General features: G+C 71.4%; 109 protein-coding genes, 2 tRNA genes, 1 pseudogene and 1 riboswitch. Of the genes and pseudogenes, 54 read left to right on the top strand and 58 right to left on the bottom strand.

Annotated elements, in window-relative coordinates:
* Positions 1-148 precede the first annotated feature (148 nt).
* Positions 149-1,255 carry a GuaB3 family IMP dehydrogenase-related protein gene (locus tag ACIBFB_RS24720; RefSeq protein WP_397234070.1) on the bottom strand — a complete coding sequence of 369 codons (1,107 nt, stop codon included), beginning with the start codon at positions 1,253-1,255 and terminating at the stop codon, positions 149-151.
* 213 nt (positions 1,256-1,468) lie between these two features.
* Between ACIBFB_RS24720 and ACIBFB_RS24715 the strand changes: the two genes are divergently transcribed.
* A complete protein-coding gene (locus tag ACIBFB_RS24715) occupies positions 1,469-2,017 on the top strand; it encodes an RICIN domain-containing protein (RefSeq protein ID WP_397234053.1) in 549 nt (182 codons plus the stop codon).
* A 61-nt stretch (positions 2,018-2,078) separates the two neighbouring features.
* Here ACIBFB_RS24715 and ACIBFB_RS24710 read toward each other — a convergent pair whose 3' ends face one another.
* A complete protein-coding gene (locus tag ACIBFB_RS24710; RefSeq protein WP_397234051.1) occupies positions 2,079-3,251 on the bottom strand; it encodes a trans-sulfuration enzyme family protein in 1,173 nt (390 codons plus the stop codon).
* Between the two features lie 61 nt (positions 3,252-3,312).
* On the opposite strand from ACIBFB_RS24710, the gene ACIBFB_RS24705 reads away from it, so the two are divergent.
* From ACIBFB_RS24705 to ACIBFB_RS24695, 3 genes are all read left to right on the top strand, one after another.
* Positions 3,313-4,779, top strand: coding sequence for a PLP-dependent aminotransferase family protein (locus ACIBFB_RS24705; protein WP_397234049.1), 1,467 nt, complete (start codon positions 3,313-3,315; stop codon positions 4,777-4,779).
* Between the two features lie 109 nt (positions 4,780-4,888).
* Entirely contained in the window at positions 4,889-5,632 is a 744-nt protein-coding gene (locus ACIBFB_RS24700) for a class I SAM-dependent methyltransferase (RefSeq protein ID WP_397234047.1), read from the top strand.
* Between the two features lie 131 nt (positions 5,633-5,763).
* The gene (locus ACIBFB_RS24695; RefSeq protein ID WP_397234045.1) at positions 5,764-6,978 is read left to right on the top strand and encodes a GTP-binding protein; all 1,215 of its coding nucleotides are present in this window, start codon (positions 5,764-5,766) and stop codon (positions 6,976-6,978) included.
* A gap of 91 nt (positions 6,979-7,069) precedes the next feature.
* On the opposite strand, the gene guaB is transcribed toward ACIBFB_RS24695, so the two are convergent.
* From guaB to groES, 4 genes are all read right to left on the bottom strand, one after another.
* Entirely contained in the window at positions 7,070-8,560 is a 1,491-nt protein-coding gene (gene guaB, locus ACIBFB_RS24690; RefSeq protein ID WP_397234042.1) for an IMP dehydrogenase, read from the bottom strand.
* A 327-nt stretch (positions 8,561-8,887) separates the two neighbouring features.
* Positions 8,888-9,544, bottom strand: a complete 657-nt coding sequence (locus ACIBFB_RS24685) for a sigma-70 family RNA polymerase sigma factor (RefSeq protein WP_397234040.1) — start codon at positions 9,542-9,544, stop codon at positions 8,888-8,890.
* A 204-nt stretch (positions 9,545-9,748) separates the two neighbouring features.
* A complete protein-coding gene (groL, locus tag ACIBFB_RS24680) occupies positions 9,749-11,362 on the bottom strand; it encodes a chaperonin GroEL (RefSeq protein ID WP_397234038.1) in 1,614 nt (537 codons plus the stop codon).
* A 120-nt stretch (positions 11,363-11,482) separates the two neighbouring features.
* Positions 11,483-11,791, bottom strand: a complete 309-nt coding sequence (gene groES, locus ACIBFB_RS24675; RefSeq protein WP_075927702.1) for a co-chaperone GroES — start codon at positions 11,789-11,791, stop codon at positions 11,483-11,485.
* A 273-nt stretch (positions 11,792-12,064) separates the two neighbouring features.
* On the opposite strand from groES, the gene ACIBFB_RS24670 reads away from it, so the two are divergent.
* Together ACIBFB_RS24670 and ACIBFB_RS24665 are read left to right on the top strand one after the other, a co-directional pair.
* Positions 12,065-13,306: an SAM-dependent methyltransferase gene (locus ACIBFB_RS24670; protein WP_397234036.1), complete on the top strand. Its 1,242-nt coding sequence runs from the start codon at positions 12,065-12,067 to the stop codon at positions 13,304-13,306.
* 368 nt (positions 13,307-13,674) lie between these two features.
* Positions 13,675-15,624 (top strand): hypothetical protein, encoded by a 1,950-nt coding sequence (locus tag ACIBFB_RS24665; protein WP_397234034.1) that lies wholly within the window; start codon positions 13,675-13,677, stop codon positions 15,622-15,624.
* Between the two features lie 126 nt (positions 15,625-15,750).
* On the opposite strand, the gene ACIBFB_RS24660 is transcribed toward ACIBFB_RS24665, so the two are convergent.
* Genes ACIBFB_RS24660 through ACIBFB_RS24650 form a run of 3 tightly spaced genes read right to left on the bottom strand, consistent with a single transcriptional unit; the run spans position 15,751 to position 16,484 of the window.
* Complete coding sequence (locus ACIBFB_RS24660) at positions 15,751-16,011, bottom strand: type II toxin-antitoxin system RelE/ParE family toxin (protein WP_397234032.1); 261 nt, start codon at positions 16,009-16,011, stop codon at positions 15,751-15,753.
* Positions 16,008-16,229 (bottom strand): hypothetical protein, encoded by a 222-nt coding sequence (locus ACIBFB_RS24655; RefSeq protein ID WP_397234030.1) that lies wholly within the window; start codon positions 16,227-16,229, stop codon positions 16,008-16,010. Before ACIBFB_RS24655 ends, ACIBFB_RS24660 begins: the two co-directional genes overlap by 4 nt.
* 12 nt (positions 16,230-16,241) lie before the next feature.
* Positions 16,242-16,484 carry a helix-turn-helix domain-containing protein gene (locus tag ACIBFB_RS24650; RefSeq protein WP_397234028.1) on the bottom strand — a complete coding sequence of 81 codons (243 nt, stop codon included), beginning with the start codon at positions 16,482-16,484 and terminating at the stop codon, positions 16,242-16,244.
* Between the two features lie 140 nt (positions 16,485-16,624).
* On the opposite strand from ACIBFB_RS24650, the pseudogene ACIBFB_RS24645 reads away from it, so the two are divergent.
* Positions 16,625-17,086: pseudogene (locus ACIBFB_RS24645) on the top strand (hypothetical protein); the annotation flags it as partial.
* Between the two features lie 43 nt (positions 17,087-17,129).
* Here ACIBFB_RS24645 and ACIBFB_RS24640 read toward each other — a convergent pair.
* The 4 genes from ACIBFB_RS24640 to ACIBFB_RS24625 form a co-directional block, all read right to left on the bottom strand.
* The gene (locus ACIBFB_RS24640) at positions 17,130-18,392 is read right to left on the bottom strand and encodes a hypothetical protein (protein WP_397234025.1); all 1,263 of its coding nucleotides are present in this window, start codon (positions 18,390-18,392) and stop codon (positions 17,130-17,132) included.
* A gap of 32 nt (positions 18,393-18,424) precedes the next feature.
* Positions 18,425-21,040, bottom strand: coding sequence for a hypothetical protein (locus ACIBFB_RS24635; RefSeq protein WP_397234023.1), 2,616 nt, complete (start codon positions 21,038-21,040; stop codon positions 18,425-18,427).
* Positions 21,041-21,085: 45 nt separating this feature from the next.
* Positions 21,086-21,385: a hypothetical protein gene (locus tag ACIBFB_RS24630; protein ID WP_397234020.1), complete on the bottom strand. Its 300-nt coding sequence runs from the start codon at positions 21,383-21,385 to the stop codon at positions 21,086-21,088.
* 364 nt (positions 21,386-21,749) lie between these two features.
* Positions 21,750-22,280, bottom strand: coding sequence for an ATP-binding protein (locus ACIBFB_RS24625; protein WP_397234018.1), 531 nt, complete (start codon positions 22,278-22,280; stop codon positions 21,750-21,752).
* A gap of 188 nt (positions 22,281-22,468) precedes the next feature.
* Here ACIBFB_RS24625 and ACIBFB_RS24620 point away from each other — a divergent pair, with 188 nt between their 5' ends.
* From ACIBFB_RS24620 to ACIBFB_RS24605, 4 genes are all read left to right on the top strand, one after another.
* Positions 22,469-23,278 (top strand): helix-turn-helix transcriptional regulator, encoded by an 810-nt coding sequence (locus ACIBFB_RS24620; RefSeq protein WP_397234016.1) that lies wholly within the window; start codon positions 22,469-22,471, stop codon positions 23,276-23,278.
* The gene (locus ACIBFB_RS24615; RefSeq protein ID WP_397234014.1) at positions 23,271-23,453 is read left to right on the top strand and encodes a DUF397 domain-containing protein; all 183 of its coding nucleotides are present in this window, start codon (positions 23,271-23,273) and stop codon (positions 23,451-23,453) included. Before ACIBFB_RS24620 ends, ACIBFB_RS24615 begins: the two co-directional genes overlap by 8 nt.
* Positions 23,454-23,757: 304 nt before the next feature.
* Positions 23,758-24,219 carry a hypothetical protein gene (locus tag ACIBFB_RS24610; protein ID WP_397234012.1) on the top strand — a complete coding sequence of 154 codons (462 nt, stop codon included), beginning with the start codon at positions 23,758-23,760 and terminating at the stop codon, positions 24,217-24,219.
* Positions 24,216-24,698: an ATP-binding protein gene (locus tag ACIBFB_RS24605; RefSeq protein WP_397234010.1), complete on the top strand. Its 483-nt coding sequence runs from the start codon at positions 24,216-24,218 to the stop codon at positions 24,696-24,698. The genes ACIBFB_RS24610 and ACIBFB_RS24605 overlap by 4 nt, the downstream gene beginning before the upstream one ends.
* Before the next feature lie 81 nt (positions 24,699-24,779).
* On the opposite strand, the gene ACIBFB_RS24600 is transcribed toward ACIBFB_RS24605, so the two are convergent.
* From ACIBFB_RS24600 to alr, 6 genes are all read right to left on the bottom strand, one after another.
* Complete coding sequence (locus ACIBFB_RS24600) at positions 24,780-25,745, bottom strand: hypothetical protein (protein WP_397234007.1); 966 nt, start codon at positions 25,743-25,745, stop codon at positions 24,780-24,782.
* A gap of 555 nt (positions 25,746-26,300) precedes the next feature.
* Positions 26,301-27,335: a tRNA (adenosine(37)-N6)-threonylcarbamoyltransferase complex transferase subunit TsaD gene (tsaD, locus tag ACIBFB_RS24595; protein WP_397234005.1), complete on the bottom strand. Its 1,035-nt coding sequence runs from the start codon at positions 27,333-27,335 to the stop codon at positions 26,301-26,303.
* Positions 27,332-27,817 carry a ribosomal protein S18-alanine N-acetyltransferase gene (gene rimI / locus ACIBFB_RS24590; protein WP_397234002.1) on the bottom strand — a complete coding sequence of 162 codons (486 nt, stop codon included), beginning with the start codon at positions 27,815-27,817 and terminating at the stop codon, positions 27,332-27,334. Before rimI ends, tsaD begins: the two co-directional genes overlap by 4 nt.
* Positions 27,805-28,482, bottom strand: coding sequence for a tRNA (adenosine(37)-N6)-threonylcarbamoyltransferase complex dimerization subunit type 1 TsaB (tsaB, locus tag ACIBFB_RS24585; RefSeq protein ID WP_397234000.1), 678 nt, complete (start codon positions 28,480-28,482; stop codon positions 27,805-27,807). Before tsaB ends, rimI begins: the two co-directional genes overlap by 13 nt.
* 12 nt (positions 28,483-28,494) lie before the next feature.
* The gene (tsaE, locus tag ACIBFB_RS24580; RefSeq protein WP_397233998.1) at positions 28,495-29,007 is read right to left on the bottom strand and encodes a tRNA (adenosine(37)-N6)-threonylcarbamoyltransferase complex ATPase subunit type 1 TsaE; all 513 of its coding nucleotides are present in this window, start codon (positions 29,005-29,007) and stop codon (positions 28,495-28,497) included.
* A gap of 129 nt (positions 29,008-29,136) precedes the next feature.
* Positions 29,137-30,264 (bottom strand): alanine racemase, encoded by a 1,128-nt coding sequence (alr, locus tag ACIBFB_RS24575; protein ID WP_397233995.1) that lies wholly within the window; start codon positions 30,262-30,264, stop codon positions 29,137-29,139.
* Between the two features lie 90 nt (positions 30,265-30,354).
* On the opposite strand from alr, the gene ACIBFB_RS24570 reads away from it, so the two are divergent.
* On the top strand, positions 30,355-30,882 hold the full coding sequence (locus tag ACIBFB_RS24570; protein WP_397233992.1) for a DUF6069 family protein: 528 nt from the start codon (positions 30,355-30,357) through the stop codon (positions 30,880-30,882).
* A gap of 1,050 nt (positions 30,883-31,932) precedes the next feature.
* On the top strand, positions 31,933-32,400 hold the full coding sequence (locus tag ACIBFB_RS24565; RefSeq protein WP_397233990.1) for an RICIN domain-containing protein: 468 nt from the start codon (positions 31,933-31,935) through the stop codon (positions 32,398-32,400).
* Between the two features lie 426 nt (positions 32,401-32,826).
* Here the strand turns inward: ACIBFB_RS24565 and ACIBFB_RS24560 are convergent, their stop codons facing one another.
* Positions 32,827-33,261, bottom strand: coding sequence for a nuclear transport factor 2 family protein (locus ACIBFB_RS24560; protein WP_397233988.1), 435 nt, complete (start codon positions 33,259-33,261; stop codon positions 32,827-32,829).
* 96 nt (positions 33,262-33,357) lie between these two features.
* Between ACIBFB_RS24560 and ACIBFB_RS24555 the strand changes: the two genes are divergently transcribed.
* On the top strand, positions 33,358-33,843 hold the full coding sequence (locus tag ACIBFB_RS24555; protein WP_397233986.1) for a MarR family winged helix-turn-helix transcriptional regulator: 486 nt from the start codon (positions 33,358-33,360) through the stop codon (positions 33,841-33,843).
* A gap of 182 nt (positions 33,844-34,025) precedes the next feature.
* The gene (locus tag ACIBFB_RS24550; RefSeq protein WP_397233984.1) at positions 34,026-34,838 is read left to right on the top strand and encodes a sporulation protein; all 813 of its coding nucleotides are present in this window, start codon (positions 34,026-34,028) and stop codon (positions 34,836-34,838) included.
* A 63-nt stretch (positions 34,839-34,901) separates the two neighbouring features.
* On the opposite strand, the gene secD (ACIBFB_RS24545) is transcribed toward ACIBFB_RS24550, so the two are convergent.
* From secD (ACIBFB_RS24545) to ACIBFB_RS24535, 3 genes are all read right to left on the bottom strand, one after another.
* Positions 34,902-35,711: a preprotein translocase subunit SecD gene (gene secD / locus ACIBFB_RS24545; protein ID WP_397233982.1), complete on the bottom strand. Its 810-nt coding sequence runs from the start codon at positions 35,709-35,711 to the stop codon at positions 34,902-34,904.
* A 76-nt stretch (positions 35,712-35,787) separates the two neighbouring features.
* The gene (locus tag ACIBFB_RS24540) at positions 35,788-36,033 is read right to left on the bottom strand and encodes a hypothetical protein (protein ID WP_397233980.1); all 246 of its coding nucleotides are present in this window, start codon (positions 36,031-36,033) and stop codon (positions 35,788-35,790) included.
* 139 nt (positions 36,034-36,172) lie between these two features.
* Positions 36,173-36,877: a carbonic anhydrase gene (locus tag ACIBFB_RS24535; protein ID WP_397233978.1), complete on the bottom strand. Its 705-nt coding sequence runs from the start codon at positions 36,875-36,877 to the stop codon at positions 36,173-36,175.
* A 342-nt stretch (positions 36,878-37,219) separates the two neighbouring features.
* Between ACIBFB_RS24535 and ACIBFB_RS24530 the strand changes: the two genes are divergently transcribed.
* The 3 genes from ACIBFB_RS24530 to rsgA all read left to right on the top strand — a co-directional run bounded on the left by ACIBFB_RS24530 (position 37,220) and on the right by rsgA (position 40,932).
* The gene (locus ACIBFB_RS24530) at positions 37,220-37,762 is read left to right on the top strand and encodes a TetR/AcrR family transcriptional regulator (RefSeq protein ID WP_397234068.1); all 543 of its coding nucleotides are present in this window, start codon (positions 37,220-37,222) and stop codon (positions 37,760-37,762) included.
* A 423-nt stretch (positions 37,763-38,185) separates the two neighbouring features.
* A complete protein-coding gene (locus ACIBFB_RS24525; protein WP_397234066.1) occupies positions 38,186-39,520 on the top strand; it encodes a sugar porter family MFS transporter in 1,335 nt (444 codons plus the stop codon).
* A gap of 296 nt (positions 39,521-39,816) precedes the next feature.
* Positions 39,817-40,932, top strand: a complete 1,116-nt coding sequence (rsgA, locus tag ACIBFB_RS24520) for a ribosome small subunit-dependent GTPase A (RefSeq protein ID WP_397233975.1) — start codon at positions 39,817-39,819, stop codon at positions 40,930-40,932.
* A 66-nt stretch (positions 40,933-40,998) separates the two neighbouring features.
* Here rsgA and ACIBFB_RS24515 read toward each other — a convergent pair whose 3' ends face one another.
* Both ACIBFB_RS24515 and metG read right to left on the bottom strand, forming a co-directional pair.
* A complete protein-coding gene (locus tag ACIBFB_RS24515) occupies positions 40,999-41,922 on the bottom strand; it encodes a TatD family hydrolase (protein WP_397233973.1) in 924 nt (307 codons plus the stop codon).
* Positions 41,915-43,735, bottom strand: a complete 1,821-nt coding sequence (metG, locus tag ACIBFB_RS24510; protein ID WP_397233971.1) for a methionine--tRNA ligase — start codon at positions 43,733-43,735, stop codon at positions 41,915-41,917. The genes ACIBFB_RS24515 and metG overlap by 8 nt, the downstream gene beginning before the upstream one ends.
* A gap of 232 nt (positions 43,736-43,967) precedes the next feature.
* On the opposite strand from metG, the gene ACIBFB_RS24505 reads away from it, so the two are divergent.
* Both ACIBFB_RS24505 and secD (ACIBFB_RS24500) read left to right on the top strand, forming a co-directional pair.
* Positions 43,968-44,459: a hypothetical protein gene (locus ACIBFB_RS24505; RefSeq protein WP_397233969.1), complete on the top strand. Its 492-nt coding sequence runs from the start codon at positions 43,968-43,970 to the stop codon at positions 44,457-44,459.
* 75 nt (positions 44,460-44,534) lie between these two features.
* Complete coding sequence (gene secD / locus ACIBFB_RS24500) at positions 44,535-47,180, top strand: protein translocase subunit SecD (protein WP_397233967.1); 2,646 nt, start codon at positions 44,535-44,537, stop codon at positions 47,178-47,180.
* Between the two features lie 192 nt (positions 47,181-47,372).
* Here the strand turns inward: secD (ACIBFB_RS24500) and ACIBFB_RS24495 are convergent, their stop codons facing one another.
* Positions 47,373-48,035, bottom strand: a complete 663-nt coding sequence (locus ACIBFB_RS24495) for an AIM24 family protein (RefSeq protein ID WP_397233965.1) — start codon at positions 48,033-48,035, stop codon at positions 47,373-47,375.
* A complete protein-coding gene (gene rsmI, locus ACIBFB_RS24490; RefSeq protein ID WP_397233963.1) occupies positions 48,028-48,912 on the bottom strand; it encodes a 16S rRNA (cytidine(1402)-2'-O)-methyltransferase in 885 nt (294 codons plus the stop codon). Before rsmI ends, ACIBFB_RS24495 begins: the two co-directional genes overlap by 8 nt.
* 102 nt (positions 48,913-49,014) lie before the next feature.
* On the opposite strand from rsmI, the gene ACIBFB_RS24485 reads away from it, so the two are divergent.
* From ACIBFB_RS24485 to ACIBFB_RS24475, 3 genes are all read left to right on the top strand, one after another.
* Positions 49,015-50,652: a dolichyl-phosphate-mannose--protein mannosyltransferase gene (locus ACIBFB_RS24485; protein WP_397233961.1), complete on the top strand. Its 1,638-nt coding sequence runs from the start codon at positions 49,015-49,017 to the stop codon at positions 50,650-50,652.
* Between the two features lie 307 nt (positions 50,653-50,959).
* On the top strand, positions 50,960-51,163 hold the full coding sequence (locus tag ACIBFB_RS24480; RefSeq protein WP_397233959.1) for a cold-shock protein: 204 nt from the start codon (positions 50,960-50,962) through the stop codon (positions 51,161-51,163).
* Between the two features lie 155 nt (positions 51,164-51,318).
* Positions 51,319-51,630, top strand: coding sequence for a sec-independent translocase (locus tag ACIBFB_RS24475; RefSeq protein ID WP_358561736.1), 312 nt, complete (start codon positions 51,319-51,321; stop codon positions 51,628-51,630).
* Positions 51,631-51,761: 131 nt separating this feature from the next.
* Here ACIBFB_RS24475 and ACIBFB_RS24470 read toward each other — a convergent pair whose 3' ends face one another.
* The 3 genes from ACIBFB_RS24470 to ACIBFB_RS24460 form a co-directional block, all read right to left on the bottom strand.
* On the bottom strand, positions 51,762-52,304 hold the full coding sequence (locus ACIBFB_RS24470; protein ID WP_397233957.1) for a hypothetical protein: 543 nt from the start codon (positions 52,302-52,304) through the stop codon (positions 51,762-51,764).
* A 957-nt stretch (positions 52,305-53,261) separates the two neighbouring features.
* Positions 53,262-53,672: a hypothetical protein gene (locus ACIBFB_RS24465; RefSeq protein ID WP_397233955.1), complete on the bottom strand. Its 411-nt coding sequence runs from the start codon at positions 53,670-53,672 to the stop codon at positions 53,262-53,264.
* Positions 53,673-53,674: 2 nt separating this feature from the next.
* The gene (locus ACIBFB_RS24460) at positions 53,675-54,274 is read right to left on the bottom strand and encodes a TetR/AcrR family transcriptional regulator (protein ID WP_397233953.1); all 600 of its coding nucleotides are present in this window, start codon (positions 54,272-54,274) and stop codon (positions 53,675-53,677) included.
* 450 nt (positions 54,275-54,724) lie between these two features.
* Between ACIBFB_RS24460 and ACIBFB_RS24455 the strand changes: the two genes are divergently transcribed.
* Positions 54,725-55,750 (top strand): serine/threonine-protein kinase, encoded by a 1,026-nt coding sequence (locus tag ACIBFB_RS24455; protein ID WP_397233951.1) that lies wholly within the window; start codon positions 54,725-54,727, stop codon positions 55,748-55,750.
* A gap of 228 nt (positions 55,751-55,978) precedes the next feature.
* Here the strand turns inward: ACIBFB_RS24455 and ACIBFB_RS24450 are convergent.
* The 7 genes from ACIBFB_RS24450 to galU form a co-directional block, all read right to left on the bottom strand.
* Positions 55,979-56,052: transfer RNA gene (locus tag ACIBFB_RS24450), tRNA-Ala, on the bottom strand.
* Positions 56,053-56,119: 67 nt separating this feature from the next.
* On the bottom strand, positions 56,120-56,794 hold the full coding sequence (locus ACIBFB_RS24445; protein ID WP_397233949.1) for a hypothetical protein: 675 nt from the start codon (positions 56,792-56,794) through the stop codon (positions 56,120-56,122).
* A gap of 376 nt (positions 56,795-57,170) precedes the next feature.
* The gene (locus tag ACIBFB_RS24440) at positions 57,171-57,890 is read right to left on the bottom strand and encodes a GNAT family N-acetyltransferase (protein WP_397233947.1); all 720 of its coding nucleotides are present in this window, start codon (positions 57,888-57,890) and stop codon (positions 57,171-57,173) included.
* A 249-nt stretch (positions 57,891-58,139) separates the two neighbouring features.
* Positions 58,140-58,658: a molybdenum cofactor biosynthesis protein B gene (locus ACIBFB_RS24435; protein WP_397233945.1), complete on the bottom strand. Its 519-nt coding sequence runs from the start codon at positions 58,656-58,658 to the stop codon at positions 58,140-58,142.
* Positions 58,651-59,160, bottom strand: coding sequence for a cyclic pyranopterin monophosphate synthase MoaC (gene moaC / locus ACIBFB_RS24430; protein WP_397233943.1), 510 nt, complete (start codon positions 59,158-59,160; stop codon positions 58,651-58,653). Before moaC ends, ACIBFB_RS24435 begins: the two co-directional genes overlap by 8 nt.
* A gap of 126 nt (positions 59,161-59,286) precedes the next feature.
* The gene (gene glp / locus ACIBFB_RS24425; protein WP_397233941.1) at positions 59,287-60,516 is read right to left on the bottom strand and encodes a gephyrin-like molybdotransferase Glp; all 1,230 of its coding nucleotides are present in this window, start codon (positions 60,514-60,516) and stop codon (positions 59,287-59,289) included.
* A gap of 94 nt (positions 60,517-60,610) precedes the next feature.
* Positions 60,611-61,552: a UTP--glucose-1-phosphate uridylyltransferase GalU gene (gene galU / locus ACIBFB_RS24420; protein ID WP_397233939.1), complete on the bottom strand. Its 942-nt coding sequence runs from the start codon at positions 61,550-61,552 to the stop codon at positions 60,611-60,613.
* Between the two features lie 165 nt (positions 61,553-61,717).
* Between galU and ACIBFB_RS24415 the strand changes: the two genes are divergently transcribed.
* The 4 genes from ACIBFB_RS24415 to ACIBFB_RS24400 all read left to right on the top strand — a co-directional run bounded on the left by ACIBFB_RS24415 (position 61,718) and on the right by ACIBFB_RS24400 (position 64,176).
* Positions 61,718-62,374 carry a 5-formyltetrahydrofolate cyclo-ligase gene (locus ACIBFB_RS24415; RefSeq protein ID WP_397233937.1) on the top strand — a complete coding sequence of 219 codons (657 nt, stop codon included), beginning with the start codon at positions 61,718-61,720 and terminating at the stop codon, positions 62,372-62,374.
* Positions 62,375-62,546: 172 nt separating this feature from the next.
* Positions 62,547-62,900, top strand: coding sequence for an FmdB family zinc ribbon protein (locus ACIBFB_RS24410; protein ID WP_397233935.1), 354 nt, complete (start codon positions 62,547-62,549; stop codon positions 62,898-62,900).
* 119 nt (positions 62,901-63,019) lie between these two features.
* The gene (locus ACIBFB_RS24405) at positions 63,020-63,673 is read left to right on the top strand and encodes a Flp pilus assembly protein CpaB (protein ID WP_397233933.1); all 654 of its coding nucleotides are present in this window, start codon (positions 63,020-63,022) and stop codon (positions 63,671-63,673) included.
* Positions 63,674-63,771: 98 nt separating this feature from the next.
* The gene (locus tag ACIBFB_RS24400) at positions 63,772-64,176 is read left to right on the top strand and encodes an MscL family protein (RefSeq protein ID WP_397233931.1); all 405 of its coding nucleotides are present in this window, start codon (positions 63,772-63,774) and stop codon (positions 64,174-64,176) included.
* Positions 64,177-64,290: 114 nt separating this feature from the next.
* Here the strand turns inward: ACIBFB_RS24400 and ACIBFB_RS24395 are convergent, their stop codons facing one another.
* Positions 64,291-65,412, bottom strand: coding sequence for a D-alanyl-D-alanine carboxypeptidase family protein (locus ACIBFB_RS24395; protein WP_397233929.1), 1,122 nt, complete (start codon positions 65,410-65,412; stop codon positions 64,291-64,293).
* 421 nt (positions 65,413-65,833) lie between these two features.
* On the opposite strand from ACIBFB_RS24395, the gene ACIBFB_RS24390 reads away from it, so the two are divergent.
* The 3 genes from ACIBFB_RS24390 to ACIBFB_RS24380 all read left to right on the top strand — a co-directional run bounded on the left by ACIBFB_RS24390 (position 65,834) and on the right by ACIBFB_RS24380 (position 69,180).
* Positions 65,834-65,909 (top strand) — tRNA-Arg (locus ACIBFB_RS24390).
* Positions 65,910-66,393: 484 nt separating this feature from the next.
* Positions 66,394-68,814 carry a SpoIIE family protein phosphatase gene (locus ACIBFB_RS24385; protein ID WP_397233927.1) on the top strand — a complete coding sequence of 807 codons (2,421 nt, stop codon included), beginning with the start codon at positions 66,394-66,396 and terminating at the stop codon, positions 68,812-68,814.
* 168 nt (positions 68,815-68,982) lie between these two features.
* Positions 68,983-69,180, top strand: a complete 198-nt coding sequence (locus tag ACIBFB_RS24380) for a calcium-binding protein (protein WP_397233925.1) — start codon at positions 68,983-68,985, stop codon at positions 69,178-69,180.
* A gap of 63 nt (positions 69,181-69,243) precedes the next feature.
* Here ACIBFB_RS24380 and ACIBFB_RS24375 read toward each other — a convergent pair whose 3' ends face one another.
* From ACIBFB_RS24375 to ACIBFB_RS24365, 3 genes are all read right to left on the bottom strand, one after another.
* Entirely contained in the window at positions 69,244-70,479 is a 1,236-nt protein-coding gene (locus ACIBFB_RS24375; protein ID WP_397233923.1) for a phosphatidylserine/phosphatidylglycerophosphate/cardiolipin synthase family protein, read from the bottom strand.
* Between the two features lie 148 nt (positions 70,480-70,627).
* Positions 70,628-71,419, bottom strand: a complete 792-nt coding sequence (locus ACIBFB_RS24370) for a class I SAM-dependent methyltransferase (RefSeq protein ID WP_397233921.1) — start codon at positions 71,417-71,419, stop codon at positions 70,628-70,630.
* Positions 71,420-71,630: 211 nt separating this feature from the next.
* Positions 71,631-71,849 (bottom strand): hypothetical protein, encoded by a 219-nt coding sequence (locus ACIBFB_RS24365; protein ID WP_397233919.1) that lies wholly within the window; start codon positions 71,847-71,849, stop codon positions 71,631-71,633.
* Between the two features lie 67 nt (positions 71,850-71,916).
* Here ACIBFB_RS24365 and ACIBFB_RS24360 point away from each other — a divergent pair, with 67 nt between their 5' ends.
* From ACIBFB_RS24360 to ACIBFB_RS24330, 7 genes are all read left to right on the top strand, one after another.
* Entirely contained in the window at positions 71,917-72,993 is a 1,077-nt protein-coding gene (locus ACIBFB_RS24360; protein ID WP_397233917.1) for an STM4015 family protein, read from the top strand.
* Complete coding sequence (locus ACIBFB_RS24355; RefSeq protein ID WP_397233915.1) at positions 72,990-74,120, top strand: STM4014 family protein; 1,131 nt, start codon at positions 72,990-72,992, stop codon at positions 74,118-74,120. The genes ACIBFB_RS24360 and ACIBFB_RS24355 overlap by 4 nt, the downstream gene beginning before the upstream one ends.
* A gap of 35 nt (positions 74,121-74,155) precedes the next feature.
* Positions 74,156-74,989: an STM4013/SEN3800 family hydrolase gene (locus ACIBFB_RS24350; protein ID WP_397234064.1), complete on the top strand. Its 834-nt coding sequence runs from the start codon at positions 74,156-74,158 to the stop codon at positions 74,987-74,989.
* Entirely contained in the window at positions 74,986-76,332 is a 1,347-nt protein-coding gene (locus ACIBFB_RS24345; RefSeq protein ID WP_397233913.1) for an STM4012 family radical SAM protein, read from the top strand. The genes ACIBFB_RS24350 and ACIBFB_RS24345 overlap by 4 nt, the downstream gene beginning before the upstream one ends.
* Positions 76,329-77,270 carry an STM4011 family radical SAM protein gene (locus tag ACIBFB_RS24340; protein ID WP_397233911.1) on the top strand — a complete coding sequence of 314 codons (942 nt, stop codon included), beginning with the start codon at positions 76,329-76,331 and terminating at the stop codon, positions 77,268-77,270. Before ACIBFB_RS24345 ends, ACIBFB_RS24340 begins: the two co-directional genes overlap by 4 nt.
* Before the next feature lie 8 nt (positions 77,271-77,278).
* Complete coding sequence (locus ACIBFB_RS24335; RefSeq protein WP_397233909.1) at positions 77,279-78,094, top strand: HAD family hydrolase; 816 nt, start codon at positions 77,279-77,281, stop codon at positions 78,092-78,094.
* Positions 78,095-78,158: 64 nt separating this feature from the next.
* On the top strand, positions 78,159-78,581 hold the full coding sequence (locus tag ACIBFB_RS24330; protein ID WP_397233907.1) for a gamma-glutamylcyclotransferase family protein: 423 nt from the start codon (positions 78,159-78,161) through the stop codon (positions 78,579-78,581).
* Positions 78,582-78,676: 95 nt separating this feature from the next.
* Here the strand turns inward: ACIBFB_RS24330 and ACIBFB_RS24325 are convergent, their stop codons facing one another.
* The gene (locus tag ACIBFB_RS24325) at positions 78,677-79,828 is read right to left on the bottom strand and encodes a S1 family peptidase (RefSeq protein WP_397233905.1); all 1,152 of its coding nucleotides are present in this window, start codon (positions 79,826-79,828) and stop codon (positions 78,677-78,679) included.
* Positions 79,829-80,334: 506 nt separating this feature from the next.
* Positions 80,335-82,800: a SpoIIE family protein phosphatase gene (locus tag ACIBFB_RS24320; RefSeq protein WP_397233903.1), complete on the bottom strand. Its 2,466-nt coding sequence runs from the start codon at positions 82,798-82,800 to the stop codon at positions 80,335-80,337.
* A 127-nt stretch (positions 82,801-82,927) separates the two neighbouring features.
* Here ACIBFB_RS24320 and fdhD point away from each other — a divergent pair, with 127 nt between their 5' ends.
* Positions 82,928-83,761: a formate dehydrogenase accessory sulfurtransferase FdhD gene (fdhD, locus tag ACIBFB_RS24315; RefSeq protein ID WP_397234062.1), complete on the top strand. Its 834-nt coding sequence runs from the start codon at positions 82,928-82,930 to the stop codon at positions 83,759-83,761.
* Between the two features lie 88 nt (positions 83,762-83,849).
* Here the strand turns inward: fdhD and ACIBFB_RS24310 are convergent, their stop codons facing one another.
* From ACIBFB_RS24310 to ACIBFB_RS24295, 4 genes are all read right to left on the bottom strand, one after another.
* Positions 83,850-84,176, bottom strand: a complete 327-nt coding sequence (locus tag ACIBFB_RS24310) for a hypothetical protein (protein WP_397233901.1) — start codon at positions 84,174-84,176, stop codon at positions 83,850-83,852.
* Positions 84,177-84,548: 372 nt separating this feature from the next.
* On the bottom strand, positions 84,549-84,797 hold the full coding sequence (locus tag ACIBFB_RS24305; RefSeq protein WP_397233899.1) for a hypothetical protein: 249 nt from the start codon (positions 84,795-84,797) through the stop codon (positions 84,549-84,551).
* Between the two features lie 260 nt (positions 84,798-85,057).
* The gene (locus tag ACIBFB_RS24300; protein WP_397233897.1) at positions 85,058-85,798 is read right to left on the bottom strand and encodes a Crp/Fnr family transcriptional regulator; all 741 of its coding nucleotides are present in this window, start codon (positions 85,796-85,798) and stop codon (positions 85,058-85,060) included.
* Between the two features lie 178 nt (positions 85,799-85,976).
* Positions 85,977-86,261, bottom strand: a complete 285-nt coding sequence (locus tag ACIBFB_RS24295) for a hypothetical protein (RefSeq protein ID WP_075925178.1) — start codon at positions 86,259-86,261, stop codon at positions 85,977-85,979.
* Positions 86,262-86,764: 503 nt separating this feature from the next.
* Between ACIBFB_RS24295 and ACIBFB_RS24290 the strand changes: the two genes are divergently transcribed.
* Positions 86,765-87,259, top strand: coding sequence for a hypothetical protein (locus ACIBFB_RS24290; protein ID WP_397233894.1), 495 nt, complete (start codon positions 86,765-86,767; stop codon positions 87,257-87,259).
* Between the two features lie 117 nt (positions 87,260-87,376).
* Here ACIBFB_RS24290 and ACIBFB_RS24285 read toward each other — a convergent pair whose 3' ends face one another.
* Both ACIBFB_RS24285 and ACIBFB_RS24280 read right to left on the bottom strand, forming a co-directional pair.
* Positions 87,377-88,117 carry a Crp/Fnr family transcriptional regulator gene (locus ACIBFB_RS24285; RefSeq protein ID WP_397233892.1) on the bottom strand — a complete coding sequence of 247 codons (741 nt, stop codon included), beginning with the start codon at positions 88,115-88,117 and terminating at the stop codon, positions 87,377-87,379.
* A 486-nt stretch (positions 88,118-88,603) separates the two neighbouring features.
* The gene (locus ACIBFB_RS24280; protein WP_075925175.1) at positions 88,604-88,783 is read right to left on the bottom strand and encodes a hypothetical protein; all 180 of its coding nucleotides are present in this window, start codon (positions 88,781-88,783) and stop codon (positions 88,604-88,606) included.
* Positions 88,784-89,195: 412 nt separating this feature from the next.
* On the opposite strand from ACIBFB_RS24280, the gene ACIBFB_RS24275 reads away from it, so the two are divergent.
* Both ACIBFB_RS24275 and ACIBFB_RS24270 read left to right on the top strand, forming a co-directional pair.
* Positions 89,196-89,579 carry a hypothetical protein gene (locus ACIBFB_RS24275; protein ID WP_397233889.1) on the top strand — a complete coding sequence of 128 codons (384 nt, stop codon included), beginning with the start codon at positions 89,196-89,198 and terminating at the stop codon, positions 89,577-89,579.
* A 230-nt stretch (positions 89,580-89,809) separates the two neighbouring features.
* Positions 89,810-90,130 (top strand): hypothetical protein, encoded by a 321-nt coding sequence (locus ACIBFB_RS24270; protein WP_397233887.1) that lies wholly within the window; start codon positions 89,810-89,812, stop codon positions 90,128-90,130.
* 27 nt (positions 90,131-90,157) lie between these two features.
* Here ACIBFB_RS24270 and ACIBFB_RS24265 read toward each other — a convergent pair whose 3' ends face one another.
* Positions 90,158-90,472 (bottom strand): DMT family transporter, encoded by a 315-nt coding sequence (locus tag ACIBFB_RS24265; RefSeq protein ID WP_397233885.1) that lies wholly within the window; start codon positions 90,470-90,472, stop codon positions 90,158-90,160.
* A gap of 32 nt (positions 90,473-90,504) precedes the next feature.
* A riboswitch (guanidine-III (ykkC-III) riboswitch) is annotated at positions 90,505-90,565 on the bottom strand.
* A gap of 349 nt (positions 90,566-90,914) precedes the next feature.
* Here ACIBFB_RS24265 and ACIBFB_RS24260 point away from each other — a divergent pair.
* From ACIBFB_RS24260 to ACIBFB_RS24230, 7 genes are all read left to right on the top strand, one after another.
* On the top strand, positions 90,915-91,298 hold the full coding sequence (locus ACIBFB_RS24260; RefSeq protein WP_397233883.1) for a DUF485 domain-containing protein: 384 nt from the start codon (positions 90,915-90,917) through the stop codon (positions 91,296-91,298).
* A complete protein-coding gene (locus tag ACIBFB_RS24255; protein ID WP_397233881.1) occupies positions 91,295-92,974 on the top strand; it encodes a cation acetate symporter in 1,680 nt (559 codons plus the stop codon). The genes ACIBFB_RS24260 and ACIBFB_RS24255 overlap by 4 nt, the downstream gene beginning before the upstream one ends.
* Before the next feature lie 217 nt (positions 92,975-93,191).
* Positions 93,192-94,208, top strand: coding sequence for a sensor histidine kinase (locus ACIBFB_RS24250; protein ID WP_397233879.1), 1,017 nt, complete (start codon positions 93,192-93,194; stop codon positions 94,206-94,208).
* Positions 94,205-95,023, top strand: a complete 819-nt coding sequence (locus tag ACIBFB_RS24245) for a LytR/AlgR family response regulator transcription factor (RefSeq protein WP_397233877.1) — start codon at positions 94,205-94,207, stop codon at positions 95,021-95,023. The genes ACIBFB_RS24250 and ACIBFB_RS24245 overlap by 4 nt, the downstream gene beginning before the upstream one ends.
* On the top strand, positions 95,020-95,406 hold the full coding sequence (locus ACIBFB_RS24240; protein ID WP_397233875.1) for a hypothetical protein: 387 nt from the start codon (positions 95,020-95,022) through the stop codon (positions 95,404-95,406). The genes ACIBFB_RS24245 and ACIBFB_RS24240 overlap by 4 nt, the downstream gene beginning before the upstream one ends.
* Entirely contained in the window at positions 95,403-97,055 is a 1,653-nt protein-coding gene (locus ACIBFB_RS24235) for a cation acetate symporter (protein ID WP_397233873.1), read from the top strand. The genes ACIBFB_RS24240 and ACIBFB_RS24235 overlap by 4 nt, the downstream gene beginning before the upstream one ends.
* Positions 97,056-97,158: 103 nt before the next feature.
* Complete coding sequence (locus ACIBFB_RS24230; protein ID WP_397233871.1) at positions 97,159-97,896, top strand: hypothetical protein; 738 nt, start codon at positions 97,159-97,161, stop codon at positions 97,894-97,896.
* Positions 97,897-97,907: 11 nt separating this feature from the next.
* On the opposite strand, the gene ACIBFB_RS24225 is transcribed toward ACIBFB_RS24230, so the two are convergent.
* From ACIBFB_RS24225 to ACIBFB_RS24215, 3 genes are all read right to left on the bottom strand, one after another.
* Entirely contained in the window at positions 97,908-98,642 is a 735-nt protein-coding gene (locus ACIBFB_RS24225; protein ID WP_397234059.1) for a hypothetical protein, read from the bottom strand.
* Between the two features lie 148 nt (positions 98,643-98,790).
* Positions 98,791-98,985, bottom strand: a complete 195-nt coding sequence (locus tag ACIBFB_RS24220; RefSeq protein WP_397233869.1) for a ferredoxin — start codon at positions 98,983-98,985, stop codon at positions 98,791-98,793.
* Between the two features lie 2 nt (positions 98,986-98,987).
* Positions 98,988-100,166 carry a cytochrome P450 gene (locus tag ACIBFB_RS24215; RefSeq protein WP_397234057.1) on the bottom strand — a complete coding sequence of 393 codons (1,179 nt, stop codon included), beginning with the start codon at positions 100,164-100,166 and terminating at the stop codon, positions 98,988-98,990.
* Positions 100,167-100,417: 251 nt separating this feature from the next.
* On the opposite strand from ACIBFB_RS24215, the gene ACIBFB_RS24210 reads away from it, so the two are divergent.
* Positions 100,418-101,137, top strand: a complete 720-nt coding sequence (locus tag ACIBFB_RS24210) for a MarR family transcriptional regulator (RefSeq protein ID WP_397233867.1) — start codon at positions 100,418-100,420, stop codon at positions 101,135-101,137.
* Positions 101,138-101,263: 126 nt separating this feature from the next.
* Positions 101,264-101,428, top strand: coding sequence for a hypothetical protein (locus ACIBFB_RS24205; protein ID WP_397233865.1), 165 nt, complete (start codon positions 101,264-101,266; stop codon positions 101,426-101,428).
* Positions 101,429-101,461: 33 nt separating this feature from the next.
* On the opposite strand, the gene ACIBFB_RS24200 is transcribed toward ACIBFB_RS24205, so the two are convergent.
* The gene (locus tag ACIBFB_RS24200) at positions 101,462-102,151 is read right to left on the bottom strand and encodes a helix-turn-helix domain-containing protein (RefSeq protein WP_397233863.1); all 690 of its coding nucleotides are present in this window, start codon (positions 102,149-102,151) and stop codon (positions 101,462-101,464) included.
* A gap of 127 nt (positions 102,152-102,278) precedes the next feature.
* Between ACIBFB_RS24200 and ACIBFB_RS24195 the strand changes: the two genes are divergently transcribed.
* From ACIBFB_RS24195 to ACIBFB_RS24185, 3 genes are read left to right on the top strand one after another with little or no spacing between them, the layout of a single operon-like run.
* A complete protein-coding gene (locus ACIBFB_RS24195) occupies positions 102,279-103,022 on the top strand; it encodes an aspartate/glutamate racemase family protein (RefSeq protein WP_397233861.1) in 744 nt (247 codons plus the stop codon).
* Between the two features lie 24 nt (positions 103,023-103,046).
* Positions 103,047-104,555, top strand: coding sequence for an NCS1 family transporter (locus ACIBFB_RS24190; protein ID WP_397233859.1), 1,509 nt, complete (start codon positions 103,047-103,049; stop codon positions 104,553-104,555).
* 25 nt (positions 104,556-104,580) lie between these two features.
* Positions 104,581-106,077 carry an NCS1 family nucleobase:cation symporter-1 gene (locus ACIBFB_RS24185; protein WP_397233857.1) on the top strand — a complete coding sequence of 499 codons (1,497 nt, stop codon included), beginning with the start codon at positions 104,581-104,583 and terminating at the stop codon, positions 106,075-106,077.
* 115 nt (positions 106,078-106,192) lie between these two features.
* On the opposite strand, the gene ACIBFB_RS24180 is transcribed toward ACIBFB_RS24185, so the two are convergent.
* The 4 genes from ACIBFB_RS24180 to ACIBFB_RS24165 form a co-directional block, all read right to left on the bottom strand.
* Positions 106,193-106,456, bottom strand: coding sequence for a type II toxin-antitoxin system RelE/ParE family toxin (locus ACIBFB_RS24180; protein ID WP_397233855.1), 264 nt, complete (start codon positions 106,454-106,456; stop codon positions 106,193-106,195).
* Entirely contained in the window at positions 106,453-106,719 is a 267-nt protein-coding gene (locus ACIBFB_RS24175; protein ID WP_397233853.1) for a type II toxin-antitoxin system prevent-host-death family antitoxin, read from the bottom strand. Before ACIBFB_RS24175 ends, ACIBFB_RS24180 begins: the two co-directional genes overlap by 4 nt.
* 146 nt (positions 106,720-106,865) lie before the next feature.
* Positions 106,866-108,674 carry a phosphoenolpyruvate carboxykinase (GTP) gene (locus ACIBFB_RS24170; protein ID WP_397234055.1) on the bottom strand — a complete coding sequence of 603 codons (1,809 nt, stop codon included), beginning with the start codon at positions 108,672-108,674 and terminating at the stop codon, positions 106,866-106,868.
* A gap of 343 nt (positions 108,675-109,017) precedes the next feature.
* Complete coding sequence (locus ACIBFB_RS24165) at positions 109,018-110,211, bottom strand: DUF1996 domain-containing protein (protein WP_397233851.1); 1,194 nt, start codon at positions 110,209-110,211, stop codon at positions 109,018-109,020.
* Positions 110,212-110,332: the final 121 nt, after the last annotated feature.

Here is a 110,332-nt window from a genome sequence, read left to right as displayed (position 1 = left end):
GCGATGACGCCGTTGCCTCTGGCTCAGAGTTAGCACTGCCGCTTCCTCTAGAGGACTTCCACCTCCAAGCAACTGCCCATGCCGGGCGTACCACGGAAGGGCGCCCCGCCCGGTGGCGGAGCGCCCTCGAAGGAGCCGTCGCGTCCGGTCAGCGGTGGGGGTTCACCACGACCTCGACCCGCTGGAACTCCTTGAGATCCGTGTACCCGGCCGTGGCCATCGTCCGGCGCAGCGCCCCCATGAGGTTCATGGAGCCGTCGCTCGTGGAGGCCGGGCCGTGCAGGATCGACTTCAGGTCGCCGATCGTGCCGACGTTGAGCCGCTCGCCGCGCGGCAGCTCGCCGTGGTGCGCCTCGCTGCCCCAGTGGTAGCCGCCGCCGGGCGCCTCGGCCGCGCGCGCCAGCGGGGAGCCGACCATGACCGCGTCCGCGCCGCAGGCCAGGGCCTTGGCGATGTCACCGCTGCCGGTCATGCCGCCGTCCGCGATGACGTGCACGTAGCGGCCGCCGGACTCGTCGAGGTAGTCGCGGCGGGCGGCGGCCACGTCGCCGACGGCGCTGGCCATCGGGACCGCCACGCCCAGCACGGAGCGGGTGGTGTGCCCGGAGCCGCCGCCGAACCCGACCAGGACGCCGGCCGCGCCGGTCCGCATCAGGTGCAGTGCCGCGGTGTAGGTGGCGCAGCCGCCGACCACGACCGGCACGTCGAGGTCGTAGATGAACTGCTTGAGGTTGAGCGGCTCGGCCCGGCCGGACACGTGCTCGGCGGAGACCGTGGTGCCGCGGATGACGAAGAGGTCCACCCCGGCGTCCACGACCGCCTTGTGGTACTGGGCGGTGCGCTGCGGGGACAGCCGCGCGGCCGTGACGACGCCCGCGTCGCGGATCTCCTGGATCCGGCGGCCGATCAGCTCCTCCTGGATCGGCGCGGCGTAGATCTCCTGGAGCCGCTGGGTGGCGGCGACGTCGTCGAGTTCACGGATCTCCGCGAGGAGCGGTTCCGGGTCCTCGTAGCGGGTCCACAGCCCCTCCAGGTCGAGCACGCCGAGCCCGCCCAGCCGGCCGACGGCCACGACCGTCCCGGGGGAGGCGACGCTGTCCATGGGGCTGACCATCAGCGGCGTCTCGAACCGGTAGGCGTCGATCTGCCACGCGATGGACACCTCCTCGGGGTCGCGCGTGCGTCGGGCGGGCACGATCCCGATCTCGTCGAGCTCGTAGGCTCGGCGCCCGTTCTTCCCCAGCCCGATCTCCACCTGAGCCAACGCCTGATCCCCCTCGAAAGTGCTGCGCCGGATGCTCGACCGGCGCGTGTACTGCCGCGGAGAGTCTACTCGCCTCCGGGTCGCCCTCCCGTTCCCCACTCCCCGGACGACCTTCGCGAACGGGCCCCACACACCCCATGGTCACGCTAGGTTCTATATCGACTACCCAAGGTCTCGAACTTGGGGCGATGAGTAAGGAGTTTCATGCGAGGCAAGCGAAGCGTGGTACGCGCGGCAGCCGTGATCGGCGCGGCGGTCATGGTGCAGACGGGGCTCGGCGCGGCCGGAGCGTACGCGCAGGTGTCCGGCCCGGTGCGGACCGCGGCCCCTGCCGCCGCCGAGGAGTACTACTTCGACCTCGTCAACGCCAACAGCGGCAAGTGCGCGACCGGCATGCGCGACCTGCGTGTCGTCCAGTGGGACTGCGAGGACGGCCTCGCCCAGGACTGGAGGCTCGACCAGCTCGACAACGGCACCTTCAACGTGGTGCACCGGGACAGCGGCCTCTGCCTGTCCGTGGACGATCCGTGGGTCAACGGGTCGCCCGCGATTCTCGAACGGTGCCCGTGGAACGGCGGCTTGACCGAGGCCTGGCGCCTCCTCAAGCAGCCGGACCGGGTCAGGCTGCAGAACCACTACAGCGGGCAGCACCTCGCGGTGGGCTCCTCCTCCACGCAGAACGGGGCCGCGGTGATCCAGTGGCCGCAGGGCCCCTACGAGGACCAGGAATGGTTCCTCCAGCCGGTCGAGTAGCGGCCTGAGCAACCGGTGTGCTCCCTCGCGGGGCACACCGGTGCCGTGGTCCGCGCCTCCTCTACCCCAGCGCCCGCTCCAGGTCGGCCCACAGGTCCTCGACGTCCTCGATGCCCGCGCTCAACCGGATCAGGCCCTCGGAGATCCCCGCGCGGGCGAGTCCCTCGGCGTCGAGCATCCGGTGCGACGTGCTCGCCGGGTGCATGACCAGCGTGCGCACGTCGCCCAGGGACGGCGCGAGCGCGGCGAGCCGCACCCGCTCGGCGAAGGCGCGTCCGGCCTTGAGCCCGCCCGCCAGTTCGAAGGCGAGGACGCCGCCGAAGCCCCCGTCCAGGACCCTGCGGGCGACCGCGTGCCCCGGGTGGTCGGGCAGGCCCGCGTAGTGGACCCGGGTGACCTCCGGGTGCCCGGCCAGGCGTTCGGCGAGGGTCAGCGCGTTGGCGCAGTGCCGCCGCACCCGCACGCCCAGCGTGCTCAGACCGCGGCTGATCAGCCACGCCGCGAACGGCTCCATGACCGCGCCGAACTCCTGCGTGCGCGCGCGGACCCGCTCCAGCGTCCCGGCGTCGGCGAACACGGTGACGCCGCCGATCGTGTCGGAGTGGCCGCCCATGTACTTCGTGGCCGAGTGCACGACGATGTCGGCGCCGTGCTCGATCGGGCGGCACAGGAGCGGGGTCGCGAACGTGTTGTCCACGATCGCCGTGGTCCCGTTGCGGCGGGCGAGGTCGGCCAGAGCGGGCAGGTCCGCGACCGTGCCGCTCGGGTTGGCGATGGTCTCCAGCAGCAGCACCCGCGTGTCCGGGCGCAGCGCGGCGCCCACCGCGGCGACGTCGTCCGCGTCCACCTGGGTGACCTCGACCCCCCACCGGTCGCGCAGCGTGGTGAGCAGGGCCTGTGTCCCGCCGTACAGCCGGTCCTGGGCGACGACGTGGCCGCCGGTGCCGAGCAGCGCCCACAGGGTGGCGGTGATCGCGCCCATCCCCGAGGCGGAGGCGATGGCGCCCGCGCCGCCCTCCAGGTCGGCGACGGCGTCCTCCATCGCGGCGACCGTCGGGTTCCCGTACCGGGCGTAGACGAAGGGCGGGCCCGCTCCCTCGAAGGACGCGGCCATGGCCTCGGTGTCGGGGAAGGCGAAGGTGTGCGACTGGTAGATGGGCACGCCCAGCGGCGTGCTGCCCCCGACGGCGGGCGCGGGCTGGTGGACGGTCCTGGTCTCGGCGTGGTGTGTCATGTCCCCACCTTCCCGGGGGCGGCGTCCCCGGGGCAGAGCCAATCCGGGGAGAATTGGCCGTATGAGCGATCCACTCGGCGCGGACGACCTCACCCTCCTGCTCGGCCGGTGGGCGGCCCGGCGCGGCCCCCTCTACCGGTCGCTGGCGGACCGGCTGCGCGCGCTCGTCGAGGAGGGCGCCCTGGCCCCCGACACGTGGCTGCCCGCCGAGCGCCGCCTGGCGGCCCGGCTCAACGTGGGGCGGGGCACCGTGGTCGCCGCCTACGACCTGCTGCGCGACGAGGGCGTCCTGACCCGCCGCCGGGGCAGCGGAACCCGGGTCGCGCACGGCCCCGCCCCCGCCCGGAGCGACGGCTCCCCCGACACGCACCACGGCTCGGGGTTCCTCGCCCTGTTCGAACCGCCCGCGGCCTCCCTGGTGCTGACCTGCGCGGCGCCGGACTCCCCGCCTCCCGAACTGCTCGACGGCTACCGGGAGGCCGTCGCCCGCGTGGCCGGGTTCTCCGACGACATCGGCTACCACCCCGTCGGCCACCCGGACCTGCGCGCCGCCGTCGCCGCGTGGTTCACCCGGCGCGGCCTGCCCACGGAGGCCGACGACATCCTGGTCACCAACGGCGCCCAGCAGGCGTTGGAACTCCTGGTGCGCTGCCGTGTCGCCGCCGGGGAGACCGTGCTCGCCGAGAGCCCCACCTACCCGGGAGCGCTGGCCCTGTTCGGTGAGGCCGGAGCGCGGATCCGAGCCGTCGGCACGGGTCCCGGGGGCGTGGACACCGAGGCCCTCCTGGAGGGCATGGCCGCCCGCCCAGCCCTCACCTACCTCATCCCCTCGTTCCAGAATCCGACCGGGACGCTGATGGGGCCGATGGACCGGCGTCGGGTCGCCGCCGCGGCGGGCGCGCACGGACTGCTCGTCGTCGACGACGAGACCATGGTGGAGCTGGGCTTCGCCGCCGACCCGCCGCCGCCCCTGGCGTCGTACCCCGGCGGGGAGCGGATCGTCACGGTCGGCTCGCTCAGCAAGCTGGCTTGGGGCGGACTGCGGGTGGGCTGGATCCGCGCCCGGCCACCCGTGATGGACCGGCTCCGACGTGCGAAGACCCTCGCCGACGCGGGCGGCGACGTCGCCTCCCAACTGGCCGCCGCCGCGGTGCTGCGCGCGCCGGACGCCCTGGTCGGACGGCGCACGGCCGAACTCCGCCGACGCCACGCCCACCTGACCGCCGAGATCGACCGGCGTCTGCCCGGCTGGCGGTACCTCCCGGCGGTCGGCGGCCAGACCGTGTGGGCGCGGATGCCGCACGGAGACGCGGCGGCCTTCGCGCAGGTCGCGCTCCGGCACGGCGTCGCGCTGCTGCCGGGGTCGGCGCTCACCCCCGGCGGCGAGCCCTCGCCGTGGTTGCGGCTGCCCTTCCTGGCCCCCGAACCGACGCTGTCGCTGGCGGTCCGGCGGATCGCCGCCGCCTGGGAGAGGTACGGCGCCTCCGGCGGGCTGGCGGACGCGCCGCGCGGGGCGATGGCCGTGTGAGGCGAGGGTCCGGAAGTCCGCCATCCGGGCACGAGCGGGCGCCGAATGGGTATGATAATCATTATCGTTGCTACCCGGCGGCGATCACCCCTGGGAAAGGTACGCGGCCATGCCCGGACACCACGACGAGTACGCCCGTTCGGCCGAGTTCATCGACCTCCTCATCGCCCCCTGGTGGACGTCGTTCGGCTCCGCCGTGGCCACGGTGCTCAGCTCGGCGGACGGCGCCGACGGACCCCTCGTCGACGTGGGCGCCGGGAGCGGGCGGGGAACCCGGTTGGCCGTCGAGGCGCGGCCCGGGCGCGAGGTGATCGCGGTCGAACCCGCCGCGGGCCTGCGGTCGGTCCTGCTCGCCCGCGCCGCCGACCCCGACTGGGGGCGGGGGCGGGTCACCGTGCTCGACGGCGACCTCCTCTCCGTCAGCCTGCCCGACCGCATCGGCGGCCTCCTCGCCATGAACGTCATCGGCCATTTCTCCCCCGACGACCGCGCCCGGGTGTGGACGCTGCTCACCGACCGGCTCACCGATGGAGCCGTCGCCGTCCTCAACCTCCAACCCCCGTTCGAGCCCGCCGCCATCGAAAGGACGGTCATGGGCGAGGTGGAGGTCGGACGCCGCCGCTACCGGGGATGGGCCTCCGCCGTCCCCTCGGGTGAGGACCGGGTCCGCTGGACCATGACCTACGAGACGCACGAGGCGGGCGACCTCGTCTCCTCGGCGGACGTGCACTACGACTGGTGGCTGCTCACCCCTGACGCGCTGCGCGCCGAAGCCGCCGACCACGGTCTGGACGTGCGCCCCGAGGGCCCCGAGGAGGCCGGGATCCACGTGCTGCGCCGAGCCGGAGACTGACCGCGCGGGCGCCCGCCCCGGAGCGCGGGGCACGGATCCGCGCGTGAAATGAATACGATGATCATTCCCAACCGGGCCTCCCCCGACCCCTCCGGGCGGGCCCCGGCTCGACGACGAAGGGACGGGTGGGCGTGGACACGGCGAAGACCGACCGGCTGCCGGTGACGGTGCTCTCGGGGTTCCTCGGAGCGGGCAAGACGACCCTGCTCAACCATGTGCTGAACAACCGGCGGGGGCTGCGCGTGGCGGTCATCGTCAACGACATGAGCGAGATCAACATCGACGCGGGCCTCGTGCGCGACGGGAGCTCCCTGTCGCGCACCGAGGAACGGCTCGTGGAGATGACCAACGGCTGCATCTGCTGCACCCTCCGCGACGACCTGCTGGAGGAGGTCGACCGGTTGGCCGCCGAGGGCCGCTTCGACCACCTGCTCATCGAGTCCAGCGGTATCTCCGAGCCCATGCCCGTGGCCGCCACGTTCGCCGTGACCGGCGAGGACGGTGCCACCCTGCTCGACCGCGCCGCACTCGACACCATGGTCTCGCTCGTCGACGCCGTGAGCTTCCTGGACGAGCTCGGGCGCGGGGACGACCTCGTCGAACGGGGTCTGGACGCCTACGAGGACGACGAGCGGACCGTCAGCGACCTGCTCGTCGACCAGGTCGAGTTCGCCGACGTCATCGTGGTCAACAAGACCGACCTGGTCACCCCCGAACAGGCCGACCGGGTCGAGGCCGCCGTCCGGCGGCTCAACCCCCTGGCCCAGGTCGTCCGCGCCGTCCGAGGCGAGATCGACCCGGCACGGGTGGTCGGCGCCGGGCTGTTCGACCTGGAGCGCGCCTCGCGCGCCCCCGGCTGGGTGGCCGAGCTCAACGGCGACCACGTGCCCGAGACCGAGGAGTACGGCATCTCCAGCGTGGTGTTCCGCTCGGACCGGCCCTTCCACCCCGGCCGGCTGTGGGACCTGGTCTCCGAGCGCCTGGACTCGGGCGCGTTCGGCCGCGTGCTGCGGTCCAAGGGGTTCTTCTGGCTCGCCACGCGCGCCCGGATCAGCGGGCTGTGGTCGCAGGCCGGCCCGGTCGCCCGCTTCGAACCCTCCGGAACGTGGAACCCCGGCGACGCCCACCTGCTCGGTCACACCCATGGGGAGCACGACGCCGCCGACACCGTCCCCCCGCGCCAGGAACTGGTGTTCATCGGCACGGGACTGCGCCACGCCGCACTGGACGCGGCGCTGCGCGCGTGCCTGCTCACCGACGCCGAACTCACCGCCTCCTGGGAGGGCCTGCCCGACCCCTTCCCCGAGTGGGACGTGCGCGGGGCGCACGCGGGGCACGCCCACTGACCCGCCCCTCGCCCTCGGCGGACGCCTCCGGCGCTGTGATCCCTGCCCCGGCGGCGCCGGGGGTGTCGCCGGGCGCGGGGAGCCGGGCCGGTCAGCGCACGTTGTAGTTCGGGGCCTCGACGGTCATCGTGATGTCGTGCGGGTGGCTCTCCCGCAGCCCGGCGCTGGTGATGCGCATGAGCTGGCCGCGTTCGCGCAGTTCGGGGACGGTGCGGGTGCCCGCGTACCACATCGACTGGTGCAGCCCGCCGACGAGCTGGTGGGCCACCGCCTGGAGCGGGCCGCGGAACGGCACCTGGCCCTCGATGCCCTCGGGGATGAGCTTGTCCTCGGCCGCGACCTCGGCCTGCGCGTAACGGTCCTTGGAGAAGGAGCGGCCGCGCATGGCGCCCAGCGAGCCCATGCCCCGGTAGGCCTTGAACTGCTTGCCGTTGATGAAGATCAGCTCGCCCGGGCTCTCCTCGACACCGGCGAGGAGGCTGCCGAGCATGACCGTGCTGGCACCGGCCACGATCGCCTTGGCGATCTCGCCGGAGTACTGGAGCCCGCCGTCCGCGATGAGCGGCACGTCGGCCGGACCGCACGCCTTGGCGGCCTCCAGGACGGCGGTGAGCTGCGGCGCGCCCACACCGGCCACCACGCGGGTGGTGCAGATGGAGCCCGGACCGACCCCGACCTTGACCGCGTCGGCGCCCGCGTCCACGAGCAGCTGGGCCCCGGCCCGGGTGGCGACGTTGCCCGCCACGATGTCGGCGCGGGAGTTGGCCTTGAGCTTGGCGACCATGTCGGCCAGGCCGGCCGAGTGGCCGTGCGCGGTGTCGACGACGATGAAGTCGACCCCGGCCTCCACCAGCAGCTTGGCGCGCTCCTCGGCCTCGGTGCCGACGCCGACGGCGCCGCCGACGACGAGGCGGCCGTCGGCGTCCTTGGTGGCGTTGGGGAACTGCTCGCTCTTGATGAAGTCCTTGACGGTGATCAGGCCGCGCAGGCGGTTCCGGCCGTCGACGATCGGCAGCTTCTCGACCTTGTGCTTGCGGAGCAGCTCGAAGGACTGCTCGCGGGAGACCCCCACGGGGGCGGTGACCAGCTCGCCCGTGGTCATGACGTCGCGGACCAGGCGGGCGCGGTCGGTCTCGAAGCGCATGTCCCGGTTGGTGACGATGCCGACGAGGGAGCCGTCGGGGTCGGTGACCGGGACGCCGGAGATGCGGTAACGGGCGCACAGGCGCTCGACCTCGGCGAGGGTGTCGTCCGGGCGACACGTGACCGGGTCGGTGACCATGCCCGCCTCGGACCGCTTGACCAGGTCGACCTGGCCCGCCTGGTCCTCCGCCGAGAGGTTGCGGTGCAGGACGCCCGCGCCGCCCTGGCGGGCCATCGCCACGGCCATGCGCGCCTCGGTGACCGTGTCCATCGCCGCCGACAGCAGCGGGATGCTCAGCTCGATGTTGCGCGAGAGCCGGGTGGTGGTGTCCACCTCGCCGGGCTGGAGGTCGGAGTAGGCCGGGACGAGGAGCACGTCGTCGTAGGTGAGTCCCGGGGGCAGCAGTTTGTCCCCGTAGTCGCTGTACTCGTCACTCATGACACAACCTCCGCTGTCCCGGCACACCTGCGCGGATTCGCCCCCGCGTGTCACCTCATCCTAGGCCGTGGCCCCGGCCGCCTCATGAGGAAAGGCGCGTTTGCCCCGTCGCCGCGGGCCGAAAGTGACCAGTCTCACCGTTTGAGACGGGCGGGCGCATCCGACGGGAGCGGCGCCCGGGGACCGTCCGGCGCTCGTGTCTTCCTCCAGTCGGCCGGGTTCGCTCAGTGCGGGCGCCGACGCCCGGGCGCGGGGTGGAGGCAGTATCCCCGCGGCGGTCTCGGACGGTTCGGGCAGACCGGGCGCGAGCGCGCTCGGCGGCCGTGCTCAGGGGAGGAGTCTGTTCGCCAGGGCCACCTGCCGAAGCCGAGCAATAGCTCGGTGCTGGGCAACCCGTACCGCTCCCGCCGACATCCCAAGTACATGTCCCGTCTCATCCGCCGTCAGGCCGGCGATCACCCTCATGACCAGCAAGTTCCGTTGTCTTTCCGGGAGCTCGTCCAGCAGCTCCCGCGCCCGCTGGGCCTCGATCACCCGGACCGCGGCCTCCTCGGGCCCCGGCCCGTCGTCGGCCGGTTCCGGGACGGTGTCGGTAGGCACCAGCTCCACCCGCCCCGCGCCCCGCAGGGTGTCGGCGACCTTGTGCGCCGCGATGCCGAACACGAAGGACGCGAAGGGCCGCCCCCGGTCCTGGTAACGCGGGATCGCCGTGAGCAGGGCGATGCACACCTCCTGCGCCACATCGTCGGAGTAGTGGGCCAGCCCGGAGACCCGCGCCAGGCGGGCACGACAGTACCGGACCACCATGGGCCGCACCTCGCGCAACAGCGAATCCATGGCCCCGTCGTCCCCCTGGACCGCGAGTGACCCCAGATGGTTCAAACCCGTGTCGCGCGTCGCCGGATCCGCCTCCGGGTGCGTTCCGTCCCGGTGCGCTCCCGGCCGCCGCGCGGTCACGCCCCCCCGGGCGCCTGCATCCGTCACGTAACGAATGATGCCCGCAACGCGGGACCCAACCGCTCCAATCGACAACTACAGAATGGTCACGTTTTGGGAAAAACGCCCGAAAACGCCACACAATTCGGCGGGGGAATCGGGAATACCGTGGTAGTGGACGGGGGCGGAGCGACGACGCGCCCCGCCCCCGAAGAAGCCCTCCCGGGGCCCGTGCCCCGGGACGCGGGGCTCCTAGTGGCCGTGCCCGTGGCCGTGGCCGTTCGCGTCCTCGTCCTCCTCGGGCTTGTCCACGACCAGCGCCTCGGTGGTCAGGAGCATGCCCGCGATGGACGCGGCGTTCTGGACGGCGGAGCGGGTCACCTTGACCGGGTCGATGATGCCCTCCGCGGTCAGGTCGCCGTAGGCGCCGGTCGCGGCGTTGAAGCCGTGGCCGACCTCCATCTCCGAGACGCGGTGGGTCACCACGTAGCCCTCGGCGCCCGCGTTCTCCGCGATCCACCGGGCGGGCTCGACCAGCGCGCGGCGGACGATCGCCACACCGGTGGCCTCGTCGCCGCTCAGGCCCAGGTCGTCCAGGGCGGTGGAGGCGTGCACCAGGGAGGCGCCGCCGCCGGCGACGATGCCCTCCTCGATGGCCGCGCGGGTCGCCGAGATGGCGTCCTCCAGGCGGTGCTTCTTCTCCTTGAGTTCGACCTCGGTGGCCGCACCGACGCGCAGGACCGAGACGCCGCCCGCGAGCTTGGCCAGGCGCTCCTGGAGCTTCTCGCGGTCCCAGTCGGAGTCGCTCGCCTCGATCTCCTTGCGGATCTGACGGACGCGGTCCTCGACCTCGCTCTGCTCACCGGCGCCGTCCACGAGCGTGGTGGCGTCCTTGGTGATGGTGACGCGGCGGGCGGAGCCCAGGACGTCCAGGTCGGCGTTGTCCAGGGTCAGGCCGACCTCCTCGGCGATGACCTGGCCGCCGGTCAGGACGGCGATGTCCTGGAGCATGGCCTTGCGGCGCTCGCCGAAGCCGGGGGCCTTGACCGCGGCGACGCTGAGCATGCCGCGCATCTTGTTGAGCACCAGGGCGCCCAGCGCGTCGCCCTCGATGTCCTCGGCGATGATGAGCAGCGGCTTCTTGTCCTGGACGACCTTCTCCAGCAGGGGCAGCAGCTCGTTGAGGTTGCTGATCTTGCCCTGGTGGATGAGGATCCGCGCGTCCTCCAGGACCGCCTCCTGGCGGTCGACGTCGGTGACGAAGTACGGGGAGACGTACCCCTTGTCGAACTGGAGGCCTTCGGTGAAGTCGAGGTCCAGACCGAAGGTCGGGGCCTCCTCCACCGTGATGACGCCGTCCTTGCCGACCTTGTCGAACGCCTCGGCGATGAGGTCGCCGATCTGCGCGTCCTGGGCGGAGTTGGTGGCGACGTAGGCGATGTCGGCGCGCTCCTCGACCGGGCGGGCGCGGTCGAGGAGGATCTCCGACACCTGCGCGGCGGCGGCGTCGATGCCCTTCTTCAGGGACATCGGGGAGGACCCGGCGGCCACGCTGCGCAGGCCCTCGCGGACCAGCGCCTGGGCCAGGACCGTGGCGGTCGTGGTGCCGTCGCCCGCGGCGTCGTTGGTCTTGGTGGCGACCTCCTTGACGAGCTGGGCGCCCAGGTTCTCGTAGGGGTCGTCCAGCTCGACCTCACGGGCGACGGTGACACCGTCGTTGGTGATGGTGGGGGCGCCGAACTTCTTGTCGATGACGACGTTGCGGCCGCGCGGGCCCAGCGTCACCTTGACGGCGTTGGCGAGGCGGTCGACGCCCCGCTCGAGGGCGCGGCGGGCGTCGTCCTCGAACTCCAGGATCTTCGGCATGCTGAGTGCTTCCTCTTGTGGTCACAAACGAACATCCCGCCCGCCCGGCGAAGCGCCGACCGGTGCGGGATGCGGAGAACTGCCTGGCCGGAGGCCCTGAGCGGGCCCCCAGGTCGAGACCTACTTCTCGACGACCGCGAGGAGGTCGCGGGCGGAGAGGACCAGGTACTCGTCGCCGTCGTACTTGACCTCGGTGCCGCCGTACTTGCTGTAGAGAACGACGTCGCCGACCTTCACGTCCAGCGGGACGCGCTTGCCGTTGTCGTCGAGACGGCCCGGGCCCACGGCCAGGATCTCGCCCTCCTGGGGCTTCTCCTTGGCGGTGTCCGGGATGACCAGGCCGGAAGCGGTGGTCTGCTCGGCCTCCAGGGTCTTGACCACGACGCGGTCCTCAAGCGGCTTCAGCACGGTCTTGGTGGCGGTCGACACGGTGTGACCTCCCCCTTCAAGGTTTCGGTGTCCTGTACTTCGGCCCGCGCGCGAGCACGGACCGGTTACGAAAAAGGGGCGACCGCGGCGGCCTGTCGTCGCGGGTGCCAGACCGGCCTCGTCGCGGTTAGCACTCTACCCGCGCGAGTGCCAGAATGGAAATGTGGCGAGGGCCGCTGGTCAGGGCCCCCGCCTGCTCGGGGCGGGAGCGCCGGGGGCGCGGGGTGCGTACCCGGATCCGCACCGCCCACACCGTCGAACGATGGAGGACCCATGCGCGTGCCCGCCTTCGCGGCTCTGCTCACCGACGCGGGCCAGGAGGTGCTCGCGGGCGTGGACCCGAAGGAGGACCGGCTCTCCGTCGCCTCCCACCTGCGCGACGACCCCCGTGTCGCCGCGCTCGCCCCCGATCTTCCCGTGTCGGACCTGGTCAACGCGATTCTGACCCAGGTGGATCTGCGCGAGCGCGGCAGGGCCAAGTTCGGCGGCCGGTCGCAGGAGATGTACTTCACTCCCGACGGCCTGGAGCAGTCCACCCGGCGCGTGGTGGCCGACTACCGCGCCGACCGCACCGCCGCCGTCGCGGACGGGCGCCCCGCGGGCGACCTGTGCTGCGGGATCGGCGCGGACCTGCTCGCCCTGGCCGAACGGGGGGTGTCGGTCGAGGGCGTGGACGCCGACCCGCTGACCGTGGCCGTGGTGCGCGCCAACATCGACGCCCTCGGTCTGGCGGACCGGGCCCGGGTGCGCGAGGGGGACGTGACCGAGGTCGCGCCCGGAGCCTACCCTCTGCTGTTCTGCGACCCCGCGCGGCGCGGCGGTCGGGGCCGGGTGTTCGACCCGGCGGCCTACTCGCCGCCGTGGGACGTGGCGACCGGCCTCGCCCGCGGCTCCTCCGCCGCCTGTCTCAAGGCCGCGCCCGGCATCCCGCACGAGGTGCTGCCCGACGACGCCGCCGCCGAGTGGATCTCGGTGGACGGCGAACTCAAGGAGACGGCGCTGTGGTTCGGTGAACTCGCCGAGGGGCCCCGGCGCCGGGCGACCGTGCTGCACGAGCGGCCGGGGCTGCTCGCCACCGAGGGCGCGGTCGCGCACCTGGACGGGGTACCGGGCCTGGGGCCCGCGCCCGTCGCCCCCGCGCGGCGCTACCTGTACGACCCGGACGCCGCCGTGGTGCGCTCCCACCTCGTCGCCGAGGCCGCCGCGCGGGTGGACGGCGCCCTGCTCGACGAGCGGATCGCCTACTTCACCTCCGAGCGGTCCCAACCCTCGCCGCTGTGGCGCGTCCTGGAGATCACGGACGTCATGCCGTTCTCCCTCAAGAAGCTGCGCTCCGCGCTGCGCGCGCGGGACGCGGGAACGGTGACGATCAAGAAGCGCGGATCCGCGGTGGACACCGAGAAGCTGCACAGGGACCTGCGCGCCTCCGGTTCCGAGGCGGTCACCGTCGTCCTGACCAGGATCGGGGACCGCCCGTACAGCCTCCTGTGCCGGGAGATCCGGGAGCCCGCCTGAGCAGGACCCCCACTGGTACCGCATCGCACTCCGGTCACAGTGCGCGGCCCAGATCGTTACCTCCCGCACGCGGATCTTTGCCCGACCCCTGGGGCTACGGGGGTTCGGGTCGTTACACTGGCGACCGCTGAATGCTTTCCCTTCTCATGGACACCCCCGGAAGGCCTTGGTTGACTGATCCGCGCGCGGTTCGAGCAGCCCTGGCGGCATGCCTCGCGCGTATACGCACAGTCACGCTTGAGTCACGTTAAGGCGTCTTCGCCGCGGGGCGCATCGCACCCGGGGACCATCGAGAACCCGACCGCCCGGAACCACCGTCCCTTCCCCCGGGCCCGGACGGGAGCGCCAGAACCCAAAGGAGCACCTCGGTGGAACAGACCAATCACAACTTCCTCAACGGGGGAGGTCAGGCCGGGATCTCCGACCGGATGCGTGACCTGCTCTCCCAGGCCGCCCAGGAGCACGTCTCCGAGCAGAAGTCCCAGGGCGCGGTGACCGAGGAGATGCGCCAGCGCCTGGAGGGCATGGAGTGGCTGCTGCGCGAGCTGCGCGAGCAGGAGCTCACCGCCCTCGCCGAGTCGGTCACCGCGGTCAACGGTCGGATCGACGGCTTCCTGGAGCGCCCGCCGGAGTGGGCCGAGACCCTCGCCGAGCACATCGAGCTGGTCGGGCGGCAGGTCAAGCCCCTGGCCGACATGCCGTCCCTGCGCGCCGACACCCAGCGCATCGCCGGACACCTGGACACCGCGCTCACCCGCCTGCAGCGGATGGGCGAGACGGGCAACCGCACGGCGGAGAGGGTCGAGGCCCTCGGCGAGGCGCTCACCGGCCTCACCGAGAGGTTCGAGGCCCGCCTGGACGCGCTGGACACCGCGCTGGCCTCGCTCGCGGAGAGGGCCGAGGCGATCGAGGGTTCCCTCGCCGAGCGGCACGAGGCGCTGGAGGCGAGGCTCGCCGAGAGCCGCACCGAGATCACCGAGGCGATCACCGCCGGCCGCGAGGCGGTCGCCACGGCCGTCACCGAGGCCCGCGAGGCCCAGGGCACGGCGGACGCCGAGCTCAGCGCCAAGGTGACGGAGTCCGCTGAGGAACTCCGCTCGACGTTCTCCGAGAAGAACGAGGAACTGCTCACCAGGCTCCAGGAGAACACCGGCGAGCTGGGCGAGCGCACCTCGGCCCTCGCCGGGGAGCTGACCGCCCTCGCGACCGCCGCCCGGGAGCGGCACGACGCGCTGGCCGCCAAGTTCTCCGAGAGCGTCGGTTACCTCAGCACGCAGGCCGAGGAGAACCACGCCGAGGCCAACGCCGCCGTCGCGGACGTGACCGGGGCGGTCGCCAAGCTGCGGGAGGACCACGAGTCCTCCCTCACCGACCTCCGTTCGCACCTGCGCCAGCGCCTGACCGAGCTCAGCGAGCAGATCGACCTCGGCCGCACCGAGGACCGCGAGCGGGACGAGGCCGCCGCCGAGCAGCTGCGGGAGTCCGTCAACGAGCGCACCGACGCACTCAGGGCCCAGGTCGCCGAGGATGCCGGGAAGGTCGCCGCGGACCTGGCCGAGTTGCGGACGTTCGTCGAAGAGGCGACCGCCCGCACGGCCGCCGAGAGCGCCGAGCGCCACCAGACGCTCTCCGACAACCTCACCGAGCAGACCGAGGCGCACCGCACGGCGCTCGACGAGCGGCTGGAGCGCCAGCACGAGATCCTCACGGGCAAGGTGGACAACCACCTGTCGCAGATCACCGGCAAGGTCGACCACGAACTCGGTCGGCTCACCGACCGGTTCGACACCTTCGAGGGTCACTTCGAGGGGAGCTTCGAGGGCATCGAGGGCAAGATCGACGGCGTCGACGGCCGGATCGACGGGCTCAACGGCCGGATGAACGGCGTCGAGGGCCAGTTCGAGGGCGTCAGCGGGCACTTCGAGGGCGTCGACGGCCGGATGGAGGCCATCGACGACCGGTTGGAGGCGCTCAACCAGCGGCTCAACCAGCTGCCGCAGTCGATGGAGGTCAGCGAGCTGCACCGCCGCCTGACCGAGCTCGTGGACCGGCCGCAGTTGGACCACAGCGGCAAGCTGGACGAGATCGACGCGCACGTCGCCTCCGCCGTCGAGCCGGTCCTGCGGGAGCTCAAGCAGCGCCCGGACCGGCACGAGTTCGAGGAGACCGTCACCGAGGCGGTCGAGAACTCGCACGACGACATGACCAAGCGCCTCGCCTCCCTGGAGGAGACCATGCTCGCCCTGGCCGAGGCGCTGCTGCGCCCGGGCCGCGACGGCAAGAAGAGGCGCCGCCGCGACGACGAGGACGACGAGTAGGGCGCATCGGGCCCCACGGGAGGGCGCCGGACCAGGACGGTCCGGCGCCCTCCGGCGTAGCGGGGGATGACTACCGAATCTCAGCCCCGGCTGAGCGATCCACGCATTCGGTGGACGCACACGCCCTCATCCGTAGATTCCGCCGCGTGCACCCGCGTCCGTCACAGTCACAGTGACGACCCCGTCGTCGACGTCATAGATCACGCGATAGTCACCTACACGGATACGGTAGCCACCGCCACCCCTGAGCTTCTTGCACCCGCTCGGACGAGGGTCGTCGGCGAGTGCGACGATCGCCTTCTTGACCCGACCGCGGTGGGGCTCGTCGATCTTCTCGACCGCCTTGCGAGCGCTCTTGGCGATCTCGACCCGGTACCTGGGGCTCACCACTCACCCCGTGCGACCAGCTCATCGAGGCTCTCGGTCTCCTCGCGCCCCGCTCGGATGTCCTCCATGACCTGTTCGTGGCGGGCGCTGTCCGCCAACTCCTCCAGTTCCTCCAGGTAAGCGGTGGGCACGAGGGTGAGCCCGTGGTCGGCCAGCATTCCGGCGAGGTCCTTCACTCTGCGCTCGGGCTCCCCCGGTTCGATCGGTTCGGCGGTCATGTGCTCCCCCTTCTACGCCGACACCGGCGATTTCCGTTGGTGCTCCACTGCCCTGACCAGGTCCACGGGCGAGACGTCCAGGGCCTCCGCCAGCGTCCACAGGTCGTCATACAGCCAACGTCGTCGGGCCTTGAGCTTGTCACCGAGGTTCCCCGGGCTCTGCCCCATCCGGCCCGCGAGTTCGCGCACCCCAATGCCCCGCTGCCGCATCAGGGAGCGGACGACGTCGATGAGCGCCTCCGCGTGTGTACTCACAACACCATCCTGTTCTCAAATCGAGTACAGCCTAACGGAGTGTCCCCGTGAAACCACCCTTCACCCGGCACTGGCGCTCCGGTGGCTCAACCCTTCCCCAGATGGCCTGGTGGACAGCTTCCGAGCGCGCTTTGGAGCCCGCCGAGGACGCCGAGAGGGTCACAGCAGTCCTGGCCGAGCTGCGGACGTTCGTCCAGGAGTCGACCGCCCGCACGGCCGCCGAAAGCGCCGAGCGCCACCAGACCCTCTCCGACAACCTCACCGAACAGACCGACCAGCACCGCGCCGCGCTCGACGAGCGGCTGGAGCGCCAGCACGAGATCCTCACGGGCAAGGTGGACAACCACCTGTCGCAGATCACGGGCAAGCTCGACGAGATCGACGCGCACATCGCCTCCGCCGTCGAGCCGGTACTACGGGAGCTCAAGCAGCGCCCGGACCGGCACGAGTTCGAGGAGACCGTCACCGAGGCCGTCGAGAACTCGCACGACGACATGACCAAGCGCCTCGCCTCCCTGGAGGAGACGATGCTCACCCTGGCCGAGGCGCTGCTGCGCCCCGGCCGCGACGGCAAGAAGAGGCGCCGCCGCGACGACGAGTAGAGAAGCTAAGGCCCCGGAACACGGAACGTCTCCATCCGTATCGCTACTCCGGTCCAGCGCCTTCCAACGCTCGGTGAAGGTCATTCAGGAACGTGCGCTGAATCTCGGAGGACAGAAGTTCCCAGTGGCGATAGCCGACCACGTCCACGAGACGCCCATTCCTCCGAAGTTGAAGCAAACTGAAGTCCGCCTCATCGACAGGGAACGATGAATCACCCGCAAGGATCCTGGAAACCTGGACTGCCACCTGGACCTCGATCTCATCTGGCATGCCCACGATCAAAACATCAGGTCGAGCACCGCCATCAGAGAGAGGCGGATGGAGCTCTTCGCGAACTACTTCATCCTCAAGGAAATCAGGAGTCCAGAACTCTGCGTCCATCGGATCGTCAGAATTATCACTGATGAATGCGTATTCAAGGTCGCCACTCGCAAGAAGAGCCCGCCCGAGCAAGTCGTCTTCAGAACCCGGAACCGAAGCGTCGTTCAGATAGAAGACATTCGGAAGCGCAGACTCCGCGTCCTCTACACTCCATTCTCTTCGCCAGTATGTTGCGCCATCAGCAGCAGCCAGGTGAGCGACAACTTGTTCTTGGCTCTGTTCATTCCCAGAATTCTGCATGCATTGAAGGCCAAGAATGATGCCGCGCTCAGTCGGGTATACATCCTTGCCTTCGCCGAGAACTGGCTCACCATGCGAGCAAAGATTATCGATAGGGAATTCCCAAATTTCCTCCCCTGATTCCAGATCGTATGCAGAGATAATCTCAGTCTCTTCAGTGGCAACTACAGACCACATGGTCGACTGTGAGTAGTAGAATTCACCGCTCCTAGGATCCGAAACGAAGTCCCCTAGCGAGTACTCGTATGAGGGACTCCCATCCCCAGCGTACAAACGGACACCGCTTTCAGAGGACCACGGAAGTGTCACACCTTCAAATGAAACATAAATATATCCCCCATCCGGAGCCACATCCACACTGTCGACAGTTTCACGTCGACTATATCTCCACTGCTCTTCCCAATCCTCTCCTCCGACAGAGACGATTCCGCTCTCCAGCCTAAGAACGACGCCGAAAGCCGTAGCAGCAAAATCGACTACTTCTTCGCCTTCGAACTCTGCGAAATTCTCTCGAACATAGTCCAGATCCTGACCCGAAACGATAGAGTCATCGACTCCAGAGTTACGTTCGTGAACTGGACTTGCAACTACTTGCAAGGCGCCAACCAACAAGCCGAGAGCAAGCAGAATAGTTACAATAACCAGAGTCCACCTGTGGCGAAAACCGAACCTTTTAGCTTGCATGAGAAGCCCCCCACGAGACCGGTGGCATCCGATTAATCTTCAGAATCATCTGTCTCATTCTCGCGCCCCGCTGCCTCATCTGCCCTATCACTTGCGACTTCCTCGGCTCGCCTAAAGAGCTCAGAAATATCCCCATGAGTGTCTGCGTAACCTTCTGCGTACGCATCAACAGTCGCAAGAAGGTCCTCGCCGAAGGGATTTATTTCCCTTGCCTGCTCCACGTCCTGGCTGTTGGGCAATGCACCTTCCTCTATCCCTGAGAGCAGGCGAATCATATGCGAATCCATGCTCTCAGAAGCCTCTCCCCAAGCTCCAGGGTTTCTCGGAAGTTCCCCGTTTACCGGAAGCTCCTCATGCAGCTGACTTTCGCTGATGTATCCATGTTCTACTGCGAAATTAAGTGCTTGCAGGCGTGCCATTCTAATGTTCTCTGCTCTGTCTTCAGGCAACCATGACCTCGCCTCTCCTCCCGCATAGTCATCTTGAATACGCTCTTCAGCGTACTGTGCAAACTCATTCATCACCGGCCCCTTACCCAGCTCCATCGCGATGTTGGCAATGGCTCCAGGCCCTCCGTTACCAGGCATACCTTCAGGTATGGCGATTTTCGCAATCTCATAGCCGGTCATCAGAGTCTGCACAAGCTGCCTCTGTGCCTCATCCTCATCCAAATTCCGGTCATAGAGTTCTTGGACGAGTGCCTCATTCATCACGTCGCTCAGTCTTCCAGAACGACGTCCGAGCTCAGCGGCATCCTCAGCAATCGGACCTTCGTACTCGCTCCAATCAGAGTCCCATTCATCTGCTCCGGTTAGAGCAAAACCCATGATTTCCGTCTCGTAAGCGCTGGTAGCACCGATAATCTGCGGAGCAATTACTTCATTTGCAAGCAAGAGCTGCAGGAAATCTCTCTTCGTGTCATCGGTCAAAAATAGCGCCACGTCTCCGTTCTCATGGAGGGGGTTTCTCTCAAGGTCTGCTCTCGACATCAACCCCCATCGGTCTTCCTCGCTAGCCCCGGGGCCAGGGAAGATGGAGAAGTCATCGATATTGACCGTATAGAGCCTCGCCAAACTCGAAGCCAGGTAGTTGTTGTATTCAGTGAACGCCGGATCCACCGAGTCTTCAACGTCTTGCCCTGTATTAGCAAGGTCCGTCCTGAGGGGTTCACCAGCCATCGTGGTAATTACTTCGAAGGCGGCCCTTGTAGCCATCCTGTCCTGACTGGGATCACCGCTCATCTCGTAATCTGAAATCCAATCTGTAAGCCCTGTAACAGCCTCTCCACCGTCTTCCCATCGGTAGGTGTAGAGCCCTCTCAGTACACTTTCTAGATCGACTGTTCCATGAACCGGGTGCTCAAACACCTCAATATTGGGATAGGTAGTTTCTCCAACGATTACAGCATAGTTCCCCTCTTCATTTCTCATTGCGATTTCAAGCAACCGACCGATAGCAGACTCGCTTTCGTCGAGAAGGGTGCCGACGGTCATAGAGTCATCATGGGAGTCAAGGAGCAATCCAAACGTTGCCGTAGTCGTTGCCGAAAATTCCGTGCCCCCGTGGAGATCGCTGTCAGCGCTTCCAAGAAAATCGGCGAGCGCGTTGATTCCTCGCCCCCATTCGCCGATTACATTGAAGTCATCACCGGTTCCGTCGTACTCCGTTTCCAGTGGCCCCTCGATAATGTCCCGGACGTCTTCAGGAAGTCGGTCATAACCTCCACCGACATTCTCGTCTGAGAGCAAGAGCATGGATCCAGAAAGATTTTCCTCAAGGAGTGATCTTGTCTCATCAGAGATGTACTCGCTTCCGTTCAAGGCTGCAAGGAAATCCGTGAAATCTCTCGGGGTCGATCCTCCGTGCATCTGTTGAGCTCTGTTCTCCTCAATGCCGAGTTCATCGAATACTGCTTCGAGGAAATCAATCTCACCCTCAGAGAGACTTTCTCCGTTTCTCTGCGCCTGGACGCCCCGAGCGATCAGAAGGTTCAGAAGTTCGATATTTCCATCCAGTGCCTCCAGTGCGGCTCCATAACCGTTTTCTACAGCATCCTTGATGTTGTTCGCCAGAGTAATTCCCGCAGTTTCGTCATAAGAGAAATATTCAACGTCTCCGGTTGTGTAGTAGGTAATATTCGCACCGATGTGCCCCGCCTCAGAAAGTTCTCTGATAGTTTCGGGCGTTGGTCCTCCCCTGAGTCGTTCTTCAGTCGCTTCGCACCGGCGCTCCAATTCCTCCCAGGCTTCGGTCGCCTCTTGACTGTACTGGCTGACGAATGCGTCTCTCAGACTTTGGTCGTCCTCCTCATCTCCTGTAGAGAGGCCGGATAGTGCACTCTGTAGCCGCGATTTGATGGCTTCGATTTCGTCCTCGTACCACTTCACATCTTCGATCGCCTTGCCGATCAAGCCGTAAGCATGTTGACAGGCCACCATGGCGCTGCTCCATGACTCCCGGTTTTCCACTGCCACGCCTCTGAGACTTTCCCCAATCAGATTGTCAAAATGAAAACCTACGGGCTCAGCAATAGTATTGAACTCTCCGGATCGTCCTGAAATCTTCGCATGGATTTCATCGAACGCGTCCCTGCGCTGGCCAAGGACCCCCGTGTCTATTTCGCACTCATTGTAACTAAGCTGACTCATTCGAACTCCCACATTTCTCTATGGTGATTTCTGCCATCAATGGCACTAGAAGATTGAGTACTCACGACTGGCCTCTTGGTCCGTACGACCACCTTCGACTGCCCCAGCCTGGATATTATTCGAGATGGCGTCCGCATGGGCCTTGACATCTTCCATATGTGATACTTGCTGCTCACCAAAAGCAGTCCAGCCCTTAACACTTGGTTCAGGATTCAGGGCATTCTTGGCGGCTTCCACCGCATCTTCGAAGTCCGCAGGGAGATCCCTCAGCAGCGCTGCGGCCTGCTCTGCCGCGACACCGCCGGCATGGGCCTCGTTCGGGTTGACTCCTGCGACCTGGGCCATAGTTGTCCCTCGCACTCACGATCTGACCTGGGAAAAGTCCGCGAGTGGCACGTAAGCGGATGATTACGGGTCTTCCTCGCGTAGGTGGTCAAGATAGCGGACTTCGGTGACGCCGGGATATCGAGGAACGAACTGAGCTGGTCGAATGACTCCCGTGGCCGCATCCGGTCAGACTGCCGAGACCTCCGGACGGACACAACGAAGGCCGGGGCCCCTCCCTCTCCCCGCCCCTCCCTCTCCCCGCCCCTCCCTCTCCCCGGCCCTCCCTCTCCCCGGCCCTCCCTCTCCCCGGCCCTCCCTCTCCCCGGCCCTCCCTCTCCCCGGCCCTCCCTCTCCCCTCCTCCCCCCTCTCCCCTCCTCCCGGTCACGCGGCGGCGCGCGGCGGCGGGACCACCGGACCGACCGGCCCGGAGATCTCCCCCGGATCGCCGGGCGTCTCCGCGGCCCCAGACACGTGCGCCTCGTCGGCGCGCGGGTCCACCACCGCCCACACGGTGAGCGGGCCGCCCGGCCTCCCGAACCAGCCCCAGGCCTGCGACAGCTCCTCCACCAGGCGCAGCCCGTATCCCCCGCCCAGACACGGCACGGTCGGCGCCGCTCCCCCGCACATCCCGTCGTCGGTCACCGCGACCTGGATCAAGGCCCCGTGCCGCTCCATCCGCAACCGCACCCGGCCGAACCGCCCCCCGGACGCCGTGTGCCGCAGGGCGTTCGTGTGCAGCTCCGACGCCACCGTGAGCAGCGGGTACGCGCGGTCGAAGCTCAGGCCGGAGCCGTGCCAGCACCACTGCCGCGAGGTCGCCACCTGCCCCGGCAGCGATCCGAAACTCGCCATCCGCACGCCCGGAATCACGGACGGGATGCGCTTCGGCAGCGCTTCCCTCTGTTCGCCCATCGCCTACACTCCTCGCCCCGGTCTTCACCGTCGAGGAACAGGCTCCCAACGGGTCGCGGGCTTGGCCTCCTTCCATGGAGTTTTCGCAAAAGTCCACCCGGGGCAATGGAGTTTCTGCAAAACTCCACCGCGTGAGGAAAGAGCATGGTAGGACCCGTTTGTCCATTTCCGATATGCAAACATCGACCATGGCCAAGGTGAGCACGGACATCCGGGAACGGTGGGGCGGCGTCCTCCAGCAGCGGCGCGAGGCCCGTGGCATGACACAGGAGAAGCTCGGGCGGGCGCTGGGGGTCAAGGGCACCGCCGTGTCCAACCTCGAACGCGGCCGGACCTCGCCCACGGCGGACGTCCTGGCGACACTCGACGACCTGCTGGGGACCGGCGACGAGTTGGCGCGGCTGTGGGACGACCTCGTCAGGGAGGGCAAGATCCCGTGGCTGGGTCAGATGGCGGAGCTGGAGAGGAAGGCCTCCTCCATCCTCGACTGCCACCCCTTCCTGGTGCCCTCCCTGTTGCAGACCGCCGACTACGCGACCGCGGTCATGCGCGCGGTCACTCCCTGGGAGCCGCCGGGCACGACCGAATCCCGTGTGCGCGACCGCATCGCCCGTGGCGAGCGCTTCCAGGCGGCGGAGACTCCCGTGATGATGGTCGTGATCGGCCGCGCGGTCCTGTTGGATCCGATCGACGACGGGCCGATCATGCGCGAGCAGCTGGAGCACGTCCACGCTCTCGCGTCGCGGGAGCGGATAACCTTGCAGATCACCAACGAGGCCCTGAACCCGGGGCTCGTGGGACCCTTCAAAGTGCTCGATCCCCCGCCGGAGAGGGAGATCGTCTACGTGGAGTCGGCCTACAAGGGCCAGTTCATCGACGACCCCTCCGCTGTGGGAGAGTTCAAGATGCGGTTCCACCGGCTGCAAGCGGCAGCGATGCCACCGAGCCAGTCGTTGCGGCTGATCGAGAAGACGATTGAGGGATTCCGTCATGAGTGACGCCCAGTGGCACAAGAGCACCTACAGCGGGGGCTCACACCAGGACTGCGTGGAGGTCGCCGAAGGCACGGCCGAAACCCTCGTTCGCGACACCCAGAACCGCGAGCTCGGCCACCTCACCTTCGCCAACCCCGCCTGGACCGGCTTCCTCGCGTCGGTCAAGCGCGACCGCTGACCCGAAGCCCCCGAGGACCCCCGATCCGCGTCAGGACACTGGAACGGGGGTCTCTCCATGTCCAAAGTCCGATTCAACCCTTTTGCCATAGAGGCGTGAATTATCCCCCGCAGCACGGCTGACCTGGCGAGAAACCGCCTCGCCGAATTTTTTCCACATGACTTCCCCGTAGCCGTCCCACCCACCCCCTCCCATCCCCTAATCTCTCTTCCAACAACCGCACAACGAAGACCCCGCGACGTTTAGAGAACGCCCGGGGTCGTGGCCAGCAACTCAAGTACCTTTAACACCAAGGATTGCCAGCGTGCTCCATCTTATCGCTGCCCTCCTGATCCCCGTCATGGGCTCAGTGAAGGCGCTCCTCGCCAGCCCGCGCGGCCGCCACGCGGCCCGTCGCCGCCGTTCCACCCGCGTCCGCCGCTACGCTCCGCTCCCCGCACCCGAGCAGACCGCGCAGGCGGCTCCGACCAGCGCGTCCGTCGCGGACCCGCCGTGGCGAACCGCCCGTCCGGCCCCGCGCCTCGCTCCGCCCGCACGGCGCATCCCCGCCGACGACGTCGCGCTCGTCCGCCCCTACTACCTCTCCCACGAGCGCGCCCGGGCGGGCACGCGCACCCGGACCCACCCGTCCGGCCTCCCGCGCCCGCGCATCCCCTCGGGGGACCTGCTCGCCCCGCCCGTCACACCCGCACCAGGCGAGTTCGACGAACTCGCCGCCCTCGTCCGCACCTGGCGGGAGCACCGCGGGGAGGTGCCGGTGGCATGACCGCACCGCACGTCTTCTGGGAACACCGCGTCTACTCCGGCGCGTTCCGCGAACTCGCCCAGGTCCGCCGCGACCTGGCCCACGACCTGGTCGGCTTCGACCCCGACCTGGTCGACACCCTCCGGCTGTGCCTCTCCGAACTGTTCACCAACACGCTCAAGTACACCGACTCCGGCACCGAGTACGGCGAGGTCGTCCGCACGCTCTCCATGCCGGACCCGACCACCGTGCGCGTGTCCGTCAGCGACTCCGGAGGCGGCGGGGGCGTCCCGCGCGTTCCCGCCGAGCGCACCCGCGACGAGTGGGACTGGTCGGAGGGCCAGCGCGGCCTCCTGTTGGTGGAGAACTTGTCCACAGCCTGGGGATACTTCCCGCTCGGCCCCTGGGGCGACCTGGGCACCAACGTGTGGGCCGAGTTCCGGGTGGACCCCGCGACCGTTCCGCCGGGCCTGCGCCCGTTCGTCTTCACCGCCGACTGACACCGCCGACTCACGCCGATGACGAGGCCGCCCGCGCCCCCGCCGGGGACGGGCGGCCCGTGTCGCGCGGCGCGCTACGCGCTACGCGCACAGCTTGTCGTCGAGGTTCCGCTGCCGCTTCGAGATGATCAGGTCCGGCGTGCTGTCCCACAGCAGGCGGTCGGCCGTGCCGTCGATGTGGAACCCGGGAGCGAAGATGAAGGGGTGTCCCGGCCCGGCCACCCGCCAGTTGTCCTCGCTCATCCGCTCCTCGTTCCGCTCGAACCGGTGGTCGAAGACCTCGAACACCGGCTGCACGCGGAAGGTCCGCTCGATGGGGGTCGCGTCCAGCCACACCTCGGTGCAGGGCTCGATGAGCATGGCGCGGAGCCGGTTGATCTCGTGGCCGACGCCCCAGGCCCACGAGTGGTCGCGGCTCCTGCTCTTCGTGGTGCTGAAGAGTTCGTCGGTGACCGTCTTGGAGAAGCTGAAGCCCGTGCTGGTGGACGAGTCGAACGCCGTCGCCCACGTGATGGTCAGCTCGTAGTAGTCGTCGCCCGTGCCCAGGTTCTGGTGCACGGCGGTGATGCGACGCGTGACCCCGGGGTGGTCCCAGCCGCCGAGCACGGGGAAGTGGCACTGTCCCCGGAGGATCTCCCAGGGCCCCTGCGGAGCGAAGTTCCCGTGCTCGCGCACGAACGCGGGCCTGGTCAGGAAGTCACCCGTCAGGTTGTTGAACGCCCCCTGGATCGGCCTTCCCGGCCCCCTCTGGCAGAGGTCGCCCATCAGGCCCGCCGCGTCGAACGGCTCCTGTGCCCCGAAGTCGATCGCCCCCGGGAACGGAGCCCCCTCCTGCTTCGGCGGGGCGTCCCCGACGTCCACCAGCGCCGGGTGCTCCGGCATCCCCGCCATCGGCGGCATGTTGGTCTGGTGGGCGGGGTGCTCCGGTGTGGCGCCGCTCACCGGCCTCGGCGGCTGTCCCCCGTGCCCGGGGGTCCACTCGGGGTCCTGCGCGTACGCCGCCGGGCCCATGGACACCTGGCCGCCCAGGGCCACGACCGCGGACAAGGTGAGTGCCGCCGCTCTCGTGGCGAACGCCCTCCGTCTCCGTTGTTCCCGTCTCATCGGTCCCTCCGCATCATCGACCCGGTAACGCCTCCGATCCGCAGGGCGCGATATGCGAGGAAATGCCCGAAAGCGACATTTCAGTAAAAGAACATGCGCGGCATCCTGGGGCCTTCGAGGCGGTCAACGGCAGATTAACGCCTTACCGTCCGGAAGGGCCCGCGACGCGCCCACCGGGCCGAAGGGGCCGGTTCTTCCGAAGTGCAGGCTTAAGGACCAAGGCCACCACGGCACCATCGCTTTCCACCACCATGAATACGCTCAGGCAGATATCAGGCGCACAATATACGGACGAAACGGCGCGCCTGCGCGCATGGGCCGCGACGCTCACGCGCCATCCTGCCCGCTCCGGGGTCGAGGGGTCTGGCGCTCGACCCCGTCGTGCCAGACGAGCACGGCCGCCCCACGCCGACGCCCCCGACGGACGGTTCCGGCGGGGGCGTCGGCGGGACGCGTCACGCGTCGTCGGGGCGTCCGCGAGCACGCCCCGACGGCCGCTCACACGGCCAGCGGGGACCCCACCGGCAGGGAGGTGTCCGTACCCAGCTCCAGCGTCGACGGGGGCAGCCCGGCGGCGACCACCTCTGCGCCGAGGGCGGCGATCATCGCGCCGTTGTCGGTGCACAGGCGCGGGCGCGGGACCCGCAGCTCGATCCCGGCCTCCCGGCAGCGCTCCTCCGCCAGGGCGCGCAGGGCCGAGTTGGCCGCCACGCCCCCGCTGATGACGAGGGTGCTCACGCCGTGCTCCACGCACGCGTCCACGGCCTTGCGGGTCAGCACGTCCACCACCGATTCCTGGAAGGCGGCGGCGATGTCTGCGACGACCAGCGGCTGGCCGGCGCGCTCGGCGTCCTCCACGTGTCGCGCCACGGCGGTCTTCAGCCCGGAGAAGGAGAAGTCGTAGGTGCCGTCGCCCCACTTGCCGCGCGGGAAGCGGATGCCCCGCGGGTTGCCGGTCCGGGCGGCCCTGTCGATCGGCGGCCCGCCCGGGTAGGGCAGGTCCAGCAGCCGCGCGACCTTGTCGTAGGCCTCACCGGCGGCGTCGTCCACGGTGTCGCCGAGCGAGACCACGTCGGTGGCGAGGTCGTTGACGAGCAGCAGCGACGTGTGGCCGCCCGACACCAGGAGCGCGACGGCGGGCTTGGGCAGCGGGCCGTGCTCCAACTGGTCGACCGCCACGTGCCCGACCAGGTGGTTGACCCCGTACAGCGGCTTGTCCAGGGCCATCGCGTAGGCCTTGGCGGCGGAGACGCCCACGAGCAGGGCGCCCGCGAGACCGGGGCCGGCGGTGACCGCGATCGCGTCCACGTCCGCCAGCTTCACACCCGCCGCGTCCAACGCGCGCCGGACGGTCGGGGTCATCGCCTCCAGGTGCGCGCGGCTGGCCACCTCGGGCACGACGCCGCCGAAGCGCGCGTGCTGGTCGACGCTGGAGGCCACCTGGTCGCCCAGCAGTTCGCAGCCGCGCACCAGACCGACGCCGGTCTCGTCGCACGACGTCTCGATCCCCAGGATCAACGGATGGTCGCTCATGGGTTCCCCTCTTCGCCGGACCCCTGTCCGGGCTGGGCCGTACGCCGCATGACGATCGCGTCGGCCCCGTTGTAGTAGCCGCGCCGCACACCGATCTGCGTGAAGCCGAAGTCGGTGTACAGCTTGTGGGCGCGCGGGTTGTCGTCGCGCACCTCCAGGAAGACGTGGACGACGCCCACGTGCCCGGCCCGGTCGAGCAGTTCGGTCAGCAGGGCCCGGCCGATCCCGCGCCCCCAGTCCGGTCGGGCCACGGCCATGGTCTGGACGTCGCCCTCCGGCGGGACGGAGCGCAGGCCCGCGTAGCCGACGATCCGGTCGTCGGACTCGGCGACCACGTAGTACCGCGTCGGCTGGGACAGTTCGTCGCGGAACATCCCCTCGGTCCACGCGTCCTCGGGGAACAGCGCGCGCTCCAGGTCCATGACCGCGGGCAGGTCGTCGGCGGACATGGGGCGCAGGCGTACCTCGGTCACCTCACCCACTGCCGGACCTTCTTCGGCGCGCTGGGCACCACGGCGTCGGGGCGGCGCAGGTAGAGCGGGCGGGGTTCGGGCAGCTCCTCCCCCCGGTGGAGGCGGAGCAGCGCGAGTTCGACCATGGCTGCGGCGTCCGGGTACAGCGGGTCCGGGTCGGCGGCGGCGTCGCCGAACACCTCCGCGTACATGTGGGCGCCGTGTCCGACCACCGGCAGGCCCTGGGTGTCGATCTCGGCGGGGCGGTCGACGCGGACCTCGCCCACGCGCGTGAGGCGGTCGTCGTAGCGCGCCCAGAAGACCTCCTTGCGGCGGGCGTCCGTCATCGCGACGAAGGGCTCCGTGCGCCGGGTGGCGAACGCGAGCGCGTCCAGCGTGGTGACGCCGTGGCAGGGGACGTCCAGGGCGTCGGCCAGGGCGTGGCCGGTCGCCAGACCGACGCGCAGGCCGGTGTAGGGGCCGGGGCCGACGCCGACGGCGACGGCGTCGAGGTCCCCGAGCGCGACGCCCGCCTCCTCGGTGAGGCGGCGGACGGTCGGGCTGAGCAGTTCGCCGTGGCGGCGCGCGTCCACGGAGGACGCGCTCGCGCGCAGCGTGAAGGCGCCGTCGGCGGAGGTCTCACCGATGGCGGCGGTGACCGCCGGAGTGGCGGTGTCGAAGGCCAGGAGCAGCACGGGCGACCGTCCTCATCCGCGCCCGGCGGCGATGCCGGGCAGGTCGACGTCGGCCCACCGGTCCCCGACGGGGCGCAGGAGGACGGACCGGGAGTCGTCGGGGTGGCGTTCGAACCGGATCTCCAGCCGGTCGTCGCTCAGGCCCTCGGCGACGCCCTCCCCCCACTCGACGACGGTGACGGACTCGGGGAGGGTCATGTCGAGGTCGATGTCGTCGATCTCGTCCGGCCCCCCGAGGCGGTAGGCGTCCACGTGCACGAGGGCGGGACCGCCCACCAGGGACGGGTGGATCCGGGAGATGACGAAGGTCGGTGACGTGACCGACCCGCGCACGCGCAGGCCCTCGCCCAGCCCCTGGGTGAACGTGGTCTTGCCCGCGCCGAGGGGTCCGGACAGGATCAGGAGGTCGCCGGGGCGGGTGAGGGCGGCCACGTCGCGCCCCAGGACGCGCATGGCGCCGTCGGTGGCGGCGGTGACCGCGTGGACGGCGGGCGCGTCGGTGGCGGTGGCTGTTACGTCTGTCATCTGACTCGCAGCTTGTGTCGGTAGTGGGTCGGGTGGCGACCGGGCACACGGCTCCTGGCACGCCGGAGGTGACCTCCCCGCCCAGGCTAGACGGGCCGGGAGGGCGGCTGGTACGCGTCGGCGTCCGGCTCAGGCGCCGCCGACGTACTCGCGAGGCACCCGCGCGCCCACCCGCGTGACGATCTCGTACGGGATGGTGTCCAGGACCTCGGCCCAGTCCCCGGCGGTCGGGGTCGCGGGGTGGTCGGTCGGATCGCCGAACAGTACCGCGTACTCCCCCGCGTCCACCGGCTCATCGCCTACATCCACAACGAACTGGTCCATGCAGACTGTTCCCGAGATGACGTGGGTACGCCCGCCGAGGAGCACGGGGCCCTTGTTGGTGGCGTGACGCGGGACGCCGTCCGCGTACCCGAGAGGCACCAGTGCCAGGGTGGTGTCGCGATCGGTGACGTAGCGGTGTCCGTAGGAGACACCGCTGCCGGGACCGACGCGCTTGGTCAGGGCGACGCGCGACCGGAGGGTCATCGCGGGGCGCAATCCGGGCACGTCGTAATCGGGGATGGGGACCAGTCCGTAAGTGGCGATACCGCCGCGTACGAGGTCGAAGCGCGCCTCGGGGAGGGTGAGCAGGGCCGCCGAGTTGGCGATGTGGCGGACCTCGGGGGTGAGGCCGATCTTGTCGGCGACCTCCAGGGCCTCGTGGAAGTTCGAGAGTTGGAGCGCGATCGAGGGGTGGCCGGGCTCGTCCGCGCAGGCGAAGTGCGACCACACTCCGCTGACCCTCAGGTGGCCGGCGTCCTCGGCGCGGGCGGCGGCCTCCACGAGGGAGGGCCACTCGGAGGCGCTGACGCCGCCGCGATTGAGCCCGGTGTCGATCTTCAACTGGACGCGGGCGGGGCTCCCGAGTTCGCGCGCCGCGGCGATCACAGTGTCCAGGACCGCACGGTCGCTGACCCCGAGGTCGATCCCGGCCGCGACGGCCTCGCCGACGGGTTCGCCCGGGGGGATGATCCAGGCGAGCACGGGCACGGTGATCCCGGCCGCGCGGAGCGCGAGGGCCTCGTGGATGAAGGCCGTGCCGAGCCACGCGGCGCCGCCCGCGAGGGCGGCACGAGCCGCCGGAAGCATGCCGTGGCCGTAGCCGTCGGCCTTCACGACCCCCATGAGGGGAGTGCCGCCCGCGTGCTCGCGGAGGAGCCGGACGTTGTCGGCGATCGCGTCCAGGTCGACGCGGGCGTGCGCGAAGTGAGCCATGTTCCCAGTCTTCCACGTGTGGGTTACCGCTCGGGAGCTGCGGGTATGTGGGTTTCGACCGAGTTCGGGGCCGTTTCTGGGGGGATCGGCATGAGCGAGTTCGGACGTGAGCGTCCGGTCGACGCGGTACGGCTGTGGTCCGGGGGACTGGCCACCGCCGTGGTCGCGGCACTGGTCGTCCTGGTCGGCACGTTGGTCATCCGGGGGGTTCTGGGGATTCCCGTGCTCGCCCCGGAGGAGGCGGGCTACCTGGGCGGCACGGGGACCGTGGCCTACGCGTCGGTGGCGGCCGCGGCGGCGTTGCTGGCCACGGGCCTGCTGCACGTGCTGCTGCTGACCGCGCCACGACCGCGGGCGTTCTTCGGGTGGATGATGGGGCTGATGACGGCGGTCGCCGCGGTCACGCCGTTCACCCAGGGAGCCGAACTGGCCAGCCAGATCGCCACGGGCGTCATCAACCTCGTCGCCGGGGTGGCGATCGCGACGCTGTTGGGCGGCGTCGCCGGGACGGCCGCCGCCGTCCGGTCGAGGAACAGGCCGCCCCCGCTGTTACGGCACGAGGGGATCCTCCCGGACGTGGACGGTTCCGACCACGGGCGGGATCGGCGCAGGCCGTGACCGGAGCGGACCCGGGGCGGACGGACCGGAAGCTGACGGGATTCGGAACGCGCGCGCACGGACCGGAAGCGGACGGAACGCGCGCCGGGCACGGACCGGAAGCGGACGGACGACACAGACAGCCATGGGGGGCGGGGCCGGAGGTCCCGCCCCTTCGTCGTGCGTGGGGACGGCGGATCGATCGGGGGCCCGTCCACGGCCCATGCGCGCGGGGTGGTGGGTGCGGTGCGGTTTCCACAGGGCGCTGATCACGTGTTGCCCCGTGGGCCACACCCAGGCGACCATTGATTCGGGGGCGCTCAACGCGACCCACCGTCCACACGCAGTGCCCCGAATCAGGCCGAGTACTCCAGTTGCGGATCCGCTTTGCTTTGGTTCGCTCGCTTGTCCGCGGAAGTGGCACTGGCGAGCCCCGGCCTGGTGAGAGAGCCCGAACAGCGACCAGGCCACGCAGACGGAGTCGCGCCAGATCCGCCATCCGCCCGTCATCGACGAGAACGCGAGGCTGATCGGCACGCTCAACGGGGCCGACCTGCCCCACCACCCCACGGCCCCACGGACGACCAGCCCGTCGAGTCCGTCGATCACGTCCACGCCTGATCGACCGCACACCGCATGCGGCAGGCCCCGCTGGCCGGTGTGCGCTTCCGAACCTTCCGCGGGCGCGGCGAAGGGTGCCGCGGGCGGGACGGTCGGGCATCCGGGGCCGTTAACCGGTTAATTCTGAGACTGATACTCACCAGGGTCGTTCACGCGCACCCGGTGTTTTCGCGACAGGTAAACCGCATCCCTCGCCAAGCGGGTGAAACGGGAATCTCCCCACGATGTATTTCCTACTCCAACAATCCTGGCGCGAGATGCCGGATTCGCGCCTTATGCGCGGCTGAGCTTCGCTGATTGCGGCCTGTTGGCGAATGGGGTTATCGGCCACACGACCACGTGTCTTCCTTCTCTGGAGCGTGCGGGATTCCTATGATTCCCGTGGTCGCCATATCAGGCTCCTCTCACCCGGATTGGATTGGTTTCATGGGATTCCGTAGGAAGCTCGCGGTGCTCGCCGTCGCGGCGCTCACCCTCACGATGGTGAACCCCGTCCCTGCTCAGGCTCAGCCGGAGGAGGAAGGGGTCCGCCTCGTCAGTGTCGGCAGCCCGATCTTCTTTCCCCAGGCCATGACGGCTGTCGGGGAAGGAGAACAAGTGACCGCTTCCCTGGTCGGCTCTTCCGACGACCCGAAGCAGCGCTGGGTCGTTGAGCCCGTTGAGGGGAACAGCGTCTGGATCCGGCAGGCTCAGACCGATTTGTGCCTGGAGGCTTCGGCGCATGACTCGATCCTGTTGATCCCTTGTCACCTGTTCCCACCCCAGCAGTGGCAGATGCGGGAACCGTCCGACGGCCAGCGTGACTTCGTGAACCTCGAAATCCCCGGGGTGCTCACCTACATGGGTCCGGGCGAGCCCCTGGCACTCACTCCATTCCAGGAGTTCAACTCCTCCCAGCAGTGGATGACCTTCGAGTGACCACACACCGAGGAATGTGACATGGTGGCCGCCCACAGGGCAGACCGTGTGCGGCCACCACCCGTTCGGATGTGGTGCATGAGAGTGGCCAGGAGGGCGGTCCACCCGGAGCCGAGAAGGACAGCTGCCCCAGTACCCCAGTTCTCGACCCGGTCTACCCTGATGGATGACCCTCTGGTGGAGCCGGTGAGACAGCGTCCTGATAATCCGGCCGCTCCCCGCACCCCAACGGCCACCGGCGCAGCGGCCAGCCGCTGGCCGCACCCGCTGAACGAGCGCACCGCTACCGTCACGGGACCGCACCTGCCCCGACCCGAGACCCGTGCGACCGTCCACGACCTGATCCGCTCCCTCCACTCACCGCCCCCGCCCCCGGCCTCCCCAGCTCCAGGGGCACGACCGCGCCCGATTCCCCTCTCCCGCGGCCTACAGGGCCCGGTCGAGGGCTCCGGTCAGCGCGACCGGGCTGACGTCGAGGCGGTCGAAGCGCCAGCCGTCCCCGGTGCGGCGCGCGCCGTACCGGTGGACCGCGGCCGCGATGGCCTCCGTCGCGTCGTCCAGGACGTAGACGGCGATGTCGTGGACCCGCACCGTGGCGGTGTCGCCGTCGATCTCGACGACGAGGTTGGACTTGTTGTGCAGGGTGCGGACGTACGCGTCGTGGCCCGAGCGCGCGAGTGCGACGAGTTCCTCGATGCCGCGTGCCTGCCCACGGAGGGACGTGACCACGACGTCCTCGGTGAAGAGTGCGTCGGTCTCGTCGTACCGGCCCTCGTCGATCCACAGGCTGTGGCGGGCGACCAGGTCGGCCAGTTCGGCGCGGTCGGCGAGCTCGCGGATCAGGGTCTCGGTACCGGTCATGACGACCTCCAGGAAGTAGTTAGTGACACTAACGTTTGACTCGCGAACGAACATACATCGTTAGATTCACTAACGCAAGAGGGCTAGGCTGTCCGTATGGAGACCAGCGACGAACTGCGATTCGACCACGGCGAGGAGACCCCCGAGCGGCTCAGGCGCCAACTCTCCCGCCTCGCCGGGATGACCGCCGCCCAGACGCGTCGCGTCGCGGGCGAGGCCCTCCGCTCGGTGGGCGCGCACAAGGACCACTTCGTGGTGCTCGCCGCCCTCGCCGAGTTCGGCCCCGCCAGCCAGGCGACGCTCTCCGGCCGCACCCGGATCTACAAGAGCGACCTCGTGGCGGTCCTCAACGACCTCGCGCACGGCGGCTGGGTCCGCCGCGCCCCCGACCCCGACGACAGGCGCCGCAACGTCATCACCATCACCGGCGACGGCGAGCGCCGCCTGGCCGAACTCGACCGGATCCTCGACGAGGTCAACGAGCGCATCATGGCCCCGCTCAGCCGCGACGAACGCGCGCAGCTGTTCGCCCTGCTCGGCCGGATCAACGCCCACCTCGCCGACGCGCCGGACCGCGCCTGACCACCGCTCCCCCGAGCCGAAGCCGCTCGCAACCGCATCGAACCGCCCCGGCTCCGGGGGAAACCCCCACCGGCGCCACCGCGTCCTAGTACGGACAGCGCCGGGACCTCCATCCACCCGTGGATCGGCCCCTGCCCCGACCCCCGGCGCCCCGGGCAGCGGGCCCCAGGAAAGAGACGGCCGTGATCTTCAAGCGCATGCTCGCCAGTGTCGGGATCGGCGGCGCCACCGTCGAGACCACTCTCGACACCGAGTCCGTCACCCCGGGCGGCACCGTCACCGGCTCCCTCAGGGTCACCGGCGGCAGCGTCGCCCAGACCGTCGAGGGCATCAGCGTCGGTCTGCGCGCCACCGTCGAGAAGGAGTACGAGTACGAGGACGACGAGGGCGAGGTGCACTCGGGCGAGTACACCATCGACCAGGTCGTCGCCGAGCACGTCGTCAGCGACGCTGTGTTCGAGCTGGAGCCGGAGCAGGAGATCGAGTTCTCCTTCGAGCTGCCCATCCCCATGGAGGCGCCCGTCACCGCGCTGTGGGGCCAGCACATTCTGGAGGGCGTGGGCGTCAACACCCGGCTGCACGTGGACAACGCCCTGGACCGCACGGACGTGGACCCGCTGCTCATCGAGCCCCTCCCCGCCCAGGCCGCGGTCCTCCAGGCGCTGCACACGCTGGGCTTCGAGCTCAAGGGCGTCGACCTGGAGAAGGGCGAGATCGCCGGCTCCCGCCAGAAGCTGCCCTTCTACCAGGAGTTCGAGTACACCGGGGCCGGGCAGTACGGGGGCCTGGAGTCCCTGGAGCTGACCTTCCTCACCGACGAGGAGGGCGTGGACGTGGTGCTGGAGCTGGACAAGAAGCCCGGCATCCTGTTCGGCGAGGGCGGCGACACCCTCCTGCGCCTGAGCGTCGACCACGACGCCACCGACCCCGAGGAGATCGCCGGGGCGCTCCACGCGTGGATCGACGCGATCGCCGGTGAGCGCGGCCTGTTCTGATCCCCCGAGGGAACCCCCGCCCCAGGACTCACCGGGTGGCGCGGACCGCGACGCGGCGGGGCGCTAGGATCCCGGCGCCTCCACCACGGTGACCTCCAGGGGCAGGGGTTCCACTCGCAGCAGGCTCGCCAGGACGTGTGCCTCCCCCTGGGTGAAACCACCGCTGACCACCGTGGTCCCGCCGTCCAGGCCGACCTCGCAGGCGACGTCGGGGCCGACCTCCGGCGCGGAGACCACCTCGCCGTCCAGGACGACCGCGACGCGGCGCTGGGGGCTCCCCATCGGATGGCACGCCGCCTCACCGGTCATCCGCGACCAGGCGTCGGCGCCCTGTGCGGTGAACGCGACGTGCACCTGCCACTGGCCGCTCGACGGGTCGAGCGCGGCCTCGGCGGACTCGACGCCGTCGTTGTCCATCCGTGCCGAACCGAGCAGCAGCTCGCCGGACCCCCGCGGGTCGGGCAGGGTCACCTCGGCCTCGCCGGGATACCCCGTTTCGGTCGCCCCGACCGCTCCCACCACCGGACGGACCGCCAGGAGCCCGCGCCGTTCCAGGAGGGCGACCGCCTCGTCGGGGTCGGCGTCGCGCGGCAACCCGACGGTGACGGTTCCCTCCCCGGTGGTCACCCGCGGCTCACCGGCGCCCATGGCCGCGACCCGTTGGCCCAGGATCCCGGCGACGTCGTCCATGACCGCGGGGCCCGCGGTGGCGGTGGGGTCGGCGACCCTGAGGACGACGGTCTCGCCCCTGTCGAGCCACAGAACCCACACCGTCGCCCCGGCGAGGACGAGGACGGCGAGAGCGGCGCAGACGAAGGCCGGGATCAGCCACCAGCGGGCGCGGTTCGAGGACGTCGGGGGGTGGGGGGCCACGGGGTTCCTCTCCGGCGGGACCGCGGGGAAGCCGACCCCCGCGCGCGGCACGGCGGGTCCCGCTCCCCCGTCGGGCTCACATCATGGGGGCGATGACCACGCGGTAGCGGTCGCCGTCGGCGGTGGACACGTCGCGGCGGAAGTCGTTGACCCGGTTCACCGACCGCTGCACCACGCCGCCGTCGATCTCGCTCGTGTCCACCGTGGGCAGGTACTTCTCCACCGCGCGGAGCGCCTCGTCGACGGTCATGGCGGTCTCCCGCCGTTCCGGGACGATGCGCCACCCGTCGTCGGCGAGGCGGCTGATGGCGATCCGGAACATACCCGGTCTCCCTGCGGTCTCGGGGGGCTCTGACCGCATTCTCCCCCATCCCGTCCGACGCTGTGAAGTGCCCGGGAACGGACGGCGAACGTTCGTGCGGCACGCGCCCGCACCGCCGCGTCCCCGGGCGCCCCGTGCGTCAGAGCCAGGTGACCGCGGAGTCCTCCAGGTCGTAGCGCGCGGCGACGATCTCCAACCGCCCGGACTCGACCCGGTCGCGCAGGTCGGCGTCCTGGCGCAGCGTCTCGGCGACGTGCCGGGCGTTGGCCCGGATGCAGTCGTCGACGAAGTCCTCGCCGTCGTCGGGGGTCGACTCGACCACGGGGAGGATCTCCTCGACCAGGTACCCGATGTGGCCGTGCGGGACCTCGCCGGTCCGGTGCGCCTCGACCGCCGCCGTGACGGCGCCGCACGAGGAGTGCCCCAGGACCACGATGAGCGGCACCTCCAGGTGCTCGGCCGCGTAGCTGATGCTGCCGAGCACCGACTCGTCGAGCACCTCGCCGGCGGAGCGGATGGTGAACACGTCACCGAGGCCCTGGTCGAAGACCAACTCCGGAGGGACGCGCGAGTCCGCGCAGCCCAGGACCGTGGCGAAGGGGGCCTGGCCGCCGGTCAGCTCGGCTCTGCGGGCCCTGCCCTCGTGCGGGTGCCGGGAGTGGAAGGTGCGCCAGCGCCGGTTGCCCCGTCGGAGCAGGCGCATCGCGGTGTCGGCGTCGACGGAGCCCGGTTCGGTCACGGGCACGGGCTCGGCGAAGGCGGAGGCAGGAAGTGCGGTCGCGGCGGCGACGCTGGCGCCGCCGAGGAGCGAGGCGCGCAGGGCGCCCCGGCGTGAGAGGGACATAGTGGGTGTAAATCCTCACGTATGCATTCAAACCACCGTGGGTTTCACGGGCGCCACAGAACCTACTCTTCGCGACTATCCGGGCACCACCGACCTTGACGCGTCCCTAACGGCGTTCGTCTACGCTGGTTGACCCACCGACCGTTCGTTCAGTTCGCGGCCCCGAACGCACCCGTCGACACGGGCCCCGGGCGGACGCCGCCCCCGTACGCGGGGGCCCGGCACGAGGTACATTCGACAGACGTGTCCCGAACTTCCCCAGTCGAACCGGCTCCCGCGCGCGGCGGGGCCGCCAGGCGCCGCTCCGGCCGCCCCGGCCACGACGCCGACTCCGTCCTGCGCGTGGCCGCCCGCGTGTTCAACGAGCGCGGATACGACGGCACGAGCATGGAGGACCTGGCCCGCGCGCTCGGCGTGACCAAGTCGGCCATCTACCACCACGTCAGCGGCAAGACCGAGTTGCTGCGCCGCTCCCTGGACCTGGCCCTGGACGCGCTCTTCGCGGTCACGCGCGAGCAGGCGTCGACCACCGGCCCGGCGATCGACCGCCTGGAGAACGTCCTCCACGGCAGCGTCCGCGTGCTGGTGGAGCAGCTTCCGCACGTCACGCTGCTGCTGCGGGTCCGGGGCAACACCGAGGTGGAGAAGCACGCGCTGGCCCGGCGCCGCGAGTTCGACCACCTGGTCGCCGACCTCGTGCGCGAGGGCATCGCCGCCGGGGAGATCCGCGACGACGTCGACCCCGCGGTCGCCTCCCGCCTGCTGTTCGGCATGGTGAACTCGATCGTCGAGTGGTACAAGCCCGACCGCGGCCTGGACGCCGACGAACTGGCGGGCTCCCTGTGCCGCATCGCCTTCCAGGGGATGCGGACCGAGAACCCGTAGCGCCCCTCCCACGCGACGCGCGGCCGCCTCCCGACACCGTCAGGCAAACCCCCGGCAAACACGTGGCACACGTCACACCATCTCCGCGGGGTCCGTTGGCGCACCCAGAACCCCCGGTGACGGCGGACATCCGATCGTTCATCCTTATCTTCAAGTCTTGAATGCAAAGACGATCGTTACGCCCGAGTTGCGTCGTACATCACTCTTTTGCTTAAGGTTCTTGAAGACATGAAGGCAGCGGAGCCGCGTTTGCCTCCACGATGCCAAGGCGGGCGGACGTCCCCGGACGCGCTTCCACGCCCGGCATCGCCGCCGCGCACCCCAGGAGATCCCGTGAGCACCACCTCACCCACCCGGCCACGGCCGTCGACGGCCAGGCCGCACCACCTGCGCTACGTCGTCTTCATCGCCGCGTCCGCCGCGATGGGCGGCTTCCTCTTCGGCTACGACAGCGCCGTCATCAACGGAGCCGTCGAGGGCATCCGGGGCCGGTTCGGCGTCGGCTCGGCGGCCCTCGGCGCGGTCATCGCGATCCCCCTGCTCGGCGCCGCGCTGGGCGCGATGGCCGCCGGCCGCCTCGCCGACCGCGTCGGCCGCCCCCGTGTGATGCAGGTCGCCGCGGTCCTCTTCGCCGTCAGCGCCCTCGGCTCCATGCTCCCCCTCACCGTCTGGGACCTGGCCTTCTGGCGCGCCCTCGGCGGCGTCGCCATCGGCATGGCCTCGGTGATCGCCCCCGCCTACATCGCCGAGGTGGCCCCCGCCGCCCAGCGCGGACGGCTCGCCTCCTTCCAGCAGGCCGCGATCGTGCTCGGCATCGCCGTCTCCCAGCTCGTCAACTGGGGCCTGCTGTCGCTGGCCGACGGCGACCAGCGCGGCGCACTGTTCGGCCTGGAGGCCTGGCAGGTCATGCTGGGCGTCGAGGTGCTGCCCGCCGTCCTCTACGGCCTGCTGGCGCTGCGCATCCCCGAGTCCCCGCGCCACCTCGTCGCCCAGGGGCGGACCGAGGAGGCCAGGAGGGTGCTCGCCGCGGTCGAGGCCGACGGCGCCGACGTGGACGCCGTGGTCGCCCGGATCGAGTCCCGCCTGCGCGGTGAGCACAAGCCCAGGCTCCGCGACCTCGTGGGCGGCCGGAGCGGTCTGCTGCCCATCGTCTGGGTTGGCATCGGCCTGTCGGTCTTCCAGCAGCTCGTCGGCATCAACGTGATCTTCTACTACAGCTCCTCGCTGTGGCAGTCGGTCGGCGTCGACCCGGGCAGCTCCTTCCTCTACTCGTTCACCACGTCGATCATCAACGTCCTCGGCACCGTGATCGCGATGCTCTTCGTCGACCGGATCGGCCGCAAGCCGCTGGCCCTGGTCGGCTCCGCCGGCATGGCGGTCTCGCTCGCCCTGGCCGCGTGGGCGTTCTCGTTCAGGACCGAGATCGACGGCGCCATCGCCCTCCCCGACGCCCAGGGCGCCGTCGCCCTGGTCGCGGCGCACGCCTTCGTGCTCTTCTTCGCCCTCTCCTGGGGCGTGGTCGTGTGGGTGATGCTCGGCGAGATCTTCCCGACCCGCATCCGCGCCGCCGCGCTGGGTGTGGCCGCCTCCGCCCAGTGGATCGCCAACTGGCTCATCACCGTCAGCTTCCCGTCGCTGTCCGACTGGAACCTGTCCGGGTCCTACGTGATGTACGCGGCCTTCGCCCTGCTCTCCATCCCGTTCATCGTCCGCTTCGTGCCGGAGACCAAGGGCCGGTCGCTGGAGGACATGGGTTGAGGCGGCGGAGCCGCGCGTCCACGCGAGGGGGTCGACCGCGCCGGTCGGCCCCCTCGCGCGCGGGCGCCGGGCCACGGGGCCCGGAGGAACGGGGCGCCCCGGAAAACCGCTGGCACCCGAGGCCGGGCCCCGCCTAGAATCGCGGGGCCCGCGCACGGCGCGACGGGCCGTCGGACGACGGAGAGGACCACACCATGGCTGAGTTCACGTTCACCCCCCAGCCCACCTCCCCGATCGTCCGCGAGCCCTGAGGACCGAAGACTCCTCCCGGGGCTCGCCGTCACAGAGAGCCCGACGTGAGCACTCACGATTCCGACGCCCGCGCGTCGCACCCCCTCACCCCGTACGGCTGGTCCCCCCGTGTCGAGGCGGCCTTCGACGCCGTGGCCCTGACCAGCGAACACGTACTCCTGCCCGCCCGCGTGGCCGCGGCGCGCCGGGGCGGCGCCGAGGTGCTGCTGCCCGAGCCCGAGACCGCCGAGCACGCACCCGCCGTGCGCCGGGCCGCCCGCACCGACCCCGCGGGCGCCCCGACCAGCGGCGACTGGGTGGCCGTCCGCCGCTCCGGCGACGCCTGGCTGGTCGAGGCCGTCCTGGAGCGTTCCTCGGCCCTCGTCCGCCAGGGCGTGGCCACCGACTCCCACGACCAGGTCCTGGCCGCCAACGTCGACGCCGTCCTCATCTGCGAGGCGGCCGACCAGGGTCCCAACGTGGGCCGTCTGGAGCGCTTCCTGACGCTGGCCTGGGCCAGCGGGGCGGCCCCCGTCGTCGCCGTCACCAAGGCCGACCTCGCCGGTGACCGCCTCCCGGAGGTGGTCGAGCTGGTCGAGTCGGTCGCGGGCGGCGCGGACGTGCACACCGTCAGCGCCCACACCGGGGACGGCCTGGACGACCTGGCCCGGCGGCTGCTGCCCGGCAGCACGTGGGTGCTCCTCGGCACGTCCGGCGCCGGGAAGTCCAGCCTGGTCAACGCGGTCGCCGGACGCACTCTGATGGACACCGGCGAGATCCGCGGCGACAAGCGCGGACGGCACACGACCACCCGCCGCCAGCTCCTCACGCTGCCCGGCGGCGCGATGGTCCTGGACATCCCCGGAGTCCGCCGGATCGATGTCCCCGGTGACGCGGACGGCGTCGACCGGACCTTCGACGACATCCAGGAGTTCGCCGAGCGGTGCCGGTTCGCCGACTGCTCGCACGGACCGGAACCGGGCTGCGCGGTCGTCGCCGCCGTCGACGAGGGCGAGCTGGACGCGCGACGGCTGGAGCGGTGGAACCGGCTCCGGCGCGAGGCCGAGCGGAACCGGTCCAGGGCCGACCGCCGCCTGCGCGAAGAGGAGAAACGGCGCTGGAAGGCCAACGACAAGGTGGCCCGGGACGCACGGCGGCGCAAGCGCGGCCACGCGTTCTGACGGTCGCGGCGCACACCGCGAACGCCCGGCCTCCCCTCCGGGAGCCGGGCGTCGCGTGGGCCCGGTTCAGATGCCGAAGGCGCGCCGCGCGTTGTCGGCGACGGCGGCGGCGAGCTCGTCCTCGTCCATGCCCTTGGTCTCGGCCAGCGAGCGCAGCGTGTGCGGGATCAGGTAGGGGGCGTTGGGCCGCCCCCGGTAGGGCTTGGGCGTGAGGAACGGCGCGTCGGTCTCCACGAGCACCAGCTCCGGCGGGGCCACGCGGGCGGCCTCGCGCAGCGGCTCGGCGCTGGCGAAGGTCACGTTGCCCGCGAAGCTCATGTAGTAGCCCTGCTCGGCGCAGACCTTGGCCATGTCGGCGTCGCCGGAGAAGCAGTGGAAGACCACCCGCTCGGGCGCGCCCTCCTCCGCCAGGATCCGCAGGACGTCGTCGTGCGCCTCGCGGTCGTGGATCATCACCGCCTTGCCGTGCCGCTTGGCGATGTCGATGTGGCGCCGGAAGGACTCCTCCTGCGCACGCGCCCCCTCCGGGCCGGTGCGGAAGGTGTCCATCCCCGTCTCGCCGACCGCCACCACGTGCGGCAGGGCGGCCAGTTCGTCGATCCCGGCCAGCTGCTCCGCCAGGCCCTCGTAGCCGCCGCCCGACCGGGCCTTGCCCGCCCAGTCGGTGTCGTCGACCTCCACGCCCTCGGCTCCGTCGCCGTGCACGACGCGCGGCGCCTCGTTGGGGTGCAGCGCCACGGCCGCCCACACCCGGCCCGGATGCGCGGCGGCGGTCTCGGCGGCCCAGCGCGAGGACGCCAGGTCCACGCCCACCTGGATCAGCGGGGTGACGCCGACGCTCGCGGCCGTCGCGATGATCTCCTCGACCCCGGGCGTCTGCATGTCCATGTGCGTGTGGCTGTCGGCCACGGGGACGCGCAGGGGCTCGGGCACGGGCGGCGGCGTCTGGCTGTTGCGCTCCCTGACCGCCTTCCCGCTGCGCCTAGCCATCGGACTCCCCCTCCAGGCGGGCGAGCTCCTCGTCCACCACGGAGGGGTCGAGCTTGGCGAACAGCGGCTGCGGACGGCTGAGCGGGGTGCCCGGAACGATCGGCTGGGACTCCCAGCGCGCCTCGTCGCCGGCGTAGTCGCCGGTGATGACCGGGTAGTCCACGGACTCCTCGGAGCCGCCGATGGTGTCGTGGCCGGTCTCCAGGCGCGGCATGCCCGACCAGGTGCCGGTGCCGCCGAGCATCGCGTACACCTTGTTGGCGGACTCGGGCAGGAACGGCGTGAGCAGCGTGTTCGCGTCGTGGACCAGCTGGAGCGCCACGTGCAGGACGGTGGCCATCCGCTCCGGGTCGGTCTTCTTCAGCGCCCACGGGGCCTGCTCGGAGATGTACTTGTTCGCCTCGGCGACGGTGCGCATCGCCTCCTGGAGCCCCGCCTTGAACTGGGACCGCGCCAACCTGGCCCCGACGGTCGCGAACGCCGCCCGCGAGTCGGCCAGCACGCGCCGGTCCTCGTCGGTGAGCTCGCCCGCCTCGGGGATGCGGCCGATGTTCTTGGCGGCCATGGAGATCGACCGGTTGACCAGGTTGCCCCAGGCCGCGACCAGCTCGTCGTTGTTGCGCCGCACGAACTCGGCCCAGGTGAAGTCGGTGTCCTGGGTCTCGGGGCCGGCCGCCATGATGTAGTACCGCAGGGCGTCGGCGGAGTAGCGCTCGAGGAAGTCGCGCACGTAGATCACCACGCGCCGCGAGGAGGAGAACTTGCGCCCCTCCATGGTGAGGAACTCGCTGGAGACGACCTCGGTGGGCAGGTTGAACCCGCCCAGCTCGCCCGCGTCGCCGCCGCGGTCGCCCTCGCCGCTGGCGCCGAGCAGGATCGCCGGCCAGATCACCGAGTGGAAGACGATGTTGTCCTTGCCCATGAAGTAGTAGGACCGGGCGTCGTCGCTCTGCCACCAGCGGCGCCACGCGTCCGGCTCGCCGATCCGGCGGGCCCACTCGATCGACGCGGACAGGTAGCCGATGACCGCGTCGAACCACACGTACAGGCGCTTGTTGGCGTTGTCGGACCAGCCCTCCAGGGGGATGGGCACACCCCAGTTGAGGTCGCGGGTGACCGCGCGCGGCTGGAGGTCCTCGACGAGGTTCAGGGAGAACTTGAGGACGTTGGGACGCCAGTCGCCCTCCTTGCCCTTGAGCCACGTGGAGAGGATGTCGGCGAAGGCGGGCAGGTCGAGCATGAAGTGCTCGGTGTCCACGAACTCGGGGGTCTCGCCGTTGATCCGCGACCGCGGACCGATGAGGTCCACCGGGTCGAGCTGGTTGCCGCAGTTGTCGCACTGGTCGCCGCGCGCGCCGTCGTAGCCGCAGATCGGGCAGGTGCCCTCGATGTAGCGGTCGGGCAGCGTGCGGCCCGTGGACGGCGAGATCGCGCCCTTGGTGGTGTGCGTGAAGACGTAGCCGTTCTCGTACAGCGTGGTGAACAGCTGCTGGGCGACGGAGTAGTGGTTGCCGGTGGAGGTACGGGTGAACAGGTCGTAGGACAGACCGAGGGCGACCAGGTCCTCGGCGATGATCCGGTTGTAGCGGTCGGCCAGCTCCCGGGCGCTGACGCCCTCCTGGTCGGCCAGCACCTGGATCGGGGTGCCGTGTTCGTCGGTGCCGCTGACCATCAGCACGTGGTTGCCCGACATTCGCTGGAAGCGGGAGAAGACGTCGGAGGGGACTCCGAAGCCGGACACGTGGCCGATGTGGCGCGGTCCGTTGGCGTAGGGCCAGGCGACCGCGGTCAGGATGTGGCGATGGGACGACATGCCTCAAGACTAAAGCCGTCGGGACACGACCGCGCCCTCCGGCACAGGGTCCGCGCGACCCGGACCGCTCCGGCGTGCGGACCCGGCGCGGGCGCGGAGGTGGTTGTCCACAGGTCTCCATGGGACGATTCCCCCGGGTACGACCGTGCCCGTATGCTCTGCAGAACGCCGCCGATCGCGACCGGGGCGCCCGGCGGCTCCACAGGAAACCCGGTCCTATGCGTTCGAGGCGGTGGTCACCACGGGTACCCGTGCGCTCCCCCGTCCTGCCCACACCACCATCCTGATCACCGGCATGGTGCTGATGGTCGTGCTGTCGATCCCCCTGACCTCCAGCACCGCCGCACCCGGCGAGCCCGAACTCGCGCGGCACGGCGTGGCCGGAGCCGGGCACGCGCCCGACCCCGGCAAGGACGTCGGCGCCCGCCGCACGGCCGGAACCGAGCGGACCGGCGGGTCGACCGACGAGGGACCCCGGGAACGCGCCCGACCCCGCGAGCACCCCGTCCTCACCGCCGTGGCCGCCCCGGTCACCTGCGAGCAGCGCACCACGCCGCGCGACCTGCCCGACGCGGTGCCCAGCTGCGCGCTCCGGCTGGCGGCCTGGGAACAGCCGTGGTGGCCGATGCCCCGGCCGCACCCCGACTCCCTGCCCGAACCGGTCGCCAGCGGGGACCTGCCACCCACGCGGGCGCCCCCTCTCACCGCGCCCACCTCCGTCTGACCCCCGTCGGACCGCGCCCGGGGCACACCGGTCGCGCCCGGCGATCCACCCACCCGCAGTGAGAGGTTCCACCCCTTGTCCAGTCAATCGGGAGCCGGAGGGCGCTGGATTCGCGCGCTCATCTCCCTCCTCGTCATCCTCGTCGCGTTCGGCGCGGCGTGGTTCATCCCGCCGCGTCTGGGTCTCGACCTGAGCGGCGGCACGCAGATCGTCCTGGAGACCCAGGACGGCCCGGACGGCACCCCCGCCAACTCCGAGAACACCGACATGGTCATCGAGGTGCTGCGCCAGCGCATCGACAGCCTCGGCGTGGCCGAGGCGAACATGTCGCGTTCCGGCGAGAACCGCATCATCGTCGAGCTGCCCGGAGTCCAGGACCCGGCCGAGGCGGCCGAGATCATCGGCCAGACCGCGCAGCTGACCATCCACCCCGTCCTCGGCACCGGCCAGGGCGGTCAGGGCATCCAGCCCCAGGGCGACTTCGCCAACGCCCCGCAGGACTCCGGCGACGAGGCGCGCGCCCCGGCCGACGCCGAGGACGGCGAGGGCGAGGAGTCGTCCGGCGACGGGTCCACCGAGGGCGAGTCCGAGATGACCCAGGAGGAGCTGGAGGAGCTCCTCGGCGGCATGGGCGGCGACCCGACCGCCGGTCAGGGCCAGCCCGCGGAGAACCCCGACGACGTCGTGATGACGCTCCCGGACTCCACCGGCACCTACCTCCAGCTCGGCGAGGCCGCCATCCAGGGCGACCACATCGCCGGCGCCACCGCCCGGCTGGACAGCGCCACCGGCGCCTCCTGGGTCGTGGACGTCAACTTCCGCGGCGAGGGCCGCGACGAGTGGGAGCAGCTCACCGCCGAGGCCGCCTGCAACGACATCGGCGACCCGCGCCGACGCGTCGCGATCGTCCTCGACAACGAGATCATCTCCGCCCCGGAGCTCAACAACAGCTACATCTGCGACGCGGGCAGCCGCGAGGGCGTCACCACCATCACCAACACCGAGTTCACCAGCGAGACCGCGAACGAACTCGCGGTGCTGATCGAGGGCGGATCGCTGCCGCTGCCCGTCACCGAGGTCCAGCGCCAGACGGTCGGCCCGACCCTCGGCGCCGCGGCCATCGAGGCGAGCGCCGTCGCCGCCCTCCTCGGCATCGCGTTCACCGCGCTCTACATCACGCTGGTCTACCGCCTCGTCGGTCTGCTGGCCTCCGTGGCCCTGGCGTTCTACACGCTCATCGCCTACGGGGCCCTGGTCGCGATCGGTGCGACGCTCACACTGCCCGGTCTGGCCGGTTTCGTGCTGGCGATCGGTATGGCCATCGACGCCAACGTGCTCATCTTCGAGCGCGCGCGTGAGGAGTTCCAGCGCCAGCAGCAGGTCTACGACGCCAACCGGGCCTCCGGCATGCGGGAGGGCGACGACGAGGACGCCAAGGGCGCGGCGGCCCGCCGCCGTCGCCGCCGGGCCATCCCGCCGAGCCTGGAGAAGGCCTTCGTCGAGGGCGGGCGCAAGGCGTGGAGCGCGGTGCTCGACACCAACATCACCACGCTCATCGCCGCGGCGCTGCTGTTCTTCTTCGCGTCCGGCACCGTCCAGGGCTTCGGTGTGACCCTGAGCATCGGCACCCTCGCCTCGATGGTCTCCGCGCTGGTCATCGCGCGCGTGCTCGTCGAGTGGGCGGTCCGCCGCGCGATCGTCCGCAAGCACCCGGCGATCTCCGGTCTCGACCGGATCGGCGCGGTGCGCACCTGGCTGACCACCAAGAACCCCGACGTGATGAAGTACCGCCGGATCGCCCTGGCCGTGGCCGGGGTCATCGTCGCGACCTCCGTCGCCGCCCCGTTCGTGCGGGAGGCCAACCTGGGCGTGGAGTTCACCGGCGGCCGGGTCCTGGAGTACGAGATCACCGGCGACCAGCAGCTGAGCGTGGACGCGGCCCGCGAGGTCGTCGCCGGGCTCGACTTCCCCGGCTCGGACACCGCGGTCGTGCAGGAGTCCGGTGACGGCGACCTCTCGGTCCGCACCGGCGACATCTCCGACGCCGACGCGGCGTCCGTCCAGGACGCCCTGGACGAGGCCACCGGCGGGGTGGAACTGGTCAGCGACGAGCTGATCGGCCCGAGCATGGGCGACGAGCTGCGCAACCGGGCGCTCATCGCCCTGGGCGCGGCGCTCGCCCTCCAGCTGATCTACCTCGCGTGGCGGTTCCGCTGGTCCTTCGGCCTGTCGACGATGCTGTCGCTGGCGTTCAACATCACGCTGGTGATCGGCCTGTTCATCTGGTTGGGCAAGCCGATCGACGGCGTCTTCCTCGCCGCGATCCTGAGCGTCATCGGCTTCACCGTCAACGACACGGTCGTGGTGTTCGACCGCGTCCGCGACGAGTGGGCGCGGGACGAGAAGTCGCCGTTCCCGGAGATCGCCAACCGCGCGGTGCTCAACACGGTGCCGCGTACGGTCAACACCTCCGTCGGGGCGCTCATCATCCTGGGCTTCCTCACCTTCCTCGGCGGGTCGTCGCTCCAGGACTTCTCGATCGCGATGCTGGTCGGTCTGATCACCGGCGTGTTCTCCACGGTGTTCGTGGCGGTCCCGCTGGCCGTGTTCTTCCAGAAGTGGGACAGGACGCCCGCCCCGCACGTGATCAAGGAGCGCAAGGCCAAGCAGCGCAACGCCGCCAAGGCCGCCCGCGAGATGGACGACGGCGCGGTCGTGTAGGCCGGACCGACGGGTCCGTCCTCCGGAACGCGAGGGGCCCCGGGTACCGTGCCACGGCGCGGCGCCCGGGGCCCCTCCCGTGTTCCGGGGGGAGGTCGCGGACGGGGGTCGTCGGGGGATCCCGGTGCGGGGTTCCCGAGGGGGCGGGGCGGCCCTCCCGTCCGGCGGGGGCGACCGGTCGGACCGCTGGTGTCACCCCGCCGCGGCGGGCGCCGGAGCGCCCTCGGAGGCCTGGACGAGCACGAAGCCCTGGCCCTCGAAGGCCAGCTGGACGGCCTCGCCGCTGCCCCGGCCGATCAGCGCGCCCGCCTTCACCGTCTTGCGCACCCCCGTCCGCAGGGAGCTGGACCAGGCGACCACCGCGTCGGTGTCGACGAAGGTCGGCTGGTCGACGTTGAGCAGGACCGGCATGCCGTGGCAGGCGATGGCGATGCGGCCGTGCCCCTGGAACACCGTGTTGAACAGGCCGCCGGTCATCATCCCGGCGCCCTCGACGCGGCGGATGTCCCAGCTCAGGGTGGGGTCGAAGGCCAGGACGTTGTCACCGCTGACGGTGAGCGCGTCGCCCTCCAGGTCGATGAGGTGGACGTCCCAGGCGTCGCGGGCCAGGAAGACGTCCCCCTGCCCGGTGATCCGCATGAGGGGCATGCCCTCGCCGGTGAGGGCCTTCTTGAAGAACCTGCCCACGCTGCCGGCGCCCTCGTAGGAGAAGTCGATGTTGCCCTGGTAGGCCACCATCGAGCCCTGCCGTGCGAGCACCTCGCCGTTGAGGCCGATCCGCAGCATCTTGTGGTTCTGCAGGGACATGCCCGGGATGTTGTTCTCCTGGACGCTTTGGAAGAGTTCGCTACGCATGCCCCTGATCCTGCCCCACGCCGTGAACCAGGTCGTACACCTCGCGCTTGGGCACACCCGCCTCCTTCGCGACCCGGGCGATCGCCTCCTTGCGGCGCACGCCCTCCTCCTCCAGTGCCGCGACCGCGGCGACCAGGTCGCCCGGGTCCGTCGAGCCGCCGCCCGGTCGAGCGCCCTCCACGACCACGGAGATCTCCCCGCGCACGCCCTCGGCGGCCCAGGCGGCCAGTTCCCCGAGCCCGCCGCGGCGCACCTCCTCGTAGGTCTTGGTCAGCTCGCGGCACACGGCCGCGCGGCGGTCGGCGCCGAAGGCCCGGGCCATCGCCTCCAGGGTCGCGGCGATCCGGTGCGGGCTCTCGAAGAAGACCATCGTGCGCCGTTCGTCCGCGAGGTCGGCGAGATACCCCGTCAACCCCTTGCGCGGCGGAAATCCCTCGAAGCAGAATCGGTCGGTGGGCAGGCCGGAGACCACGAGCGCGGTCGTGACGGCCGAGGGTCCAGGGATGGAGGTGACCGGAATGTCCTCCTCCGCGCAGGCCGCGGTCAGGCGGTAGCCCGGGTCCGACACACCGGGCATCCCCGCGTCGGTGACCACGAGCACGTCGGTGCCCGACCTCAGGTCGGCGAGCAGCTCGTCGGTCCTGCGGCTCTCGTTGGCGTCGTAGTAGGACACGACCCGGGCGCCCTCGGCGCCGCCCAGCCGCACGCCCGCACGCGCGGCGAACTGGCGCAACCTGCGCGTGTCCTCGGCCGCGATCACGCGCGCTCCCTCCAGCGCGCGGATGAGCCGGGGCGGCGCGTCGTCCAGGTTCCCGATGGGCAACCCGGCGAGCGTCAGCGTCCCGACGCGCCGTGTTCCAGCCACACCCTCAACCACTGTGATCCCCGTCCTGTCACGCTACGGTTGGCCTGTCACGCCGACCGAAAAGGTTTCGCGGTCCGCACGGACCCATCTCCGAACCCCAACCTACGAGCCGAGATGACCACCACCGCACCTTCCTCCGAGGCACCGCCTCCCGCATCGCCGCACCCGCCCCGCCAGCGCCTCGATCTGCCCCGCCCCTCGACCGACCGCCCTGAACCCCGGTGGCTGGGCTGGGCGGGCGCCGTCCTCGTCGCCCTGTTCGCCGGGGCCCTGAGGTTCTTCAACCTCGGCGAGCCCGCACGGATCTACTTCGACGAGACCTACTACGCCAAGGACGCCTACGGGCTCTGGAACTTCGGCTACGAGCACGAGACGGTCGAGCGCGCCGACGACCTGCTGGCCCAGGGGCAGCAGGACATCTTCACCGGCGCCGGTGACTTCATCGTGCACCCTCCGGTCGGCAAGTGGATGATCGCGCTCGGCGACTGGCTGTGGTCGCTTCTGCCGTTCGGGACGTCGATGACGCCGGAGGGCTGGCGGGCGGCCTCCGCGGTGGCCGGTGTGCTCTCCGTCCTCATCCTGGTGCGCGTGGCGACGCGGATGACCCGGTCGGTGCTGCTGGGCTGTGCGGCGGGCCTCATCCTGGCCCTGGACGGCCTGCACTTCACGCTGAGCCGCATCGCCATGGTGGACATGTTCCTCACCCTCTGGCTGCTGGCGGGGTTCGCGTGCCTGGTGGTCGACCGCGACGTCACGAGGGAGCGCCTGGCCCGCCTGGCGGAGTCCGGCGCGGACCTGGCCCGGGTGGGGTGGCTGGGCGCACGCTGGTGGCGGTGGTCGGCCGGTCTGTGTTTCGGTCTCGCGATCGGCACGAAGTGGTCGGCCCTGTTCTTCGTGGCCGCGTTCGGACTGCTCACCGTCGCCTGGGACTACGGGGCCCGGCGCAGCGTGGGCCAGCAACGGCCGTTCTGGCGCTGGTTGGGCGTCGACGCCGTCCCGGCGTTCGTCCAGACGGTCGTCGTGGCCGCGGTGGTGTACCTCGTCTCGTGGTCCGGGTGGCTGTTGACCAGCGGCGGCTACAACCGCGACCGTGCCGTCGGGTCGCTGCCCGAGTGGGTGCCGGCGCCGCTGAGCGCTCCCGTGGAGGCGCTGTGGAGCCTGTGGGACTACCACGTCCGCATGATGAACTTCCACAGCAACCTCACCAGCGACCACTCCTACATCTCGGCTCCGTGGGAGTGGCTCATCATGCGCACACCGGTGATGTTCCACTACAACGGTGAGGCGGTCGGCTGCGGCACCGGCGACTGCGTGACGTCGATCGTGTCCATCGGCACGCCGGTGATCTGGTGGACCTCCATCGCCGCGCTCGTGGTGATGATCGGCTGGTGGGTGACCTTCCGCGACTGGCGTGCCGGTGCGGTGCTGCTGGCGGTCGCGGCGGGCTGGCTGCCCTGGTTCGCCTACCCGGACCGCCCGATGTTCCTGTTCTACGCGCTGCCGATCCTGCCCTTCCTGGTGCTGGGCATCGTGCTCATGCTCGGCCTGGTCATGGGCGCCGGAGAGGACAGTCCGCGATTCGCCCCCTACAGCCGGGCCCTGGGCGGAATCGCCTTCGGCGTGGTGATGCTCCTGATCGTCGCGCACTTCGCGTATCTGTACCCGGTGCTGTCGGCTTACCCGTTCGACGAGGCGACCTGGCGGGAACGGCTGTGGTTCGACGTGTGGATCTACGGCAACGGCGGTTCCTGACCAGGAGCGGGAGGCGTCTGACCCCGGTCGGGGTCGCGGCCTTTAGTACCAGGGGCGGCGGAAATCAATAGTTTGGTGTAGCCGAAAGAGGACAGAGCGGAACCGTGGATTCCTTCCCGAAAACTCTCGGCAGCGAGCACGCACCCTGGTACTGTCAGCAACTGGTTGCTGTTGTTGTTTCCATGGATGCCCGAGGCGCCTCGCGGAACTGCACGTGGGCGCTCGTCGGGGATGACTCGTCGGTGCGGCGCCCGGCGACCCGGGGCCAGCAGGGTGCGGCCCCGAAGTAGTCCCCAAGGGAGAGCACATGGCTCAGGGCACCGTGAAGTGGTTCAACTCTGAGAAGGGTTTCGGGTTCATCGCTGTGGGCAACGGCGAGCCCGACGTGTTCGTCCACTACTCGGCGATCGCGGGCAGCGGCTTCCGGAACCTGGAAGAGGACCAGAAGGTCGAGTTCGAGATCATCCAGGGCCCCAAGGGCCCGCAGGCGTCTGACGTTCGCGCGGTCTGATCGCCACCCGTCTTCACCGGCCCCCCGCTCACGCGTGAGCGGGGGGCCGGTCGGTCTTCGGACACCTCGGCGTCATCCGGGCATGGTTACCCATGGGCATGGATACCGGTTAACCTGCTTGAAGCCGGTCGGATCACGAAGGGCGAGGATCGCGCATGTTCAACATCAGCGGAGGAGAGTTCATCGTCCTCCTCCTGCTCGCGGTGCTGATCTTCGGTCCCGACCAGCTGCCCAAGATGGCTCAGCAACTGGGTCGCCTGCTCCGCCAGCTCCGGACCATGGCCAACTCCGCCACGGCCGACATCAAGGACGGGCTGGGGCCCGAGTTCAAGGACTTCGACGTCCAGGACCTCAACCCGAAGCGCTTCGTGCAGAAGCACTTCTGGGAGGACGACGACGAGCCCGAGCGCAGGCCCGCGGCCCGGCTCAACGGCAAGCGCCCGCCCTTCGACGACGAGGCCACCTGACCGTGTTCGTCCTGGGCCCCTGACGCTCGTTCCCCGCTGACGGCTCGACTCGCCCGCCCGTCGCCCGCCACCCTCGACGGACGCCCGCGGTGCGGTCCTGCCCTGAGAGCGCCCTGTCGGCGCCCGAACGGTCAGCCGACGAGCATCAGGACGAACAGGGCCAGCCCCAGCACGACCAGCGATCCGACGATGATGGCGGGCGAACCGACCGCCAGGACCAGCACCTCGACGGCGACCGCCCCACCGAGTGCCCCGGCCAGCCAGGGCCAGCGGGGGGCCGGATCCCAGCCGTGGCGGCGTTCGCGGCTGACGCTCACGAACATGGCCAGCGCGATGAGCGCCCAGAAGGCCAGGTGTCCCAGCGCGCGCGTCTGCGGATCGACGTAGTCGGCCATCCCGCCGACCACCATGACGTACCCGACCGTGCCGGACAGCAGCCGCCAGTGTCCGCCGCTCCGTTGCGCGGGGATCACCATGCGCCTGGCCGGGGAGGTGCGGCGGAAACGCTCGGCCGCGATCGGGCTCCCGGCGGGTTCCCCGGCCTCCTCCACGGGTTCCACCGTGGTGCGCGGCGGGTCGTCGGGGGGATCGGAGGCCGAAGGCTCGTACCCTCCGGCGGGTTCGGGTTCCTCCGGGTACTGGTAGCCGCCAGTGTGGTGCGAGGAGTCGGACACGGGGATCGCGGCCCTTCGGCGTCGGCTGGGTCCGGTCCCGCCCGGGGCCGGGGTCATCTCCACTCCCCTACCCCGTGGCATCCGGGGTCAAAGCCGCCACGTCGGCTCTCCACGCGCCCGGACCCCGCCTCCGGGGTGGAGGGACCCCTTCCGGGCCCCTCCACCGGGGTTCCGAGGAACCCGCGCACCGGGCTGGTTACTGCCAGCTCCACCCACTGTTGTGAGAGGTCCGCGCATGCGTGGTCATGGCAACTACCTTTCCTGTGGTCTCCAGCCCATCCCACCGACCAAGATGGCGTATCTCACCGATCCCGCACAAGTCCCGAGAAGGTTCATTGGCATTCCCGTGGAGGAGAGACCACCAAAGGTTGCAGCACCTGTAGAGAAATTGTCGATACTCTCCGTGTCTTTGCAGCTCAGAGTAGTTTCCATTGTGAACAGAGAGACACCGGGTACCCATTGACCAGCTAAGACAAGGCCTCGATTCATCAAAATTGAAACGAGCGGCCCGAGAGTGGGAGAAGTTCCCCGGCAAACGGATTCTGCGGTTCCCGTCCGCGACCCCGGGGAAGGACGGCGCGGGCACCTGCGGCGGCGCGTCCGACAGCCACTGGGCAACACCCCTACGACCTCCCCCGACCCGCGCGCCCACTTCCGCCACGGCAGCACCCGGAAACACGTTCCGTCACGGCCGCCGTCGGTGTCAGGTTCTGTCGGCAACCCACGGGAACCGCCCTCAGCCCCCGTTTCGGACAAGCCCAAAATGGCATAATCCGCCCGGTATTCCCGGTCCGGAACACCACCATGGTGCCGCACCGCCACCGCGCGAAAGAGCTCTTGGACCCGTTTCCCTTCGACGTGAGCCGGGTAGCGGCGGGCCGGTCCACCCGGCGCCGCCGCCCCGAAGTGCCACCGTGCGGCCCGCGCGCTCCGAGGGGACGGCGTGCCATGCGGCCCCTAGAGCGCGAGACCGCCCACGATGAGACCGACCGCCGCGCCGACCAGCCCCAGGACCAGGCTCCCCGCGCCCAGCCAGAGGAACACGCGCATCCGGTTGGGCTCGCTCGGATCGCGGCCCAGGACCGACAGGAAGAGGCCGAGCGGCATGAGGATCGCGGCCAGGAGCACGAGATCGCCCGCCAGGCGGCTCCAGTCGGGCACTGTGGGCTCGTTGAGCAACAACCGCACCACAAGCCCCAGCATCACCAGAACGCCCGCGTGGGCGTGCCCCGCGCGGAAGTAGGAGCGTTGGAGCTCGTTGGCCGGGACACCGCCGTTGACGACCCGCAGCAGGAAGGTCCCCCCGTAGGCGATGCCGACGACGGTGAGGAGGATGACCCCCGAGGAGACGAGGCTGACCGCTGACATGGCTACTCCTGCGAGGAAGGGGAAAGGGGGTCGAAGAGCAGACCCGCGCTCCGGCGGGTGATGTCGGTCAGGTCGGCGTCCCCGAACAGGGACCGCACCCCGGACGAGTCGAGGTTGCCCGTCAGGGCGAGCGTCGCGATGCCGTGCACGATCGCCCAGCCGCCGACCACGGCGGCGGGCTTGTCCCCGGCGCCCTCGGCGACGGTGTCCACCCCCGTGGTGAGTTCGTCGAACGCCGCCGCACGGGCCGCCGCCAACTCCGGATCCTCCGCGTTGAGCAGTGTGGGCGCGAACATCACCTGGAAGTGCGCGGGGTGCTCGACGGCGAAGCGCACGTACTCTACCCCCGTCTCCAGGAAGCCGCGGCCCGCCTCGCGACTGCCGCGCAGCCGTTCGGCGAGGATCCGGAACCCCTCCGCCGCGATCGCGTTGAGGACACCCTCCCGTGAGCCGAAGTGGTACCGGGGCGCGGTATGGCTGACACCGAGGTCGACCGCGAGTGATCGCAGGCTGAAGGAGTAGGGGCCTTCGCTCTCGATGACTTCCGCCGCGCGCTTCAGGACGGCGGCACGTAGGTTTCCGTGATGGTATCCGTCTGCCACACACCTAACTTTACACTGACAAGTTGCCAGTGTAAAGATCCGGGCCGGCACCACCGGAACAGCGGCCCGCAGCCGATCCGCGCGCCCTGGGCACTACCCTGGAACCGTGCCCGGCCGCCCCGCCGCAGGGGATAGCAACTTCGCCGGTGACACTCGGGGCTCCGGTCCGGAGACCGCCCGCCGCAGGGAATGACGTTTCGGACCCGAGCACGGAAGGGCCCCGTCCTCGACGGCTGGCTCTGACGGTGGTCGCAGCACCCTGGTTCCCAGGAGGTTGCGACCACCACGCCATCGTCGAGGAGGGAACTGGCCGGTTCCGAGCGCCTGGCTGAGCCCGTTCGATCGACGAGTCGTTGCGACGGCCCCTCGAACACCCCGAGCGTCGGAGCCGCGGAGCGTTCGTGGAACAATCGCTGCGCGCGCACCCGATCGAACGACCCCCTGCCCCGGGTGGAAGGCGACGACGTGGACCCCCTCCTGCCCGTGGACCCCGGACACATCGGCCGTTACCGCCTGACCCACCGCCTGGGCGCGGGAGGCATGGGCCAGGTGTACCTGGCGTTGACACCGTCGGGCCGTCAGCTCGTGGTCAAGGTGATCCGTCCCGAGTACGCGGAGGACGACGAGTTCCGGGCCCGGTTCGCCCGGGAAGCCGAGGCCGCCCGTCACGTGGGCGGGTTCCACACGGCGCAGGTGGTGGACGCCGACCCCGGGGCGGACGCGCCGTGGATCGCCACCGCGTACATTCCGGGGCCGTCCCTGCACGCGGCCGTCCGCGCCGACGGACCGATGCGCGGCCCGGAGCTGCGTGCCCTGGTCCTGGGTCTGGCGGAGGGGCTGGAGGCGGTCCACGCCTGCGGCCTGGTGCACCGGGACCTCAAACCCGAGAACATCATCCTGGCCCAGGACGGGCCGCGGATCATCGATTTCGGGATCGCGCGTCCGCTGGACGCCACGAACCTGACGGCGACGGGGGCGGTGTTCGGGACGCTGGCGTACATGTCGCCGGAGCAGACCGAGGGACAGCGGGTGGGACCGGCCTCGGACGTGTTCTCGCTGGGGACGGTGCTGGCCTTCGCGGCGACGGGGGCCAACCCGTTCGCCGCCGAGTCGATGGCGGCCACGGTGCGTCGCCTGATCGGCCCCCCGCCCCCGCTCGTCGGCGTCTCCGACGACGTCGCCGGGCTCATCACCGCCTGCTGGGCCCGGGACCCCGGAACACGGCCCACGCCCGGTCGTCTGCTGGATTCCTCCGGCGCCCAGCGGCCGCTCCCACAGACGCGGTCGGAGGAGCCGGTCCGCACGCGCCGCCCACCCGCCGGGCCGTCGCCCACCCGGCCGGCCACGGGGCGCCAGCACCGGCCCGAGCCCGAGCCGCAGCGGTGGATCAGGAGGTACCGGTCGCTGATCGTGCTCCTCCTCCTGGCGCTCTTCGGGCTCGCCATGCCCTCGTTGTTCGGGGCGTTGATCGGGTGAGCCCCTTCACGCGGCGCCCTCCGTACTCAGCCTGAGGCGGACGGCGGCGATGACCTCCCGCTGTTCCGCGATCGCGGCCCGCCTCTCTCACTCCGAGGGAAGCCGCGCGCCGATCGACATGAGCACGATCGGCGCGAAGGGCCGGAGCCGGGGTCGTCGCCCCGGAAAGCACGAGGACCCACGCGGAGGATTGCGGGGCAATCGACCACGTGGGTCCTCTGTCTGCGGTGGAGCTATGGGGATTTGAACCCCAGACCCCCTCGATGCGAACGAGGTGCGCTACCGGACTGCGCCATAGCCCCGAAGACGAGTTAAAGACTAGCAGGGTTTGCGGGTGGTCCGAACACGGCCGGACCACCCCGATCCGGATCAGTCCCCGGCCGCCCGGAGCCGGGCGTCCGCGTACTGGTCGTACACCTGGTTGCGGCGCTCGCGGAGCGCGATCACCTGCGCCTCCCGCTCCGCCTCGCGGCGCTCCTCCTCCTGGGCCGCGCGACGCGCCCGGAACGCCGCGCGGCGGCGCGCCCTGAGCTGCGCCTCCAGGCGCTCGGCGTCGGCCTTGGCGGCCTCCCTGAGCAGGACCAGGTGCCCGGTCAGTAGGAGGACCGGCGGGGCGATGACCCACCACGGCCCGAGGTCGAGCGCGACCGCCACGATCGTGGCCGCGTTCACCAGCGCCAGCCCCGTGGTGCGTCGCCGCCGGCGGGCGATGACCCGTGCCCGCGACTCCCCGGCCCCGCGGTGCCGCCCCGGACGGCCGTGCGGACGCACCCGCCGGGCCGTCGCCACGGCGCCCTCGGCGGGCCCGGACGCGGGCCGCCGGAGCACCTGGGTCTCCTCGGAGTCCGGGTCCCCTCCCTCGTCCGGAACCGCCTCCGCGGCGTCGTCGGGCTCGTCGCCCTCCTCGGCCTCCTCCGGCTCCCACTCGTCCCCCCGACGCTGGTCCTCGTGGACGGTGTCCACCGAGTCCTTGCGCAACAGCATCGGCACGAGGACGATGAGCCAGACCACCACGATGGCCAGGTACAGAGGAGAGCTGCTCATCACCCCTCCTCACGATGACGGCCACTGAACGTTGTCCGACACGTCGTCGACACCGCTGCGCGTGGCGCCCCCGGTTCCCCGGACGTCCCCGCCCCCGGTCGTACCGGGGACGAATCCCGTGAGCCAAATCCTCGCGTTGGCCGCATCGTCAATGCGTCTACGTTCCGCACGGTACGACCCCGTGTCCATAAATGCGCCACATTCTGACCGGAGTGTCGCAAGATTGTGGACCTTCAGTTTCGGTCGGCGTGCTCTCGGGGGAGGAAGTGCAGGTCAGCGGCCGACTGCGGAGCGGAGTGTCAATTCAACGCAAAGTAATGACTCGGTCTGGGTAAAGAGGGGTTTGGCTCCGAACGCTCGCGTGCCGCTGGCGCGATCAGTTGGGTCCCGGGTGCGGACTCGCCGGATCGCGTGGATTCCCGCTTCCGTTCGGGTCTTCCGGCCCCAAAGCGGAACCAGGGTCGGAACCGGACGCGGGGAACGGCCCGGTCGGCGCACGGTCGCGCCAGCGGCGCAGCAGACCGTGGGGCACCTCCTCGGCCGTGATCGCGTAGCAGATGTGGTCGCGCCAGGCGCCGTCGATGTGCAACTGGCGCCGCCGCACTCCCTCGTCGCGGAAGCCGAGCTTGGCGACCACCCGCCTGCTGGCCCGGTTCTCCGGCCTGATGTTGGCCTCGATCCGGTGCAGCCCGACCCGGAAGAAGGAGTGGTCGACCGCGAGCGCGACGGCCGTGGGGGTGATCCCGCGTCCCGCGTGGGCGCTGTCGATCCAGTACCCCACCTGCGCTGACCTGGCAGAACCCCAGACGATCGCGCCGATGGTCAGCTGTCCCACGAACTCGCCGCCCCAGGTGATCGCCCAGGGCATCGACAGCCCCTGGCGGGCCTCGCGGCGGATGGCCTGCAGCATCGAGACGTAGGGGGTCAGACCGGTGGTGCGCAGCGGCATCTCGGGGTAGGTCGGCTCCCAGGGGCGCAGCCACTCGGCGTTGCGCGAACGCGTGTCCCGCAGCGCCGGGGCGTCGCGGAGCCGCAGCGGTCGGAGCGCGATCGGCCCGTCTTGCAGGGTGACGGGCCACCCTTGTCTGCGATACACGACCGTCCCTCCGAGCCTCACGGCATCACCGACCACGGACACGACCCCTTCCGGGGCGTGCGGTGCGCCCACCACCGATGACGCCTCCCAGTATTCCACTCCGGGAGTGGCACGTGGCGGGCGTCACCCGCACGAGCCGAGTTCCGGTTTCCACCTAACCCCGATTGCCGCGCACCGAAAACCGGTGGTGAGTCAAGGAATTCTCCGTGGACGGAATGCCCGCGATGTGATTCCGGTCATTCTTCCGTCTCATTCGGGGCGTGCGTGATCACCGCCACACAACTGGTCCAACGCGTGCAGCAGCACCGGTTCCAACACGTCCATGCCGTCCTTCACCCCGCCCCTGGACCCGGGCAGATTGACCACGAGCATGCGGTGGCCGTCCCGTTCGGCCACCCCCGCCAGTCCGCGCGACAGGATCGCCGTGGGCACGCCCTTCGCCCGGCCCTCCGCGCGCAGCGCCTCGGCGATCCCGGGGATCTCGAAGGACAACAGCGGACGGGTCACCTCGGGGGTCAGGTCCTGCGGCGTGAGCCCGGTGCCTCCGGTCGTGAGCGCGGCGCCCGCCCGCATGTCCAGCGCGCGGTCGAGGGCCTCCGCCACGGGCAGGCCGTCCGGAACCACCCAGGGGCCGACGACCGCGCATCCCAGGGCACGCAGCCGCTCCGCGATCACCGGTCCCGACCGGTCCGGGTACACCCCGGCCGCCGCCCGGTTGGAGGCCGTGACGACCACCACGCTGGGGCCTCCGGCCGGGCGCTCACTCACCGCGCCTCCAGTGCCCCTTCTTGCCGCCGGTCTTCTCCTCGACGCGCACCCGCGTCACCTCCGCCCCGGGATCCAGCGCCTTGACCATGTCGACCAGCCCGAGCGCGGCGGTCATGACGCAGGTCAGCGCCTCCATCTCGACACCCGTGCGGTCGGCCGTGCGTACCGTGGCGGTGATGTCCACGCCGTCGTCGACGACGGTCAGTCCGACGTCGACACCGTGCACGGCGATGGGGTGGCACAGGGGGACGAGGTCGGGCGTGCGCTTGGCCCCCTGGATCCCGGCGATGCGCGCGACCGCCAGCGCGTCGCCTTTGGGCACCCCGCCCCCGCGCAGCGCCGCGACGGTCTCCGGGGTGAGCAGGACGCGACCGGTCGCGGTGGCGGTGCGCGCGCTCACGTCCTTCGCGGAGACGTCGACCATCCGCGCCGCTCCGGACTCGTCCAGGTGGGTGAAACCGGAGGGGTGCTCGGCCCGCTCCGTCCGTGGGGTGTGGCTCATCGGTCGCCTCGTCAGCACTCGAAGGTCGAGCGCGGCCCTGGCCAGGCCGCGGGGGCACGCGGGGGCGTGTCCACCTCGACCGTACGGTACGCCTCGCGAAGCCGGAGCACCCGGCGGCGCGGCGTCTCACCCCTCGGGCAGGCGCATGACCTCCACGACCGCGCCGGCGCGCACTTCGGTCACGTCCTCGGGGACCACCACGAGCGCGTCCGCGTCCGCCAGAGCCGACAGCTGGTGGGAGCCCTGCCGCACGGCGGGCGCCACGGTCGGGCGCGCGTCCCTGCCGTGCGCGGACTCGGTGAGGACGCCGCGCAGGTAGGAGCGGCGCCCGGGCGGCGAGGTCACCGGGGAGGTCAGGGTCGCGCGCGTGGTGGGCAGCGGTCCCGGGTCCAGGCCGCGCAGTTTGCGCAGGACGGGCTGGACGAAGACCTGGAAGGAGACGAACGCGCTCACGGGGTTGCCGGGCAGGGTGAGGATCGGCGTCCCGTCGGGGCCGACCGTCCCGAACCCCTGGGGCTTGCCCGGCTGCATCGCGACCTGTGTGAACTCGACCGTGCCCTGCTGGGTGAGCACCTCCTTGACGACGTCGTAGGCGCCCATGCTCACACCGCCGCTGGTGATGAGGAGATCGGCCCGCGTCAGCAGGCCCTCCAGGGTGTCGAGCACGGTCGCGGCGTCGTCGCCGACGAACCCGTGCCGGTGCACCTCGCACCCCGCGTCGCGCGCGGCGGCCGCGAGCATGAAGCTGTTCGACTCCCAGATCTGGCCGGGGCCGAGCGGGCGGCCGGGCTCGACCAGTTCCTCCCCGGTGGAGAGCACCACGACCCGCGGTCGGGGGAAGACGGAGACGGAGCGGCGGCCGACCGCCGCCAGGACGCCCATCTCCCCCGCGCCGACACGGACGCCCGGGCGCAGCACCTCGGCGCCCTCGCGGACGTCGTCGCCGGCGCGCCGGACGGCGTTGCCCCCCTTGACCGGGCGGTCGAAGCGCGCCGTGGCCGTCCCCCCGTCGGTCCACTCGACCGGCACGACCGCGTCCGCCCCGGTCGGCATGGGCGCGCCGGTCATGATCCGGGCGCACATGCCCGGGGCCACCGCGACCGGGGAGCCGTCACCGGCGGCGATGTCGGCGATGACGGGCAGGCTCACCGGCTCGTCGGCGGTGGCGGAGGACAGGTCGGCGGCGTGCACGGCGTACCCGTCCATCGACGAGTTGTCGAACCCCGGCAGTGACACCGGCGAGGTGACGGCCTCGGCCAGCACGGTCCCGTGCGCCTGGAGCAGGTCGAGCTCGGTCGGTTCGGGTGGCGCGATCAGTCCGAGGACGTCACTGACATGCTGTTCGACGGTCTTCACGGGGGTCCTTCCGGCTCGTGGTCCACGTGGGCGCCCCAGCCGTACCGGCGGGGAACCCACGTCCCATTGTCACCACGACGGCGCCGGGCGCCGCTCAGGCCGTGCCGCCCTCGTGACGGTCGACGAACTCGCGCAGCCAGGGCAGCAGCTCGGCGGCCAGGTCGGGACGGCGGCAGGCGAAGTCGACCACCGTGCGGATGTAGTCGGCCTTGTTTCCGGTGTCGTAGCGGCGGCCCCGGAACAGGACTCCGCGCACCGTTCCGCCGTCCTCGGGCTTGCGGCGGGCGAGTTCGCGCAGGGCGTCGGTCAGCTGGATCTCTCCGCCGCGGCCGGGCGGGGTCTCGTGCAGGACGGGGAAGACCGCCGGGTCGCAGACGTAGCGGCCGATGATCGCCCAACGGCTCGGCGCCTGGTCCGCGGCGGGCTTCTCGACGAGGTCGGTGACGGTGACGACGTCCTCCTCGTCGGTGGGCTCGATACCCGCGCAGCCGTAGAGGGACACCTGCTCGGGCTCGACCTCCATGAGCGCGACCACGCTGCCGCCGTGGCGCTCGCGCACCTCGATCATGCGGCTGAGCAGGCCGGAGTTGTCGATCAGGTCGTCGCCGAGCAGCACGGCGAACGGGTTGTCGCCCACGTGCGCCTCCGCGCACAGCACGGCGTGGCCCAGCCCCCGCGGCTCGCCCTGGCGGACGTAGTGGACCTGCGCCAGGTCACTGGACTCGCGCACCGACCGCAGACGCTCCTCGTCGCCCTTGGCGGCCAGCGCCTCCTCCAGCTCGTAGGCCCGGTCGAAGTGGTCCTCGATCGAGCGCTTGCTGCGACCGGTGATCATCAGGACGTCCCGGAGCTCCGCGGCCACCGCCTCCTCCAGGACGTACTGGATCGCGGGCTTGTCCACGATCGGCAGCATCTCCTTGGGGGTGGCCTTGGTCGCGGGCAGGAACCGGGTGCCCAGGCCCGCCGCGGGCACGACCGCCTTCGTGACGGAGGTGGCGGCGGACCGGGTCCGCGTCTGGTCGGTGTCGGCGCTCATGTCGGCACTCTAGGACAGTCCGCAGGTCACCCGGGGCGTTCACACCCAGGGCGTGTACCAGATGTCCCGACGCTTTCGGACCAATGACGCGAAACCGCCATCCGGTGTTCATCGAGGGTGGTACCGCGTCGCGCCCCGGCGGCCGGCCGGTGCCAGACTGGGGCCATGGACGGTGAGGGCGGGCCGACGGACCGGTCGGACAAGCGGGCACTGCGGCGGCGGATCCTGGCGGCGCGCCGCGAGCGCGGAACGGACGAACGCGACCGCGTGGGTTCGGCGGTCCGCGACACCCTCATGGAGCTGCCGTGGCTGGCCATGGGCGGGACGGTGGCCTGCTACTACTCCGTCGGCGGTGAGCCCGACACCCGCAAGCTCGTGACGGCGCTGTGGAAGCGGGGCGCCTACGTGCTGCTGCCGGTCTTCCTGCCGGGCGGCGACCTGGACTGGGCGGCCTTCGACGGCCCGGACAGCCTGGCCCCGGCCGGGCGCGGGCTGGTCGAACCCACCGGCCACCGCTACGGGACCGGGGCGCTGGCCAGGGCGGACGCGGTGATCTGCCCGGCACTGGCCGTGGACCGCGCAGGGATGCGGCTGGGACGCGGCGCGGGGTGCTACGACCGGGCGCTCGCGTACAAGGGACCGCACACGCCGTCGATCGCGGTGGTCCACGACGAGGAGTTCGTGGCGTCGGTGCCGAGCGAGCCGCACGACCGGCCGGTGGACGCCGTGGTCACGCCCGGCGGGGGACTGCGGGTGTTCGATCCCGACGCCGCCGTCTGGCCGGCTCCCGGCGGACGCGCGAACCGGACCGACCGGGATTAACCGACCCCCTCGAAGCGTTGTCGCTGGCGGTCGCGCCCGCGGACGCCGACGTCCCGCCCCGGTCCCCACGACGCGTGCATCCGGTCCGAGGCGCTGTCGCGGCCCAGGTCGGCGAGCGATTACTATTTAGCAGTCAACGGGCGAGAGTGCCAGTCAGAGGAGGACACGAACAGTGCCTACGTACCAGTACGCGTGCACCGAGTGCGGCGCCCAGATGGAGGTCGTGCAGAGCTTCAGCGACGACTCCCTGACCGTGTGCCCCGAGTGCGAGGGACGTCTGCGCAAGGTCTACTCCGCCGTGGGCATCGTGTTCAAGGGTTCGGGCTTCTACCGCACCGACAGCGGCACGTCCTCCAAGAGCTCCACGCTGACCGGCTCCAACTCCGCCGAGAGCAAGAGCGGCGGGTCGGGTGACTCCTCGTCCTCCGACTCCGCGAAGAGCTCCTCCGGCGACTCCGGGTCGTCCAGCTCCTCCGCCGGGAGCACGGCGAGCAGCGCTTCCAGCGCCCCCGCCGCGGCCAGCTGATCCGCCGCGGCCGTTGACGGTCGAGCGCCGCCGACCTCCGGCGGCGCACCGTCGCCTCCGGCGCGCATCCACCCTGTGGACAACCGCCGCGGCGCCGTTCCGGCGCCTAGCGTGGTGACATGGCCTCCCTTCCCGCCCGCCCCCACCGGCACCGCCACGCGCTCACCCGACTGATCGACCGGCACCGGCGCGTCCTCGCCGCGCTGCTCGCCGCCGTCGCGCTGCTCACCGCGACCCTTCTCGTGCGTCCCCCGCCGACCGCCACCACGGCGGTGCTCGTCGCCGCCCACGACCTCGACCCCGCGCGTCCTCTGGCCGAGCGGGACCTGCTCCGCCGCGACCTGCCCGGCCACGCCGTCCCGAGCGGGGCCCTCGCCCCCGGGACCGGATGGGACGGAGCGCTGCTCAACGCCCCCGTCCGCCGCGGCGAGGTGATCACCGACGCCCGCCTGGCCGACCCTCCCGCCCGCGCCTACGGCCCCGACCTGGTCGCGGCCCCGGTCCGTGTGGCCGACCCCGGCTCGGTGGACCTGCTGTCCCCGGGCAGCCGCGTGGACGTGCTGGCCGCCACCGGGCCCGGCGACCCCCACCGCCCGCGCGCCAGACCGGCGGAGGAGGTGGCCACCGACCGGCCGGTCCTCGCCGTACCGGAGGAGGACACCCGGAGCGGGGAGGGCGGAGCGCTGCTGCTCATCGCCGCCACCCCCGACGAGGCCAGGGCCCTGGCCGGGCACGCGGCCGCCTCGCGGCTGTCCATCACCATTCGCGGTTGACCGCACACCAGTCGTGGTGAATGCTGGCCGGGCTCCACACCGGGCTTCCCGCCTGGGAGGACACGTACCTGACGGCACGAGACACGTAGGGCAGTTCCATGGACGGCTTCAAGAAGTTCCTGCTTCAGGGGAACCTGGTGCAGCTGGCGGTCGCGGTCGTGATCGGCGCGGTCTTCGCCAACCTCGTCACCGCGTTCACCGAAGGGTTCATCACCCCGCTGATCGGGATCTTCGGCGGGATCCCCACCTTCGACGAGCTCTACTTCGAGATCAACGGCAGCCGGTTCATGTACGGCGCGTTCGTCGACGCGCTGATCTCGTTCCTGCTCACGGCCGCGATCCTGTACTTCTTCGTGGTGATGCCGGTCGGCAAGCTCCTGGAGAGGTTCGACGAGGCCGAGGAGGCCACCACCCGGGCGTGCCCGTACTGCTTCGGCGACGTCCCGAAGAAGGCCACCCGGTGCGGCCAGTGCACCAGCGAACTCACCCCGGAGACGGTCTGACCGCTCCGCCGGGGGCGGCCGGGCGCCGCCCCCGTCCGGTTCCGGTCGCCGTGCGGCCGGGTGCGGTGCGCGGGCCGACGCCGGGCGAACGGTCGCGCAGCGGGGCGGCGGCGGTCAGCGGGTGTACTCCCAGTGCCAGGGCTCGAACGGGCTCGACTTGGCCCACGCGGGGTGCACCCAGCCGAAGTCGGGTCCGTTCTCGTTCATCCAGTTCCACCGCTCGGACCGGTAGTTCTGGATGCCGCAGCCGAGGTCGAGGGCCTGGCCCAGACCGTGGTTGCTGGTTCCCGGCACGGCGGCGTAGCCCGGCGGCACCTCGCGGTACACCCGGTACTGGTTCGGCAGGTCTCGGTAGGCGCTGGTGAGACACATGTTCTCGCCGTACTGCTCCACGTACCGCATGTTGAGCTCGAAGAAGTCGGCGGCGGCGTCGGCGCGCAGGAACTTGTCGTCGTAGAGGGCGCACAGAGCGGACTGCGGCAACTGTCCGTTGGGGTAGCCGTCCGCGTCCGACGCGCGGCTCGCGTCGCAGTCGGCCTGGTTCATGTACGTACCGGGGTCCAGCCCCAGGCGCTCCAGCTCCTCCATGAGCCGGTTGGTGCTCTCCTCGGCCTGGTCGCGCAGGTCGTCGACCTCGGCGGCGAGCTCCACCTGCTCCAGCTGCGTGGTGGTCTGCAACTCCTGCGCCTGGCTCGCCAGCTGGACCTGCTCCTCGCGCAGGTCGGTCGCGTCCTGGATGAGCGCCTGGTTGTCCTCGGCGATCTTGGCCGCGTAGGACTGCGTCTGGAGGTCCTCCTCCAGCGAACCCGTGGCGAGCATCGCGAGGATGCCGCCGCCCGGCTGCTGGTACAGCGTGCTGGCCAGCTGTGCGAGCGGTTCGCGCATCTCCCGGAGCTCGACCTCGGTCTGCTGGAGCTCGTGGAGGACGTCGACCAGTTCCTCCTGGGCGTCGTCCACCGCCTCCTGGCGTTCGACGTACTCGCCGGTGGCCGCCTCCAGGGCCTCCGTCGCCGCCTCGTTCTGCTCGCGGAGCTGCGCCAGGTCGGTCTCCTGCGCGGACGCCGGAGCAGCCGCGCCGACGGCTCCGGAAACGGCCAGGACCGAGACGGCCACCACGAGCGTCAGAGCCCTCAGGAGCCCGTGACGCCGCCCACGGAGGCACTCCGCGAGGGCGGCCGGTGCCCCGTTCCCCGATACGCGGAACCCCCGCCGCGCCGAATCAGCAGTGAACGGCACGAATGATCCTCCGCCTGCATGTCGTCGAACACCTAACGTGGCCGCATCGCAACGTACTACATGTCCACATGCGGACACACGAGGCCGAACGGCCGGGCCGCGGCCGTCCGGACCGGCTTTCCCGGTCCCCCATGGCCGCCCGCTCCGACGTTCGGCGTCATCCCTGGTCATCGCGGTGGACGGCGGCGCCCCGCCGCTTCCGCCATGGCGAAAGGGGGGCATACGCGGTCAGACCGCAACAGGCGACGTGAACAACATCACACCGCCACCAGGACAACCAATCGTAGAGCAGCGTACTGCGCCCGGCGTCCAGAGTCCCCGAGTCAGGCCGCCAGAAGGCCGACCGACACCCCACGCACTCCCATCCTGGGTTAGGCTTGGCCCAGCGGCGAGGGAACCGATACCTCCCCACCGCACCCATGGCTCCATAGCTCAGGGGATAGAGCACCGCTCTCCTAAAGCGGGTGTCGCAGGTTCGAATCCTGCTGGGGCCGCCACACGTGACCCGCCGCCGGGTCACGCCCGGCAGGAGCGCCTGGTCGCGGTACTCATCGCGGGCCACGGCGCTCTACGCGTCCGCGGGACTCCTCGGGCGGCGCGGCCCCTCTTCGGCCACGGTGTCGCGGTCGCAGATCCCGCGAGCCCGCCGCCTCCCGGAACAGACACGCGCAGGCCTGGGTGCTCTGCCGGTGCGCGGGCCACAGGGCGTGCCGGGGATCGTCGGGCCACACGGTCTGGCGAGCGTTCTCCCGACCGACCGCCGACCCCGAACCGATCGGCGCCTGGATCCGCTCGCGCGTGGCCGGACCCTCCCGGCGCGGCCCTCCGATCCACCGCGACCCGCACGCTCCGGTCGGCGAGGCGCTCCCGGGCCCCCACCACCCACGTGACCCATGGGGGACAAACCACCATAAACAGGGCATTACGTAGGGGAGAGGCGGGCACCGACCAGAGATCCGCCGAACCCGGGGACGAGCAGCCATGACGCAGCATCTCGCCAGTGAGAGCCCTCCCGACAACGCGCTCGCCAGGATGCGCACGACGGTGGCCACCATCGACGGGCGCGGAGTCCTGACCGGGTGGAGCGAGGGGGCCAGGGACCTGCTCGGCTACCCCGGCGAGGAGGTGCTGGGGCGTTCGGCGACCGCGCTGCTCACCGAGGACAGCCCCCGCGTGGACGGTCGGCTCCTGGAGCGGAAACCGACCTGGATGGGCCGGGTGGTGCTGCGGCACCGCGACGGCCACCGGGTGGAGGGGGAACTGCTGGCGAACCGCCGCATGACCCCGGAGGGGACCGGCTGGATCCTCGTCTGGAACGCGGTACGCCGCGTGTGCGCGGTCGACACGGTGGTGGCGTGGGGCTTCGACCAGGCGCCCTGCCTCCTGGCCGTCCTCGACACCGACCTGCGCGTGCTGCGGGCGAACGCGGACATGGAGCGCGCCGTCGGCCTGACCGCCGACCAGATGCGCGGACTGCGCGCGCCCGAATGCCTTCCGCACCCCGAGACCGAGAAGTACGAACTCCTCATGCGCCGCGTGCTGGAGACCGGAGAACGGCTGCAGCGGGACAGCGTCATGCGGGTCCCGGGCGAGGAGCGCACCCACGCCTGGCGGATCACCGTCGCCCCGGTCCGGGACGAGATCGGGCGGATCCGCGGCGTGTGCTTCGCCGCGCGGGACACCACCGAGGAGGTCGCCTCCCGCCGACGGCTGCTGCTCCTCAACGAGGCCGGACTGCGGATCGGCACCACCCTCGACGTGACCCGCACCGCCGACGAGCTCGCGGAGGTCGGCACGGACCACTTCGCCGACTTCGTCGTCGTCGACCTGTTGGACAGCGTCCTGCGCGGCGAGGACATCGAGCGGGCCCCCTCGGGCGACCAGATGGTCTTCCGCCGGGTCGCCCAGCGCTCCGTGCTGCCGGGCTGCCCCGAGGCGGTGGTCACGGTCGGAACCGTGCACAGCTACGGCAGGGACGCACCGGCGGGTCACGCGCTGACCGACGGCCGGGCGGTGCTCCAGCGCTTCGACGAGGCCACGCTGCGGCTGTGGGAGAGGACCGACCCGGAACGGGCCCGCTCCACCCGGGACCACGGGGTCAACTCCGTGCTCATCGTGCCGCTGTGCGCCCGTGGCGTCCCCCTCGGCCTGGCCTTCTTCTGCCGCCACCGCACGCCGGAGCCCTTCGACGACCAGGACCTCCGGCTGGCCGAGGAACTCGCCACCCGTGCGGCGGTGTACGTCGACAACGCCCGCCGCTACACCCACGAACGGGCCACCGCGCTCGCTCTCCAACACAGCCTGCTCCCCCGCCACGCACCCCCGCTGACGGCCGTGGAGGTCGCCACGCGGTACCTGCCCGCCAGCTCCCGCGCCGGAATCGGCGGCGACTGGTTCGACGTCATCCCGCTGTCCGGGGCGCGTGTCGCACTGGTGGTGGGCGATGTGGTCGGCCACGGTCTGCACGCCTCCGCCACCATGGGACGGCTGCGGATGGCGGTGCGCACGCTCGCCGATGTGGACCTGCCCCCCGACGAACTGCTCACCCAGCTCGACGACCTCGTGCTCTGCCTGGAGCAGGAGGAGACGGAGGACGGCGCCGAGCCGCGGCCGGGCGGCACGGTGATGGGCGCCACCTGCCTGTACGCGGTCTACGACCCCGTGTCACGCCGCTGCTCCATGGCCGGGGCCGGGCACCCCCCGCCCGTCCTCACCACTCCGGAGGGCGAGGCCGACCTCCTCGACCTGCCCACGGGTCCCCCGCTGGGTCTGGGCGGCCTGCCCTTCGAGGTCGCGGACTTCGAGCTTCCGGAGCGGAGTCTGCTCACCCTCTACACGAACGGCCTGATCGAGACCCGGGAACGCGACCTGGGCGATGCGCTCGACCAGCTCCGCAGCGTCCTCTCCCGTCCCGACCGGGCGCTGGAGGAGACGTGCGACATGGCTCTGAGCACCCTGTCGCCCGACCGCCGCGTCGACGACGTCGCGCTCCTCGTTGCCCGCACCCGGGCCATGGACGCCGACCAGGTCGCGACGTGGGACGTGCCGAACGACCCCGCGGCCGTCCCCCGGATCCGCCAGTCGGTCTGCGACCGCCTGGCCACCTGGGGCCTGGAGGGGGTGGCCTTCATCGTCGAACTCGTCGTCAGCGAACTGGTCACCAACGCCATCCGCTACGGCCGCCCGCCCGTCCGGCTGCGGCTGATCCGCGACACCTCGCTCGTCTGCGAGGTGAGCGACGCCAGCGCCACCGCGCCCCACCTGCGGCGCGCTCGCGTCTTCGACGAAGGCGGCCGCGGCCTGTTCATCGTCGCCCAGCTCACCCAGCGCTGGGGGTGCCGCCACGAGCGCGAGCGCAAGACGATCTGGGCGGAGACCCCCCTCCGGGCCGCCTTCCCGTGAGGGGGCCGTGCGGCGCGGCGCCGGGCCACGCGGGAGGGACACCGATCTTCACCCGCCCCACCGTGTCGCCATGACACGGCCCGGCTCCTGCCCGATCATGGCCACCAGGAACAACCGTCACGCCGGTCCGCCGACCGGCCGAGAGCTCTCCGGAGGGCCGCGACCACCATGCCGAACGCGGACCAGTCGCACGACGACGGACGGCCCAGGACCCACCAGCGCGGCGCCTCCGAGTCCGCGATCGCCTCCGTCCTGCACCGCGACCCGCACCCCGGCCCGCAGCACTGGGGCGGTCCCCGCCCCCGCCGGGCCGAGCGCGACCCCTTCCGTCTGCCCCGCCCCGCCGTCCCGCGCCCGACGACCTGACGTCCGCGGACCCGACCGGGCCCGCGACCCGCTCAGCGCGCCGAGGCGTCCGCCCCGCCGGGCTCAGAGGAACGGCCGCCAAGGAGCCAGGACCAGCTCGCCGAACTTGGCCGCGAAGGGACGGCTCCGCCACTCCTCCATCGTCAGCTCGCGCGCGTTGGTGAGGTCGTTGGCGAAGACCTCCTCCAGGTGCTTGGCGACGCCCTCGTCGAAGATCTCGACGTTGATCTCGTAGTTCCCGGTCAGGCTCAGGCGGTCCACGTTGGCCGTGCCGATCGTGCTCCACCTGCCGTCGACGGTCGCCGTCTTGGCGTGCACCATGGCGCCCTGGTAGAGCCACAGCCGCACCCCGCCGCGGAGCAGCGCCGTGTACTGCCCCCTGGCCATCCAGTCCGCCATCACGTGGTTGGAGGCCTCCGGGACGAGCACGTTGACGTCCACGCCGCGCGCGGCAGCGTCCGTCAGGGCCCTCAGCAGCTCCCGGTCGGGGATGAAGTAGGCCTGGGTGAACAGCACCCGGTCCTTGGACCGGTCGATCGCCTCCAGGAACATCGCCCGGATCGGGTAGATGAGCTGCTCGGGCACGTTTCGGTGCACCCGCAGCCGCGCGTCCCACCCGGTCTGACCGATGTGGTCGAGCCGGGGGTGGTGTTCGCCCCGGTTCGTGTTCCAGAAGTCGACGAAGGCGTTCTCCAGCTCCCACGTCGCCGGTCCGGACACCCGCAGGTGCGTGTCCCGCCACTCCGTCGCGTACAGCGAGCCCACGTTGTACCCGCCGACGAAGCCGGTCTCCCCGTCCACCGTGAGGATCTTGCGGTGGTCGCGGCCGGACTTGCGCACGTTGAGCAGCAGGACCCCCGGGCGGAACGCCGGGTAGCGCAGCACGCACACGTCCGGCGGGAAGTCGAAGAAGGAGCGCGGCACGACGAGGTTGGCGAAGCCGTCGTAGATGACGAACACCTCGACGCCCCGGTCGGCCGCCTCGATCAGCGCGCGCTTGAACTCCCGGCCCACCCGGTCGTCCTTGAAGATGAACGACTCGAACAGCACCCGCCGCCGTGCCCCGCGGATGGCGGCGAGCATGTCCTCGTAGACGTCCTCGCCGTAGGTGTAGACCTTGGCCGTGGTGTCCCCGAGCGGCAGCTCCATGGGCGCGGTCCGCGGGAAGCGCGCCCGGTGCGGACGCACGCGTTTGCGCCACAGGTTCACCCCGACGACCGCGGCGGCCACCGCCGCCTGGGTCGCCAGGAGCCCCGCGAGCCCCCACTTGGCCGCGGACACCAGGGTCGAGCGTCGCACTGTCGCCTCCAGAACGGATCACGCGCCGGACCGGGCCCGGTCGGCCCCGGGCTCGGCCTGCCCGGCCTCACCGTTTCCCGCGCGAGGTGGACGTCAACCGTATCCCGCGCGCGTCACGACGGTTCGTACCCCGGCCCGTGTCCTCGCGTCAGCACCGCCCGCGCAGGCGGCAGACCAGGAGTTCGGTGGTCGGACTCTCGCGCCGCCGCCGCACCAGACGGCGCTCCAGCGGGTAGAGGGCCGCACCGGCCGCCCACCCGGTCGGCGCGGTGACCGTCGCGGCGCGCAGGGCGCCGCCCCACAGCTTGCGCCACGGCAGGGAGGCGTCCACCTGGGCGTTCATGAGAACGAGCAGGGGCACGCGGCGGATCACGTCGAACCCGGCCTTGTCGGCGGTTCCGGCGATCCACTCCAGGGTCCGGTTGACCTGGTGCTCCCCCCGCTGCTCGGGGCGTTGCAGGCAGTTCTCGGAGATGACCAGGTGCCCGCCGGGCCGCACGACCCGGGCGAACTCCGCCAGGGCGCGCGCGTAGCGGTCGTCGTCGGTGATGTGGAAGAGGACGTCCATGCACGAGACGGCGTCGAAGGAGTCGGCGTCGAACGCGTCCAGTCCGGAGACGTCCTGGCGGACGAACCGGTGGTCCGGGAAGCGCCCGCGCAGCCGTGCCACGGCCGCGTCGGTCATGTCGCAGCCGGTGATGTCGCCCGCGCCGAGCCGCTCCCACAGCCGCACGTAGAAACCGGTGCCGCTGCCCGCGTCGAGGACGCTGCGCCCCCGCGGGACGAGGCGGCCGACCTCGCGGAGGAAGACCTCCTCCCGCACGCGGTACATCCACCGGTTGAAGGGGCGCCCGAGCGCCCGGTACCCGACGCCGCTCTCGGTCCAGTCGCCTTCGAGCCGGCGCTCCCAGAAGTCGCGGAGTTCGCTGTGCCTAGCCATGTACACACTGTCACACCGAGGGCGGCGTCCTGTCCGAACGCAGCGCCGTGCGGGCCCGGAAACCCCCTGGGCCGCCGCCGAGGCGACGCGTCCCTGTCACCGAGGCCTGGTAGATATGTCGCACACACGACACGCCCGCGTGAACAGGACACCCATGAGCTTCCCCGACCCGATCGCCGAGCGCGCGGGACGCCCCGTGGTCGAGTCCCCCTCATACGCCGAGGCGGGCGGGGACGCCGACACCGACCGGGACCTGCTCCTGGAGATCGCCGACCGGCCGCCGGACCCGCGTTCCCCCTACTTCGGCGACGACGCCGAGGACTCCGAGGTCTCCTGGACCGGGCAGACCGGTGCCGCCCCGCTGCCGGCCGCCTTCCCGCACCGGGCCGAACTCACCGTCCGCGGCGGCGCCCCCCGGTTCTTCGGCCACTCCGCCTACGTCTGCCCCGCCGTCGCCGAGCAGCCCCCGCCCACCTCCTCTCCCCTGGAGTCGCCCCATGCCCAACAGCGAGCACATCACCGAGTTCGCGGGACTTCCCGTGGCCGAGTTCACCAGCTGGGAGGCCATCCGCAGGGACTTCACGACGGCCATGTCCTGGGCCCGGAACCGGAACGAGCCGCACGCCGACCTGCCGCCGTCCTACCGGCCGCTGTTCGAGGCGGTCGCCGCGCCCGCGTCCGTGGCCTGGCGGTTGCGCACCGAGCTTCCGCCCTACCGGCGCGACTACTCAGGCCATGAGGAGCCCTGGGAGGAGCTGGACGCCTACCTGAGGCGGTTCCTCGACCTGGTGCCGCCGGAGGCCGTCCGCGCGCTCATCGTCGGCAACATCTCCGACGACGACTACCAGTTCCGTTCGCAGGAGAGCCGTGACCGCCTCCTGGAGCTGGCGCCGAAGCTGACCGGCCTCCGGGCCCTGTTCTTCGGGGAGGTCCTCCAGAGCGAGCAGGAGATCTCCTGGATCGAGCACTGCGACCTCGCCCCGCTGCTCACGGCTCTTCCGCAGCTGACCGAGTTCACCGTGCGCGGGGGCAGCGGCCCGCTCGGGCTGCGCCTGGACGACGGGCACCCGTCCCTGCGCCGGTTCACCGTCCAGAGCGGCGGGCTGCGCCCCGAGGTCGTCCGGGACGTGTGCGCCTCCCCGATGCCCGAGCTGGAGCACCTGGAGCTGTGGCTCGGAGCCGAGGAGTACGAGGGCGGGAGCACGCCGGACGACCTGGCGCCGGTCCTGACCGGCGAGGCGTTCCCGAAGCTCCGCTCACTGGGCCTGCGCAACTCCGACGCGACCGGTACGTGGGTGCGCGCGCTGGCCGACGCTCCCGTCACTGCGCGCCTGGAGGCCCTCGACCTCTCCCTGGGCACCCTGCGGGACGAGGACGTCGACGCCCTCGTGGACGCCCCCGCCCTGCGGAGCCTGAAGCGACTCGACCTGCACCGCCACTACCTGTCGGAGGACAGCGTCGAGCGCGTGCGCGCCGCGTTCGGCGAGGCGGGTGTGGAGGTGGACCTGTCCGACCCCCAGGAGCCGGACGACTGGGGCGACGAGTTCCACTACTACCCCGCGGTCGCCGAGTGAGCCTCCAGGACCGGCCCCTGGTCGTGGTGGGCGTGCCCGGCAACCGCCGCCTCGACCTGTTCCGGGCCGCCGCCCGCTCCGCCGACCTGCCCGAACCCGTGGTCGTCCCCTGGCGCGACCTCGCCTCGGGGCCGGTCTCCCTGCCCGCGGACGCCCTGGTCAGGGTGGACTCCCCCGGCGGCGACGTCGAGACCGAACGCCTCCTGCGCGGGTGGACGCACGACCCCGACCCCTACCGGGCGGAGGGCACCGGCGACCACCACGCCGGGTTCCGTGCCGCGCTCGCCCGCCTCGCCCGGGCCGTGGCCGACACCCCGGGCGCCCGCCTGGTGCAGGAGCCCGAGGACCTCGTCGTCATGTGCGACAAGCGGCGCTGCCACGCCCGCCTCGCCGAGGGCCGCGTGCCGGTGGCCCCGGCGCTCCCCGGCGGGGCGGCCGACTACGCGTCGCTGCGCGCGGCGATGGACGGGGCGGGCTGGCGCAGGGTGTTCGTCAAACCCAGGCACGGATCCTCGGCGTCGGGCGTCATCGCGCTGGCCACCGCTCCCGGCGGGCGGATCCGCGCGGTGACCTCGGCGCACCTGGTCGTCCGAGAGGACGGCACGACCGCCCTGTTCAACAGCCTCAGGATGCGCACGTACACCACCGAGGAGGACGTCGCCGCGGTCGTGGACGCCCTGGCCCCCGACGGTCTGCACGTCGAACGCTGGGTGCCCAAGGCGGGTTTCGCGGGGCGGACCATCGACCTGCGCGTGGTGGTGGTCGCGGGGCGGGCCACCCACACCGTCGTGCGCTCCTCCACCTCGCCCATGACCAACCTCCATCTCGGCAACGCCCGGGGGGACCTGGACGCGCTGCGGGAGGAGGTCGGGCCCGGCGCGTGGGGCGCGGCCATGGCCACCGCCGAGGCGGCCGCCGCGCGCTTCCCGCGTACCCTGCACGCCGGGGTGGACCTGATCGCCTCCCCCGGGTGGCGCACGTTCACGGTGTGCGAGGTCAACGCCTTCGGCGACCTCATCCCCGGCGTCCTGCACGAGGGCCGCGACACCTACGGCGAACAGCTGCACGCCCTGGCCACCGGCCGGTTCCCCGTCCCCGCCCGCCAGACATCCCCGAAAGCCGCATGAGCACCACCAGCACCGCACCGCCCGACAACCCCGACATGAACGCCGTCGTGGGCACGCACGACATCCTCCTGCTCACCCTCGACACCCTGCGCCACGACGTGGCCGCCGAACTGGCCGAGGCGGGCCGCACCCCCCACCTGTCCCGCCTGCTGCCGGGCGGCCGGTGGGAGCGCCGCCACGCCCCCGCGAGCTTCACGTACGCCTCCCACCTGGCGATGCTCGCCGGGTTCCTGCCCACCCCCGCCGAACCCGGGCCCCACCCGCGCCTGTTCGCCGCCGCCTTCCCCGGCAGCGCCACCACCGCGCCGCACACCTGGACCTTCGAGACCGCCGATCTGGCCAGCGGTCTGGCCGCAGCCGGCTACCACACGGCCTGTGTCGGGGGCACGGGGTTCTTCAACCGCCGGTCGGCCCTCGGGTCGGTGCTGCCCGACCTGTTCGCCGAGAGCCACTGGGAGGAGTCGTTCGGCGTCACCGACCCCCGCTCCTTCGAGAACCAGGTGGCCCGAGCGGCCGGGATCGCCGCCGCCCGCCCCGCCGACCAGCCGCTCTTCCTCCTGCTCAACGTGGCCGCGCTGCACCAGCCCAACTGGTTCCACCTGCCCGGGGCCACCCGCGCGGACGGCGACACGCGCCAGAGCCACGCCGCCGCGCTGGAGTACGTCGACCGCCACCTGCCGCCGCTGGTGGCCGCGATGACCGCGCGCCGCCCGTGCTTCGCGATCGTGTGCTCCGACCACGGCACGGCCTACGGCGAGGACGGCCACACCGGCCACCGGATCGGCCACGAGACCGTGTGGACCGTCCCCTACGCCCACGCCGTCCTGCCCCAGGGGACCACCCTCGACGCCGAGGAGGCACAGCCGTGACCACCGCCCTCACACCGCGCCCGGAACCGGTGCGCGCGGACTCCCCCTACCAGTCGTACGTGTACGCCTACCCGCACAAGAGCGCCTACCGGCCCTTCGCCGCCCCACCGCTCCTGGCCGACCTGTGGCGCGACGAGGACGTGAGCGCCCTGTCCCTGTACGCGCACATCCCCTTCTGCGAGATGCGCTGCGGGTTCTGCAACCTGTTCACCCGGTCCACGCCCCCGGCCGAGCAGGTCACCGCCTACCTGGACGCCATGGAGCGGCAGGCCGACGCCGTGGCCGCCGCGCTGCCGGAGGGCGCCGCCTTCGCGAGGGCGGCGCTGGGCGGGGGCACGCCCACCTACCTGACCGCCGAGGAGCTCACCCGGGTCTACGACCTGACCGAGCGCGCGTTCGGCGTGGACCTGTCGGCCCTCCCGGTCTCGGTGGAGACCTCGCCCGCCACCGCCACCCCCGACCGGCTCGCCGTCCTGGCCGAGCGCGGCGCGACCCGGATCAGCATGGGGGTCCAGAGCTTCGTCGACGCCGAGGCGCACGCGGCCGGACGCCCGCAGAGGCGCGCCGAGGTGGACCGGGCCCTGGCGGCGATCCGGGCGGCCACCACGGCCGGCCTCAACGTGGACCTGATCTACGGCATCGACCGGCAGACCGCCCGGACCTGGACGTACTCGCTGGACACCGCGCTGGAGTGGGAGCCCGAGGAGGTCTACCTCTACCCGCTCTACGTGCGGCCGCTCACCGGTCTGGGCCGCCGCGCCCGCGCGTGGGACGACCACCGCCTGGCTCTGTACCGGCAGGGCCGCGACCACCTGCGCGAGCGGGGCTACCAGCAGGTGTCCATGCGGATGTTCCGCCGCGCGGACGCGCCGGAGGCGACGGGGCCGGACCACTGCTGCCAGACCGACGGCATGGTGGGGCTGGGCTGCGGCGCCCGGTCCTACACCTCCGCGACCCACTACTCGTTCGACTACGCGGTGGGGATCGGGCAGGTCCGGTCGATCATCGCCGACTACGCGGAGCGCGACGCCGCCGGGTTCGGCCGCGCCGAGGTCGGCGTCCACCTGGACGGCGGGGAACGGCGCCGCCGCCACCTGCTCCAGTCCCTGCTGCGGGTGGAGGGGATGGACGCCGCCGCCTACGCCGCGCGCTTCGGCTCCCACCCGGAGGCGGACTTCCCCGCCGAGTTCGCCGCGCTCACCGCCCGGGGCTGGCTGGCCTCCGCTCCCGGCGCGGACCGCGTGCGCCTGACCGAGGAGGGCCTCGCGCACTCCGACGCGGTCGGCCCCCTGTTCTTCTCCGCGGCCGTGGCCGCGCTCATGGCCGGGTACGAGGCCCGATGAGCACCCGCGTCCTTCCTCCGCGTCTGACGCTGCTGTACCGGGGACCCCTGGCCAGCTGCGACTACGACTGCCCGTACTGCCCCTTCGCCAAGCGGCGCGACGACCCCGGGACGCTGCGCGCGGACCGGGCGGCCCTGGAGCGCTTCACCGACTGGGTGGCGGACCCTGCGGCGCACCCGGACACGCGCGTCTCGGTGCTGTTCACCCCGTGGGGCGAGGGGCTCGTGCGCTCCTGGTACCGCACGGCGATCCGTCGGCTCAGCCGCCTGCCGCACGTGGACCGGGTGGCGATCCAGACCAACCTGAGCGGGCGCGTCGAGTGGCTCGCCGACTGCGACCTGACCACCGCGGCGCTGTGGACCACCTACCACCCCGGTCAGGTGAGCCACGAGCGGTTCGCCGCCAAGGCCCGCCGCCTGGTCGACCTCGGCGTGCGGTTCAGCGTGGGCGTGGTCGGCGAGCCCGAGCACCTGGCGGCGGCGCGGCGGATGCGCGCCGAGCTGCCCGAGGATGTGTACCTGTGGGTGAACGCGGCCGAGGGCCGGACCTACGGCGACGCCGAGGCCGCCGCGTGGCAGGACCTCGACCCGCACTTCCACTACAGCCGCACACCCCACACGAGCCTCGGACTCCCCTGCCGCACCGGCGACTCCGTGCTGTCCGTGGACGGGGACGGGAACGTGCGCCGCTGCCACTTCGTGGACGCGCCGATGGGCAACCTCTACGACGGGTCGTTCGCCGACCGGCTCGGCCGCCGCCCCTGCCCGAGGAGCAGCTGCGACTGCCACATCGGCTACGTCCACCTGGAGACCCTCGACCTGTACGACGTGTTCCGGGGCGGGGTGGTCGAACGCGTCCCCGCTGCGGTGCGCACCCCCCTGCCGCTGACCCCGGTCAACGCAGAAACCGGTCGAAACGGTCAGCGGGGGCGGGAATAATCCTGCCCATGGTCTCTCCCCGGGTCATCGCGACCGATCTCGACGGCACCCTCCTCCGCCCCGACGGCTCCCTCTCCGCCCGCACCATCGACGTCCTGTCCGCCGCCGACGCCGCCGGTCTGAGGGTGGTCGTCGTGACGGCCCGTCCGCCCGCGGCCACCTGGATGATCACCGACCGGCTCGCGTGCTCGGCCGTGATCTGCGGCAACGGCGCCTTCACCCGTCTGCCCGGCCAGTCCGGGACCCGCGTGCGCGCCCTGGACCGGGACGCCGCCGGAACCGTGGTCGCGAAGCTGCTCGCGGCCGTGCCCGACGTCGGCTTCGCCGTGGAGACCGGCGACGGCCTCGTCTACGAACCCTCCTTCGAAGTGTCGGAGTGGGCCGCCGAGGCGCCGTGGAGCACCCTCGTCGGCTCCCCCGAGGAGGTGGTCGAACGCGCGGCGCCGGTCGCCAAGCTGCTCGCCCGGGCCGCCGAGACGCCCCTGCACTCCATGCGGGCGGAGATCCAGACCGCGATCGGCGCGCTGGCCGAGGTCACCTACTCGGGCGGCAGCCGCCTGCTGGAGATGAGCGCCCCGGGCGTGACCAAGGGCAACGCGCTCGCCGAGCTGTGCGGCGCCTGGAACGTGCCCGCCGAGGAGGTCGCGTTCTTCGGCGACATGCCCAACGACCTGTCCGCGCTGACGTGGGCCGGCCACGGGTACGCGATGGCCAACGGGCACCCCGACCTGCTCGATCCCGCGCTGGGGCTCGGCGTGGCGCCGTCCCACCAGGAGGACGGGGTGGCCCGGGTCGTGGAGGGGATCCTCGCCGGGCTCCGGTGAGGGGAGCGGCGCCGGGCGGCACCGGCGGCCCGGCGCCGGGCCGCCCCTCCTATGATCCGCTGGTATGCACCGACTCTCCGAGCGGCGCCAGCCGCTGTTCGTCTACGGCACGCTCCTGTTCCCGGAGATCCTCGACGCCCTCCTCGGCCGGGTCCCGGACGCCGAGCCCGCCGCCGCTCCCGGCTGGCGGGCGGCCGCGCTGCCCGGACGTCCCTTCCCGGTGCTGGTCCCGGGCACGGACACCGCCCAGGGCCGGCTCGTCTCCGGGCTGTCGGAGTCCGAGCGGCGGATCATCGACGTCTACGAGGACGACTGGTACGAACTGCGCCCCCTGGAGCTGGCCGACGGCCGCACGGGGTGGGCCTACGTGGCCGCGGCCTCGACCGCCGTGTCACCGGAGGACTGGGACGCGGACGCCTTCGCCGCCGAGCACCTGGCCGCCTACGTCGAGGGGTGCGCCGCCCTGCGGGCCGAACTCACCGGCTGACCGGGAGCCGAACGCGGGCGAGCGGGCGCCGACCAGCCAGGAAAGGTCGGCGCCCGCACCGCGGCCCCCGGAAGCAGCGGGGACCGGTCAGGGGGTCAGCCCGTGAGCAGGGTCAGGTCCCACCGCTCCAGGATCGGGTTGAGCGGCTGGAAGTAGGTCGTGCCGCCGAACGTGCAGTTGCCGGAGCCGCCGGAGGTCACGCCCTGGGCCTCGGTGCCCGCCAGCCAGGAGCCGCCGGAGTCGCCGCCCTCGGCGCAGGCGGTCGTGCGGGTCAGACCCCGGACGCGCTCGTTGCCCGAGTAGCGGACGGTCTGGTTCTTGGCCTGGATGACGCCGCAGTGCCAGCCGGTGGTCTGGCCCGACCGGCAGACGGACGCGCCCACGGGGGCCTCCGTCGACCCGGTGACGGTCACGGTGCCGCCCTCGTAGTCGTTGACCTCGGCGGTCGGGACGAAGTCCGAGTCCGTCACCTCGACCCAGGCCATGTCGCTGGTGGGGAAGACCGAGCCGGCGACCGTGCCGATCCGCTGCGTGCCGGGCACGTCCAGCCAGGTGTCGCTGCCCTCGGCGCCGCAGTGGCCGGCGGTCACGTAGCCGCCGACGACCCCGAAGCCGACGGAGCACACGTACCAGCCCCCGCCCTCCTGGAAGTAGTAGGGATTGCCGCCGACGATGTCGGCGTAGGTCCGCGGCGTCCCGGCGCTCTCCTCGACGACGGTGTCCACCTCGACCCCGGCCCGTTCGGCGAGCGTCCGCGCCTCGGCCTCGTGGCCCGGGGCGGCCTCGATGACGACCGCGTCCCTGACGGGGTCGGCGTACCAGCCGTGGACGGTGGCCGGGGCCCCGCCGGCGACGGCGTCCAGAGCCTCGACGACGTCGGCCAGTTCGGCCTCGCCGTTGTCGACGAGCTCGGGCACGGCCCCGGCGTCGCGCACGGCGTCGGACGCGGAGGAGTCGGTGACCTGGACGGTCAGGTCGAGGGTGTCGATGTCGAAGACCGCGCCGCCGAAGGCGTCGCCGAGGTCCTCGCGGAGTTCGGCCTCGGTCTCGGCGGCGTCCTCCTGGGCCGCGATGAGGTCGCCGACCCCGGACTCACTGAGCCCGAAGGCCGCGCGCATGGCCGCCATCTGTTCGGGGGAGATGTCCGCGGTCGGGGTCTCGGCCGATGCCAGGCCGGTCCCCGCGAGGACGAGGGCGAGGGAGAGGGTGGTGGTCCCGATGGAGCGGGCAACGGGATGTCTGGTCAAGGGTCTGCCCTTTCAGAGGGGTACTAGGCAGTAGCGCGCCGCGCGCCCGTGGGGGTGAACGGTTCGCCCGTGTTGTCACCGAGTGGGCGGCAAAGTGTCCACTCGGTGGCGAACTGGGGAAAAAGTAGGGCACGTGCGGGGAGAGGGCAATGGTGCGAATACGCAGCGAATTCGGAAGGAGTGCTTACAGATACGGCCGGAACAACGGGCGCCGTCGGCGCGAACGACGGGAATCGCGGAAACCGCGCGCGCACACGGCCGCGGGCGGACACCGCTAGCAGGTGTCGGCGCGATGCGCGAGGGAGGTCGGCTGGCCTGATCCGGCCAACCGCTCGCGACTCTCCGCAACCATGTCGCCCGCCAGAAGCCCTGTCATCCGACCCCTTGGGGAAGTCAGGACCAGGAGGAACTCCGTACGCGCACGCGTCGGACCGCTGCCCGTTGCGCTGCGCGAACACGCGTGCGAGCGCGAAGAGTCACCGGCCCGGCTCCGCCGCCCCGGGGTGTCAGGCGTCGGCGGTGACCGGGAGGTGCTGTTCGGCCCAGATGATCTTCCCCTCCCCGGTGTACCGCGTGCCCCACCGGTGGGTGAGCTGGGCGACCAGGAAGAGACCGCGCCCGCCCTCGTCCGTGGTGCGGGCGTGCCGCATGCGGGGCGAGGTGCTGCTGGCGTCGTAGACCTCGCAGATCAGCCCCGCCTGGCGCAGCAGCCTCAGCCGGATCGGCCCCGTCGCGTAGCGGATGGCGTTGGTGACCAGCTCGCTGACGACCAACTCGGTCGTGAGCGCGAGTTCGTCCAGTCCCCACGCGTGCAGCCGCCGGGTCGCCCACGCCCGGACGTCCGCCACCGCGGCCGGGTCGGACGGCACCTCCAACGAGGCGATCCGGTCCGCGCCCAGGGCGTGCGTCCGGGCGAGCAGCAGCGCGGCGTCGTCGGTGTGGGCGCCCGGGAGCAGTCCCCGGACCGTGCTCGCGCACAGCTCGTCGATCGGGACCCCCGGTCGGGCCAGGGCGCGGCCGAGACGGGTCATACCCGACTCGGGGTCCTGACCGTCGAAGCGGATGAGGCCGTCGGTGTACAGGCCGAGCAGACTGCCCTCCGGCAGCTCCACCTCGGCCGTCTCGAAGGGCAGTCCGCCCAGACCGAGGGGCGGCCCGGCGGGCAGGTCGGGAAAGTACACGCTGGCGTCGGGCCGGACCACCACCGGCGGCGGGTGCCCGGCGCGCGCCATCGCGCAGCGCTGGGTGACGGGGTCGAAGACGGCGTACAGACACGTGGCGCCCGTCATGGCGGTGGCCGTCGTCTCGTCCTCCGGGTCCTCCTCGACCAGGCTGATCACCAGGTCGTCGAGGTGGGCCAGCAGCTCGTCGGGGGGCAGGTCCATGTCCGCGAGCGTGTGCACCGCGGTCCGCAGGCGGCCCATCGTCGCGGCGGCGGTGAGGCCGTGCCCGACCACGTCGCCCACGACCAGGGCCACCCGGGCCCCGGACAGCGGGATGGCGTCGAACCAGTCGCCGCCGACCCCGTCCTTGGTGTCCGACGGCAGGTAGGAGGAGGCCGTCTCCAGCACGGTCCCCCTGGCCAGCACCTGCGGGAGCAGGGTGTGCTGGAGCGCCAGCGCGATGGCGTGCTCACGCGAGTAGCGGCGGGCGTTGTCCACGCACACGGCCGCCCGGCTCACCAGCTCCTTGGCCAGCAGCAGGTCGTCGGGCTCGAAGGAGGTCAGGTTCTCGGACCGGACGAAGGTGGCCAGGCCCAACACGGTGTCGCGCGCACGCATGGGCACGGAGATGAGGGAGTGCAGCCCGAACTCCCGCATGGACGCCACCCGGGACGGGTGCTCCACCGCCCAGACGTCGTCGTCGGGGTCGAGGACCGGGATCAGGACCGCGTCGCCCTCGACCAGGTAGCGGGCGTCGTGCGGAGGCGGCACGAAGTCCACCCGGTCCCCGCGTCTGGCGACCGCCTCCGGGCAGCCCTCCCGGATCGAGCTCAGGCCCGCCCGGCACATCACGGGTTTGGCGCCGGGCGGCCAGGGCGGCGGTTCCTCCGTGCCGAGCACCGGCTCCAGGAGGTCGACGACGACGAAGTCGGCGAAGCGCGGCACCGCGAAGTCGGCGAGTTCCTGCGCCGTCCGCGACACGTCCAGGGTGCTGCCGATCCGGGTGCCCGCCTCGTTGAGCAGGTTGAGGCGGTGCTGGGCGTTCCACCGCTCGGTGACGTCCATGACCATGTAGCACACACCGGTGGTGGCGCCCTTCGCGTCGATCAGGGGGAAGAACGAGGAGGAGTAGGCGTGCGGGCGGAACGGGTCCGCCCAGCTCCAACCCTGGTACTCGTGGTCGATGACGGGGTCGCCGGACTCCAGGACGTTCCTCATGACGCCCTCGATCGCCTCCGCGCGCAGTCCGGGGAGGATCTCCCCCAGCCGTCGGCCCAGGCGCTCGTCCCTCGGCACCCCGCCGAACCGCTCCAGGGTGTCGTTCACCCAGGTGAAGCGCAGCTCCCGGTCGACCACGGCCATGCCGATCGGCGAGCGGGTGAGGAAGCCGTCCAGCACGGACTCACTGACCGCCCACCCCGGCGTGTGCTCCCTTCCGCAGGCCAGGAAGCACCGCCGTCCGTCCAGGTCGAAGGCGGCGGAGACCCTCAGGTCCACCTCGATCGGCCGACCGTCCCTGTGCTGGAGTCCGACCCTGCCCTGCCAGCTGCTGCCCGACCGGCACCGGTCGGCGATACGCGCCGTGCGGGCGGGGTCCGGGTCCTCCGACTCCGCGAGCAGGCGGACGGCGGACCGGCCGACCACCTCGGCGGGCGGGTACCCGAGGAGTTCCTGCGCGCCGCGGGTCCAGCCGAGCACGGTGCCGGACTCGTCGATGACCGCCGCCGTGTCGCTCGCGGCGCCAGCGTGTTCCGGCGCGCCGTGCGGCCCTTGTGGACCGGAGGTCGCCCCGGGGCCCGGCCTCGGCATGCTCGCTCACCACCAACCCCTATGCCCCCATCATTCCCGGATCACCCTGGGTCCAAGACCTCTGGCACGACGCCCCGCCGATCCATGGAACCCTGTGTGTGAACGGTCGACGGAGGCGGTGGGGCAGATGGGGCGGGTCACGGTCAGGGAGCGAGTCCTGCGGATCAGGGACGGCGCCGTCAGCGAACGGGTGGACACGCTCGTCGCGGAGGAGCCCCTGGAGATCCGGCTGGACGGCGCCCCGCTGAGCGTCACCATGCGCACACCCGGACACGACTTCGACCTCGCGGCCGGATTCCTGGTCAGCGAGGGCGTGGTCGCCGCCCGGGAGGAGGTGGCCGCGATCCGGTACTGCGCGGGGGCCACCGAGGACGGGGTGAACACCTACAACGTGCTCGACGTGTCCCTGGCGCCCGGGGTCCCGCACCCGGACACCTCCCTGGAACGCAACTTCTACACGACGTCCTCCTGCGGTCTGTGCGGCAAGGCGAGCCTGGACGCCGTGCGCACGAAGGCCCGGTGGCCGGTGGCCGACGACGGGCTGCGCGTGGACGCGGACACGCTGGCGCGGCTCCCCGAGCGGCTGCGCTCCGCCCAGCGGGTCTTCGAGCGCACCGGCGGGCTGCACGCCGCCGGACTGTTCACCGCCGAGGGCGAACCGCTCGCCGTGCGCGAGGACGTGGGCCGCCACAACGCGGTGGACAAACTGGTGGGATGGGCGCTGCACGCGGACCGGCTGCCGCTGCGGGGGACGGTGCTCATGGTCTCGGGGCGCGCCTCGTTCGAGCTGGCGCAGAAGGCGTGGATGGCGGGCGTACCGGTCCTGGCCGCGGTCTCGGCGCCCTCGTCCCTGGCCGTCGACCTGGCCGCGGAGGCGGGGATGACCCTCGTCGGCTTCCTCCGCGGCTCCTCCATGAACGTCTACACGGGGCGGCGGCGGATCCTCCTGGACGGGGGCTGAGGACGTGGCCGGGCCCGCCCCCGTTCGGGAGCGGGCCCCTCTCGCGGCGTCCGGCGGAACGCCGCGACGTCCCTCCTTCGTGTGGCGCCTACCGGGCGAAGCTGAAGATGTCGTACGAGGCCGCTCCTGACGGTCCGGCGAAGTTGCCGCTCTGCGAGAAGAGCGCGCCGCCGTAGAAGTTGCTGTTGCCGCCTCGGTACCCGCCGAAGCCTGCCTGGCTCACGATCGACATGCTGCCCGCGCCGGCCCTGCCGGCGAAGTTCTCGTTGTAGGACCAGAACGCGCCGCTCGTCTGGCCGTAGCGGCCGTACCGGCCGTCCAGGTGGTCGGCGGAGGCGACGGCCGGGGCCGCCAGTGCGAGGACGGGTGCCGCGAGAACCGCGGCGGCGATACGGCGAACAGTGCGCCTGCGCATGGTCTGCTCCCTTGCAACCGGGGCGAACCGCCCCGCCACCCCGTCGCGGTAGCCACGACTCGGTGGCCTGCTGTGGTCTGCTTGGAACGCGGGGCCCGGCCGAGGCGCACGGCCGGTGGTCCACGGAGGCGTCCGGCGCTCCGTGCGCGCCTGTCCCCACGTCTGGATGTACCGCAAGAAGTCGCAATCGCAACTGTCCATTATTCAACCACTGACCCGCCGTCCCCGCTGGTGGACTGTCTCCTCGGTGACCCAATCGGGTGCGTTTCCTCCTGGCCCGCGCACACGAAGGACCCGCCCCCGTTCGGGAGCGGGTCCGTGCCGCGGCGACCGGTGAGCCGGTGCCGCGTCGTCCCTCCTTAGGAGTTCCGCCTACCGGGCGAAGCTGAAGACGTTGAACGACGCCGCGCCACCGGGCCCGGCGAAGCTGCCGCTCTGCGAGAAGAACGAGCCGCCGTACCAGCCGCCCCAACCGCCGTAGTAGCCGGGGTAGCCGTAGCTCCAGCCGGGCCCCCAGCTGTAGCCGTAGATGTCGGCCGACGCGACGGCCGGAGCCGCCAGCGCCAGCATGGGCGCCGCGAGAAGCGCGGCCGCCACACGGCGAACAGTGCGCTTCGGCATGGTCTGCTCCCTTGCAACCGGGGCGAACCGCCCCCACCACCCCGCCGCGGTGGTCGCGCCGCGGTGGCCTGCCTGTGCTCTGGTTGGAACGCGGAGCCCCGGCCAAGGCGCCTGGCCGCGGGTCGACGGAAGCGTCTGGCACTTCCGTTCACGCCTGTCTCCGCGCGTTGTCGTACCGCATGAAGTCGCGATCGCAACCATCAACCAATCAACCACTCACTCGCCGTGCGCGCAGTCCGATTGTCTCCTCGGTGACCCAATCAGGGGCCCCGTTCTCCGCGTGCCTTCTTGTACAGCCCCTCGGCGTCCAGGATCTCGATCGCCGCGTACCTCATCTCGATGAGCTCCTCCCGCTCCAGCCGCTTGAGCACCCGGTTGAGGGAGGGGCGGCGCACGCCGAGCATCGCGGCCAGCGTGCGCTGGGGCAGGGGGACCACCGAGCTGGAGGCCTCGTCCAGCAGCAGGCGGGCGGTCTGCTCGGTCAGGGTCTTGCCCAGCAGCTCCATGATCCTGCCCTGGCTGGCGTCCAGCCGTCCGGCGATGCTGGCCAGCCAGCGGCGGGCGAGCGCACGGTGCTCGGACATGAGGTGTTCGAAGTCCTCGACGCGCAGGTACAGGAGTTCCACGTCGTCCGTGGCGCGCCCCGTGTAGGGCAACGGCTTGCCCAACAGGAACTGGATGTCGCCGTCGACGTCGCCCGCGTGCCTGATCTCGATCACCGTGCGTTCGTCGCCGACCCCCACGGACAGCTCCACGTGGCCGGAGCGGACGATCCAGACGCGGGAGGCGGGGTCGCCCTCGCGGAACGCGACGGCTCCCCGGGAGAGCGACTGCCGGTGCAGGAACGTCGCGAGCGCGTTCAGGTCGCGGGGGGTCAGAGGTGCGGCCGAACCCCGCCCCACGCAGCGTGCCACCCACGCCGCCTGCTGGATGCGCGGATCCGTGTTCTCGGCCCCGTTCAACCGGCGCTCGGAGTTCGCCGGCGTGACCCTCGGGTTCATACTCCGTCCTCCGTCCAGCCCGTGGCGCGTCCGCGGTCGAGCGCGAACCGCACCGCGAACGTGTGGCCACCGGGGAGGTGCGTCGGCGACACACGCAAGGGCGGAGGTCCCGCCACGGGGACGAGACCTCCTTGCGGCAGGCGGGCGGTCCCGTGGGGGGCACCCGCCTTGCTTCCAGCTAGTTGGCGAAACTGAAGAGGTTCTGCGAGGACGCGCCGAACGGCCCGGCGACGGACGAACTCGCCTTGTAGAGCGCGAAGCCTCCACCGCCGCCGAATCCGAAGCCACCACCGTGGTTGCCCGCGATGGCGGTGATGCTCTGCGAAGCGGCGCCGTAGGGACCGGCGAACTGGGCGTCTCCGTGCCAGAAGCTGCCGGCCAGGGCGACCGACGGGACACCGAGGGCCAACATCGGGGCCGCGACTCCGGCCACCAGGACGCGTGCGATCGTCTTCGCCTTCATGGAAGTTCCCTCCTGTGCGACGGACGGGCCCTGAGCCCGCCCGAGCCACCGGCGAGTTCCGCCGAGTACCCCCTTGAGGGGTGTCCTCGTCCTGCGGTTCCCGCCCCGGTCCATCGACCGGTGGGGACGCCGTCCCCCCGGTTCGGGGTCCGGGTCGCCGCCCGTCCGGGGTCGGGAACGGCCCCGTGTGACGGCAACGCGCACCAGGTAACCACAAGAATTCCCCATATACAGGTTCATCTGTTACCGAAGCGACAGTATTTCCGGCATTTTGCCTGCAAGGGGGACGCAGTTGTTGATCACGCCGCGAACCCATGCAGTCGTCAACGGAGCACCAGAAAGCCCGCAGGGCAAGAGATTTCCGCAGTTTCCACGGCACCGGAGGGCCGAGAACTGTCGGAAGGGCGACACATTTCGGCGCTTCCGGCGGCGTGCCGGTCCCCTAATGACCCACGAATCTACGAAAAGCTGCGACTACCTGCATCCAATCCATAGGAGTGCAAATGTCTGAACTCGTTCGACGCGCTGTTCTGGACAAGAGATTCTGGCCCGGGGTCGCGATGGCCGCTCTCATCGGCGGCTCGCTGTCCGTCGCCGGCGTGGCCACGGCCGACACCGTCGACGAAGCACCCGCGGAGGGCGCGGCGCCCGCCGAAGCCGAGGAGGGTCGCGGCGGGGGTCCGCTCAGCGGCCGTCCCCGTCACGACGACAACGGCAGCGGCGTGCACTCCGAGACCGAGGACAGCGAGTTCCACGAGGTCTGTGACGGAGCCGGCGCGGGCGGTGCCTTCATCGGTCCGTGCCCTCGCCCCGGAGTGGGAGGGGGCGGCGGCGGCGCGGTGGTGGGCGAGGCTCCCGAGGAGCTCGCCGTCACCGGTCCGTCCGAGGACCTCGCGCTGGTGGGCGGTGCCATCGCCCTGACCGGCGGTGTGGTCATGTACATCACGCGCCGCCGCTCGGAGCGGGCCGAGGACGCCTCCTCGGAAGCCGCCGTGTAACACCTCCGGGACACCGGGGCCACGGGGTGGGGACCGTACGGTTCCCACCCCTTCCGCATGCCCGGACCCGCCGGACGCGGTCGGCGGTCCGCGTCGGCGGGTCCGGGGCCGCACCGGTCAGTCGGCCCTCTGGGCGAGCCCGTAGGGGTCGAGGATGTCGACGGCGCCGTAGCGCAGTCGGATGAGACCGTGCCCCTCCAGCTCCTTGAGCACCTTGTTCAGCGAGGGCCGGCAGACGCCCAGCATCTCGGAGAGCTTCTGCTGGGGCACGTCGACCACGCCGCCGCTGGCCTCGTCCAGGAGCAGCCGGGCGCTCTGCTGGGTGAGCGTGCGGCCGAGCATCCCCACGATGCGGTCGTGGGACTCGGACAGCCGCTCCGCCATGGTCGACATCCACAGGCGGGACATCTCCGGGTGCTCGCCCAGCAGCTCCTCGAAGTCGTGCGGCGCCAGGGTCAGGCACTCCGACTCCTCCAGGGCGCGAGCCCGGTACGGGAAGGGCATGCCCAGCAGTTTCTGGATGTCCCCGTCGACGCCCCCGGGGCGGAGGATCTGCACGATCAGAGGACGCGCCCGCCCCTTGACGGCGAGTTCGAGGCGGCCGGACCGGACGATCCAGACCCCCGCGTCGCGGTCGCCCTCCCGGAAGGCCAGTTCCCCCCGGCTGAGGAGCCGTGTCGTGAGCCGGTCCGCCAGGGCGGCCACCGCCGCGGGGCCCGGCCGGGCCGCTCCCCTGCTCTCCAGACACGACACGACCCATTCGGCCAGACGGTACCGCTCGGGGTCCACCGTCTCGCCGCTCACCCTGGGGGCTACGACCCGGTACTCGTCGGTACGTCCCGCACCTGTCGCCTGCATGTTCTTCAACGGCTCCTCACCCGAACTCGTGCTCGCCCGCCCACAGGGAACGGACGAGGCGGACGGTGGATTCGTGTGGCCAGGCAGCCACGCGCAGAAGTCGGACGGACGTTCGCCGAGGGATCGGCGTGGGCCGAGAGGGCCCTCCGCCGCCCCGGCCGCTCGCGCCGGACTCCGCGCAGAGCACTGTCACGCTCTGGGGCGCGGGCGCGATGGTCGCGCACCGCCGCTCGCGTCGGGCGCCCCGGGGTTCGCTCGGGGCGGTCCTCGGACCGCCGACCGCCGCCGGAGCACCCCACCGCTCCCCATCGCGATTAGAGCACGGGGGCGGGCACCCGCCCGGGAGGACTCCGTGATCGGTATCGCCGGATCGACAAAAGCTTCCTTTACCAAGGAAGAAGGGGGAATGGGACGCCTTGGCCCCGCAACGCGGAGGGGGCATCCGGCACTCGGCCGGATGCCCCCGTCGCGCGTGAAAGCGGCAGGCTAGAGCTTGCCCTCGATCTGGTGCGCGTGAACGTGGACCGACTGCTGGTCCTCGTCGTCGGTGATCGTGAACTGAGCGCCCTTGCCCTTGCCCTGGACCGAGTGCACGCGGCCGGTGCGGATCTGGTCGTTGTGGCGGCTGCTGCGGAACTGAACGCGGTCACCCTGCTTGAACGTCATACCGTATCTCCGAAGTGATGAGAGTTACTCGGGGCCGGGTTTTCGACACCGGCTCTCACCGGCGACCGGGTACCCGACCACTTCGAAACCTAGACCGGCCGCCCCCTCGTCGGGGAGCTACGCCAAGCCGAATGTCACGTATATGACAGTTCTTTTCACACGCTTCACATTCGAGACATAGGATGAGGAAGAAGTAGAAACTTAAAAGATCTCCCAGGACTACCGCATATCGCACACATCGGTTCACCGATTGTGCTTACGTGAGGGTGCCGACCGACGGCAGCGTCCGGGTGCAGCGTCCCAGGACCTCGGCGGGGGTCATGGGTGCAAGGGGCTCCCGTCGACCGGATGTGGTGACGCTGCCAGGACATCGACGCCGTGCGCCCTCGCGACGACCGAAGGGGAGGTTTCGATGGGCAGGGGAAGGATCGCGAGCGCCCTGATCGCGGGAGTCGCCGCCCCGACTCTGGCGCTCGGCGTGCCGTCGGTCGCGATGGCCCAGGTCAACGAGGCCGCCAGCCCGTCAGTCAGCCAGCAGAGCACGTCGCCCGGCCAGAGCGACTTCGGCTCCAGGAACGGCGACGGCGACCGGCGGGGCGACCGGGACGGACGCGGCGACCGCCACGACCGGCATGACCGGCACGACCGGCACGACCGCAACAAGTTCCGACACGGGAAGGCCAAGTTCCGTCACCACGGATACGGCTATGGATACGGCTACGGCTACCACTGCCACGGACACTGGCACTACTACGGCTACCACAGCCACTGCCACGGCCCGTGGCACCACCGGTAGGGACACCTGAAGTCGTGACACTGTCACGGAGTGTTATCGAATGGCGTGTCCTCCGCGCGGGATCGAGCACGGATGAGACAGGCTCATGGACACGGTCCAGACTCACGAGCCCCGGACCGGACCCATGAGACCGACCGTGCGCCGACTCCGGCGCACACGTGGCCGGGGAGGCTTCGCCCACGAGGGCGGGGCCTCCCCTTCACGTGCCTCACCCACGGGAAGGACGACCGTTGACCGAACACCGCAGCACATCCCACCGCCCCTCGAGGCCGCCCCGGCGCAACAGCGGGTTCCCCGCCCTCCTCCGGACGCCGGGCCGCGTCCTGTTCACCCTGGCCGTCGCCGCGGGCGCGGTCGCGGGAACGGCCGCCGGGGCCGCCGCCGAGGTCGGCTACGAACACCGCACCGTCCAGCTCAACCGGTTCGAGGCCCGCCTGACGGTGGTCCGGACCACGGTGACCGAGGAGGGTTCCGTGGTGCACACCGAGAGCGAGTACTTCGCCGGTCCCGAGGGCGGGGGGATGGACACCGTGCGCACCTGGGTCGACTGACCGGCGGCGGACGCGTCCGGCCGCGGGTCAGTGGAGGAGCTTCAGTCCGACCACCCCGGCGACGATGAGCACCAGGCACACCGCCTTGGGTGCGCTGAAGCCCTCGCCCAACAGGAACGCGCCGACCAGGGCGGTTCCGACGACCCCGACGGCGACCCAGACGGCGTAGCCGGTCCCGAGCGGAACGGTGCGCAGGGCGAACGCCAGCCCGCCCATGCTCAGGACCAGCGACACCCCGAAGACGACGGAGGGCCACAGACGCGTGAACCCCTGCGAGGCGTTCAGCGCGGTGGCCCACACCGCCTCCAGCAGACCGGAAACCACAAGAACGACCCAGGCCATGACCCGAAGACCTCCACGACGCGGCGAACATGTCCGCGCCGTCTTGTCGCATCCGGGTACGGCGCACCTCGTCCGGGGTGCTGGGGGCCGGTCCGCCGGAACGGAGGTCGACACGCGTCCGCCGGCGGAGGGCCGCAGCCCATCCGCACGGTACAACGCCGCCCCGCCCGGGCGTCATCCGCCCGGGGCGGAGATCCGCGCCACCGGGCGGCCCCGGGACACCCACGGCCCGGGGCCGCTCGCCGTCCGTTCACCGCGCGGAGCGACCGCTCACCGCACACTGGCCGACCGCTCGACGCGCGGCCCCAGCGTTCACCGCTCGCACGCGCGCGCCTCCTCCCCCGCGAGCGTGTCCCTCCTTACAGTTCCGAGTAACCCAGGTCACATCGGCGCAACGCGGGTGTAACCGGCAGCCCCGCACATCCCCCAGAGGAGTTCCACCATGGCAACCGAGAAGCAGACCAGGGGCTCGGCCCCGCCGGGCGGAGGTGGCGACGCCGCCCGCGACACGGCCTTCGTCGCGATGCACGGCGACCCGCGCTTCGTCGAGCTCAAGCGGCGGCTCTTCGTCTTCGTCTTCCCCATGAGCCTCGCGTTCCTGGCCTGGTACCTGCTCTACGTCCTCATGTCCGCGTTCGCCCGCGACCTCATGGGCGCCGTGCTCTTCGGCACCGTGAACGTGGCGCTCGTGTTCGGCGTGCTCCAGTTCGTCTCCACCTTCGGGATCGCCGTGCTGTACACGCTCTACGCGCGCAGGCGGCTCGACGGCCTGGCCACGGAGCTGCGCGAGGAGCTGCCCGCCGTCACCGAGGAGGAGGACCGATGATGCTCGCGCAGGAGGCGGTCAGCGAGGGCAGCCGCGTCGTCACCCTGGTCCTCTTCGGCCTCATGGTCGCGGCCACCCTCGGCATCACCGTGTGGGCGAGCCGCACCACGCGCACGGCCACCGACTTCCACTCCGGAGGCCGCGGGTTCTCCCCGCTCCAGAACGGCCTGGCGATCGGCAGCGACTACATGTCCGCCGCCTCCTTCCTCGGCATCGCCGGGATCATCGCCCTGTACGGCTACGACGGTTTCCTCTACTCCATCGGCTTCCTCGTCGCCTGGCTGGTCGCGCTCCTGCTCGTCGCCGAGCTGCTGCGCAACTCCGGCCGCTACACCATGGGCGACGTGCTGTCCTACCGGATGAACCAGCGTCCGGTCCGGACGGCGGCGGCGGTCTCCACGGTCGTGGTGTCGATCTTCTACCTCCTCGCCCAGATGGTCGGCGCGGGCGCGCTCATCGCCCTGCTGCTGGGCATCCAGCCCGGTGAGACCTTCCTCGGCATGGACGCCGAGGTCGCCAAGGTCGTCGGCATCGTGGTGGTCGGCCTGCTGATGACCACCTACGTGACCCTCGGCGGGATGAAGGGCACCACCTGGGTGCAGATCGTCAAGGCCGTCATCCTCATGTCGGGCGCCGCGCTGCTGACCGTGCTCACGCTGTCGCTGTACGGCTTCAACCTGGGCGCGCTGATGAGCGACGCCGCCGCGGCCAGCGCGAACGGGGCCGCCTTCCTGGAGCCCGGGCTGCGCTACGGGGTCGAGGTGGCGGGCGATCCCGTCCAGACCATGTGGAACAAGCTGGACCTGATCAGCCTGGGTCTGGCCCTGGTGCTGGGCACGGCCGGCCTGCCGCACATCCTCATCCGCTTCTACACCGTTCCCGACTCCCAGAGCGCCCGCAAGTCCGTCAACTGGGGCATCGGCCTCATCGGCAGCTTCTACCTCATGACCCTGGTGCTGGGCTTCGGTGCGGCGGCGCTGGTCGGGCACGAGGCCATCACGGCCCAGAACGCGGCCGGGAACACCGCGGCCCCGCAGCTGGCGCAGACCGTGGGCGAGAGCGTCGGCGGCCCGATCGCCGGTTCGGTCCTTCTGGCGCTCATCGCGTCGGCGGCGTTCGCGGCGATCCTGTCCACGGTCGCCGGGCTGGTCATCGCGTCGTCCTCGTCCCTGGCGCACGACTTCTACAACTCCGTGCTGCGCCGTGGGAAGGCCAGCGGCCTGGAGGAGGTCCGGGTGGCCAGGATCTCCGCCATGGCCATCGGCGCCGTCGCGGTCGTCCTGGCGGTGTTCGCGCAGGGGCTCAACGTGGCCTTCCTGGTCGCGCTGGCCTTCGCGGTCGCCGCCTCGGCCAACCTGCCGACGCTGCTGCTCAGCCTGTTCTGGAAGCGGTTCAACACGGCGGGCGCCCTGGCCGGGATCTACGGCGGCCTGATCGGCGCCGTCGGCCTGGTGTTCTTCTCCCCGGTGGTCTCGGGGTCGGAGAACGCGCTCATCCCGGGCGCCGACTTCGCGTGGTTCCCGATCCCGAACCCCGCGCTGGTGTCCGTGCCGCTGGGACTGCTGTGCGCGGTGGTCGGGACCTACCTGTCCAAGGAGCGCGACTTCGACAAGTTCGCCGAGCTCCAGGTGCGCGCGCTGACCGGCGCGGGCGCTGAGAAGGCCGCCCAGCACTGACCGCCCGGCGCCGAGCCGCATGACACCGAGCCCGCCCCACCCGTCCAGGGGCGGGCTCGGCCCCTGTACGGGCCAGGACCAGGGGAGGAGGCCCGAACGTGACCACCGACACATCCCGCTGGGATAGGGTCGTACCGTGTCAAACAGGTGGCTGTCGCGGTTGTCCCCCTCCCGACGGCGCCGGGCGTCCTCGGATCGGCAGTCGAGTGCCGAGCTGATGCGCCAGCTCCACGCCCTGGGACTCGACCTCCAGGACGGACTGCACGGGCGGGGCGCCTCCGCCGCGGCCCGGCGCCTGCGGCGGCTGCTCGCGGTGGACGCACTGGTCCTCGCCGACCTCGACGGACCCGTCGCCGCGCACGGTCGGCGCGTCGGTTCGCAGGACATGAACGCGCTGCTCGCCCAGGTCTTCGAGTACGGCGGCGGTGCGCGCGGCCGTCTGCCCGACGGCGCCGCCGTGTACGCGGCCCCGCTCATGGTGGCCGAGGAGCTGTCCGGGGCGCTGGTGGCCGCGGGCGACCCCGTGGAGGCCGATGTGGAGGCCGCCGCCGCCCTGGTCGCCGAACATCTGGACCACGCGGCGCTGCGCCGGGCCCGCGCGAGGATCGCCGCCGCCGACCTGCGCACATTGCGGGCGCAGATCTCGCCCCACTTCGTGCACAACGCGCTCGCCGTCATCGCCGCGCTGGTGCGCACCGACCCCGACCGCGCCCGCCACCTGCTCTCCGACTTCGCCGACTACCTGCGCTACGGGTTCTCCGACAAGGGCGACTACGCCACGGTCGCCGACGAGCTGGAGGCCACGCAGACCTACCTCGAACTCCAGCGCGCCCGCTTCCACGACCGTCTGGACATCACCGTGCGGATGGCCCCGGAGGTGCTCCCGGTGGCCGTGCCGTTCCTGGTGGTCCAGCCGATCGTGGAGAACGCCGTCCGGCACGGCCTGGAGCGCAAGGAGGGGCGCGGCCACATCAGCGTGTCCGGCTACGGCGAGGGGCCTCTGTGCGTCATCGAGATCGAGGACGACGGCGTGGGCATGCACCCCGACCTGGCGCGGTCGCTGCTGGCGGGCACCGGACCGCAGTCGCGCGGGGTCGGTCTGGCCAACGTCGACCAGCGGCTGCGCGCCGTCTACGGTCCCGAGTACGGTCTGGTCATCGAGACCGCGCTGGGAGAGGGGACGAAGGTGACCGTGCGCGTGCCGAGGTTCACCCGGGGGGTGGTGGCACCGTGAGGGCTCGGCTCAGGGTTCTGGTGGTCGAGGACGAGGCGTCGACCCGGCAGGAGATGGCCGCTCTGCTGGGTGACATGCCGGAGGTGGCGGAGGTCCTGGTCGCGGAGAACGGCGCGACCGCGGTGCGGCTGCTGGGGACCACGTCGATCGACGCGGCCTTCCTCGACATCCTCATGCCCGGCCTGACCGGTATGGACGTGGCGCGGGTGCTCAGCGTGCTGTCGGAACCGCCGTCGATCGTGTTCGTGACGGCCTCCGAGGCGCACGCGGTGGAGGCGTTCGGGATCGGCGCCGTCGACTACCTGCTCAAGCCGATCCGGCCCGAGCGGCTGGCGGAGGCGGTCGGGCGGATCGCCCAGCTGCGGCGGCCCGCGGACGCGTCCGTGCCCGCCGAGGACCTGCACGTGGTGCAGATCGACTCGGGCCGCCGGACGGTGTTCGTCAAGCGGGACGACGTGCAGTTCGTCGAGGCGCAGGGCGACTACGTGCGCCTGCACACCGCCGACGGCACGCACCTGATCCGGCTGTCGCTGTCCTACCTGGAGGAGGTGTGGGCGGCGGCGGGGTTCGTGCGCGTGCACCGCGGCTACCTCATCGCGATCCCGTGGGTGCGGGACCTGCGCGTGACCTCCTCCTCCGGCCTGGTGGCGGGCACCCCGGCCGGTGACGTCCCGGTCAGCCGCAGACACGGCCGCCACCTGCGCGAGCAGCTGATGGAGGCGGCCCGGCGCGACCAGCTGGGCCGGGCGGCCAACGCGCGCGGCGGCGGTCAGGGCCGGCCCCGGGACGGCGACGACCAGCGGTCGGCGCCGTGAGCGCGCGGCGGGAGAAGCTGACCAGCCCGCAGACGCGGGTGGCGCTGGCGCGGGGCAACCGGCCGGTGCAGCACCTGCTGCCGATCCCGGAGCCGGTGGACACGGAGCGGGCGCGGCGGCTGTTCCGCGCCCAGCGGCGGGCCGCGGTGCGCACGGTGGCGCTGTTGTCGCTGCTGCTGTTCGGGATGAGCGGAGCGTTCGCCCTGTTCCCGGTGCTCGGCCAGGTCCGGTGGGCGCAGATCCCGGTGTCGTGGCTGCTGCTGACGGTGGTGGTCTACCCCCTGCTGTTCGGGTTGGCCCTGTGGCACGTGCGCGTGGCCGAGCGCGCCGAGGAACGGGAGCGGCCGGACGACGGCGAAGGCGCGGACGGGGTCGGTCGGTGATCGCCGTCCTGGCCATCGGCCTGGTGCTGCTCACGAGTCTGGTGATCGGCGTCTACGGTGTGCACGCCGCGCGGTCGGCCTCGGACTTCCTCGTGGCCTCGCGCCGGGTCACCCCCCACTGGAACGCGATGGCGATCGCCGGGGAGTACCTGTCGGCCGCCTCCATGCTGGGGCTGGCGGGCCTGGTGCTCAAGAACGGAGTGGGCGCGATGTGGTACGCGGTGGGGTTCACCGCGGGCTACGTGGCGGTCGTGGCACTGGTGGCCGGACCGATGCGCCGGTCGGGCGCCTACACCGTGCCGGACTTCGCCGAGTACCGGCTGGGCGCACCGCGGCTGCGGAAGCTGTGCGGCCTCGTGGTGCTGGTGATCATGCTGTTGTACCTGGTTCCCCAGTTCAAGGGGGCCGGGGTGGTGCTGTCCCTGGTCAGCGGAACGCCGTACTGGGTGGGCGTGGTCCTCGCCGGGCTGGTGGTGAGCGGCTCCATCGCCGCCGGGGGGATGCGGTCGGCGACCTACGTCCAGGCCTTCCACTACGTGGTCAAACTGGCCTTCCTCGCCGTGCCCGCCGTGTACCTGGTCGTGGTCTCGGGCGCCGACACCCGGGCCGAGGCCCTGCATCCCGAGTGGGGGACGCACTTCCCCGAGGCCACGCACGTGGAGTTCACGGTGGGCACGCGGTTCCACCTGGAGGCGCCGGTGACGGTCGCCGAGCCCTCCGGGGCCCGGGTGGAGCTGGCGGCGGGCGAGCACACGGTCGCGGAGGGGACCGAGTACGTGTTCCCGGCGGGGTCGGGTGTTCCGCACCCGGCGGGCCTGCCGGAGCTGGGCGGCGACCTGTGGCGCACGCCGCTGCTGGGCGCGGGCGGGTACCCGCTGTTCGAGACGTGGTCGACGCTGCTGGCGATCACGCTCGGCTGCATGGGGCTGCCGCACGTCATCATGCGCTTCCACACCAGTGCGACCGCGCACGTGGCCCGGCGGGTGGGCGTGGGCGTGATCGCGCTGCTGGGGCTGTTCTACCTGTTCCCGACGGTGTACGGACTGCTCGGCCGGGTGCTCACGCCCCAGCTGGTGCTGCTGCGCGGGACCGACACCGTCGCCGTGGTCCTGCCCGCCCAGGCGGCCCCGGGGACGGCGGGCGCCCTGCTGACGGCGCTGGTGGCGGCGGGGGCGTTCGGCGCGTTCCTGTCGACCTCGTCCGGGCTGCTGCTGGCGTTGGCGGGCGGACTGTCGCACGACCTGTTCCAGGGCAGCGTGCCGTGGCTGCGCCTGGCCGTGGCCGTCGGGGCCTGCGTGGCCGTGCTGCTGGCGCTTCCGGTGCAGGGGATCGACATCAACGTGCTCGTGGTGTGGGCGTTCACGGTGGCGGCGTCGACGTTCTGTCCCCTGCTGGTGCTGGGGATCTGGTGGCGGCGGCTGACCCTGCCGGGGGCCGCGGCGGGGCTGGTCGTCGGCGCGGTGACGGCGACGGGCGCGGTCGGGTGGTCCATCCTCATGGACACGCCGCCCGGGTGGCCGACGGTCCTGCTGGCGCAGCCGGCGGCGTGGACGATCCCGTTGGCGTTCACGACGATGGCGGTCGTCTCGCGGCTCACCCGGCCCCCGGACTGGGCCGAGCACGCGGTGCTGCGCCTGCACTCCCCCTGAGCCGGCCCGGGACGCCGCCCCGCCCGAGCGGCGGTTTCGAGGGTACGTCCCGGCCGGAACGCGTACGATCACACCACGACCCGGCCACGCCACGAGGAGTAACATGCCCCCCTCCCGACGTGCACTGCCCGCGCTGATGGCCGTCAGCGGGCTCGTCCTCGCCTGTTCCGCGGCGGCGTCCGCCCAGGACACCGACGGGATCACGGGCCCCGGCGGCCCCGTGTCCGTCGGCCCGTCGGGGGTGCGTGTGGAGAGCGGCGCGGCCAGTGTGGACGTGGGTCCCGGAGGGGTCGACGTGACGGCGCCGGACACGCGGATCCAGGTGCGCTCGGGGTCCTACGTCCTGGTGTGCGCGAACGGGATGCGCGTCACCGTGCGCGCCGGTCAGGCCCCGCCCTGCCAGCCCGCCGACCCCGCGCCGCCCGCCCCGGAGCCGCCGACCCCGTCCGACCCCGGCACGCCCGCGGAACCCGAACTCCCGCGCGAGCCCGGGGACCCCTTGGACCCCCTGGACCCCCGGGAGCCCGGGGACCCCCGGCCGCCGTCCGAGGCCGGACGGGAGGGAGCCGCCCCCGACGCCGCCTCCCCGGCGCCCGCCCCCGCGGAGCCCGGAGAGGTGACGGCGTCGGAGTCGCCCTCCGAGGAGGCGTCCGCGTCCCCGGCGCCCGTGCCCGAGGTGGCCGGGCCCGTCCGCGAACAGATCCTCGCGGACATGGCCGCCCCGGGCGGGCAGGGGGTGGGCGGAGCCTTCACCCCCGCCCGCACCATGGTGATCGTCGGGGTCGTCGCCGCCCTGGCCGCCGCCGGATCGGGCCGGGCGGCGGCGCGCCGGGCGGGCTGACGGACCGGCGCTCAGCGGGCGTCGAGCGCGCGGTCGGTGCGCTCGAAGGCCGCCAGGGTGTCCTCCATCCCCCCGGCGTCGGTGGCGAGGACGTCGTTGTACGGCGTGCCCAGGTAGAACAGCAGGGCGATGGTGCCGAAGACGAAGGCCAGGTTGACCGCCGCCCAGAAGTAGGCCACCCGCGCGCCCCGCCGGACCATGGCGAACGGCAGCACGGCGACGGCCACTCCGGAGACGACGGCGATCACCATCAGGACGGGCGGGACCGTGTCGCCCGCCGCGTCCGCCCGCTCGATGCGGGCGTCGCTCAGGTTGGTCAGCTCCTGGCGGGCGGTCAGCCGGTCCAGGCCGTCACCCGTGTCCGAGACGGACAGGTCCCGGACGGACGCGGCCAGGTCGGCGAGCGCGTCGTCGCCCTCGGGGCTCAGTTCGCCGGAGCGCACCATCCGGGGCCAGTCGTCCTCGACGACCGTGGTCAGGTAGGCGCGCAGCTGCGAGCGGACGTGCTCCCCCTCCGCGTCGGGGAAGGCGGTGGTGCTCCAGTACAGCGACTGGGCCGCACCCGCCTCGGAGACCGTGCCGTCCTGGGCCGCCTTGAAGTCCTCCCAGCCGATCACCACGCCCATCGCCGCCGCGACGAGGTAGAGGGCGAGCGCGCACGGGGCGATGACGACGCCGACCGCACCGCCGGAGTACTCGTCGCTGACGCCGAATCTCCAGACGGCGAGCACGGCGCCGCCGACCATGGCGACCAGTACGGACAGGACGAGAAGGAACGTCACGGTTTCCCCCGGGGGATGGTGGTGGGTCAGTGCACCATGCGTAGCACGGGCGTGGCCGCCACTGCGACGGAAAGGGGGAACGTCCCGATTTGTCGGCTCCGGCGCGCCCGTGTCAGGGCACGAGGGTGATCGCCCCCGACGGGCACGCGTCCACCGCACGGGCGAGCGCCGCGGCGGCGTCCTCCCCGTCGGGGTCGCCGTGCACCACCACCAGACCGTCCTCGGTGTCCTGGTCGAACAGGCCGGGAGCGGTCAACGCGCACATGCCGGAGCCGATGCAGACACCGCGGTCCACGGAGAGCCGCACGGTCACACCTCGTCCCAGGTCACGGGGAGGGCGCGCACGCCGTGGATGTCGGAGTCGTCGCGCAGCGGCACGTCCTCGGCGGGGACCGCGAGCCGCAGGCCCGGGAAGCGCTCGAACAGCGCGCGGAAGGCGACGCGCATCTCGACCCGTGCCAGCTGCTGGCCGAGGCACTGGTGGATGCCGTGGCCGAAGGACACGTGCCCGGTGGCCTTGCGGCGCACGTCGAACGCGTCGGGGTCGGGGAACTTGTCGGGGTCCCGGTTGGCGGCCGGGGCCGACAGGACCACGGACTGCCCGGCGCTGATCAGGTGGCCGCCGATCTCGACGTCCTCCAGCGCGACCCGGATCCCGGTGTGCGCGATGCTCAGGTACCGCATCAGCTCCTCGACCGCGCCGTCGACGAGGTCGGGCTCACGGCGCAGCACGGCGAGCTGCTCGGGGTGGGTCAGCAGGACGAACGTGCCCAGGCCGAGCATGTTGGCGGTGGTGTCCAGGCCCGCGCCGAGCAGCAGGAAGCCGATGCCGGCGAGCTCCTCGTCCGTGAGGTCGCTGTCCGTCAGGTCGCTGAGCAGGTCGTCGGCCGGCTCGGCCCGTTTGGCCACGACGAGTCCGTAGATCAGGTTCCCCAGTCCCGCGATCGCCGCCTCCACGTCCTCCAGCGCGGCGGCGTGGTCGCTCAGGGCGGCGGCCTGGCGCTGGAACGTCTCGTGGTCGTCGTAGGGCACGCCGAGCAGCTCGCAGATCACCAGTGCGGGGATGGGCTGGGCGAACGCCTCGACGAGGTCGGCCGTGGGGCCGCCGCGCTCCATCGCGTCGAGGCGCTCCGCCGTGATCTGCTCGATCCGCTCGGTGAGCTGTCGCATGCGGCGGACGGTGAACCGGCCGGTGAGCAGGCTGCGGTAGCGGGTGTGCTCGGGCGCGTCCATGTTGATGAACATGCCGGGCGTCGCGGGCGGGACCTCCGCGAACTCTCCCGCCCTGGTGGTGGGGAGGTGCATCAGCTCCTGCCGGGAGCTGAACCGGGGGTCGGCGACGACCGCGCGAACCTGGGCGTGCCCGGTCGCCAGCCAGCCGACGTGGCCGTCGGGGAAGGCCAGGGGGACCAGCGGGTGTTCGTCGCGGATCCGGGCCAGCTCCGGGGACGGACCGTACGGAACGGCCGTGGGCCGCGTGTCGGGCATCGGGATCGGGGCGGGGAGGGTGTCGGTCACGGCGTCTCCTGGGTCTCAGATCTTCAACGTTCACAAAAGCTACGTTGCGTTCAAGATTCCGTCAACACACCGTGCGGCACATATCCCCGTAATACAACGTAGATTCACTGAAGATTGCAATGACTCTGAGCTTGAACGCAATGCATCGTCCGCGTTGAATTGCAATGACATAGCCTCTAACGCAATACTGGGAGCGCACCGCGCCGAGGGAGGGGACACAGATGCCGGGAGGAAGGCTCACCCGGGACGAGCGTGAGCGCATCGCCGCCGGTTTGGCGGGCGGGCAGGGTTACGCGGAGATCGCCAGGCGCCTGGGGCGGCCGACCTCCACCGTGAGCCGCGAGGTGGCGCGCAACGGCGGCCGGACCGGCTACCGGCCGGGCCGGGCCCAGCGGTCGACCGACCAGCGGGCGCGGCGACGCGTGCGGACGGCCGATCCGAGCCCTCCGGCGGAGGACGCGGCCTTCCCCGGACGCGACCCCGGGGCGGTGCGCGCGTTCGAGGAGGAGTTCGCGGGAGCGCTGGTCGACTCGGGGGTCTCCCGCATGGTGGCCCGGGTGCTCACCGTCCTGTGCATGACCGACGGGGCGGGTGTCACCGCGTCGGAACTGGTCCGGCGGCTCCAGGTCAGCCCGGCCTCGGTCTCCCTCGCCGTCCGCTATCTGGAGGACCAGGACCTGCTCAGACGGGAACGCGAACCCGACGGGCGGCGCGACCGGTACGTCGTCGACGACGACGTCTGGTTCCAGTCGATGCTGGCCAGCGTGCGGGCGAACGTCAGGCTGGCGGAGGCCGCCCGGCGGGGCGGCTCCGCGCTCGGCCCCCAGACGCCCGGCGGCGCCCGGCTGGCGACGGTGGGCGAGTTCATGGAGCGCGTCAACGAGGACATGCTCCGGTCGGCCGTGCACTGGCGGAGGGTGCTCGCGGAGCGCCGGGGGTGAGGAGGCGGCGTGCCGTCGCCGACGCGTGGGGCTCCGGTTCCGCGGTCGGCGCCCTCGCCCTCCGGGCCCTCCACAGGTCTACCCTGGTGAGTACCGGTACCCACAGCGCCACCGGGGGAAGGCGCCATGGCGACGTTCAGGATCAACGAGGGGTTCAGCGACACCGTCGACGTCGAGGCCGACCACTTCATGACCGTCGGCATGTTCGTCGACTTCACCAAGGAGGGCATCGGCGTGGTCTTCCGCATCGCGGCCGACCGGGTGCGCACGATCAAGCGCATCGAGGAGTGACGGGAAGGGCCGGCGCGCCGCCGGTCCGAGCGCTCAGGGCAGGTTCAGCCAGATCGCGACCGCGGGCACGTCGGACTGGTTGGAGATCCGGTGCGGCGTGGTCGAGGGGTAGGAGATCGTGTCGCCGGGCCCGAGGCGGTGGGTGTCGAACCCGGTGTCCACCACGAGTTCGCCGCTGACCACCAACCCGATCTCGTAGCCGCTGTGCCGCACGAACTCGGCGTTCTGGCTGGAGTAGGCCCCCGGCGGGTAGGTCGACTCGAAGTAGCTCATCCCCGGAACCTGCTCGGGGGTGAGCCTGCGGTACCGGACGTCGTGGCTGAGGGTCAGGACGGCCGCCTCGTCGGCGCGCGTCACCGACACGTGGTCGGACAGCACCTCGGACGGCGGCTTCACCGCGCGCCCCTCCGCCACGGGCGGGCCCGACCAGCCCGGCGCGCCCCGGTCCGCGTCCGCGGCCTCCGCGCGCCCGGCGTCCCCGTCCTGCTCGCCGAAGATCGCCGTCATGGGTTCGCCCAGTTCGGACGTGATCTGGTAGAGGCGCGTGACCGAGGGGCGCATCTTGCCGCGTTCGATCTGGGACAGCGCGCTGGCGCTGATGTCGAGCCGGTCGGCCAGGGCCCGGAGCGAGAGCCCGTGTTCCCGACGCAGCTCGCGGATACGCCCGCCGATCCGCTGTTCGTCGAGGTCAGCGGCGTTGTTGTCAGCTGAGGGGGTCGTCATAGCGGTGTTAAGTCTATGTAGCGATCGAGTGAAGTCATTGATTAACAGCCCTTGAAGTCATAACTTCACAAGAGTTACGGTGTCCTCGCTGAGTGGCGCACGCCACACCGCCGCGGAAGGGACGAGGATGCGCATCCTGCTGGTCAACGTCAACACCACCGACTCCGTGACCCGCGTACTCGCCGAACAGGCGCGGTCGGTCGCGGCGCCCGGCACCGAGATCGTGCCGCTCACCCCCTTCTTCGGCCCCGAGTCCGTCGAGGGCAACTTCGAGAGCTACCTGTCCGCCGTGGCGGTCATGGACCGCGTCGCCGCCTACGACCGGCCCTACGACGCCGTCATCCAGGCGGGCTTCGGCGAACACGGCCGCGAGGGGCTCCAGGAGATCTGCGACACGCCCGTCGTCGACATCACCGAGGCCGCCGCACACCTGGCCTGCCTCGTCGGCCGCCGCTACTCCGTCGTCACCAGTCTCGACCGCACCGTCCCGCTGATCCAGGACCGGCTCACGCTCGCGCGCCTGGACGGCCGCTGTGCGTCCGTCCGCGCCAGCGGGCTCGGCGTCCTGGACGTCGAGCGCGACCGCGCGGCCGCCGTCGAGGCCATCGCCGGGCAGGCCCGCGCGGCCGTCGAGGAGGACGGCGCCGAGGTGATCTGCCTCGGCTGCGCGGGGATGGCCGGGCTGGACACCGCCGTGCGCGCCGCCACCGGCGCCCCCGTCGTCGACGGCGTCACCGCCGCCGTCCCCCTCGCCGAGTCCCTCGTCGGGCTCGGCCTGACCACCAGCAGGACCCGCGCCTACGCCACCCCCCGCCCCAAGGCCGTGACGGGCTGGCCCCCGCACCGGAGCGCCGCGCTCCCACTCCCCTGACCATCGGCGAAGGAGTCATCCCCCATGGAACCGTCCGTCCCGCCGCACGCGCCCGACCACAGGACCAACCACCTGGTGGAGGACGCGATCCTGCCCACCTGGCTGACCCAGCGGCCCGTCTCCCTGCTGGGCTTCGTCTGGATCTGGGTGGGCCTGGCCGTCGTCATCGTCACCTTCCAGTACGGGGCCAACGGGATCGAGGGCGGCGTCACGCTCCCCGTGGTCATGCTCATCGTGCTCACCGCCACCATGACGCTCGCGGTCATCATGAGCCTCACCGCCGACATCGGAACCGAGCACGGCCTGTCCTTCGCGGTCTACCTGCGGGCGCCCTTCGGGGTCGTCGGCACCCACCTGCCCTCGGTGTCCCGGGGGATCGTCGCGGCGGCGTGGTTCGGCATCCAGACCTACCTCGGGGCGCTGGCGATCAACGGGCTCGTGGAGTACTGGACCGGGTTCAGCTCCTGGCCGCTGTGGTACGCGGTGTTCCTGGCGGTACAGGTGGCGAACGTCGCCCTCGGGATCAAGGCCGTGGAACGGTTGGCGTCCGTCGCCGCGCCGTGCATCCTCGCCATCTCCCTGTGGATGTACTACACGCTCGACGGCCTCGCCGAACTGGAGGGGAGCAACATCTGGACGTTCGCGGGCAGCGGGGACACCCCGCTCGCGGCGCTGTTCGTCGTCAACATGGCGGTGTGGGCTCCCGTGGCCGTCGACATCCCCAACATCACGCGCTTCGTGGCCACCGCGCCCGGCGCGCGGGGGTTCCTGCGCCGCAACCGCAACGTGCTCGTCGCGCAGTTCGTCGTGCTGCCCGTGATGCAGGCGTGGATCGCGTTCATCGGGGCGGTGTCCCTCATCGTCACCGGGCACTGGAACCCCGTCGACGTCATCCAGGGGGAGAGCACCGGGGTCGTGCTGGGGGTCCTGCTGGTGATGATCGTGCTGGCCCAGTGGTCGACCAACACCGCCGCGAACGTCGTCCCGGCCGCGCTGAACCTCGTCAACGCCGCCGCGCCGTGGCTGTCCTACCGGATGGGCGTGGTCGCGACCGGCGCGCTCGCCACCGCGATGGCTCCGTGGCTGCTGCTGGACAACCTGTTCGCCTTCCTCGGCTACTACGGCGGGTTCATCGCCGCGATCGCCGGGATCATGGTCGCCGACTACCACGTGATCCGGCGCCGGAGGGTGAACGTCCCGCACCTGTTCCGGGCCGACGGCCAGTACCGGTACACGCGCGGCGTCAACCCGGCCGCCCTCATCGCCTGGGCGGGCGCCTCCGCCGCGGCGCTGTTCGCCCTCGACTACGCGTACGTCATCGGCTTCCCCCTCGCCTTCGCCGTCTACCTGCTCCTCATGCGGGTGTGGATCCTGCCGCGCTTCCCGCAGGCGGAGCTGACCCCGCCGGACCGGGACGCCTTCCTGGCCACCAGCACCGGACGCAGTTGGGTCCACGACCCCGCGACCGGCGGGTTCGACCTGGTGCGCACCGAGGACCTGGCCGACCGCGCCGCCGCGCGCGAGGACATCTGACCCCGACCACCCCTGGAGAGCACACGTGAGCACCGAGGACTCCCGCCACACCGTCCGCGACCCCGACCCCTCGCTGTACAACGAGGACCTCGCCCCGATTCCGCCCGAGCGGCGGTCCTGGGGCGCGTTCGCCATCTTCAACGTCTGGTCCAACGACATCCAGAGCCTGTTCGGCTACACGCTGGCCGCGACCCTGTTCATCTCCTACGGACTGGGCGGCTGGTCGGTGTTCGCGGCGATCGTGCTGTCCGGGCTCATCGTGATGGTCCTGGTCAACCTGGTGGGCAAGCCGAGCGTCCGGTACGGGATCCCGTACCCGGTGATGGCGCGGGCCAGCCTGGGCGTGCACGGGTCCCAGTTCCCGACGCTGGTGCGGGGCGTCGTCGCCACGTTCTGGTTCGGCGCGCAGACCTACTTCGCCTCGACCGCGATCGCCCTGCTCATCACCGCGCTGTTCGGGCCGGGACCGGAGGGGACGTTCCTGGGGCTGTCCGCCGTCGGGTGGCTGTCCTACGTGCTGGTGTCGGTCTTCCAGGTGGTGATGTTCGTCCGCGGCATCGCGTGGATCGGGCGGTTCCTCAACCTGGCCGGACCGGCGGTGTACGTCGTGATGGTCGTGCTGATGGGAGTGATCTGGTACCGGGCGGGCAACGGGCTGTTCACCGAGCTGGGCGAGGTGTTCTCCGGACAGGGCGAGTACGACGGGGGCCCGGTGGCGGCGTTCTCCGCGATCGTCGGCACGATGGTGGCCTACTTCGCCGCGGTGGTGATCAACTACGGGGACTTCTCACGGTTCGTGCGCACGGACCGGCAGATGCGGCGGGGCAACCTGTGGGGCCTGCCGGTGAGCCTGGCGTTCTTCTCCTTCCTCGCCCTGGTGATCACCGCGGGCACGTCGGTGCTGTACGGGGAGGCGCTGACCAACCCGGCCGACATCGTGGAGCGGGTGGACAACGTCGCGCTCACGGTGGTGGCTGCGCTGACCTTCTTCGTGGCCACGGTGGGGATCAACGTGGTGGCCAACTTCGTGCCGCCCGCCTACGGACTGGCCAACCTGGCGCCGAGGCACGTCTCCGCGCGCACGGGCGGGCTGATCACGGCGGCCGTCGCGTTCGTGATCGGCGGGCTGTGGGTCGGGGTGATCGGCCGGATGGGGATCGCGGTGTTCGTCGACACGCTGGGCGCGGTGCTCGCCCCGCTCTACGGGATCATCGTCGCCGACCACTACCTGGTCCGCCGCCAGCGGATCGTGCTCGACGACCTGTACTCGACCTCGCCGGAGGGCTCCTACTACTTCACGCGGGGCTGGAACCTGCGCGCGCTCGCCGCGTTCGTGCTCGCCGCCGTGTTCTCCGTGGCCACGGTGTGGCTGCCCGCGCTCGCCGGCCTGTCCGGCTACGCCTGGCTGCTCGGCGCGTTCGCGGGCGGCCTCGCGCACGTCCTGCTGCACCGGATCGGCGCAGGGTCCGGGGCGCGCGCCGACACCCCCGACGCCCCGGCCGACACGCCGGTCACCGGTTGACGGCCCGACGGACACGGCGAAGGGGACGCGGGCGCCACAGTGCCCGCGCCCCCTTCACTCTGAACCCGAACAGGCGGACAGCCGCTCCACACGGCTGTCGGAGGACAGGACGAGGTCAACTGTCCCTGTAGACGATCGACCGATGTGCGACGTGGACGACCCAGATGACGAGTTCACGGTCCTCCACCGTATAGATGACCCGATAGTCACCGACACGAAGACGGCGCACATCCGGGTCCCCCACCAGCGCCGTCGTTCCGAACCCGAGAGGATCGGTCTCCAGTTCGGTGAGCTTGCGGAACACCGCCATCGCCACGTTCCGCGGAAGTTTGCGCAGTTCTGCGCGTGCCTCCGGACGGAAGATCGTTCGGTAGGTCACTCGGACTCCGCCAGGATCTCCGTCATGACGTCCTCCATCGGGATACCCGGTTCAGGGCTGGCCATCCGTTCGCGCACGATGCGCAGGATCTCCTGTTCCTCCAGCTCCTGGTAGCGCCGGAGGAGGTGGATCGGAACGATCGCGGCGACCTCCTTGCCGCGTCTGGTGATCACCGTGGGCGCATCGTCCCGGTCGGCGCGGTCAACGACGTCGGCGATGTGGTCGCGCACCTCGCGGATGGACTCCACCTGCATCTCGCTCATGTTCCAATGGTACACATAGGACCGAAGGTACATGCAGGGATCTCCGAAGCAGGACATCGGACACGGCGAAGGGGACGCGGGCGCCACAGTGCCCGCGCCCCCTCGGGGCCGACCCCGAGTGCGGAAGGCGGGGTCGGCGAGGACGGCTACTGGCCGAGTCGGTCCAGCAGTGCGTGGTACTCGTCCCAGAGCTCGCTGGGAAGGTGGTCGCCGAAGGTCTTGAAGAACTCGGGGACCAGGGCGGCCTCCTGCTTCCAGATGTCGCGGTCGACGGAGAGCAGGAACTCCAGGTCCTCGGCGGACAGGTCCAGGCCCTCGGTGTCGATGCCGTCGGGCGTCGGGACGTTGCCGATCGGAGTGCTGACCGCGTCGGCGCGGCCCTCCAGGCGCTCCACGATCCACTTGACCACGCGGCTGTTCTCGCCGAAGCCGGGCCAGACGAAGCGGCCGTCGGCGTCCTTGCGGAACCAGTTGACGTAGAAGATCGTCGGCAGCTTGGCCTGGTCGGCCCCCGCGCCCACGCGCAGCCAGTGCGCGAAGTAGTCGCCCATGTTGTAGCCGCAGAACGGCAGCATGGCGAAGGGGTCGCGGCGCAGCTCGCCGACGGTGCCCTCGGCGGCGGCGGTCTTCTCGGAGGAGACGTTGGCGCCCAGGTAGACGCCGTGCCGCCAGCTCAGGGACTCGGTGACCAGCGGGACCGCGGTGGCGCGGCGACCGCCGAACAGGATCGCCGAGATCGGCACGCCCGCCGGGTCCTCCCACTCGGGGGCGATGGTCGGCGCCTGGCCGGCCGGGGTGGTGAAGCGGGAGTTCGGGTGGGCGGCGGGCTCGGGGGAGTCCGGCGTCCAGTCCCGGCCCTTCCAGTCGGTCAGGTGCGCGGGCGGCTCCTCGGTCAGGCCCTCCCACCAGACGTCGCCGTCGTCGGTCAGGGCGACGTTGGTGAAGACGCTGTTGCCCCACAGGGTCTCGACGGCGTTGGCGTTGGTCTCGACGCCGGTTCCGGGCGCGACGCCGAAGAAGCCCGCCTCGGGGTTGATCGCGCGGAGCTGGCCCTCGGAGTCGAAGCGCATCCAGGCGATGTCGTCGCCGACGGTCTCGACCTTCCAACCGGGGATGGTCGGCTGGAGCATGGCGAGGTTGGTCTTGCCGCAGGCGCTCGGGAAGGCGGCGGCGATGTAGTGCGACTCGCCCTCGGGCGAGGTGACCTTGAGGATGAGCATGTGCTCGGCGAGCCAGCCCTCGTCGCGGGCCATCACCGAGGCGATGCGCAGGGCGTAGCACTTCTTGCCGAGGAGGGCGTTGCCGCCGTAGCCGGACCCGTAGGACCAGATCTCACGCGTCTCCGGGAAGTGGGAGATGTACTTGGTGCTGTTGCACGGCCAGGGCACGTCCTGCTGGCCGGGCTCCAGCGGCGCGCCGACCGAGTGGACGGCCTTGACGAACTCGCCGCGCCGCTCGATCAGCCGGAGGGCGGCCGACCCCATCCGCGCCATGATGCGCATGGACACCACGACGTAGGGGGAGTCGGTGATCTCGACGCCCAGCTGGGAGATGTCGCCGCCGAGCGGGCCCATGCAGAACGGCACGACGTACATCGTGCGACCGCGCATGGCGCCCCTGAAGACCTCGCCGAAGGTGGCGCGCATCTCGTCGGGAGCGATCCAGTTGTTCGTGGGGCCCGCGTCCTCCTCGCGCTCGGAGCAGATGAAGGTGCGGTCCTCCACGCGGGCGACGTCGGTCGGGTCCGAGGTGCAGTAGAAGCTGTTCGGCCGTTTCTCCGGGTTGAGCCGGGTGAACGTGCCCTGTTCGACGAGCAGGTCGGTGAGACGGGTCCACTCCTCGTCGGACCCGTCACACCACACGACCGCGTCCGGCTGCGTGAGCTCGGCCACCTCGCGCACCCAGGAGACGAGCTCCTCATGGTCGGTCGGGGCGACGCCCACATCGATACCCACGTCAGTCACAGCCGCTCCTCTTCGAAGATCGAGATCTCTCGCATCATGAACGACGACGACCCGCAGTGACCAATTGGTATAGGCCAATGGTCTAATCGTGTGGACGTGAAGCTCCGGATTCCGCTGCGCAGCAAGGGGTTCGGGTCGTGCGCCGACGCACCGGAGACCGCCCTGTGAGGCCGTGTGCACCATCGGGCACGTGTCACTTTTCCCAGCACACAGGGCAAGTGCCCCACCAGCCCCACCTGCGACGACACACCGTGCTGTTCGTCACACGGGGAACGCCGGCCGTCGGGAGGAGAACCCCGGACCCCGCCCCTGGACCTCTCGCCCGGGGCCCGGCTCACGCCCCCCGGTTCTCCCAGGCGGGAGCGGACGGGCCGGGCTCGGGCCCGGGAAGGGACCGGGAGCACTCCCGCCCGTCGTTGAGGCAGTCGACCACCTCGGCCATGAGCTCGCGCGGCATCACGTTGATGTGGTCGGAGTGGTCGGTGACCGGGTCGTGCCGCTCCTCGGGGAAGCCGTCCACGGCGAACCCGGGACCGTCGGGCACCTGGTACACCAGCGTGTGGCGCAGGCGCGGCACCGCCGTGAACCCGTCGGGGCAGCCGCCGTCCTCCTCCGGGAAGACGATGTGCGAGCGGTTGTCCTCGCTCTCGATGTTCTCGCCGTCCCAGCAGCTGGGGAATTCGAGGACACGCACGACGTCGCTGCCCCCGGGGCAGAGCGGGTAGCGGTCGGTGAACGCGCGGTCCTCGAATCCCGTGCACGTCCACAGCGCGTTGGCGTTCGCGCCGTCCTGGGTTCCGGCACGGGCGTTGCCGGTGATGATCTGGAGGAACTCCGGCATCCCGGCCACCGGCCCGCGCGCGTTGCCGAGGAACTCGACGGTCACCGACGACGGCGTGAGGATCCGCCCGACGTTGCCGTCCAGTCCGCCGCCCGGCCGGTCCGCGTCGACGCCCTCTCCGGTGGTGTCGCGCAGCACCGGCCAGTAGTGCACCGACCGGTCGCCGCCCGCACAGGTGGTGTCCCCCCGGGCGAGGATCGCGTTGTTGGCGGCGACGTCGTCGGTGAACCGGTTGACGTCCTGGTTGCCCACGTAGTCATGGGTGTGCTGGGCTCCGTTGGGCACGCCGGGGGCCACGATGACGTTCTCCGAGTTGCGCAGGCCGTTCGCGTTCACGCCGCAGTCGACGGTGAAGGCGCCGGTGGACGCGTACCGGCCGGGTTCGGGGCCGCGCTCCCGCGGCGGAGCCTGCCGGATGTCGGCGAAGTCCTCCTCGAAGGGGCCGCGGTCGCGCCCGTCGGCACGGCGGCCCGGGTCCCGGTCGTCGCGGTCCCGGGCGGGGCCGCCCTCCTCGTTCGACGCCAGGCTCCCCTCGGTCGGGGAACCACCGCCGGCGAGGACGGCCGTCGCCGCTCCGGCGGCCAGCAGCAGGGCCGCCGCCGCGCCGAGGACGCGGTTCCGGTTCCGTGCGCGGGTCCGCCTCGACGGTCGCGGCCCTGATCGTGGCCGCGGTCGTTCGTTCGGCATGTTCGTACTCCTCTGCGGTCGGGGGGGGGGGGGGCGCCCCCCCCCCCCCCGGGGGGGGCCCGGGCAGGGGGGGGGGGGGGCGGGGGGGGGGGGGGGGGGGGGGGGGGGGGGGGGGGGGGGG

It is taken from the genome of Nocardiopsis sp. NPDC050513, assembly GCF_044457925.1.
In the GTDB taxonomy this organism is placed as follows: Bacteria; Actinomycetota; Actinomycetes; order Streptosporangiales; family Streptosporangiaceae; genus Nocardiopsis.
Note: the sequence above shows the minus strand (reverse complement) of the source record. Positions and strands in the feature narration are given on the sequence as shown.

What these genes read in the sequence shown, in the direction of transcription:
- ACIBFB_RS24715 (WP_397234053.1), top strand. Translation starts at nt 1,469, where the DNA reads ATGCGAGGCAAGCGAAGCGTGGTACGCGCGGCAGCCGTGATCGGCGCG.
- ACIBFB_RS24710 (WP_397234051.1), bottom strand. Translation starts at nt 3,251, where the DNA reads ATGACACACCACGCCGAGACCAGGACCGTCCACCAGCCCGCGCCCGCC.
- ACIBFB_RS24705 (WP_397234049.1), top strand. Translation starts at nt 3,313, where the DNA reads ATGAGCGATCCACTCGGCGCGGACGACCTCACCCTCCTGCTCGGCCGG.
- ACIBFB_RS24700 (WP_397234047.1), top strand. Translation starts at nt 4,889, where the DNA reads ATGCCCGGACACCACGACGAGTACGCCCGTTCGGCCGAGTTCATCGAC.
- guaB (WP_397234042.1), bottom strand. Translation starts at nt 8,560, where the DNA reads ATGAGTGACGAGTACAGCGACTACGGGGACAAACTGCTGCCCCCGGGA.
- groL (WP_397234038.1), bottom strand. Translation starts at nt 11,362, where the DNA reads ATGCCGAAGATCCTGGAGTTCGAGGACGACGCCCGCCGCGCCCTCGAG.
- ACIBFB_RS24670 (WP_397234036.1), top strand. Translation starts at nt 12,065, where the DNA reads ATGCGCGTGCCCGCCTTCGCGGCTCTGCTCACCGACGCGGGCCAGGAG.
- ACIBFB_RS24655 (WP_397234030.1), bottom strand. Translation starts at nt 16,229, where the DNA reads ATGACCGCCGAACCGATCGAACCGGGGGAGCCCGAGCGCAGAGTGAAG.
- ACIBFB_RS24640 (WP_397234025.1), bottom strand. Translation starts at nt 18,392, where the DNA reads ATGCAAGCTAAAAGGTTCGGTTTTCGCCACAGGTGGACTCTGGTTATT.
- ACIBFB_RS24635 (WP_397234023.1), bottom strand. Translation starts at nt 21,040, where the DNA reads ATGAGTCAGCTTAGTTACAATGAGTGCGAAATAGACACGGGGGTCCTT.
- ACIBFB_RS24630 (WP_397234020.1), bottom strand. Translation starts at nt 21,385, where the DNA reads ATGGCCCAGGTCGCAGGAGTCAACCCGAACGAGGCCCATGCCGGCGGT.
- ACIBFB_RS24625 (WP_397234018.1), bottom strand. Translation starts at nt 22,280, where the DNA reads ATGGGCGAACAGAGGGAAGCGCTGCCGAAGCGCATCCCGTCCGTGATT.
- ACIBFB_RS24620 (WP_397234016.1), top strand. Translation starts at nt 22,469, where the DNA reads ATGGCCAAGGTGAGCACGGACATCCGGGAACGGTGGGGCGGCGTCCTC.
- ACIBFB_RS24615 (WP_397234014.1), top strand. Translation starts at nt 23,271, where the DNA reads ATGAGTGACGCCCAGTGGCACAAGAGCACCTACAGCGGGGGCTCACAC.
- ACIBFB_RS24605 (WP_397234010.1), top strand. Translation starts at nt 24,216, where the DNA reads ATGACCGCACCGCACGTCTTCTGGGAACACCGCGTCTACTCCGGCGCG.
- tsaD (WP_397234005.1), bottom strand. Translation starts at nt 27,335, where the DNA reads ATGAGCGACCATCCGTTGATCCTGGGGATCGAGACGTCGTGCGACGAG.
- tsaE (WP_397233998.1), bottom strand. Translation starts at nt 29,007, where the DNA reads ATGACAGACGTAACAGCCACCGCCACCGACGCGCCCGCCGTCCACGCG.
- alr (WP_397233995.1), bottom strand. Translation starts at nt 30,264, where the DNA reads ATGGCTCACTTCGCGCACGCCCGCGTCGACCTGGACGCGATCGCCGAC.
- ACIBFB_RS24570 (WP_397233992.1), top strand. Translation starts at nt 30,355, where the DNA reads ATGAGCGAGTTCGGACGTGAGCGTCCGGTCGACGCGGTACGGCTGTGG.
- ACIBFB_RS24560 (WP_397233988.1), bottom strand. Translation starts at nt 33,261, where the DNA reads ATGACCGGTACCGAGACCCTGATCCGCGAGCTCGCCGACCGCGCCGAA.
- ACIBFB_RS24555 (WP_397233986.1), top strand. Translation starts at nt 33,358, where the DNA reads ATGGAGACCAGCGACGAACTGCGATTCGACCACGGCGAGGAGACCCCC.
- ACIBFB_RS24540 (WP_397233980.1), bottom strand. Translation starts at nt 36,033, where the DNA reads ATGTTCCGGATCGCCATCAGCCGCCTCGCCGACGACGGGTGGCGCATC.
- ACIBFB_RS24535 (WP_397233978.1), bottom strand. Translation starts at nt 36,877, where the DNA reads ATGTCCCTCTCACGCCGGGGCGCCCTGCGCGCCTCGCTCCTCGGCGGC.
- ACIBFB_RS24525 (WP_397234066.1), top strand. Translation starts at nt 38,186, where the DNA reads ATGGGCGGCTTCCTCTTCGGCTACGACAGCGCCGTCATCAACGGAGCC.
- ACIBFB_RS24515 (WP_397233973.1), bottom strand. Translation starts at nt 41,922, where the DNA reads ATGGCTAGGCGCAGCGGGAAGGCGGTCAGGGAGCGCAACAGCCAGACG.
- metG (WP_397233971.1), bottom strand. Translation starts at nt 43,735, where the DNA reads ATGTCGTCCCATCGCCACATCCTGACCGCGGTCGCCTGGCCCTACGCC.
- ACIBFB_RS24495 (WP_397233965.1), bottom strand. Translation starts at nt 48,035, where the DNA reads ATGCGTAGCGAACTCTTCCAAAGCGTCCAGGAGAACAACATCCCGGGC.
- ACIBFB_RS24485 (WP_397233961.1), top strand. Translation starts at nt 49,015, where the DNA reads ATGACCACCACCGCACCTTCCTCCGAGGCACCGCCTCCCGCATCGCCG.
- ACIBFB_RS24480 (WP_397233959.1), top strand. Translation starts at nt 50,960, where the DNA reads ATGGCTCAGGGCACCGTGAAGTGGTTCAACTCTGAGAAGGGTTTCGGG.
- ACIBFB_RS24475 (WP_358561736.1), top strand. Translation starts at nt 51,319, where the DNA reads ATGTTCAACATCAGCGGAGGAGAGTTCATCGTCCTCCTCCTGCTCGCG.
- ACIBFB_RS24465 (WP_397233955.1), bottom strand. Translation starts at nt 53,672, where the DNA reads ATGTCAGCGGTCAGCCTCGTCTCCTCGGGGGTCATCCTCCTCACCGTC.
- ACIBFB_RS24445 (WP_397233949.1), bottom strand. Translation starts at nt 56,794, where the DNA reads ATGAGCAGCTCTCCTCTGTACCTGGCCATCGTGGTGGTCTGGCTCATC.
- moaC (WP_397233943.1), bottom strand. Translation starts at nt 59,160, where the DNA reads ATGAGCCACACCCCACGGACGGAGCGGGCCGAGCACCCCTCCGGTTTC.
- galU (WP_397233939.1), bottom strand. Translation starts at nt 61,552, where the DNA reads ATGAGCGCCGACACCGACCAGACGCGGACCCGGTCCGCCGCCACCTCC.
- ACIBFB_RS24415 (WP_397233937.1), top strand. Translation starts at nt 61,718, where the DNA reads ATGGACGGTGAGGGCGGGCCGACGGACCGGTCGGACAAGCGGGCACTG.
- ACIBFB_RS24405 (WP_397233933.1), top strand. Translation starts at nt 63,020, where the DNA reads ATGGCCTCCCTTCCCGCCCGCCCCCACCGGCACCGCCACGCGCTCACC.
- ACIBFB_RS24400 (WP_397233931.1), top strand. Translation starts at nt 63,772, where the DNA reads ATGGACGGCTTCAAGAAGTTCCTGCTTCAGGGGAACCTGGTGCAGCTG.
- ACIBFB_RS24385 (WP_397233927.1), top strand. Translation starts at nt 66,394, where the DNA reads ATGACGCAGCATCTCGCCAGTGAGAGCCCTCCCGACAACGCGCTCGCC.
- ACIBFB_RS24380 (WP_397233925.1), top strand. Translation starts at nt 68,983, where the DNA reads ATGCCGAACGCGGACCAGTCGCACGACGACGGACGGCCCAGGACCCAC.
- ACIBFB_RS24370 (WP_397233921.1), bottom strand. Translation starts at nt 71,419, where the DNA reads ATGGCTAGGCACAGCGAACTCCGCGACTTCTGGGAGCGCCGGCTCGAA.
- ACIBFB_RS24360 (WP_397233917.1), top strand. Translation starts at nt 71,917, where the DNA reads ATGCCCAACAGCGAGCACATCACCGAGTTCGCGGGACTTCCCGTGGCC.
- ACIBFB_RS24350 (WP_397234064.1), top strand. Translation starts at nt 74,156, where the DNA reads ATGAACGCCGTCGTGGGCACGCACGACATCCTCCTGCTCACCCTCGAC.
- ACIBFB_RS24340 (WP_397233911.1), top strand. Translation starts at nt 76,329, where the DNA reads ATGAGCACCCGCGTCCTTCCTCCGCGTCTGACGCTGCTGTACCGGGGA.
- ACIBFB_RS24335 (WP_397233909.1), top strand. Translation starts at nt 77,279, where the DNA reads ATGGTCTCTCCCCGGGTCATCGCGACCGATCTCGACGGCACCCTCCTC.
- ACIBFB_RS24330 (WP_397233907.1), top strand. Translation starts at nt 78,159, where the DNA reads ATGCACCGACTCTCCGAGCGGCGCCAGCCGCTGTTCGTCTACGGCACG.
- ACIBFB_RS24320 (WP_397233903.1), bottom strand. Translation starts at nt 82,800, where the DNA reads ATGCCGAGGCCGGGCCCCGGGGCGACCTCCGGTCCACAAGGGCCGCAC.
- fdhD (WP_397234062.1), top strand. Translation starts at nt 82,928, where the DNA reads ATGGGGCGGGTCACGGTCAGGGAGCGAGTCCTGCGGATCAGGGACGGC.
- ACIBFB_RS24310 (WP_397233901.1), bottom strand. Translation starts at nt 84,176, where the DNA reads ATGCGCAGGCGCACTGTTCGCCGTATCGCCGCCGCGGTTCTCGCGGCA.
- ACIBFB_RS24305 (WP_397233899.1), bottom strand. Translation starts at nt 84,797, where the DNA reads ATGCCGAAGCGCACTGTTCGCCGTGTGGCGGCCGCGCTTCTCGCGGCG.
- ACIBFB_RS24300 (WP_397233897.1), bottom strand. Translation starts at nt 85,798, where the DNA reads ATGAACCCGAGGGTCACGCCGGCGAACTCCGAGCGCCGGTTGAACGGG.
- ACIBFB_RS24295 (WP_075925178.1), bottom strand. Translation starts at nt 86,261, where the DNA reads ATGAAGGCGAAGACGATCGCACGCGTCCTGGTGGCCGGAGTCGCGGCC.
- ACIBFB_RS24290 (WP_397233894.1), top strand. Translation starts at nt 86,765, where the DNA reads ATGTCTGAACTCGTTCGACGCGCTGTTCTGGACAAGAGATTCTGGCCC.
- ACIBFB_RS24285 (WP_397233892.1), bottom strand. Translation starts at nt 88,117, where the DNA reads ATGCAGGCGACAGGTGCGGGACGTACCGACGAGTACCGGGTCGTAGCC.
- ACIBFB_RS24280 (WP_075925175.1), bottom strand. Translation starts at nt 88,783, where the DNA reads ATGACGTTCAAGCAGGGTGACCGCGTTCAGTTCCGCAGCAGCCGCCAC.
- ACIBFB_RS24275 (WP_397233889.1), top strand. Translation starts at nt 89,196, where the DNA reads ATGGGCAGGGGAAGGATCGCGAGCGCCCTGATCGCGGGAGTCGCCGCC.
- ACIBFB_RS24265 (WP_397233885.1), bottom strand. Translation starts at nt 90,472, where the DNA reads ATGGCCTGGGTCGTTCTTGTGGTTTCCGGTCTGCTGGAGGCGGTGTGG.
- ACIBFB_RS24260 (WP_397233883.1), top strand. Translation starts at nt 90,915, where the DNA reads ATGGCAACCGAGAAGCAGACCAGGGGCTCGGCCCCGCCGGGCGGAGGT.
- ACIBFB_RS24255 (WP_397233881.1), top strand. Translation starts at nt 91,295, where the DNA reads ATGATGCTCGCGCAGGAGGCGGTCAGCGAGGGCAGCCGCGTCGTCACC.
- ACIBFB_RS24250 (WP_397233879.1), top strand. Translation starts at nt 93,192, where the DNA reads ATGCGCCAGCTCCACGCCCTGGGACTCGACCTCCAGGACGGACTGCAC.
- ACIBFB_RS24230 (WP_397233871.1), top strand. Translation starts at nt 97,159, where the DNA reads ATGCCCCCCTCCCGACGTGCACTGCCCGCGCTGATGGCCGTCAGCGGG.
- ACIBFB_RS24225 (WP_397234059.1), bottom strand. Translation starts at nt 98,642, where the DNA reads ATGGTCGGCGGCGCCGTGCTCGCCGTCTGGAGATTCGGCGTCAGCGAC.
- ACIBFB_RS24215 (WP_397234057.1), bottom strand. Translation starts at nt 100,166, where the DNA reads ATGCCCGACACGCGGCCCACGGCCGTTCCGTACGGTCCGTCCCCGGAG.
- ACIBFB_RS24210 (WP_397233867.1), top strand. Translation starts at nt 100,418, where the DNA reads ATGCCGGGAGGAAGGCTCACCCGGGACGAGCGTGAGCGCATCGCCGCC.
- ACIBFB_RS24205 (WP_397233865.1), top strand. Translation starts at nt 101,264, where the DNA reads ATGGCGACGTTCAGGATCAACGAGGGGTTCAGCGACACCGTCGACGTC.
- ACIBFB_RS24200 (WP_397233863.1), bottom strand. Translation starts at nt 102,151, where the DNA reads ATGACGACCCCCTCAGCTGACAACAACGCCGCTGACCTCGACGAACAG.
- ACIBFB_RS24195 (WP_397233861.1), top strand. Translation starts at nt 102,279, where the DNA reads ATGCGCATCCTGCTGGTCAACGTCAACACCACCGACTCCGTGACCCGC.
- ACIBFB_RS24190 (WP_397233859.1), top strand. Translation starts at nt 103,047, where the DNA reads ATGGAACCGTCCGTCCCGCCGCACGCGCCCGACCACAGGACCAACCAC.
- ACIBFB_RS24175 (WP_397233853.1), bottom strand. Translation starts at nt 106,719, where the DNA reads ATGAGCGAGATGCAGGTGGAGTCCATCCGCGAGGTGCGCGACCACATC.
- ACIBFB_RS24165 (WP_397233851.1), bottom strand. Translation starts at nt 110,211, where the DNA reads ATGCCGAACGAACGACCGCGGCCACGATCAGGGCCGCGACCGTCGAGG.